At 60.5% G+C, this 115,343-nt stretch carries 96 protein-coding genes (2 of these 96 only partly in view); 40 read left to right on the forward strand and 56 right to left on the reverse strand.

All coding sequences use genetic code 11. From position 1 onward, the window contains the following. From apt to hemH, 9 genes are all read left to right on the forward strand, one after another. Positions 1 to 525, forward strand: the 3' portion of a protein-coding gene (gene apt / locus FBAL_RS06060; RefSeq protein ID WP_013344695.1) for an adenine phosphoribosyltransferase. The gene continues 21 nt to the left of window position 1, outside the view; 525 of the gene's 546 nt are visible here — the last part of the coding sequence; the start codon falls outside the window, past its left edge; its stop codon occupies positions 523 to 525. A 113-nt stretch (positions 526 to 638) separates the two neighbouring features. Next, positions 639 to 3,131 carry a DNA polymerase III subunit gamma/tau gene (gene dnaX / locus FBAL_RS06065; protein WP_013344696.1) on the forward strand — a complete coding sequence of 831 codons (2,493 nt, stop codon included), beginning with the start codon at positions 639 to 641 and terminating at the stop codon, positions 3,129 to 3,131. A gap of 76 nt (positions 3,132 to 3,207) precedes the next feature. Then, a complete protein-coding gene (locus FBAL_RS06070; protein ID WP_013344697.1) occupies positions 3,208 to 3,537 on the forward strand; it encodes a YbaB/EbfC family nucleoid-associated protein in 330 nt (109 codons plus the stop codon). Beyond that, a complete protein-coding gene (gene recR / locus FBAL_RS06075; protein ID WP_013344698.1) occupies positions 3,537 to 4,136 on the forward strand; it encodes a recombination mediator RecR in 600 nt (199 codons plus the stop codon). The genes FBAL_RS06070 and recR overlap by 1 nt, the downstream gene beginning before the upstream one ends. Positions 4,137 to 4,325: 189 nt before the next feature. Further along, positions 4,326 to 5,222 (forward strand): hypothetical protein, encoded by an 897-nt coding sequence (locus tag FBAL_RS06080; protein ID WP_013344699.1) that lies wholly within the window; start codon positions 4,326 to 4,328, stop codon positions 5,220 to 5,222. A gap of 38 nt (positions 5,223 to 5,260) precedes the next feature. Next, the gene (gene htpG, locus FBAL_RS06085) at positions 5,261 to 7,168 is read left to right on the forward strand and encodes a molecular chaperone HtpG (protein WP_013344700.1); all 1,908 of its coding nucleotides are present in this window, start codon (positions 5,261 to 5,263) and stop codon (positions 7,166 to 7,168) included. Positions 7,169 to 7,225: 57 nt separating this feature from the next. Beyond that, positions 7,226 to 8,074, forward strand: coding sequence for a tetratricopeptide repeat protein (locus tag FBAL_RS06090; protein ID WP_013344701.1), 849 nt, complete (start codon positions 7,226 to 7,228; stop codon positions 8,072 to 8,074). A gap of 121 nt (positions 8,075 to 8,195) precedes the next feature. After that, a complete protein-coding gene (gene adk / locus FBAL_RS06095; RefSeq protein WP_013344702.1) occupies positions 8,196 to 8,840 on the forward strand; it encodes an adenylate kinase in 645 nt (214 codons plus the stop codon). A 149-nt stretch (positions 8,841 to 8,989) separates the two neighbouring features. After that, positions 8,990 to 9,958 carry a ferrochelatase gene (gene hemH / locus FBAL_RS06100; protein WP_013344703.1) on the forward strand — a complete coding sequence of 323 codons (969 nt, stop codon included), beginning with the start codon at positions 8,990 to 8,992 and terminating at the stop codon, positions 9,956 to 9,958. A gap of 50 nt (positions 9,959 to 10,008) precedes the next feature. Here the strand turns inward: hemH and FBAL_RS06105 are convergent, their stop codons facing one another. From FBAL_RS06105 to pxpB, 11 genes are all read right to left on the reverse strand, one after another. Continuing rightward, positions 10,009 to 11,466, reverse strand: a complete 1,458-nt coding sequence (locus FBAL_RS06105; protein WP_013344704.1) for an efflux transporter outer membrane subunit — start codon at positions 11,464 to 11,466, stop codon at positions 10,009 to 10,011. After that, positions 11,459 to 14,512, reverse strand: a complete 3,054-nt coding sequence (locus tag FBAL_RS06110; RefSeq protein ID WP_013344705.1) for an efflux RND transporter permease subunit — start codon at positions 14,510 to 14,512, stop codon at positions 11,459 to 11,461. The genes FBAL_RS06105 and FBAL_RS06110 overlap by 8 nt, the downstream gene beginning before the upstream one ends. Then, positions 14,509 to 15,582, reverse strand: a complete 1,074-nt coding sequence (locus FBAL_RS06115) for an efflux RND transporter periplasmic adaptor subunit (RefSeq protein ID WP_013344706.1) — start codon at positions 15,580 to 15,582, stop codon at positions 14,509 to 14,511. The genes FBAL_RS06110 and FBAL_RS06115 overlap by 4 nt, the downstream gene beginning before the upstream one ends. Before the next feature lie 121 nt (positions 15,583 to 15,703). Next, positions 15,704 to 16,594 carry a LysR family transcriptional regulator gene (locus FBAL_RS06120; RefSeq protein ID WP_013344707.1) on the reverse strand — a complete coding sequence of 297 codons (891 nt, stop codon included), beginning with the start codon at positions 16,592 to 16,594 and terminating at the stop codon, positions 15,704 to 15,706. A 108-nt stretch (positions 16,595 to 16,702) separates the two neighbouring features. Next, positions 16,703 to 17,740: an extracellular solute-binding protein gene (locus FBAL_RS06125; RefSeq protein ID WP_013344708.1), complete on the reverse strand. Its 1,038-nt coding sequence runs from the start codon at positions 17,738 to 17,740 to the stop codon at positions 16,703 to 16,705. Beyond that, complete coding sequence (gene potC / locus FBAL_RS06130) at positions 17,727 to 18,506, reverse strand: spermidine/putrescine ABC transporter permease PotC (protein ID WP_013344709.1); 780 nt, start codon at positions 18,504 to 18,506, stop codon at positions 17,727 to 17,729. The genes FBAL_RS06125 and potC overlap by 14 nt, the downstream gene beginning before the upstream one ends. Next, positions 18,490 to 19,359 carry a spermidine/putrescine ABC transporter permease PotB gene (gene potB / locus FBAL_RS06135; RefSeq protein WP_013344710.1) on the reverse strand — a complete coding sequence of 290 codons (870 nt, stop codon included), beginning with the start codon at positions 19,357 to 19,359 and terminating at the stop codon, positions 18,490 to 18,492. The genes potC and potB overlap by 17 nt, the downstream gene beginning before the upstream one ends. After that, positions 19,359 to 20,462 (reverse strand): spermidine/putrescine ABC transporter ATP-binding protein PotA, encoded by a 1,104-nt coding sequence (gene potA / locus FBAL_RS06140; protein WP_013344711.1) that lies wholly within the window; start codon positions 20,460 to 20,462, stop codon positions 19,359 to 19,361. The genes potB and potA overlap by 1 nt, the downstream gene beginning before the upstream one ends. 145 nt (positions 20,463 to 20,607) lie before the next feature. Then, positions 20,608 to 21,387, reverse strand: coding sequence for a LamB/YcsF family protein (locus FBAL_RS06145; protein WP_013344712.1), 780 nt, complete (start codon positions 21,385 to 21,387; stop codon positions 20,608 to 20,610). Further along, a complete protein-coding gene (locus tag FBAL_RS06150; protein WP_013344713.1) occupies positions 21,372 to 22,349 on the reverse strand; it encodes a 5-oxoprolinase subunit C family protein in 978 nt (325 codons plus the stop codon). The genes FBAL_RS06145 and FBAL_RS06150 overlap by 16 nt, the downstream gene beginning before the upstream one ends. Continuing rightward, positions 22,346 to 23,020: a 5-oxoprolinase subunit PxpB gene (pxpB, locus tag FBAL_RS06155; RefSeq protein ID WP_013344714.1), complete on the reverse strand. Its 675-nt coding sequence runs from the start codon at positions 23,018 to 23,020 to the stop codon at positions 22,346 to 22,348. Before pxpB ends, FBAL_RS06150 begins: the two co-directional genes overlap by 4 nt. 304 nt (positions 23,021 to 23,324) lie before the next feature. Between pxpB and FBAL_RS06160 the strand changes: the two genes are divergently transcribed. Together FBAL_RS06160 and FBAL_RS06165 are read left to right on the forward strand one after the other, a co-directional pair. Then, positions 23,325 to 24,626 (forward strand): inosine/guanosine kinase, encoded by a 1,302-nt coding sequence (locus tag FBAL_RS06160; protein WP_013344715.1) that lies wholly within the window; start codon positions 23,325 to 23,327, stop codon positions 24,624 to 24,626. A gap of 182 nt (positions 24,627 to 24,808) precedes the next feature. Further along, positions 24,809 to 26,107: an inosine/guanosine kinase gene (locus tag FBAL_RS06165; protein WP_013344716.1), complete on the forward strand. Its 1,299-nt coding sequence runs from the start codon at positions 24,809 to 24,811 to the stop codon at positions 26,105 to 26,107. Between the two features lie 56 nt (positions 26,108 to 26,163). Here the strand turns inward: FBAL_RS06165 and FBAL_RS06170 are convergent, their stop codons facing one another. After that, positions 26,164 to 27,216: a hypothetical protein gene (locus FBAL_RS06170; RefSeq protein WP_013344717.1), complete on the reverse strand. Its 1,053-nt coding sequence runs from the start codon at positions 27,214 to 27,216 to the stop codon at positions 26,164 to 26,166. A gap of 287 nt (positions 27,217 to 27,503) precedes the next feature. Between FBAL_RS06170 and FBAL_RS06175 the strand changes: the two genes are divergently transcribed. Together FBAL_RS06175 and FBAL_RS06180 are read left to right on the forward strand one after the other, a co-directional pair. After that, complete coding sequence (locus FBAL_RS06175; RefSeq protein ID WP_041251205.1) at positions 27,504 to 28,505, forward strand: HlyD family secretion protein; 1,002 nt, start codon at positions 27,504 to 27,506, stop codon at positions 28,503 to 28,505. Between the two features lie 9 nt (positions 28,506 to 28,514). Beyond that, positions 28,515 to 30,077: an MFS transporter gene (locus FBAL_RS06180; protein ID WP_013344719.1), complete on the forward strand. Its 1,563-nt coding sequence runs from the start codon at positions 28,515 to 28,517 to the stop codon at positions 30,075 to 30,077. Here the strand turns inward: FBAL_RS06180 and FBAL_RS06185 are convergent. Further along, positions 30,055 to 30,654, reverse strand: a complete 600-nt coding sequence (locus FBAL_RS06185; protein ID WP_013344720.1) for a TetR/AcrR family transcriptional regulator — start codon at positions 30,652 to 30,654, stop codon at positions 30,055 to 30,057. The two genes, FBAL_RS06180 and FBAL_RS06185, sit on opposite strands and share 23 nt — an antisense overlap. A 137-nt stretch (positions 30,655 to 30,791) precedes the next feature. Next, a complete protein-coding gene (locus tag FBAL_RS06190; RefSeq protein ID WP_013344721.1) occupies positions 30,792 to 31,163 on the reverse strand; it encodes a DUF2750 domain-containing protein in 372 nt (123 codons plus the stop codon). A 134-nt stretch (positions 31,164 to 31,297) separates the two neighbouring features. On the opposite strand from FBAL_RS06190, the gene FBAL_RS06195 reads away from it, so the two are divergent. Together FBAL_RS06195 and FBAL_RS06200 are read left to right on the forward strand one after the other, a co-directional pair. Next, a complete protein-coding gene (locus FBAL_RS06195) occupies positions 31,298 to 32,239 on the forward strand; it encodes a LysR family transcriptional regulator (protein ID WP_013344722.1) in 942 nt (313 codons plus the stop codon). A gap of 618 nt (positions 32,240 to 32,857) precedes the next feature. Further along, positions 32,858 to 33,376 (forward strand): hypothetical protein, encoded by a 519-nt coding sequence (locus tag FBAL_RS06200; RefSeq protein WP_041251206.1) that lies wholly within the window; start codon positions 32,858 to 32,860, stop codon positions 33,374 to 33,376. 4 nt (positions 33,377 to 33,380) lie between these two features. On the opposite strand, the gene FBAL_RS06205 is transcribed toward FBAL_RS06200, so the two are convergent. The 4 genes from FBAL_RS06205 to FBAL_RS06220 form a co-directional block, all read right to left on the reverse strand. Beyond that, complete coding sequence (locus FBAL_RS06205) at positions 33,381 to 34,373, reverse strand: sterol desaturase family protein (protein ID WP_013344724.1); 993 nt, start codon at positions 34,371 to 34,373, stop codon at positions 33,381 to 33,383. Positions 34,374 to 34,425: 52 nt separating this feature from the next. Next, entirely contained in the window at positions 34,426 to 36,663 is a 2,238-nt protein-coding gene (locus FBAL_RS06210; protein WP_013344725.1) for a TonB-dependent receptor family protein, read from the reverse strand. Continuing rightward, positions 36,663 to 37,916, reverse strand: a complete 1,254-nt coding sequence (locus tag FBAL_RS06215; protein WP_013344726.1) for an imelysin family protein — start codon at positions 37,914 to 37,916, stop codon at positions 36,663 to 36,665. The genes FBAL_RS06210 and FBAL_RS06215 overlap by 1 nt, the downstream gene beginning before the upstream one ends. 74 nt (positions 37,917 to 37,990) lie before the next feature. Beyond that, a complete protein-coding gene (locus FBAL_RS06220) occupies positions 37,991 to 39,700 on the reverse strand; it encodes a DUF4856 domain-containing protein (RefSeq protein WP_013344727.1) in 1,710 nt (569 codons plus the stop codon). Between the two features lie 334 nt (positions 39,701 to 40,034). Between FBAL_RS06220 and FBAL_RS06225 the strand changes: the two genes are divergently transcribed. Further along, positions 40,035 to 40,538: a cytochrome P460 family protein gene (locus FBAL_RS06225; protein WP_013344728.1), complete on the forward strand. Its 504-nt coding sequence runs from the start codon at positions 40,035 to 40,037 to the stop codon at positions 40,536 to 40,538. Between the two features lie 25 nt (positions 40,539 to 40,563). On the opposite strand, the gene ablB is transcribed toward FBAL_RS06225, so the two are convergent. The 6 genes from ablB to FBAL_RS06255 form a co-directional block, all read right to left on the reverse strand. Beyond that, entirely contained in the window at positions 40,564 to 41,457 is an 894-nt protein-coding gene (gene ablB, locus FBAL_RS06230; RefSeq protein ID WP_013344729.1) for a putative beta-lysine N-acetyltransferase, read from the reverse strand. Beyond that, the gene (locus tag FBAL_RS06235; protein ID WP_013344730.1) at positions 41,454 to 42,893 is read right to left on the reverse strand and encodes a sodium:solute symporter family protein; all 1,440 of its coding nucleotides are present in this window, start codon (positions 42,891 to 42,893) and stop codon (positions 41,454 to 41,456) included. The genes ablB and FBAL_RS06235 overlap by 4 nt, the downstream gene beginning before the upstream one ends. An 8-nt stretch (positions 42,894 to 42,901) precedes the next feature. After that, positions 42,902 to 44,104, reverse strand: a complete 1,203-nt coding sequence (locus tag FBAL_RS06240; RefSeq protein ID WP_013344731.1) for a KamA family radical SAM protein — start codon at positions 44,102 to 44,104, stop codon at positions 42,902 to 42,904. 350 nt (positions 44,105 to 44,454) lie between these two features. Continuing rightward, entirely contained in the window at positions 44,455 to 45,591 is a 1,137-nt protein-coding gene (locus FBAL_RS06245; RefSeq protein ID WP_013344732.1) for an osmoprotectant NAGGN system M42 family peptidase, read from the reverse strand. A gap of 3 nt (positions 45,592 to 45,594) precedes the next feature. Next, complete coding sequence (ngg, locus tag FBAL_RS06250; RefSeq protein WP_013344733.1) at positions 45,595 to 47,334, reverse strand: N-acetylglutaminylglutamine synthetase; 1,740 nt, start codon at positions 47,332 to 47,334, stop codon at positions 45,595 to 45,597. A 10-nt stretch (positions 47,335 to 47,344) separates the two neighbouring features. Further along, on the reverse strand, positions 47,345 to 49,111 hold the full coding sequence (locus tag FBAL_RS06255; RefSeq protein ID WP_013344734.1) for an N-acetylglutaminylglutamine amidotransferase: 1,767 nt from the start codon (positions 49,109 to 49,111) through the stop codon (positions 47,345 to 47,347). Between the two features lie 416 nt (positions 49,112 to 49,527). Here FBAL_RS06255 and FBAL_RS06260 point away from each other — a divergent pair, with 416 nt between their 5' ends. Next, the gene (locus tag FBAL_RS06260) at positions 49,528 to 50,004 is read left to right on the forward strand and encodes a MarR family winged helix-turn-helix transcriptional regulator (RefSeq protein WP_013344735.1); all 477 of its coding nucleotides are present in this window, start codon (positions 49,528 to 49,530) and stop codon (positions 50,002 to 50,004) included. 56 nt (positions 50,005 to 50,060) lie between these two features. On the opposite strand, the gene FBAL_RS06265 is transcribed toward FBAL_RS06260, so the two are convergent. Continuing rightward, positions 50,061 to 50,975 carry a LysR substrate-binding domain-containing protein gene (locus tag FBAL_RS06265; protein WP_013344736.1) on the reverse strand — a complete coding sequence of 305 codons (915 nt, stop codon included), beginning with the start codon at positions 50,973 to 50,975 and terminating at the stop codon, positions 50,061 to 50,063. Positions 50,976 to 51,166: 191 nt separating this feature from the next. On the opposite strand from FBAL_RS06265, the gene xapA reads away from it, so the two are divergent. The 3 genes from xapA (at position 51,167) to FBAL_RS06280 (ending at position 54,335) form a co-directional block, all read left to right on the forward strand. Next, positions 51,167 to 52,003 carry a xanthosine phosphorylase gene (gene xapA / locus FBAL_RS06270; RefSeq protein WP_013344737.1) on the forward strand — a complete coding sequence of 279 codons (837 nt, stop codon included), beginning with the start codon at positions 51,167 to 51,169 and terminating at the stop codon, positions 52,001 to 52,003. Between the two features lie 2 nt (positions 52,004 to 52,005). Then, positions 52,006 to 53,265, forward strand: coding sequence for a NupC/NupG family nucleoside CNT transporter (locus FBAL_RS06275; protein ID WP_013344738.1), 1,260 nt, complete (start codon positions 52,006 to 52,008; stop codon positions 53,263 to 53,265). Between the two features lie 179 nt (positions 53,266 to 53,444). Then, on the forward strand, positions 53,445 to 54,335 hold the full coding sequence (locus FBAL_RS06280; RefSeq protein ID WP_013344739.1) for a DMT family transporter: 891 nt from the start codon (positions 53,445 to 53,447) through the stop codon (positions 54,333 to 54,335). A 39-nt stretch (positions 54,336 to 54,374) separates the two neighbouring features. Here the strand turns inward: FBAL_RS06280 and FBAL_RS06285 are convergent, their stop codons facing one another. From FBAL_RS06285 to FBAL_RS20420, 8 genes are all read right to left on the reverse strand, one after another. After that, a complete protein-coding gene (locus FBAL_RS06285; RefSeq protein ID WP_013344740.1) occupies positions 54,375 to 54,983 on the reverse strand; it encodes a LysE family translocator in 609 nt (202 codons plus the stop codon). Positions 54,984 to 55,114: 131 nt separating this feature from the next. Further along, positions 55,115 to 57,442: a hypothetical protein gene (locus FBAL_RS06290; RefSeq protein ID WP_013344741.1), complete on the reverse strand. Its 2,328-nt coding sequence runs from the start codon at positions 57,440 to 57,442 to the stop codon at positions 55,115 to 55,117. Positions 57,443 to 57,675: 233 nt separating this feature from the next. Beyond that, positions 57,676 to 58,440 carry a heme ABC transporter ATP-binding protein gene (locus FBAL_RS06295; protein ID WP_013344742.1) on the reverse strand — a complete coding sequence of 255 codons (765 nt, stop codon included), beginning with the start codon at positions 58,438 to 58,440 and terminating at the stop codon, positions 57,676 to 57,678. Between the two features lie 4 nt (positions 58,441 to 58,444). Beyond that, a complete protein-coding gene (locus FBAL_RS06300; protein ID WP_013344743.1) occupies positions 58,445 to 59,455 on the reverse strand; it encodes a FecCD family ABC transporter permease in 1,011 nt (336 codons plus the stop codon). Continuing rightward, the gene (locus tag FBAL_RS06305; RefSeq protein ID WP_013344744.1) at positions 59,448 to 60,290 is read right to left on the reverse strand and encodes a heme/hemin ABC transporter substrate-binding protein; all 843 of its coding nucleotides are present in this window, start codon (positions 60,288 to 60,290) and stop codon (positions 59,448 to 59,450) included. The genes FBAL_RS06300 and FBAL_RS06305 overlap by 8 nt, the downstream gene beginning before the upstream one ends. Beyond that, complete coding sequence (locus tag FBAL_RS06310) at positions 60,287 to 60,700, reverse strand: ExbD/TolR family protein (RefSeq protein WP_013344745.1); 414 nt, start codon at positions 60,698 to 60,700, stop codon at positions 60,287 to 60,289. Before FBAL_RS06310 ends, FBAL_RS06305 begins: the two co-directional genes overlap by 4 nt. Further along, entirely contained in the window at positions 60,697 to 61,350 is a 654-nt protein-coding gene (locus tag FBAL_RS06315) for a MotA/TolQ/ExbB proton channel family protein (RefSeq protein ID WP_013344746.1), read from the reverse strand. Before FBAL_RS06315 ends, FBAL_RS06310 begins: the two co-directional genes overlap by 4 nt. Positions 61,351 to 61,370: 20 nt before the next feature. Then, the gene (locus FBAL_RS20420; RefSeq protein ID WP_013344747.1) at positions 61,371 to 62,060 is read right to left on the reverse strand and encodes an energy transducer TonB; all 690 of its coding nucleotides are present in this window, start codon (positions 62,058 to 62,060) and stop codon (positions 61,371 to 61,373) included. A gap of 158 nt (positions 62,061 to 62,218) precedes the next feature. Here FBAL_RS20420 and hutX point away from each other — a divergent pair, with 158 nt between their 5' ends. The 3 genes from hutX to FBAL_RS06335 all read left to right on the forward strand — a co-directional run bounded on the left by hutX (position 62,219) and on the right by FBAL_RS06335 (position 65,663). Beyond that, positions 62,219 to 62,734: a heme utilization cystosolic carrier protein HutX gene (gene hutX, locus FBAL_RS06325; protein WP_013344748.1), complete on the forward strand. Its 516-nt coding sequence runs from the start codon at positions 62,219 to 62,221 to the stop codon at positions 62,732 to 62,734. Then, complete coding sequence (locus FBAL_RS06330; RefSeq protein WP_013344749.1) at positions 62,731 to 63,276, forward strand: pyridoxamine 5'-phosphate oxidase family protein; 546 nt, start codon at positions 62,731 to 62,733, stop codon at positions 63,274 to 63,276. Before hutX ends, FBAL_RS06330 begins: the two co-directional genes overlap by 4 nt. Before the next feature lie 194 nt (positions 63,277 to 63,470). Continuing rightward, positions 63,471 to 65,663, forward strand: coding sequence for a TonB-dependent hemoglobin/transferrin/lactoferrin family receptor (locus tag FBAL_RS06335; RefSeq protein WP_013344750.1), 2,193 nt, complete (start codon positions 63,471 to 63,473; stop codon positions 65,661 to 65,663). Between the two features lie 73 nt (positions 65,664 to 65,736). Here FBAL_RS06335 and FBAL_RS06340 read toward each other — a convergent pair whose 3' ends face one another. The 5 genes from FBAL_RS06340 to ltnD form a co-directional block, all read right to left on the reverse strand. Next, positions 65,737 to 67,209, reverse strand: a complete 1,473-nt coding sequence (locus FBAL_RS06340) for a GntP family permease (RefSeq protein ID WP_013344751.1) — start codon at positions 67,207 to 67,209, stop codon at positions 65,737 to 65,739. 82 nt (positions 67,210 to 67,291) lie between these two features. Next, on the reverse strand, positions 67,292 to 68,071 hold the full coding sequence (otnI, locus tag FBAL_RS06345; RefSeq protein WP_013344752.1) for a 2-oxo-tetronate isomerase: 780 nt from the start codon (positions 68,069 to 68,071) through the stop codon (positions 67,292 to 67,294). Next, positions 68,064 to 68,717 (reverse strand): 3-oxo-tetronate 4-phosphate decarboxylase, encoded by a 654-nt coding sequence (otnC, locus tag FBAL_RS06350; protein ID WP_013344753.1) that lies wholly within the window; start codon positions 68,715 to 68,717, stop codon positions 68,064 to 68,066. The genes otnI and otnC overlap by 8 nt, the downstream gene beginning before the upstream one ends. Beyond that, positions 68,714 to 69,982: a 3-oxo-tetronate kinase gene (gene otnK, locus FBAL_RS06355; protein ID WP_013344754.1), complete on the reverse strand. Its 1,269-nt coding sequence runs from the start codon at positions 69,980 to 69,982 to the stop codon at positions 68,714 to 68,716. Before otnK ends, otnC begins: the two co-directional genes overlap by 4 nt. Then, entirely contained in the window at positions 69,979 to 70,890 is a 912-nt protein-coding gene (gene ltnD, locus FBAL_RS06360; RefSeq protein ID WP_013344755.1) for an L-threonate dehydrogenase, read from the reverse strand. The genes otnK and ltnD overlap by 4 nt, the downstream gene beginning before the upstream one ends. 232 nt (positions 70,891 to 71,122) lie before the next feature. Between ltnD and FBAL_RS06365 the strand changes: the two genes are divergently transcribed. Beyond that, entirely contained in the window at positions 71,123 to 71,890 is a 768-nt protein-coding gene (locus FBAL_RS06365) for a DeoR/GlpR family DNA-binding transcription regulator (protein ID WP_041251208.1), read from the forward strand. A 95-nt stretch (positions 71,891 to 71,985) separates the two neighbouring features. Beyond that, a complete protein-coding gene (gene ybaK / locus FBAL_RS06370) occupies positions 71,986 to 72,456 on the forward strand; it encodes a Cys-tRNA(Pro) deacylase (RefSeq protein WP_013344757.1) in 471 nt (156 codons plus the stop codon). 6 nt (positions 72,457 to 72,462) lie between these two features. Here the strand turns inward: ybaK and FBAL_RS19520 are convergent, their stop codons facing one another. The 3 genes from FBAL_RS19520 to FBAL_RS06385 all read right to left on the reverse strand — a co-directional run bounded on the left by FBAL_RS19520 (position 72,463) and on the right by FBAL_RS06385 (position 77,602). Then, on the reverse strand, positions 72,463 to 73,941 hold the full coding sequence (locus FBAL_RS19520) for an EAL domain-containing protein (protein ID WP_148226708.1): 1,479 nt from the start codon (positions 73,939 to 73,941) through the stop codon (positions 72,463 to 72,465). 227 nt (positions 73,942 to 74,168) lie between these two features. Continuing rightward, positions 74,169 to 75,833 carry an asparagine synthase B gene (gene asnB, locus FBAL_RS06380; protein WP_013344759.1) on the reverse strand — a complete coding sequence of 555 codons (1,665 nt, stop codon included), beginning with the start codon at positions 75,831 to 75,833 and terminating at the stop codon, positions 74,169 to 74,171. Between the two features lie 182 nt (positions 75,834 to 76,015). After that, positions 76,016 to 77,602, reverse strand: a complete 1,587-nt coding sequence (locus FBAL_RS06385; protein ID WP_013344760.1) for a M28 family metallopeptidase — start codon at positions 77,600 to 77,602, stop codon at positions 76,016 to 76,018. A 183-nt stretch (positions 77,603 to 77,785) separates the two neighbouring features. Between FBAL_RS06385 and FBAL_RS06390 the strand changes: the two genes are divergently transcribed. Further along, entirely contained in the window at positions 77,786 to 78,439 is a 654-nt protein-coding gene (locus tag FBAL_RS06390) for a cupin domain-containing protein (RefSeq protein WP_013344761.1), read from the forward strand. A 43-nt stretch (positions 78,440 to 78,482) separates the two neighbouring features. Here the strand turns inward: FBAL_RS06390 and FBAL_RS06395 are convergent, their stop codons facing one another. Together FBAL_RS06395 and FBAL_RS06400 are read right to left on the reverse strand one after the other, a co-directional pair. Continuing rightward, positions 78,483 to 79,835: an alkaline phosphatase gene (locus tag FBAL_RS06395; RefSeq protein WP_013344762.1), complete on the reverse strand. Its 1,353-nt coding sequence runs from the start codon at positions 79,833 to 79,835 to the stop codon at positions 78,483 to 78,485. A gap of 67 nt (positions 79,836 to 79,902) precedes the next feature. Beyond that, positions 79,903 to 82,707: a TonB-dependent receptor domain-containing protein gene (locus FBAL_RS06400; RefSeq protein WP_013344763.1), complete on the reverse strand. Its 2,805-nt coding sequence runs from the start codon at positions 82,705 to 82,707 to the stop codon at positions 79,903 to 79,905. Between the two features lie 242 nt (positions 82,708 to 82,949). Here FBAL_RS06400 and FBAL_RS06405 point away from each other — a divergent pair, with 242 nt between their 5' ends. Further along, complete coding sequence (locus FBAL_RS06405) at positions 82,950 to 85,040, forward strand: winged helix-turn-helix domain-containing protein (protein ID WP_013344764.1); 2,091 nt, start codon at positions 82,950 to 82,952, stop codon at positions 85,038 to 85,040. Here FBAL_RS06405 and FBAL_RS06410 read toward each other — a convergent pair. The 4 genes from FBAL_RS06410 to purM form a co-directional block, all read right to left on the reverse strand. Next, complete coding sequence (locus tag FBAL_RS06410) at positions 85,037 to 85,783, reverse strand: HAD-IIA family hydrolase (protein ID WP_013344765.1); 747 nt, start codon at positions 85,781 to 85,783, stop codon at positions 85,037 to 85,039. The two genes, FBAL_RS06405 and FBAL_RS06410, sit on opposite strands and share 4 nt — an antisense overlap. A gap of 209 nt (positions 85,784 to 85,992) precedes the next feature. Next, positions 85,993 to 87,819 carry a carboxypeptidase-like regulatory domain-containing protein gene (locus FBAL_RS06415; RefSeq protein ID WP_013344766.1) on the reverse strand — a complete coding sequence of 609 codons (1,827 nt, stop codon included), beginning with the start codon at positions 87,817 to 87,819 and terminating at the stop codon, positions 85,993 to 85,995. 302 nt (positions 87,820 to 88,121) lie between these two features. Next, positions 88,122 to 88,769, reverse strand: a complete 648-nt coding sequence (purN, locus tag FBAL_RS06420) for a phosphoribosylglycinamide formyltransferase (protein WP_013344768.1) — start codon at positions 88,767 to 88,769, stop codon at positions 88,122 to 88,124. Positions 88,770 to 88,778: 9 nt separating this feature from the next. Further along, entirely contained in the window at positions 88,779 to 89,816 is a 1,038-nt protein-coding gene (gene purM / locus FBAL_RS06425) for a phosphoribosylformylglycinamidine cyclo-ligase (protein ID WP_013344769.1), read from the reverse strand. Between the two features lie 233 nt (positions 89,817 to 90,049). Between purM and upp the strand changes: the two genes are divergently transcribed. The 4 genes from upp to hda all read left to right on the forward strand — a co-directional run bounded on the left by upp (position 90,050) and on the right by hda (position 93,986). Then, the gene (gene upp / locus FBAL_RS06430) at positions 90,050 to 90,676 is read left to right on the forward strand and encodes a uracil phosphoribosyltransferase (protein ID WP_013344770.1); all 627 of its coding nucleotides are present in this window, start codon (positions 90,050 to 90,052) and stop codon (positions 90,674 to 90,676) included. Between the two features lie 58 nt (positions 90,677 to 90,734). After that, positions 90,735 to 91,991: a uracil-xanthine permease family protein gene (locus FBAL_RS06435; RefSeq protein WP_013344771.1), complete on the forward strand. Its 1,257-nt coding sequence runs from the start codon at positions 90,735 to 90,737 to the stop codon at positions 91,989 to 91,991. Between the two features lie 173 nt (positions 91,992 to 92,164). Beyond that, positions 92,165 to 93,220 (forward strand): DUF2066 domain-containing protein, encoded by a 1,056-nt coding sequence (locus FBAL_RS06440; RefSeq protein WP_013344772.1) that lies wholly within the window; start codon positions 92,165 to 92,167, stop codon positions 93,218 to 93,220. Positions 93,221 to 93,278: 58 nt separating this feature from the next. Further along, on the forward strand, positions 93,279 to 93,986 hold the full coding sequence (hda, locus tag FBAL_RS06445; RefSeq protein ID WP_013344773.1) for a DnaA inactivator Hda: 708 nt from the start codon (positions 93,279 to 93,281) through the stop codon (positions 93,984 to 93,986). Positions 93,987 to 93,990: 4 nt separating this feature from the next. On the opposite strand, the gene FBAL_RS06450 is transcribed toward hda, so the two are convergent. Beyond that, the gene (locus FBAL_RS06450; RefSeq protein ID WP_013344774.1) at positions 93,991 to 94,389 is read right to left on the reverse strand and encodes a protease inhibitor I42 family protein; all 399 of its coding nucleotides are present in this window, start codon (positions 94,387 to 94,389) and stop codon (positions 93,991 to 93,993) included. Between the two features lie 94 nt (positions 94,390 to 94,483). On the opposite strand from FBAL_RS06450, the gene FBAL_RS06455 reads away from it, so the two are divergent. Continuing rightward, the gene (locus FBAL_RS06455) at positions 94,484 to 96,070 is read left to right on the forward strand and encodes a phospholipase D family protein (RefSeq protein ID WP_083771176.1); all 1,587 of its coding nucleotides are present in this window, start codon (positions 94,484 to 94,486) and stop codon (positions 96,068 to 96,070) included. Positions 96,071 to 96,074: 4 nt separating this feature from the next. Here the strand turns inward: FBAL_RS06455 and FBAL_RS06460 are convergent, their stop codons facing one another. The 5 genes from FBAL_RS06460 to bepA all read right to left on the reverse strand — a co-directional run bounded on the left by FBAL_RS06460 (position 96,075) and on the right by bepA (position 100,986). Then, on the reverse strand, positions 96,075 to 96,635 hold the full coding sequence (locus FBAL_RS06460) for a 2OG-Fe(II) oxygenase (protein ID WP_013344776.1): 561 nt from the start codon (positions 96,633 to 96,635) through the stop codon (positions 96,075 to 96,077). Between the two features lie 115 nt (positions 96,636 to 96,750). After that, on the reverse strand, positions 96,751 to 98,724 hold the full coding sequence (locus tag FBAL_RS06465) for a hypothetical protein (protein ID WP_013344777.1): 1,974 nt from the start codon (positions 98,722 to 98,724) through the stop codon (positions 96,751 to 96,753). A 48-nt stretch (positions 98,725 to 98,772) separates the two neighbouring features. Next, positions 98,773 to 99,156: a DUF2069 domain-containing protein gene (locus FBAL_RS06470; RefSeq protein ID WP_013344778.1), complete on the reverse strand. Its 384-nt coding sequence runs from the start codon at positions 99,154 to 99,156 to the stop codon at positions 98,773 to 98,775. Then, positions 99,153 to 99,506: an arsenate reductase (glutaredoxin) gene (gene arsC / locus FBAL_RS06475; protein WP_013344779.1), complete on the reverse strand. Its 354-nt coding sequence runs from the start codon at positions 99,504 to 99,506 to the stop codon at positions 99,153 to 99,155. The genes FBAL_RS06470 and arsC overlap by 4 nt, the downstream gene beginning before the upstream one ends. Positions 99,507 to 99,531: 25 nt before the next feature. Beyond that, a complete protein-coding gene (gene bepA, locus FBAL_RS06480) occupies positions 99,532 to 100,986 on the reverse strand; it encodes a beta-barrel assembly-enhancing protease (RefSeq protein ID WP_013344780.1) in 1,455 nt (484 codons plus the stop codon). A 163-nt stretch (positions 100,987 to 101,149) separates the two neighbouring features. Between bepA and FBAL_RS06485 the strand changes: the two genes are divergently transcribed. The 3 genes from FBAL_RS06485 to FBAL_RS19525 all read left to right on the forward strand — a co-directional run bounded on the left by FBAL_RS06485 (position 101,150) and on the right by FBAL_RS19525 (position 104,163). Further along, complete coding sequence (locus tag FBAL_RS06485; protein WP_257605984.1) at positions 101,150 to 101,362, forward strand: sulfurtransferase TusA family protein; 213 nt, start codon at positions 101,150 to 101,152, stop codon at positions 101,360 to 101,362. Positions 101,363 to 101,376: 14 nt separating this feature from the next. Beyond that, entirely contained in the window at positions 101,377 to 102,444 is a 1,068-nt protein-coding gene (locus FBAL_RS06490) for an AI-2E family transporter (RefSeq protein ID WP_013344782.1), read from the forward strand. Positions 102,445 to 102,519: 75 nt separating this feature from the next. Beyond that, positions 102,520 to 104,163: a hypothetical protein gene (locus FBAL_RS19525; RefSeq protein ID WP_013344783.1), complete on the forward strand. Its 1,644-nt coding sequence runs from the start codon at positions 102,520 to 102,522 to the stop codon at positions 104,161 to 104,163. A gap of 101 nt (positions 104,164 to 104,264) precedes the next feature. Here FBAL_RS19525 and FBAL_RS06500 read toward each other — a convergent pair whose 3' ends face one another. The 3 genes from FBAL_RS06500 to FBAL_RS06510 form a co-directional block, all read right to left on the reverse strand. After that, positions 104,265 to 104,975 (reverse strand): helix-turn-helix transcriptional regulator, encoded by a 711-nt coding sequence (locus FBAL_RS06500; RefSeq protein WP_013344784.1) that lies wholly within the window; start codon positions 104,973 to 104,975, stop codon positions 104,265 to 104,267. Between the two features lie 95 nt (positions 104,976 to 105,070). Next, entirely contained in the window at positions 105,071 to 105,475 is a 405-nt protein-coding gene (locus tag FBAL_RS06505) for a DUF4332 domain-containing protein (RefSeq protein ID WP_013344785.1), read from the reverse strand. A 116-nt stretch (positions 105,476 to 105,591) separates the two neighbouring features. Continuing rightward, on the reverse strand, positions 105,592 to 106,509 hold the full coding sequence (locus FBAL_RS06510; RefSeq protein WP_013344786.1) for a M14 family metallopeptidase: 918 nt from the start codon (positions 106,507 to 106,509) through the stop codon (positions 105,592 to 105,594). A 241-nt stretch (positions 106,510 to 106,750) separates the two neighbouring features. On the opposite strand from FBAL_RS06510, the gene FBAL_RS06515 reads away from it, so the two are divergent. From FBAL_RS06515 to FBAL_RS06535, 5 genes are all read left to right on the forward strand, one after another. Then, positions 106,751 to 107,449, forward strand: a complete 699-nt coding sequence (locus FBAL_RS06515) for an NAD(P)H-dependent oxidoreductase (RefSeq protein ID WP_013344787.1) — start codon at positions 106,751 to 106,753, stop codon at positions 107,447 to 107,449. Between the two features lie 463 nt (positions 107,450 to 107,912). Continuing rightward, positions 107,913 to 109,622 (forward strand): ammonia-forming cytochrome c nitrite reductase subunit c552, encoded by a 1,710-nt coding sequence (locus FBAL_RS06520; RefSeq protein WP_245544379.1) that lies wholly within the window; start codon positions 107,913 to 107,915, stop codon positions 109,620 to 109,622. A gap of 1,825 nt (positions 109,623 to 111,447) precedes the next feature. After that, a complete protein-coding gene (locus FBAL_RS06525; RefSeq protein WP_013344790.1) occupies positions 111,448 to 111,960 on the forward strand; it encodes a hypothetical protein in 513 nt (170 codons plus the stop codon). A 204-nt stretch (positions 111,961 to 112,164) separates the two neighbouring features. Then, on the forward strand, positions 112,165 to 114,768 hold the full coding sequence (locus tag FBAL_RS06530) for a hypothetical protein (protein WP_013344791.1): 2,604 nt from the start codon (positions 112,165 to 112,167) through the stop codon (positions 114,766 to 114,768). After that, a protein-coding gene (locus tag FBAL_RS06535) for a hypothetical protein (RefSeq protein ID WP_041251211.1) crosses the window boundary here: on the forward strand, positions 114,761 to 115,343 show its 5' portion. It continues 50 nt past the right edge of the window; the window shows 583 of its 633 coding nt (coding positions 1-583); its start codon is at positions 114,761 to 114,763; its stop codon lies off the right edge, out of view. Before FBAL_RS06530 ends, FBAL_RS06535 begins: the two co-directional genes overlap by 8 nt.

Consider the following 115,343-nt stretch of genomic DNA (forward strand, 5'->3'; position numbering starts at 1 on the left):
CTGATCAAAGACAGCATCAAAGCCATTCCGGATTATCCCAAGCCGGGCATCCTGTTCCGCGACGTGACCTCGCTGCTTGAGGACGCCGAAGCGTTCCGTCTGTGCATCGATGTCCTGGCGGAGCACTACCAGGACAAGGGTTTCACCAAAGTGGTGGGCACCGAAGCCCGTGGTTTCCTGTTTGGCGCACCGCTGGCCCATCAGCTGGGGCTGGGCTTTGTACCGGTACGTAAGCCGGGCAAACTGCCGCGCGAAACCATCGCGGAGTCCTATGAGCTGGAATACGGCCAGGACACCCTGGAGATCCACACCGACGCCATCGTTGAAGGTGACAAGGTGCTGGTGATTGATGATCTGCTGGCCACCGGTGGCACCATCGATGCCACCGTTAAGTTGATCCGCCGACTGGGTGGCGAAGCGACCGATGCCGCGTTTGTCATCAACCTGCCGGACCTGGGCGGTGAAGCCCGTCTGAAGGCGCTGGGCCTGAATGTCCTGACGCTGTGTGAGTTTGAAGGCGAATAATTCCGCCTCACTTGCCGATTAAAAAGCCGGGCCAGCGCCCGGCTTTTCGCACTTTTACGGGGCTGTGTTAGCATCGCTTTCTAATCCCCGTCGTCCCGTTTTCAAGGAACACCATGTCATATCAGGTACTGGCGCGAAAATGGCGCCCGGCCAGTTTTGATCAAGTGGTTGGCCAGGAGCATGTGCTCAAGGCGCTGACCCACGCGCTGGAGCAGAACCGTCTGCACCATGCCTACCTGTTTACCGGCACACGTGGGGTGGGCAAAACCTCCATCGCCCGCCTGCTGGCCAAGGGACTGAACTGCGAAACCGGCATCACTGCAACCCCCTGCGGCCAATGCAGCCACTGTCGGGAGATCAGCGAAGGGCGCTTTGTTGACCTGCTGGAGATCGATGCGGCGTCCCGCACCAAGGTGGACGACACCCGGGAAATTCTTGATAACGTGCAGTATCAGCCGGTGCGTGGACGCTTCAAGGTCTATCTGATCGACGAAGTTCACATGCTGTCCCGGCACAGCTTCAACGCGTTGCTGAAAACGCTGGAAGAGCCGCCGCCGCACGTCAAATTCCTGCTCGCCACCACCGACCCGCAGAAACTGCCGGTCACGGTGTTGTCCCGTTGCCTCCAGTTCAACCTGAAAAGCGTGCCGCTGGCGCGCATCAGCGCGCACTTGGCCAAGGTGCTGGAAGCGGATCAGGTGCCGTTTGAACCGGCCGCGCTGGAACTGCTGGCCAAGGCCGCTGACGGCAGTGTCCGTGATGGCATGAGCCTGACCGACCAGGCCATCGCCCACGGTGGCGGCCAACTCGCGCTGGCTTCGGTGCAGGCGATGCTGGGCACCCTCGACAGTGGCTATGCCCTGCGTTTGGTGCAGGGGCTGGCTCAGGGTCAGCCCGATGCGCTGATGACGGTGCTGGACGAAGTGGAAGCGTTTGCCCCGGACCACGATGACCTGCTGAAACAGATGGCGGCGCTGCTGCATCAGGTGGCCTTGTGCCAGTTCAACCTGCGCGCGGCGGACCTCGGTGAGCAGGGCAATGAGGTGCTGGCGCTGGCGCAAACTCTGGACAGAGAGCAGGTCCAGCTGTGGTACCAGATGCTGACTCAGGGCCGACAGGACCTGGCGCTGGCGCCGGATCCCCGCAGCGGCTTCGAAATGGTGCTACTGCGTGCGCTGGCCTTTGCCCCGCTGAACCCGGCACCGCCGATGGCAGCGCGCCAGCCCCAGGCCGGAGCGGTTAGCGTGGCGCCAGTCACTCAACCGACGCCTTCCACTCAACCGGCGGTGGCGACGCCGCCGAAAGCGGAAGCGGTGGCCCAACCGGAGCCGGTGACTCCGGCACCACAGGCGACCGCTGAGCCCGCGGATGACGCGGCAGAGCCAGCGGCCGGGCAGAACGATGCCGAGCCTGAGCCGGCCGAAGCGGCCCTTCAGGCCGAGCAGGACGCTATCCTGCAGCAGGCCCAAGCCGCACAGAGTGCGCCGGCTCAGCCCGGTAACGCTGAGGCGGCCGACGAGGGGGCCATGGCGGCCGAGCAGGCGATGATCCTTCAACAGGCGGACGCGCAGCGTGGCGGCCCGGAGGATTACTCCCAGTCCGATGACGACGATGACAGCGCCGCCATGATGGACTCCTACGCTGCTTTTGCGGCTCAGGCGGAAGCCACCACCCAGGTTGAGCATCTGCCCAGCGCGCCTCAAACCGGTTCTGTTCAACCGTTGGCGGCGGGTGCAGGGGAGGGGATTCAGAGCCTGCTGGATATGGCCCTGGCCAACCACCGCAGTCTGCAGGCGAGGCTGGAGGCAGCCCAGGAGGGTGAGCCCGACCCAAAGCTGCAGACGGTGTCCCCGGCGGGCACCGAGAGCAAGAGTGACGCGGCCCGCCCGACATTAATGCCCGCCTCCCGGCCAGCGCCGACCGTCAAACCGGTGGAGCCGGAAGCGCAAGCTGACACCGACAGCACCTGTGCGCCGGTGGAGGCTGTTGAGGACAATGATCCACCGCCGTGGCGGATGGATGACACCGGGCCGATCCCGGTGGCCGAGTTGACGACGGTGGCGCAAGCTGAACCGAAAGTCGACAAACCGGTTACGGTGAAGCCCGAGGCTGAACCCGAGCCGACAGCGGCGGTCTCAACCCCTGCACCCAGCGTGCCGACGCCGGTTGGTGCCGAAGTGCTGGCCCCCAGCGTTAAGCGTGCCGTGGCGGCCAATGAGGTGGACGCGTTCTGGTATCAGACCATGGCACAGTTGGGCATCGGCGCCCGTCCGCGCCAGCTGGCCATCAACTCGGTGCTGGAGCGCGACGGTAATCGGGTGCGCCTGCACCTGCGCAGTGAACAGCGCCACCTCAACAGCGCCTCGGTGATTGCGCCACTGCAGCAGAGCATGGAGCAAGCCTGGGGGGAATCCATCGAGCTTGAGATTGTCGAAGCAGAGGTGGCCGGTCGTGAGACGCCGCTGGAGATCCGGCGTCGTCTGCACCAGGAGCGTCTGGTTCAGGCCAGGCAAGATTTGCTGCAAGACCCGGTTGTGCAGTGGCTACAATCGGAGTTTGAAGCCCGACTGATTGAAGAGTCGGTCAGTTATCAAAACCCGGGCTAAGCCCTTGTCCGGGTCCACGGTTGCGGTAACATGTGCAGCCATTTGTGACACTTATCCAGTTGAGAGAGACCGAGATATGTTTGGTAAAGGCGGTATGGGTAACCTGATGAAGCAGGCGCAGAAAATGCAAGAGCGCATGCAGCAGGTACAAGAAGAGATCGCTGTCATGGAAGTGACCGGCGAAGCCGGTGCCGGCATGGTAAAAATCACCATGAACGGTGCCCACAACGTCCGTCGCGTAGAGATTGACGAAAGCCTGATGGAAGACGACAAAGAGATGCTGGAAGATCTCATCGCCGCTGCCATCAACGACGCCGCCCGTCGCGTGGAAGAGGGTCAAAAGGCCAAGATGGCCGAAGTGACTGGTGGCATGCAGCTGCCGCCGGGCATGAAGCTGCCCTTCTGATGAAGTTCAGCCCCCGGGTCGATGAACTGATCAAGGCCCTGCAGTGCCTGCCTGGGGTGGGGCCTCGCTCTGCCCAGCGCATGACGTTCCAACTGCTGGAGCGGGACCGCGTGGCGGGCACCCGACTGGGCGAAGCGCTCAGCCGTGCCATGAGCGACGTCGGCCACTGCCAGGACTGCCGGACCTTCACCGAGCAGACCCGCTGCCCCATCTGTGACAACCCGCGCCGGGCCGAAAAGGGCCAGTTGTGCGTGGTGGAGTCACCGGCAGACCTGCTGGCGATCGAGTCCTCCGGTCAGTACGACGGTCGTTACTTTGTGCTGATGGGCCACCTGTCGCCGCTGGACGGCATTGGCCCGGACGACATCGGTCTGGACGTGCTTGACCGGATGCTGGCGGAAGGTCCCTGGCAGGAGATCATCCTGGCCACCAACCCGACGGTGGAAGGGGATGCGACCGCACAATACATCGCCGATATGGCCAGACAGCGTGAGATCCGGGTCAGCCGGATTGCACACGGTGTGCCGGTGGGCGGTGAACTGGGTTACGTGGATGGCACCACTCTGGCGCTCTCCTTCAGCGGCAGACGCGATATCTAACCCATTGAAAAAAGGCACGGTTTCGTGCCTTTTTACTTTTCCATAACTTATCCACAGAAAATACCTAGCCTTATCCATTGTTGCCTTGCTGAAGTGGCGATAATGTGACCGTTCTTTGGCGATCAATTGAACGACTCCAGGCAGTAATCCGAGTCAAGCTGTTTCACTTTCCAACACAAGGAGCGTGTGATGGGCGACGAGTGGTTAGGCCATATCATTGAGGGCGCGTACGACGCTGCCGTGGAAGGCGGCTGGTACGATTGGCTCAACAGCCTGCGCCGGGCGCTGGGCGGCACCGGTGCCGTGCTGGCGCTGTTACCCCGCCATTCTGCCGCACATCGGGCTCTGCCGATTGCCTGCGGCGACAAAACGCTCTCTACCGGTGCGGTTCAGCACTATCTCAGCCAACGGGGTGTCGATCCCTGGTATCAGCAGGCCAGACGCCAGCGCAACCAGGTGGTGCAACTGGATGAGAGCCTGCGTCGCGATCGTCTCGACTCGCCCCTGGCGGAGCTGTTTCGCACCCTCGATTGTCACTACAGCGTGGGCTCGATACTCAGCACCGAACATGGCCATCATCTGCTCGGCCTGTACCGTTGCCAGGGCCAGAGTGATTTCTGCCGCCAACAGTTGCGGGCGGTGGAACAGATCGCCCTGCACCTGCGTCAGGCGATGGCCTTAACCCCCTTTCTGCACGAACGCATTGGGGCGCGCCTCGATGCCAGCCACCTTGCCAGCGAGGCGCAGCCTCAGGCGGTGGTGCGCGCTAATGGCACCCTGGCTTACGCCAACGCCGCGATGGAGCACTACCTGTGTGATGCACAGACCCCGCTGCGTTTCCGCCGTGGTCGTCTCGGCGCCCGACAGCCGCTGTTGCAGCGGATGCTTGAGCGCACCCAGGCGGCGGCCTGTCAGGGGCAACTGGCCGAGCGTCTGGGCGGACGACTGCCGCTGGGGTCGGATCAGGTCACCATCATGCCTACCCCGGAATCGGTGCTGGCCGGCGCCGCACTGTGGCAAATTCAACCGGCTCACGCCGAATTTTCCTCCCAGCTCTTGAAAAGCGAACTGCTGTCCCCATGTTGAGAACATCGAGGTAACTACGTGTTTTTCAGGAGACATACATGTCCGCTCAGACCGAGACTCATGGTTTTCAGACCGAAGTATCCCAACTGCTGAAACTGGTCACCCACTCGCTCTACTCCAATAAGGAGATCTTCCTGCGCGAGCTGGTGTCCAACGCCGCTGATGCTGCTGACAAACTGCGCTACAAAGCACTGGAAAGTGCGGACCTGTACGAAGGTGATGGCCAGTTGCGGGTGCGCCTGTCGGTGGATAAGGACGCCGGTACCCTGAGCATCATCGACAACGGCATCGGTATGACCCGCGATGAGGTGATTGAACACCTGGGCACCATTGCCAAGTCCGGTACCGCCGATTTCTTCTCCAAACTCTCCGGCGATGCCGCCAAAGACTCCCAGCTGATTGGTCAGTTTGGTGTGGGCTTCTACTCCGCCTTTATCGTCGCCGATAAGGTCACCGTGCGCAGCCGCGCCGCTGGCTATGGCGCCGATGCGGGCGTTGAGTGGGTCTCTGCCGGTGAGGGTGACTTCACCGTCACCAACATCGACAAGCCGGAGCGCGGCACTGAGATTGTGCTGCACCTGCGTGACGAGGAGCGCGAGTTCCTGGACGAGTGGCGCCTGAAGCAGATCATCACCAAATATTCTGACCATATCTCCATCCCGGTGGAGATGTGGGAAGCCGGCACCCCGGAGCGCGAAGAGGATGGCGAAACCATTGCCGCCACCGAGGGCCAGTGGAGCGCGGTCAACAAGGCCACCGCGCTGTGGACCCTGGCCAAATCCGAGATCTCGGATGACGACTACAAGGCGTTCTATAAGCACGTTGCTCACGACTGGGACGATCCGCTGATCTGGGCCCACAACAAGGTGGAAGGCAAGCAGGAGTACACCAGCCTGCTGTACATCCCGTCCCGCGCGCCGTTCGATCTCTGGAACCGCGAGAACCAGCACGGCCTGAAGCTGTATGTGCAGCGCGTCTTTATCATGGACGAGGCCAAGCAGTTCCTGCCCCAGTATCTGCGCTTTGTGAAGGGCCTGGTGGATTCCAACGACCTGCCGCTGAACGTCTCCCGTGAGATCCTGCAGGACTCCAAGGTGACCCAGTCCCTGCGCAGCGCCCTGACCAAGCGGGCACTGAGCATGCTCAGCAAACTGGCCAAGGACGATGCCGCTTACCAGACCTTCTGGGATCAGTTCGGCGCCGTGCTGAAAGAGGGCCCGGCGGAGGATATGGCCAACCAGGAAGCGATCGCTAAGTTGCTGCGCTTCGCCTCTACCCACAGTGACGAGCCGACCGCTAACGTCAGCCTTGAGCAGTACGTGGCGCGGATGAAAGCCGGTCAGGATAAGATCTACTTTATCGTGGCCGACAGCTTTAACGCCGCCAAGAACAGCCCCCACCTGGAGCTGCTGCGCAAGAAGGGCATCGAGGTGCTGCTGCTGTCCGAGCGCATCGATGAGTGGCTGATGAGCCATCTGACCGAATTTGACGGTAAAGCGCTGGTGTCCGTCACCCGTGGTGACCTGGGCCTGGACGACCTGTCTGACGAGGAGAAGGCGGAGCAGGAGAAGCAGGAAGCGGACTCCAAGCCGTTGCTGGCCCGCTTCGAAGCCAGCCTTGGCGACAAGGTCAAAGCGGTTAAGGTTTCCCACCGTCTCACCGACACCCCAGCCTGTATCGTGGCGGATGAGCACGACATGTCGAGCCAGATGATCAAGCTGATGCAGGCCGCTGGCCAGTCGGTGCCGCAGGTGAAGCCGATCTTCGAGCTTAACCTGACCCACCCGCTGGTGCATAAGCTGGCGGATGAGCAGGATGAAGACCGGTTTGGTCAGTGGGCCCAGTTGCTGCTGTCTCAGGCCACCCTGGCCGAACGCGGCAGCCTCGAAGACCCATCCGAGTTTGTGAACCAGTTGAACAGCCTGTGGCTGGACCTGAGCCGCTAAACTTACCCTACACTCCACAGCCCCGCCCAGGCGGGGCTGTCCCTTTACGAGAACGCCATGCAAGACACCATCGTCAACGTTAACGTCAGTAATATCCAAGCGCTGGTCGACGGCTCCATGACCCGCCCCCTGGTGCTGAACTTTGTCTCCGGCCAGGTTCCGGAGTGCCAGGGCGTTACCGCCGCACTGACCGCCGAGGCACAACGCCGTCAGGGTCAGTTTGTGCTGGGTAACGTCGATTGCGACGCCGAAATGGACCTCGCCCAGTATTTCCGTATCCAGGCCCTGCCGACGGTGCTTATCCTGGTGAAGGGCCAACCGGTGGACGGTTTTGCCGGCCCGCAACCGGCGGAGATGATCAGCCAGGTACTGCAGAAGCATCTGCCCGCCGGGTGGGAGCTCAAGCTTCAGGAAGCGGCGCCGCTGCTGGAGAGCAAGGCCTACGATCAGGCGTTGCCGATTCTGCGGGATGCCCTGGCTGAAGAAGCCAACGCCGCGACGCGTCTGGCCCTGGCCGAGGCCCTGTTGGGCCTGAAGCGGGCCGAAGAAGCTGAGGGGCTGCTGACCGAGATTGGCCTGGCCGATCAGGACAGCCGTTACCAAAGCCTGATGTCCCAACTGCAGCTGCTGAAAGAGTCCGCAGACACCCCGGAGATTCGCGCGCTCCAGACTCAGCTGGAGTCCGAACCGGACAATCAGGGGCTGGTGGTGGAGCTGGCGGTGCAGCTGCATCAGGCCGGTCGTAACGAGGAAGCCCTGGAGAGTTTGTTTGTCCTGCTTAAGCGCCAGCTGGACGCGGCCAATGGCGAAGCCCGTTCAACATTTTTGGATATTGTGAAGGCGTTGGGCCCGGCGGATCCGGTCGCTGCGGCATATCGTCGTCGTTTCTACGGATTGCTGTACTAATTTCGAAGTAATTGGCGGATTTTCCACCAAAGCCTAAGGGGCCGCCTCTTCACATGGCTGGCCGGGTATGACAAGATCCCGGGATTCCCCGCATACTCAGAATTTCACAGAGGACAGTCGCATGCGCATTATTCTGTTGGGCGCCCCCGGTGCCGGTAAAGGCACTCAGGCCCAGTTCATCATGGAGAAATACGGTATTCCGCAGATCTCCACTGGTGACATGCTGCGTGCCGCCATCAAGGCTGGATCCCCGATGGGTCTGGAAGCCAAAAAAGTGATGGACGCCGGTCAACTGGTGTCTGACGACATCATCATTGGCCTGGTGAAGGAGCGCATCGCCCAGGAAGATTGCCAAGGCGGCTTCCTGCTGGACGGCTTCCCGCGCACCATCCCGCAAGCGGACGCCATGACCGAAAACGGCATCGACGTTGATCACGTTATCGAGTTCGACGTGCCGGACGAAGAGATCGTTAAGCGTATGAGCGGTCGTCGTGTACACCCGGGTTCCGGTCGCGTTTACCACGTGGTGTTCAACCCGCCGAAGGTGGAAGGTAAGGACGACGTAACCGGCGAAGAGCTGGTTATCCGTGCTGACGACGAAGAAACCACCGTGCGTAAGCGTCTGGCGGTTTACCACGAGCAGACCAAGCCGCTGGTGGATTACTACTCCGCTGCCGCTGCGCGTGGTGCCAACCAGTACCACAAGATGGACGGCACCCAACCGGTTGACGCCGTTTCTGAGCAGATCGGCAAGCTGCTGGGTTAATCCTTCAGCGCGCTGAAAAAGGCTTCCTTCGGGAAGCCTTTTTTGTGACCTGCAACACGCTGGTTCCGTGAGGTAGCGGCTGTTTTGTTGCGTGATCTGGTGCTAGTCTTGCTGCGTATTCACGGACAAACAACAGCTTAGATAACGACATGGACCAATCTCAATACGGTGTGCTGCTGGTCAACCTGGGCACACCCTGCAATCCGACGCCCCACTGCGTACGCTGCTTCCTCAAGCAATTTCTCAGTGACCAACGGGTGGTAGACCTGCCCCGTTGGCAGTGGTGGCCCATTCTTAATGGCATCATCCTCAACACCCGTCCCAAGCGAGTGGCCAAGGCTTACCAGTCGATCTGGAGCGAGGGTGGTTCGCCGCTGAAGGTGATCTCCGAAGCCCAGCGTGAGGCGTTGGAAGCGCAGTTGGGGGTGCCGGTGGCACTGGGCATGACCTACTGCCGCCCCTCCATCCGTGACGGCCTGGATGCGCTGGAAGCCAAGGGCGTGGATAAGGTGGTGGTGCTGCCGCTGTTCCCGCAGTACTCCTGCTCTACCACCGGTGCGGTGGTCGATGCGGTGGGGGCAGCGGTGAAGCAGAAGCGCACCATGCCGGAACTGCGGATTGTGCGCGATTACCATGATCACCCCAGCTACATCCAGGCGCTGGCCGACAGCGTAAAAGCCCACTGGGCTGAGCACCCGCGCGGCGACAAGTTGCTGATGTCCTTCCACGGCGTGCCGGAGCGGTTTATCACCGAAGGTGACCTTTACCGTGCCCATTGTGAGCGCACCGCGGCGGCATTGGCAGATGCCCTGGGCCTGTCGGAGAGCGAATGGCAGCTCTGCTTCCAGTCCCGCTTCGGCAAGGAGCCGTGGCTGCAGCCCTACACCGATGAAACCCTGGAGGCGCTGCCGGAGCAGGGCGTTAAGGCGGTGGACATCATCTCCCCGGCATTCTCGGTGGATTGCCTGGAAACCCTGGAAGAGCTTGCCATCGAGGGTAAGAAGGAGTTTCTGGAAGCGGGCGGTGAGCGCTACGAGTTTATCCCCTGCCTGAACGCTCAGGATAACCACATCGAGATGATGGCGACGCTGGTGAAGCAGCACAGTCAAGGCTGGTAAGCCGACGCATCCGAAAGAAAAACCGGCCAAATGGCCGGTTTTTTTGTGGCTTAAGAGGTGGGGACTGTCCAGTCTCCGCCCAGTGCCTTGTTCAGGTACAGCAGGTGTTCGGCGCTGCTGAGGCGGGCCACCAGTTCGGCGTCCTCCATCAGGTTGACCTGGCGCTGGGCATCCAGCACCGCCAGATAGTCCACCAGTCCTGCGCGGTACAGCGCCCGTGCCTTGCTGGCAGCGGTGCGGGCGTGGCTGGCGGCCTGCTCAACCTGTTCGCGGTGGGTTTGCTGATTGCCGTAGGCCATCAGCGCGGTTTCCACTTCGTTGAACGCCTGGTTAACCTGCTGCTGGTAGGAGAGGGCCGCCTGCTGGAAGCGGGCCTCCTGCATCTCCACCAGGGCCTGTCCCCGGCCGCCGTCAAACAGGGTCCACTGTACGCCGGCGGAGGCGAGCCAGGCGTCGGAGCCGGAGCGGAACAGGTCACCAAAATTTTCCGCCAGGGTCATGGGTGAGCCGGTCAGGTATACCTTGGGGTAGCGGGCCGCGATGGCGATACCCACCTCCTCATTCAATGCGGCCATCTCCCGCTCAGCCAGAGCGATATCGGGACGGCGCTTAAGCAGTTCCGACTTCAGTCCCACCGGCACCTGTCCCTGGATGTCCGGCAGTGCCCGGGTGCTGAATCTCTGCCCGGTGGTGGTGATCTCCTCGCCCAACAGGGTGGCCAGCCGGTGCAGGTGCGCCTGTTCGGCACTGTGCAGCATCGGCAGGGTCGCCCGGGTGGCGGCCAGCAGGGCTTCGGCCTGGGCCTGATCGAGTGAGGAGCCATAGCCGGAAGCCACCAGACTGCGCACCTGATCCAGGGTGGCCTGCTGCTCCGCCACGTTGCGCTCGGCAATGGCGATCCGGGCCTGGGCACCGCGGTACTGCAGGTAGTTGTGGATGGCGTCCATGGTGACCATATTGAGGGTGCCCTGGCGCAGGATTTCAGCCTGCTCCAGGCGGATCCCGGCGAGGGTGTTCATCCCCTTCAGGCGCCCGGCCAGGTCAAGCTCCCAGCTGATGTTGGCGCCCACCACAAAGGCGCCGTTGTCCCGGTCGAGCAGATTCAATGGCTGGCCTGCACCGGGCTGGCCGAGGTCCGGCATGGTGGCGGTCAATGCCCCACCGGCCAGCGGGTCGTACTCACTGAGTCGGTAGTGCTGGTACCCCGCCCCCACGCTGATGGTGGGGATGCGGGTGGTGGCCACGGCAGTGCGGTAGGCTCGGGCGCTTTCGATCCGCACCTGGGCCACCTGCAGCGGAATGTTCTGCTGCTGCACCGCCGCCACCAGGGCGTTCAGTTCCGGGTCGTTATAGCGCTGCCACCATTGAGCCTGAGGCGATTGAGTGGTATCCGCCTGCGCCTGATGAAGATAGAACGCCTGCTCGGGGGCCTGCGGAGCCTGATACTCCGGGGTGACGCTGCAACCGGCCAGCACCAGGCTGGCCATCAGCATGGACAATTTACGCATGGTGAAGCTCCGGTTGAGTTTGTTGGGCAGAGGGGCTGAACAGCAGGCGATAGAGTGCCGGCATGATCAGCAGCGACAGCACCGAGGCCACAACGAGGCCCCCGATGATGGCGGCAGCCATCTGGTCGAACAGTTGGTCGGTGAGCAGGGGGATCATGCCCAGCGCCGTGGTCAGTGCCGCCATGGAGATCGCCATGGTGCGGTTGAGGGTGGCGTCGACAATGGCATCATCCAGCGGTTTGCCCTGACGACGCTCCAGTTCGATCTGGTCCATCAGCACAATGCCGTTCTTGATGATCATCCCGGACAGGGAGATCACCCCGACGATGGCCATAAAGCCAAAGGGTTTGCCAAACAGTCCGAGGCCACCAATCACGCCGATCATCGCCAGCGGCACGGTGCCGAAGATGATCAGAGGCTGGCGGTAGGCGCTGAACATCGCCATCAGCACGATAAACATCAGCAGCAGCGCCTTAGGGGTCTGCTTGAGGATGTCATCCACAGCCCGCTTCTCGTCGTAATACTCACCGCCCCACTGGAACTGGTAGCCCGGCGGCAGCGGGATCGCCTCGATGTCGGCGGCGATGGCGTTGCGCACTTCCGCCGGGGTGGCGTTGCGCACGTCGGCCTGGGCGGTGATGGTGCGCACCCGGTCGCGGCGCCAGATCAGGCTCTGCTCACCCTGTACTTCAAAGCGGTCCACCACCTGACCCAGCGGTAGGCTGACCGGGCTCAGCAAAGCGCGCACCGGCAGGGCCTCGAGGTGGGCCATGTCGGTGTGGTCACTGCGCAGTTTGATCGGCACCAGGCTGTCGCCCTGTCGCAGCTGTCCCAGCGGCAAGCCATCGGCGGCCAGTTGCAGGGTGCGGGCCACATCAAAGCGGGTGATCCCGGCCAGTCGGGCTTGCTCCGGATTGAGGATGGGCACCAGCAGCGGGCTCTCCTGGCGCCAGTCATTACGGACATAGCGGGCGTTGGGCTGCGCTTTCATGATCGCTTCAGCCTGCGCGGAGAGCGCTTTGAGGACTTGCGGGTCCGGTCCCGAGAAGCGCGCCTCGACGCTGAACTTGTCCTTGGTGGCGAGCTTCAGGGAGCGGAAGCGGGGCTCGGCATCCGGAAAGTGCTGGGCCAGCCAGGCGTCACCGTCCTTCACCAGCGAGGCGATGGCATCGAAGTCGTGGGTGTTGATCAGGATCTGGCCATAGGCGCTGTCCCGTCCCTCAGGCTCCACCGTCACTGAAAAGCGCGGCGCGCCGGCGCCGATAAAGCTGGCGAAGTTGCGCACCTCTGGCCGCTCAGCCAGCCACTGCTCAATCTTGGCGATGTCATCGGCGGTCTGTTCGATGCGGCCACCGTTCGGCGCCCAGTAGTCGAGGAATACCATGGCGCGGTCAGAGGTGGGGATGAAGTTCACCTTGATAAAGGGCAGGGCGAACAACGCCAGCGCCAGCAGCGGCAGCAGGCCCGCCAGGGTCTTCTTGGGGTTCTGGACACTCCAGCGCAGCACCGACGTGAATTGTTGCGCTACGGCGCCCGGGGTGGCGTCTTCCGCCTTGCCCGCTTTCAGGAAGGCCCAGCACATCAGCGGGGTGATGGTCATTGCCACCAGCCAGGAGAGCAGCAGGGAACTGGCGATCACCTGCACCACTGACAGGGAGAACTCCGCCGCATCGGTCTGTGAGAACAGGGTGGGGGTGGTGCCCAGAATGGCGATCACCGTGGCACCCAGCAGCGGCCAGGCCATCTCCGCCACGGACTGCTGTGCCGCTTCAAACCGATCCAGGCCCTGGCGCAACTTGGCCTGAACCAGATCGGTGATCACGATGGCGTTGTCCACCAGCATCCCCAGCGCCAGGATAAAGGCGCCGAGAGAGACACGCTGCAGGTCCACGCCGGTGAGGTTCATGTAGATCAGGGTCAGCAGGATGCTGAGCAGCAGGCTGATGCCGACGATGGCGGCGGAGCGCCAACCCATAAAGATCAGCAGCACGCCGACCACGATGGCGAGGCTCTGCAGCAGGTTGCTGACAAAGTTATTGATGGACTTGTCCACCTCATCGGGCTGGAACGCCACCACGCCAACGTTGGCGCCGAGCGGCAGCGTGCTCTCGAACTGCGCCAGCACCTGGTTCAGCCCTTCACCCAGGCTCACCACATTGATGCCTTCGGTGGGGCTGACGGCCAGCACGACGGCCTTATGGCCGTTATAGCGGCTGCGATTGAGGGCAGGGCGCTGCTCTTCGAGCTGGATATCGGCAATGTCGCCCAGGCGCACCAGGCCGTGGCCCAGCTCACCAAGGCTGCTTTTCAGCATCAGGTTTTCCAGTTCGGCCACCGACTCAAAACGGCCACTTTGGGCGATGCGGATGCGGCGGGTGTCCATGTCAAAGCCACCGCCATCGACGTTGAGGTTATGGCTGTTGAGCTGGGTGACCACGTCCGCCAGAGTCAGTCCGGAAGCGGCCAGTCGCTCTGGCGGCAGTACCAGATTGATCTCCTGTTCCACCACCCCGTGCAGCGCCACTTTCTTGATGCCATCCACGGTATTGAGCTGACGCTGAAGGGTTTTGGCGTGCTGCTTCAGCTCCGCCATGCTGAGGTCATCGCCGTACACGGCGAACAGCATGCCGTAGACCTCGGAGAACTCGTCCATCACCAAGGACAGCTGAGCCTGCGGCGGCAGATCCAGGCTGACGTCATTGATTTTGCGGCGCAGCAGGTCCCACTGCTGGGGCAGCGCTTCGGAGCTGACCGACTCTTTCAGATCCACCATCACAGTGGAGAGGCCGGGCTGAGACAGGGAGCGCAGTTTCCACAGGCTGCCCATCTCCTGCAGGCGGGTTTCCACCTTGTCAGTGACCAGTTGCTCTACCTCTTCAGCACTGGCGCCGGGGTAGAGGGTGACCACCGCAGCGGTCTTTACGGTAAAGGTGGGGTCTTCCAGCTTACCGAGGTCAAAGTAGGCGTAGAGCCCGGCGATAACGCAGAGCACGGTAAAGAACAGCACAAAGGTGCGCTGTCTCAGGGCGAAAGTGGCCAGGTTCATCGCGGCACCTCACGCAGGTCGCCCACTGGATCACCGGATTTCAGGTAGTGGGCACCGGCCACCACGATGCGGTCACCGGCGTTGAGGTCCCCGCCGACACAGAGCTGTTGATCGCGCTGGCGCAGCACCTGCACCGGCAGACGTTCAGCCTGTTGGTTGTCCACCCGCACCAGCTGCGGCTGGCCCTGTTCGGTCAGCAGGGCGGCAGCCGGCAGGCAGAAGCCGCTGTCGGGGGTGTGGCTTTGCCAGGTCAGCTGTACGGTTTGTCCGGGACGCAACGCGGGGGCTGGGTCGGTCAGGATAAAGGTGGCGGCATAGGTGCGTTTAAGCGGGTGGGGCTGACTGGCGATCTCCGTGGCCACTGCGGCAATGGCGGTGCGGTCGTCGCTCCACAGTCGGGCAGTCTGGCCGCTGGCCAGCTGGCTCAGCTGATTTTCCGGCAGCTCCACCACCACCTGCAGGGCATCCGGGGTATGCAGGGCCAGGATAGGCTGCCCGTCGCTGACCAGCTCATGGGCCTCAACAAAGCGCTGGCCGACCTGCCCGGCAAAGGGGGCCCGCAGGGTGGTGTAGCGTACCCCGTCACGGGCTTTCTCCAGGTTTACCTCCAGCACCGCGATGGCGGCACTGGCCCGGGCCTCGGCGCTGCGGGCGCGGTCCAGGTTCACCGCAGCCATGGCGTCGTCGGCAATCGCCTGGCGCACCCGGGCCAGTTCACTGCTGGCCAGTTTATGGCTGGCCCGGGCTTCCTGCAGGCGGGCTTCGAGTTCATCTACGGTGAGCTGGTAGTCGTGGGATTCCAGTTGCGCGAGCACCTGACCCGCGTCCACCCAGCTGCCTACCGGCGCGTCCAGGCTGGCGACCCGGCCGGCCACCTTAAAGGCGAGGTTGGCTTGCTGGCGGGCTTCCACCACACCGCTGAAGCGGTGCTCGGCGTCGGCGTCGGCGCTGCTAAGAGTGACGACATTGACCGGCCGGGGCGCGGGCTTGGCGTCGGGCAGGGCGGTGGCCTGACTGCAGCCGGTCAAAGCCAGCAGTAGGGCACAGTAAAGCGGGTAAGGGGGGGTCACAAGGCATCTCTCCAATACAGACGAACAGCGCGCATTGTATTGGTTTGCTTTGTGCGAATAATCGGGCCCTGATGAGTTTCACTGTCACGGAAAGTGTGACAGTTGGGGCGTTGCCGTTGTCTTAGTGGGGGCCGGTGATTTTGGGCACCTCAGCCAGTAACCAGTCCAGCATCAGGCGAGCGGCGTGATTGAGCGCCACCCGGTCACGGTAAACCAGCCAGACCTCCTCCTGGGGGCTCTGGTATTGGGTCAGCAGCGGTACCAGCTCACCGCTGAGCACATGTTGCACCGCCTGAAGCTCCGGCAGGTGGCTGATGCCTGCACCTTCAACTGTGGCACGGCGCAGGTAGGTCATGCTGTTGCTGAGCAGGGTGGCCTCCACCGGTACCGTGGCTTGCTCAAACTGCCAGTGGCGCTCCTGAGTGCCGTCGGGCCAACGAAAGCCCAGCAGACGATGTTCCGCCAGTTGCTCGAGACACTCAGGATGGCCGTGGCGGGCCAGGTAGTCCGGGCTGGCGTAGAGGCCGCGGCCAAATCGTCCCAGTGAGCGGGCGACAAAACTGGAATCGGCCAGCACACCGGCATGGAGGCAGAGGTCGAGCCCCAGCTGGATCAGGTCCTGGTAGCCGTTGGCGCTGACGGTCACCTCCAGCGAGATTTGCGGGTAGCGCTCCATAAACTGCTGCAGCAGAGGGTGGAGTATAAGCTCCGCTTCCGGCAGCAGGCCCAGCTTGATTTTGCCCACCGGGTGACGGCTCTGGCTGCGCACCGAATCCAGCGCCGCATCCAGCATCGGCATCAGGGTTTCAAAGCGCTGGTAGAGCTCCTGGCCCACCGGGGTCAGGCTCAGCTTGCGGGTGGTGCGGCTGAACAGGGTGGACCCCAGCCGCTTCTCCAGTTCACCGATGCGACGGCTGACGTTGGCACGGGGCAGGTTGAGTGCTTCTGCCGCGGCGGAAAAACTGCCCAGGTCCACCACGGTCATAAAGAGTTTCAGGTCGTCGGTGCGCATAGATTCTCCAGGGATACGCTGGCCATTATGGTCAATTTGCCGGGCCACAACCGTGCGCAGGGCAGAAAAAAGCCCGCCGATTGGCGGGCTTTTGCATCAGGTCTGCAATCAGTTACCGGTTTTCAGCATTTCCCAGTACTTGATGTAGATGGCGAGGGCTTCATCGCCCACGTCCTGCTGGAATTCGCCCTGCTTAACCACCTCTTCCGGCGGGAAGATGGCGGTGTTCTCGCTGTATTCCGGGTCGAGCATGCCAATGGCGGTTTCGTTCGGGGTGGTGTAACCCAGGTACTCAACCACTTGCACGGCGATCTCGGGGCGCATCATAAAGTCGATGAACTTGTGGGCGTTCTCAACGTTAGCGGCGTTCACCGGAATGGCGAAGCTGTCCACCCACAGGGCGGCGCCCTCTTTCGGGTAGATGTACTGAATCGCTTCCTCTTCCTGCTGAGCCATAAAGGCTTCGCCGTTCCACAGCATACCCAGGTTAACGTCACCGGCGAGGAAGGGCTCACGCGGGGCGTCAGAGTTAAAGACCAGCACGTTCGGCATCAGGCTGCGCAGCAGTTCGTAGGCCTGCTTGATCTCTTCCGGGTCGGTGGAGTTACCGCTGTGGCCGTTGATGCGCAGTGCCATATGGAACACTTCACGCACGTCGTTGGTCAGCAACAGGCTGCGTTGCCACTTCGGATCCCACAGGTCTTTCCAGCTGGTGATGGTGGCCGGATCGATCTCGTCGGCGTTCACACCGATGGCGGTGCTGCCCCACACGTACGGGATGGAGTAGGTGTTTTTCGGGTCGTACGGCTTATCCAGGATGTCCGCATCCAGATGCTTGAGGTTGGTCAGCTTGCTGTGGTCGATCTCGTGCAGCAGGCCCTCTTTGGCCATCTTGGAGATGAAGTACGCGGACGGTACGATCACGTCGTAGCCCGCGCCTTTTTGCAGCTTCAGCTTGGAGTACATCACTTCGTTGCTGTCGAAAGTGGCGTATTCCACGGCGATGCCGGTCTCTTCGGTAAACTGGTCCAGAACGCCATCCGGCACATATTCGGTCCAGTTATAGACCACGACCTTCTCTTGTGCCTGGGCCATGCCGGTCAGGGCAAGCAGGCCAGCGGCGCACAACAGCTTAGCGGCTTTCATTATATTTTCTCCTCGTCAACAGCGAGATAAGCACAGTCATGATGAGCGAAATGCCCAATAGCAGGGTGGCGATGGCGTTCACCTCCGGAGAGACCCCGACCTTCACCATGGAAAATACCCGGATTGGCAGCACTTCGTAGCTGGGACCAGTTACGAAGGAGCTGATGATCACGTCATCCAAGGATAGCGTGAAGCTTAACAGCCAACTGCCGGCGATGGCGGAGCCCGCCATCGGCATAATGATCCGGGTAAACACCTGGCTTTCGCTGGCGCCGAGATCTCGGGCTGCGTCGACCAGGTTCTTGTCAAAACCTTTCAGTGCCGCGTACACGGTGATCACCACAAAGGGCAGACAGAAAGTGATGTGGGACAACAGCAGGCTCCAGAAGCCCAACTGAATGCCCATGGCCATAAAGATCACCAGGAAGGTGATGGCCAGAACGATGTCCGGAGACATCATCACCACGAACAGCATGCCGCTGGCGGCCGGCTTCAGGCGGAAGTGGTAGCGATGGATGGCGTGGGCCATCAGGGTGCCTATCACCGTGGCTGCGGTGGCAGCCAGAACCGCCACCGTCAGTGAGTGGGTAAACGCCTGCATCAGGGCATCGTTGTTAAACAGCTTCTCGTACCATTTCAGGCTGAAGCCGTTCCACTTGTGGCCGTACTTGGATTTGTTGAAGGAGTTCACCACCAGTACCGCCATCGGCAGGTAGAGGTAGAAGAACACCAGGCCAATCAGCAGCCATTTAGAGATTCGAGTCATCGAGACCTCCCTGGCGTTGAATCAGGCGGTTGGCGTAGTAGTACGCCGCCAGCATGACACCCATCATCAGGATCAGCGCGATGCTGATGGTGGCGCCAAACGGCCAGTCACGCAGTACCAGGAACTGGTTCTTGATGACGTTACCGAGCAGCAGGTTGGTGGCACCGCCAAGCAGGTCCGCCACGTAGAACATTCCCATCGCCGGCAGGAACACCAGCAGGCAGCCCGCCACGATGCCCGGAGAGGTCATCGGCAGAACGATGTGCCAGAACCGGCGCACCGGCCCTGCGCCCAGGTCGCGGCCGGCTTCCAGCAGGCTGTCATCCAGGTTCTCGAAGCTGGAGATCAGGGGCAGAATCATAAACGGCAGCAGGATGTAGACCAGGCCCAGAATCACCGCCAACTGGGTGTAGAGCAGCGGCAGCGGGCTGTCGATCAGGCCGATAAACTCCAGGAAGCTGTTCACCAGGCCCTTGTTGCCCAGGATGATCTTGAACGCGTAGGTGCGGATCAGGCTGTTGGTCCAGAACGGTACGATCATCAGGAACAGCACCAGCATCCGCTGAGGACGGGGCAGTTTGGCAACGATGTACGCGAACGGATAACCGATCAACAAACAGCCCACGGTGGCGTAAAACGACAACACCAGGCTGTCCCACAGCACCCCGAGGTAGACCGGGTTCCACAGCTTGCGCAGGTTATCCAGGGTCACCGGGAACACCGCCAGGTGCTCTTGATCCGGGGTCAGGAAACTGGTCACCAGCACCAGCAGGTGCGGCGCCAGCACGAATACCGCCAACCAGCTCAGGGTGAGGGTGATCACCAGGGGGCGGAAACGGACGAATTGGCTCATCAGAGCTGGGACTCCGATTTGATGACGTGTTCCCATCCGTGCACCCAATCCACCCAGACCTTCTGGCCGAGACGGTAATCGAAGTCCGGATCGTCCTCGTCAAAGAATTCACTGGCGTGCAGACGCATGCCGTTATTCAGCTCGATGATGGAATCGAGGGTTTTGCCTTTGTAGTTACGCTCACGCACGTGGCCGATAAAGCCCGGCTTGTCCGGCGCGTCTTCGATGTACTCGATGCGCAGATCTTCAGGACGCAGCAAAATCTTGATGTGATCGCCCACCGAGAACACCTTGTCGGTGCGGATCTCGCGGTGGTGGTCGGCCATCTTGGCGATGTAGCGCAGGTCTTCCAGCTGCTCGGTGATAACGCCGTCAATGGCGTTGATCTCACCGATAAAGGAGGCCACGAACACGTTTTGCGGGCATTCGTAAATCTCCCGCGGCGTGCCCACCTGTTGTGCCACACCCCCGTCCATCACCAGGATGCGGTCAGACATCGACAACGCTTCTTCCTGATCGTGGGTGACGTAGATAAAGGTGATGCCGAGCTGACGCTGCAGCATTTTCAGTTCCACCTGCATCTGCTGACGCAGCTTGGCGTCGAGGGCAGAGAGGGACTCATCCAATAGCAGCACTTTCGGGCGGTTGACCACGGCACGGGCGATGGCCACGCGCTGGCGCTGACCACCAGAGAGTTGATGGGGCTGACGGTCGGCGTAATCGGCCAGGCGAACCATGGCCAGCGCATCGCGTACCCGGGTGTCGATCTCCGCCTTGTCGACCTTGGCCATATTCAGGCCAAAGGCCACATTGTCGAAAACTGACATGTGGGGAAACAGGGCATAGCTCTGGAAAACGGTATTCACCGGTCGGGCTTCCGGGGCCACTTGCGCGATATCTGTGCCGTCCAGCTCGATGCGGCCTTCATCCGGCAGTTCAAAACCGGCCATCAGGCGAAGCACCGTGGTTTTCCCGCAACCAGAGGGGCCGAGGATAGTGAAGAATTCGCCGTTGGCGATCTCCAGCTGAAAATCGTTCAGCACCGTTTGATTACCAAACCGCTTGACGATACCAGAGAGGGAAAGAATGGGTTTGTTGGACACGGGCGTATCTTACAAGAAAGGGACCAACCCTAGATTTTAATGCCTCAGACCCAATTCGCAATGACGGATCCGGACTGGAGGGGCCCCAAATGCGCATTTTCCCACCATAGATTTCCGACAGTTAGCCTGAATGTTGGCGCGGATGTTAACGGATGGGCCGGGGCGGACGTTGTGGCGGCATCAGCGGCGCCAACTGCACGCCGCTTTGCTGCAGCCAATGGTGGATGATCTGAGCAAAATTCAGCGCTTGCGGACTGTCACCGTGCAGGCACAGGGTGTCGATGGCCAGTCGCAACGGCTTGTGAGTGTCGGAAACGATCGGTTGGCCGGTGATCAGCGCCCGGGCCTGTTTCAGTGCGTCATCGGGGTCACTGAGCACCGCCCCGGGTTGCTGGCGGGACAGCAGTTGGCCATCGTCGCGATAACGGCGGTCGGCAAAGCCTTCGCTGGCCACGTTGAGGCCGATGGCCCGGCCGGCTTGCAGCAGCGCCCCACCGGCGCCCCCCACCAGGATCAGTGCCGGGTCGAACGCTTTGACCCACTGCGCCAACCGGGCGGCCAGTTCGGCATCGGCCCCCGCCTGGTTGTACAGGGCACCGTGGGGCTTGATGTGGCGCAGTTGGCCCCCCTGTTGTGCAACCGCTTCGGCCAGGCTGTCCAGTTGGCGCAGCAGCGAATCACGCAACGTATCTGCGGGCAGATTGAGGGGGCGGCGGCCAAAGTGGGCGCGGTCCTCGTAGCCGGGGTGGGCGCCGATGGCGACCCCATGCTCCAGCGCCAGCGCGATGGTGCGGCGCATCAGCGCGGGATTGCCGGCATGGGCGCCGCAGGCGATATTGGCTGAGCTGATCAGGCGCATCAACTCGGCGTCCAGATTGGCGCTGCCCTCCAGCTCCCCCACATCACAGTTCAGATCAATGCGCATGGGACCGGCTCCTGCCAGCGATGGGCCACGGCGATGGCCAAACGGTTGAGATCAGCCTGGCGCTGCTGCCACTGCAGCCGGGCCTGAGCCAGTGAGATGGGGACAAAGCGCAGCGGGTCGCCGGGCCGGGCCTGGGCCAGTTTGGGCAGGTCCACGGAGGTGACCACCGCCACCTTGGGGTAACCCCCGGTGGGCTGGCTGTCCGCCATCAGGACGATGGGCTGGCCATCCGGCGGAAGTTGGATGGCACCGGGAACGGCCCCCTCGGTGATCGGTTCATGAGAATCCCGCTGAACCAGAGCGGGCCCGACCAGCCGACACCCCATCCGGTCAGAATCGGCGCTGAGCCGGTAGACCCGCTCACACAGTGCCTCCAGCCCCCCTTCGATCCGGTCCGCCTGCGGCCCCGCAATCACCTTGATGGGGGCCGGGGCTTCCCGTGAGCGATTGTTGCGTGGCACCCGGGCGCCAATGCCCTTAGGCACGGGTCCATGAAACTCACCATAGGGCAGGGCATCGTCACGGGCGATGGCCCGGCCATCCAGCCCGCCCAGGCCAGCACTGACCAACGTGGCGCAGCTGCCCAGTTGCGCGGGTACCTCCCAGCCCCCTTTGATGGCCAGATAACCGCGACAGCCATAGTGCAGGGGGCCGATCGCCAGCCGCGCTTTGGCGGGCACCACGATGGGCTGGTGCATCGGCACCTCGAGGCCATTGAGGCGGGCATGCACGCCGCCGCCGGTCAGGCTGATCACGGTAGGACGGGAGAACTGGATGGTGGGCCCCACCAGGTTGTACTCCAGTACGGCGGCCCCTGCCGGTTGGGCCAACAGCAGGTTGGCGATGGCAGCGGCCAGCCGGTCCATGGCGCCGCTGCGGGGGATGCCCAGATGGCGGAAGCCGGTGCGGCCGAGATCCTGCACAGTGGTCAGCGCACCGGCGCTGATGATGTGGGCACTCATGGCTGTGCCTCCAGCAGTTCATGGAAGCGCGCCAGCGTGATGGGCTCCAGTCGCAACTGGTCACCGGGTTGCAGTCGGGTTGGCGGGTCCTGATTGAAGTGAATCAGCGGCAGGGGGCAGCAGCCGATAAGCTGCCAGCCACCGGGACTGGCGGCGGGGTAGATGCCGGTCTGGTTGCCGGCGATGCCCACGGATCCGGCGCGCACCGATTGTCTCGGCGTGGCGTGACGCGGCGCATTCAGGCTGGGGTCCAGACCGGTTAAGAAGGGAAAGCCCGGGGCAAAGCCAAGAAACGCCACCCGATAAAGCGGCGCGCTGTGGCGAGCGATCACTTCGTCGGTGGTCAGCCCGCAGTGGCGGGCGACGGCATCGAGGTCAGGCGCCAGACTGGGGTGGTAGCAGACCGGCAGGATGTGCTGTGCGGCGTCGGTGGGCTTGGGAGGGTGTTTTAGCAACGCGGCAATGGCGACACCCAGGGCGGGGCCGAAGCGGCCTTCCGGATCGGGCAGAGTGCTGGCGAAATGCAGGGTCAGACTTCGGTAGGCCGGCACGGCATCAAGGCACTCCGGCAGGGCACGGATGCGATGGCCAAGGGCCACCCAATCCAGCTTGGGTTCGGCACAGGTCACCAGCAGGGCGCTGTCCCCCAGCGGAACCATCTCGAAAGCCATTGGCGTCCTGCTCACCCTGTTCTCCAACAAATGAAGCGCTTAGCTCACTCTAACCCAAGTCCGTGCTTCAGGCGATGTAAGGAGACACTCACAAACGCAAACGACTTAAGCAAGGCGCTGGCGAAGCGAGCACTTTGTGGTAGAATCGCGCGCCACAATGGCGTCCGGGCGCCAGCATTGGGGCCATGTTTGTGTCCCTGCTGGGACGGCGCTTACAGGCCCACCGCAGGAAGCGCACCCATTCTCGGGTAGGTGGCGGCTACAATGCAGGGAAGTTGCAACCCAAGCTGAAGTGATCCCAGCGATGAAATTCCCCGGTCAACGCAAGTCCAAGCACTATTTCCCCGTCGAGTCTCGGGACCCGCTCACCAATGAGCTGAACCCTGTGATTCAACCACGTCACACCCACATTACCGGCATCGACCAGACTCTGGTGGACATCGAAGCCCACGTGGACGAGGAATTCATCGCCCGTCATGGCCTCAAGAAAGGCAACTCCATGCTGATCGACGATGCCGCTGCTCACGTGCTCTATGAAGAGCTGCAGCAGCAGAATCTGATCACCGAAGAGTTTGCCGGCGGCACCATCGGTAACACCCTGCACAACTACTCCACCCTGGCGGACTCCCGCTCGGTGATGTTCGGGGTGATGAGCCGCAATATCCAGATCGGTTCCTACGCCTACCGCTATCTGTGCAACACCTCCTCCCGGGTGGACCTGAATCAGCTGCAACCTGTGGATGGTCCGATTGGCCGTTGCTTTACCCTGGTGACCGAGTGTGGCGAACGCACCTTTGCCATCTCCAAGGGGTGCATGGACAAACTGACCCCTGAGTACATCGATGAAAATCTGGTGAAAACCGGTTCCGCACTGGTGCTGACCGCCTACCTGATGCGCGCCGGTGATGATCCGATCACCGATGCTGCCATGACCGCCATCCACTACGCCCACGAAGCGGATGTGCCGGTGGTGCTGACCCTGGGTACTCGCTTCCTGATTGAGCAGGACCCGCAGTTCTGGCGCGACTTTATCGCTGACCACGTGACCGTACTGGCGATGAATGAAGAGGAAGCGGAAGCCCTGACCGGCCATGCCGACCCGCTGCTGGCCTGTGACCAGGCCCTGGAGTGGTGTGAGCTGATCCTGTGCACCGCCGGTCCCAGCGGCCTCTACATGGCGGGCTGGACCGAAGAGGACAGCAAGCGTGAAACCAGCCACATGCTGCTGCCCGGCGCGATTCCGGAGTTTAACCAGTATGAGTTCTCCCGCCCGATGACCCGCGCCCAGTGTGAGAAGCCGATGAAGGTGTACTCCCACATTGCGCCGTTTATGGGTGGTCCGGAGAAGATCAGCAACACCAATGGTGCCGGTGATGGCGCGCTGTCTGCCCTGTTGCACGACATGGCCGCCAACGACTACCACAAGCTGAACCTGCCGCAGTCCCGCAAGCACCACATTTCGGGTCTGTGCTACTCCTCGTTTGCCCAGATCTGTAAATACGCCAACCGGGTAAGCTACGAGGTGCTGGCGCAGTACAGCCCGCGCTTGTCCCGCGGTCTGCCGGAGCGCGAGGACAGCCTGGAAGAGGCCTACTGGGAGCGTTAATACGCCGCCTGAGGCCAAACAGCGGGAAGGGGAGACCCTTCCCGTTTTTTCTGGGCGGTTGCCGGTGGCAATGCGGTCGCCCCGGTGTTAGACTCGCCCGCCTGTTTTTTGCCCCCACCTGTGGCGGGCCCTGTCAGTGCGGCAATAATGAAGCCTGAAGGGCGTGGTACGCGGAACCTGAGATGAAATTTCCCGGTCAACGCAATCAAAAGCACTATTTCCCGGTGGAAGCCCGGGACCCCGAAACGCTGGAACCCCAAATCCAGCCCAAGCGCACGCACATCTGTGGCATTGCCCAGACTCTGGTGGACATTGAAGCCCGGGTCGATGATGAGCTGATCACCCGGCACAACCTGGTGAAAGGCAACTCGGTATTGATCAACGACGATGCCGCCAACGCCCTGTACCGTGAGCTGAAAGAGCGCGAGTTGATTGTCGAGGAGCACGCCGGTGGCACCATCGGCAACACCCTGCACAACTTTGCCACCCTCTCCAATGAGCGCGCCGTGCTGTTCGCGGTGATGGAGCGCCAGATCGAGATCGGCTCCTACGCCTACAAATACCTCAGCAACACCTCCTCCAAGGTGGACGTCAGCTACCTGCAACCGGTGGATGGCCCCATCGGCCGCTGCTTTACCCTGATCACCCCATGTGGCGAACGCAGCTTTGCCATCTCCAAAGGGGCCATGGACAAGCTCGAGCCCAGCGCCATCCGTCCCGACCTGGTGCGGGAAGCCGGTGCTCTGGTGTTTGCCTCCTACCTGATGCGTTCCGCCGACGGCGACAACATCGATCAGGCAGCGCTGGTGGCGATGGCGGAAGCCAAAGCCAACAAGGTGCCGGTGGTGCTGACCTTGGGCACCCGCTTCCTGATTGAGCAGGACCCGCAGTTCTGGCGCGACTTTATCGCCGAGCACGTGACCGTGCTGGCGATGAACGAAGAGGAAGCGGAAGCCCTGACCGGCCACCGAGACCCGATCAAAGCCTGTGAAGCCGCATTGGAGTGGTGTGATCTGGTGCTCTGCACCGTCGGCCCGGAAGGGCTCTATACCGCCGGCTACAGTGACCGCCTGCAGCTGCGGGAAACGGAGTATGAACTGCGTAATGGCAGCGTCCCGGCGTTCAACCGTTATGAGTTTTCCCGCCCGATGCGGCGTGAAGACTGCGCGGAGCCGGTGAAGATCTACTCCCACATCGCCCCCTACCTGGGCGGCCCGCTGGCGATCCTCAACACCAACGGTGCCGGAGACGGCGCGCTGGCGGCCCTGCTGCACGATATGGCGGCCAACCGCTACCACAAGCTCAATGTGCCGGGCTCCAGCAAGCACGCTTACGACGCGCTGTGCTACTCCTCGTTTTCGCAGATCTGTAAGTATGCCAACCGGGTCAGCTACGAAGTGCTGATCCAGCACAGTCCACGCCTATCCCGCGCCCTGCCGGAGCGGGAAGACAGTCTGGAAGAGGCCTACTGGGAGCGTTAATCGCGCCGACCTAAAAAAGCCCCGCCAACTGGCGGGGCTTTTTGCTGTCAGCTTGGTTACAGCACCGTGTTGGTGTTGCCGCTGAGCGTCATGATCTCCACCACGTCATTGCGGTCCACCGAAATCACTTTACCCCGGTGCTCAATGGGGGCCATCCGGTACCATAATCGGTCCCCTTTGACCTCCACCCACTGAGGCAGCGCATCGAGATTCAGGTCGCGATGAAGGTCATCGCTGGCCATTACCAGAACCTCTCTGACCCCTTCACGCAGGGCATCACGCAGCGTTGCCCCGTCATCTTTCAGCCACGCTCTGGCTTGTTCAAAGGCGTATTCGTCGTCCGTCATCGGCGTATCCAGCGCCCGCAGGGCATTGCGCTTACGACGCAGGGCTTCTTCGCGGTGGTACGGGTCTGCCGGGAGCTTTTGGTATTGGGCTTCAATGGCCAAACGACGGCGCTCGATCAACTCTGGCGTGACCTCCCGGGTAGCGGTCTCAATGGCTGAGGATTGATAGATAAACTGGTTTTGATAGCGCAGTTTTGGCGGTGGGCGCTTGATGTATTCCGATTTGTCCGCGGTCTGGGCGTAGAGCGTGACCGTAAGTCCAATGTGCACACGCTGGCGGGATTCCGTCATCGAAAACGCGGGTTTGAACATCAGCAAACTCTCTCCGGGGCGCAGGCCGATATTGCGCAATCTGGCGCTTTGCTCATCCCTGAGTATGCGAATCTCCCCCTTGGGAGTGATGCCGTTGTGTTGAAGGAAGTCGTCAATATGCTGAGTCAGCGCCTGTTCCATCTTCTTGGGTTCGAACAGGGCGACCAGCGGGCTGATCTCTTCAAGGGAGTCCTCCCGCCTTTCGGCATTGGCAATCGCATCACCAATGCCAAACACCACAGCCCCGAGTGCACCAAATGCCGCAGCACCAACATCGGAGGTGTGCTGGGCCTGAAATTGTGCATTGAGGCGGGATTCACTCAGGTCTATCGCGACTTTGGGGCTGTTCAGTGCGTCGCTGTGTTCCGGGTTGAGATTGTGACGATAAGAGGGGGTCGCGCAGCCACTGATGATCAATACTGCGGCCAACAAACATCCACGCAGATTCATGGTTAACATCCTGTATAACTTCATTAATCCTTCTTAAACAATCCTATTGGGACGACGCTGAGAAAGCAATGCTGCCGGCCCCACAGGCAGCAGTCATCAGGGCAGGGCGTCAGAGTGGTGGTAAGGGGGGGATCGGGCCGGTACCGCTGATTGGACACCGGGCGCGCGGCCATCTGACGCCGGAAAGGATCGTTTTGGCACGCATACGATCCTTTGAACTTGTCAGTTATCGTACTGTACGGTACAGTTTTGATCCTTTGTGAGTATCGAGAGTGTGGAGTGGGCAGATGAAAAAGCCGTTGATCGCCGTGTTGGCACTGGGTTTGGTGGGGGCCTCCGCCCTCTATTACGGCATCGGGAGTTCCGGTGTCTCTACCGATAACGCTTATGTGAAAGCGGATCTGACGCTGATCGCGCCGCAGGTGAGCGGCCAGGTGGTTGGGGTGGCGGTCAGCGACAACCAGTGGGTGGAGCAGGGCGACGAATTGTTCCGGCTGGACGACCGGGATTACCGTGCCGCCCTCAGTCAGGCGCAAGCCGCCGTTGCCCTGGCGGATGCCGGGCTGGCCAGCAACGACAGCCGTACCGCCCTGCAGCGGGTGCAGATTGAGCAGGCCCGGGCCCAGATCGCCAGCGCCGAAGCCAATGCCAGCTTGCAGCAGGCGGAACTGAAGCGTTACCGCCAGTTGGTGACGTCCGGCTCGGTCAGCCAGACCCAGTTTGATGTGCAGTCCGCCCGCGCGGTGGAGGCCCAAACCGGGCTGGATAACGCCCGCCTGGCACTGAAGGCAGCCGAGCAGCAACTGGCCACCCTGGCCAGTGAGCGGGTGCAGTTGGAGGCCCAGCGTCAGCAGGCCGAGGCACAACATCAGCTCAGCGCTATCGCATTGGAGCGCACCATTATCCGCGCGCCGATGGCAGGCCGTGTCGCCAATCGCCAGGTGCAGATCGGCAAGCTGGTGCAGCCGGGCATGGCAGCGCTGACCCTGGTGCCGGAGGCGGTATGGCTGGAAGCCAACTTTAAAGAGACCCAGCTGGCACAGATGGCTGCGGGGCAAGCGGTGGAAGTGGTGCTGGACGGTTACCCTGATCAGCCCATCAGCGGCGAAGTGGATTCCGTGACCCACGCCACCGGGGCCCAGTTCAGCCTGTTGCCGCCGCAAAACGCCACCGGCAACTTCGTCAAAGTGGTGCAGCGGGTGCCGGTCAAAATCCGGCTGCAACTGCCTGCCGAACTGAAGGATCGGGTCTATCCCGGTTTGTCGGCCACGGTTACTGTTAAGCCCTGAGGTGCGCTGATGACCCTTCGCGAACGTGGGCCATGGCTGGGATTGGTCGGACTGGCACTGCTGGTGGCACTGGCCTATGGCCTGAGCTCGGCACTGTTCTCCTCGGTATCACCCCAGATGGCGGTAACGCTCGGGCTGTCAGCGGATGAGCTGAGCCTGCTCAATATCGGTTTTACCGGCGCGCAACTGGTGGGGCTGCTGCTGGCGCCCTTACTGGTGCGTCGACAAGGCGCCAATGATGCGCTGCGCACCGGTACCCTGCTGGGACTGGCGGGCAGCTTGTTGTTGCTGTGGAGCGTAAGTCCCATCGGCGCCTCAGTGGCCTGGGCGCTGCTGGGGCTGGGCGGCAGCACGGTGCTGGTGGCCCTGAATCTGATACTGCTGGCACGCTTCTCCTATCGCGCCATGACGCTGGTGCTGGCGGCAACGCTGGTGTTCACCACCTATCTGCCGATGGGGTTTTACCCCTGGCTGCTGGCCGAGATGGCGGACCACCTGGACTGGCAGCTGGCGGCGCTGGTGATGGCGGCGGGTTACGCGTTGGTGCTGACGCTGCTGACCCATCTCTCGGTGCCGGAAACCGTCCTGCAGCCGGCCAGCAAATCCCCGCCGTGGTTCTATCTTCTGGCTGGTACCGCGCTGGTGATGCTGACCGCCGCATTGATGCGGGGGGGTCATTACAACTGGTTTGATCACCCCGGTTTTCGTGTGTTGGCCGGGGCAACTGCGCTGCTTTGCGTCAGTGTGCTGATGCTGTTTCTGGGGCGCGGCTGGCCCAGCCGTGCCCGCCAGGTGCTGGCGGAATTAAAGACCTCGGTTTATCTGTACAACGCCTTTCTGGCGGGGTTTGCGGTGATGGCCAGTGGCGCGCTGGTGGGGGGCTTTCTCGGTCAGGTGATGGGCTACAACGGCATCAACAGCGGTTGGGTGCAGTTACCGGCGCTGGCAGCGATGCTGGCTGGGATGGCCGTCAGTGTATTGGGGGCCAATCAGAGTCGGGTGCCCAGTGACGCCATTGTGCCGGTTGGGGTGGTGATGATCCTGATATCGATGGCTCAGCTGTCCGGCCTGCCCAACCACGTTGCGCCGGAGCATCTGGTCGGGCCGTTGGCGCTGCGGGGCTTTGGTGTGGGCCTGCTTAATGCTTCTGTCACGCTGGCGGTGATGGCGCACTTTGCGCCTGATGAACGGCCGGAAGGCGTGGCGCTGTTCTACCTGTTCCGTACTTTGGGCAGCGTGATTGGCGGGGCGGTGTTTGGTCGGGTTATCCAGGTGGGTAGCGCCTCCGCCATGACCGAACTGGCGCGACCTTTGGCCGACGGCAACACCGCCACCATCGCTTTTGAACAGGCGATGTCCGCAGCGCTGCACAGTCAGGGCATTGTCCCCAACTCGGCGCTGTTGGCGAGTCAGTTATCTGCCACCTTAAAGCTGGAGGTGGGGTCGCTGGCCCTGAGCAACGCCCTGTTGGCCTTCCTGGTGGCCATCGGGATGTTGGCGCCGGTGCTGCTGGCGGGTAAGGCGATGGTGGCGCGAAAGCAGGCGGCGCTCAGCGCCGGTAAAGCCGCATAAAGGTTGCAACGGCGAGCTGGATCTCAACATCGAGCTCGGCTTTGTCTGGCAACGGCTTGCCCAGTAGCGCCAGAGTGTGATGATCACGCTTAATCAGGGCCCGAAGCTGATCGCCGGCAAAATTCGGGTCATCAATCGCCAACTCAGTGGCCACCCGGTCTGAGGCCAGAAACTGGCTCAGCAGTCTGTGGCAGTGCTGTGGACAGCCTTGCCAGAAGGTGGTGGCCATCTCCGGGTGCTGACTGAAGTCGGAGGCGATGATGCGCAGCAACCCCACCATCGGCTGAGTGCAGATCTGGACCAGATACAGGTGGCCAAAGTCCGCCAACTGCCGGGCGACTGGCGCGGAGCTGTCCGGGTCGAAGCGGAACCGCTCAGCGACGCGTTGGGTATGCAGATTCAGCACCGCCTCAAACAACCCCTCTTTGTTGCCGAAGTAACGATAAAGGGTCTGCTTGGAACCGCCGGTCAGGGCGACGATCTGGTCCAGCGAGGTGTCCTTGTAGCCTTGGCTCAGGAACTGTTCGGTGGCGACCTCAAGGATCTTCTGTTGTTTGGCCTGGGTGGTCGGGCGCATGAAATAGCCTAAGTCTGACAGCGCCGGGGCGCCGATGGAGTGTACTGGTTAGTACATTATGGTGTGTGACTACGGCTGTCAAAGCGGCAGGGACAGAATGTGAAAACGGCCCTGAACGGGCCGTTTTTCTGTGTGGCTCAGCCGAGGTCGGCGGCCAGCTCTTCGGCGCTGACCACGATGGCTTCGCCGGCCAGGCTCGGAGCAACGCCCACTTCAAAGCCGTCTTTGGCCATACCCGGCGCCCACTTCTCGATAAAGTCCGGCAGGGCGATGGTCATGGCGTGGCAGTTGGCGTAGTCATCCTTGATCCAGTTCTCTACCAGAGTCGGGTCGTGCCAGACCAGCAGGCACTGCTCCTGGCCGGTGTTGATCAGCACACAGCCCTGGTCATCGGCCAGGGTGTACAGGCTCTGGCTGGCCCTGGCGGCCTCCACCAGATGGTCATAGCGGCCCTGGCTGTCGAGGCTGTAAAAAGCGTTGATCTGCTCTTGGGTCAATGCGTCAGACATGAAATGGCTCCTCAATAAATTGGCGGCAGTATACCAGTGTTTGGGGCCAATCACGGCAAATAGCGGCGTGGGTCTGTTTGCAGCGCGGGGGAAAGCCATTACTGTTAGGGCATTGTCCTAACCCGAACCGCGCTATGTCACTGACTCATCAACTGCAACTGTTTCACGATGTGGTGCAGCAGGGCTCCTTTACCAAAGCCGCTGCCCTCCACCAGATGGACAACTCGGCGCTGTCCAAGCAGATCAAGAAGCTCGAAGCGAGCCTCGGCGTGCAGTTGCTTAATCGCTCCACCCGCTCCTTTTCGCTGACTTCAGCGGGGGAGGAGATCCTGGCCCAGACCTCAGTACTGATGGAAACCCTGGACCAGATCCAGAGCATCGCCGACGCTTACCAGTCCGAGCCAAAGGGGATCCTCAAGATCACTGCGCCGGTGTTTTTCGGCCAGGTCTACCTGCAACCGGTGGTCGCCCGGTTTATGCAGCGCTACCCGGCGGTGCAGATCAACCTGACTCTGGATGACCGCCGGGCGCACCTGATTGCCGACCGCTACGACCTGGCATTCCGGGTCGGCAAACTGGTGGATTCCAACCTGATTGCCCGCAAGTTGGCCAACACCAACTTTGCTTTGCTGGCGTCCCGGGACTTTATCGAACGCCACGGCCTGCCCCATACCCCTGAGGCGCTGCTGGCGCTGCCCGCCGTGATCTACAGCAACGGCGACCTTACCCTGGACCAGCTGGTGATGAGCGAGCAGCCTCACAGTGAGGTGATGAAGCGGCACCGGATGCGGGGCAATCTGAAGGTCAGTGACATTCGCACCATGATGGACGCGGTGGAAGCGGGGCTGGGCTATGGCCTGGTGGACCTGTTTCATCTGGAGCGGCCCATATCCGACACCGGGCTGGTGCCGCTGTTGACCGACTATCGCCTGTCCACTCTGGATACCGGCATCTACGCCCTGTACCCCCACCGCAAGCAGACCCCGCTGGTGACAGAGTTTATCCGTCATGTGGCGCAGTACCTGGGCAACCCGCCATTTTGGGAGCAGCATATTCCCGGGTATAACGATATTTAATTTAAGGCAATAAAAAATACGGGAAAATAAAATACGCTCTCGATACAACTTGCCGTTGATTTATTTCATTGGAGGCAATAGCTTTTGTGTTGCGCATAACTAAATCTGTATTTGTTCTGCGCAATATTTCCAATGTGAATATATAGGGAGTTTATATGAGAGATTTAACGAGTCAGGAAGTAGAAACGGTTAGTGGTGGCTGCGGCGTGTGTGCGGTTGTAGACGCTGTAGCTGCACTTATTAAAGCATTGGTCCACAAGTAATTGATAAAGGGGCGTGATGCCCCTTTTAATTTTATTGTGAAGGTTTGGAACCTAGTTTTCATCACTGGGCTCATAATTAAATGGTTAAAGCCATATGGCTATTTTTACACTTCCATATATAGCCTTTATTTTTTTGTTTTTTCGATGGCTTCGCTCAAATGTTAGCCCATCAAATTCATATGTTATGTCATCTTTAGTCTTATGTTTTCTTACAATGCTCACTGCTGGCGAAGCTCTATCAAGAGATATTTTTGACTATGGTGTTTTTGTCGATGGGGAGCAGAAGGCGAGCTATCGAATTCATCGCTCTGACTCTGATCGCTGTGTTATCGAAGGCACATTAACGAGCTCAGGATTGCTCTTTGATGGCGTTATCCGTCTGTCGTCGCAATCGCAATGTATCGACGGTCAGGACTGGCGTCTTAAGCATTACCAGGAAAGCACCGAAGTCCTGTGGCAGGACGTGATCATCAGCCAGATTTGGGTCAACGCTGACCACATCGAGTATTACACCGGTCGCCATAGTGAGAACCAGCGCATCCCCTTTACCGAAGCTCAGCGAGAGATCGGTACAGCAGACAGCCTGTCGGTCTTCTTTGCGGTTCAGGATAAAGTCAGACGGGGTGTGAAGTCCTGGCAGATGAACCTAGTGATGCCCGGTGATAAGGCGCAGCCGCCGGTTGTTGAACGGCACCGGTTCTCGATAGGGTGTGCCAACGTTGAACCGGGTCGCTCAGCACAAAATCTGGTTTGCGCTCAATCCAGTGGGGCAGAGGAAAAGCGCTACTACTGGTTTGACCCGACTCAGGACTGGGCGTTTGTCGGAAGCCTGAGAGGCGACCGATTGATTTGGCGGTCAGCCTCCCCGCGCTGATGGCTTAGTGGGGATTGGGGCGGTGTGATAACCACGGACGTAACCGCCGAAACGCGTCTTTAAAGGGGGTCAGGTAGAGCCCCAACAGCGTGTCGTGGCCGGGCTTGTCGTCACCGGAACCGATGCGGAACTCTCCCGCGTCTGAGGCTTTTACCAATGTGCCCCACATCCGGTCCCAGATGGCGAGGGCGGAGCCCATATTGGTGTCCCAGTGGCGCCGCTCAGCGCTGTGGTGGACCTGGTGCTGGGCCGGGCTGATAAACCAGTCTTCCAGTCTGTCTCCCCAGCTGAGCCAGAGGTGGCTGTGGCGCAGGTTGGAGCCCATCACGTTAAACAGAAATACAAAGACGTTGGCGCCGAGGATGTCCTGCATCGTCAGCACCGGGCCAAACAGGTAGTAGCCCAATCCCACCACGATGCCCTGGGTCAGGGCCATGCGGCAGGCGTACAGGTAGCTCTCCAGCGGATGACTGCGGTAGATGGTCATGGGGGTCAGCACTTCGGCGCTGTGGTGCACCTTGTGAAAGTCCCACAGTACCGGTATCCGGTGCATCAGCCAGTGCAGAAAGAAGCGGGAAAAATCGTCGGCGACAAACAGTGCCAGGGTAAACAGGGCGGTGATGGTGGTGGCCGACCAGGCCAGTGGGGTGAAGGTGCCAAAGGCCCACTCCAGCAGTTCGGTGGTGCCCAGTGCGATGGGCACCATGGTCAGCACCACCGGCGCCAGCAGGCCGACCCGGATAAGCCGGTTGATCACCCACAGGCCGACATCGTGGCGGGTGGAACGATGACGATAGATGTGGGCGGGGAACAGAAAGCGAAACAGCCCCCCGGGGGTTTTGTGGGCGTTGCTGCGCCAGAACAGCGGCAGGGCCAGCACCAGCGCCCCCAGCAGGTAGCCGAGGTAGATGCGCTTATTAGCGTCGGTCAGGTAACCGGCCAGCGCCAACAGGTTCTGGCTGAGAAAGTGATTGCTGAGGCTGTCCCACCACGACATCGGGCGCTCCTTGACTTAAATGGGGCGGGGCTCACGGCCCCGCCGGTCCGGCTCAAAAGCCGATGCGATAACCCACCACAAACTGCTGCGGTTTGTTGGGACGGGCACCATAGGGGCGACGGCTGACGATCTCCGCCTCATCCAGCAGGTTGTCCACCTTGCCGTACATCTCGCCCCAGTCACCAAAGTCGTAGCTGGCGGCCAGATCGACGGTGGTGAAGGCGGTGGTTTTTACCCCGCTCAGGGTGACTCCCTGGCCGGAGGCTTCCCACATCTCGCTCTGGTAGCGCACCAGCACATTGGCTTCCCACTGGTTGCCCGCCATCCCGAGGCCGAGGGTGGCCTGGTGCTCCGGCAGGTAAGGCAGCGGGTCGCCTTTGCTGACGTCGCCCCACATGGTGAAGTCGGACTCAAAATCGGTTTTGAACTCCGAATCGGTGTAGGTGTAAACCAGCGACAGCGGCCAATCGAAGCCCATCCCCCGCAGGGTATGGCTGGCGCTGAACTCCAGGCCGTAAACGTCCACTTCGCCGCCGTTGTACTCCTCGTCGATACTGCTGGAACACGAGGCGGAGGCGGAGAAGGTGCAGCTCTCCTTGAGGTTGTCGAAGTCGTTGAAGAACGCCACCGCTTCCACCTGGGTGTTGCCGTTACCGAATCGGCTGCCCAGTTCATAGTTGATGCTGGTTTCACTCTCCACCGCCGGGTTCTGCTGCGGACTGGTGGGAACGTAACCCTCATGTACCCCGACAAAAACACCCAGATCATCGGTCAGCCGGTAGAACACGCTGGCCCCCGGCAACCAGATGTCACTCTCTTTGCGCAGGTAGTCACCTTCCGCACCGGGCTGGTTGTTCTGGTAGAACTGGTCGAGAAACTCGCCGCGCACCCCGAGGGTCAGCTCCAGTGCATCCCACACCAGAGTGTCCTGCAGGTACAGCGACCAGGCCTCGGTTTTTTCGGTATTGAGGGTAGCGGTGATGGTGGCCGCGCCGGTGCTGACCAGTTGGCCATCGGTCATGCGGAAGCTGTCTTCGGTGTGGTTACGCTGGATCTCATCCTCGTGGTAGCGCACACCGGCCTGAACGTTGTGTTGCAGGGACAGCAGCTCAAAGGCCCAACGCAGGTCGGTCTGGATCCCCTGGGCGTAGTACTCCCGGTCGTTGGTGCCCAGCACCAGGTTTTCAAACGCATGCTCGCTGTCTTTGGCGCCGGTCAGCACGTCGTAGTAGATGGCGTTGATGCCGTCATTGGGGTTTTGCAGGATGGTAGAGAGGTCGCGGTCGGTGGCCGGGTTGCTCTGGGATTCAAAGCCATTGAGCTTGCGCCAGGCCCGCTCAAAGTCGTTGCGGTAGACCCGGGTGGTCAGGTCAAAGTTGTCCCCGGCCAGAAAGTGGTTGAACTGGAATTGGGTGTGGTCCCAGGTCATCCGGTCGTTGGCGCTGGCAGCGTAGCGGCGGTAGGGGTTGGCGTCGAAGTCGGCGTCGGTCAGGCCCAGGTAGGTTTCGTTGGAGGCTTCATCGGCGTACACCATCTTCAGCTCAAACACCTGGGAGAGGCGCTCCCCCTCCAGGGTGTAGCGCAGCTTGGCCATGATCTCGTTCTTGTCGAAACCGGTGTCGCCACCGCCGTCCAGTTGCTTAAAACCGTCGCTCTGAACGTGCACACCATCCAGCAAGAAGCCAATGTTGCCGATGCTGTCACCGTAGTAACCGTGTGCCTTGAAATAACCATCGCTGCCGCCGGACAGGTCAAGCTGCCCTTCGCGGAACTCCGGCACCGCCCGGGTGGTCATGTTGAGCGCACCGGCCACGGTGTAGGGACCGTATTGGATGGCGGCGGGGCCTTTAAACACCTCAACCGAGGTGATCTTGGACATCAGCGGGAAGTAGTAAGCGGCAGAGGCGGAGTAGGGCGCCGGGGCGATCAGCACGCCATCCTCCATCAGGGTGATCTTTTTGCTGCGCTCCGGCGTCACACCCCGGAAACCGATATTGGGGCGCAGGCCAAAGCCATCTTCGGAACGGATGTTCACGCCAGGCACAAACGCAAGGATGCGCTCGATGTCGTCGTACTTGAACTTGTCCAGCTGCAGCTCATCCAGCAGGGTGGCCGAGCCGGCTTCGGTGCGCAGTTTGTCCTGGTGGCCGATGATCTGCAGGGTTTCGTCGTAACGCACCTGGGTGTCGTTATTGTTGTCGTTTTCAGCCGCGGCGGCCTGGCCACACAGAGCCAGCGCGATGCTGGCGGCCAGGGCACTGTAACGGCCGGTCGGGGTCACGCTGCTCATCAATCGTTATCTCCGGCAGAGGTGGCGGGCAGGTCCAGCGCCAGGGCGCTGATAAAGTCGACCTTCATCTGGTCGGTCACCGCTTTGATGTCGGCATGGGTCTGCTGAACGCGGTCCGGATCGTCATTGAGGGTCTGGGCCAGGCTCTGGCTGTAGCCTTCGCTGGTGGCGATGGCGCCCTCGATGTCGCTGGCCATCCGGTTGGCCAGTTCGCCGCTGCCGACTTCGTTGAGGTAGTCGTCGAAGCCGGTGCCGGTGGCCTCGTTCAGATCGCCACTGAACAGTGCCTGGAGGGCTTTCAGGTTGGCGCTGACGTTCGCAATGGAGTGGCCGCTCAGAGCGGACTCGAGTGCGGCATCGCACTCGGCGCTGTTGCAGCTGCCGGCAAACTGCTGATAAGGCGCATCGAGCTTGCGGTCCTTGGTGACGCTGTCGAGGTAGAACAGCGCATCGGACAGGTCATTCACCGCCTCGTGGATGTCGGCCCAGTCACTGCCCGGTTGGCCTGCGGCTTTGAGCTGCGGGGCGTAATCCCCCCAGGCGGTCACCAGGGTATTGGCGTTGTTGGTCAGATCGGCGGCCACGGCTTCGGCAAAGGCGCATCGGGCCAGGGCGCGTTCGGCGTCCGGACGCTCGTTCCAGCCTGTCGGGGCGGTGGTGGCGCTGCAGCGGTGATCCAGATTGTCGTTAAACAGCAGGTATTCCAGCGCATCCAGTCCCTTGCGGGTTTCGGTGCGTAGGGTGATGTCATAGGGGGTGCCGTTGATGGTACCGGCCTCGAAGTAGGCGACGTCCTGATCAACGGCGCACTGGCTGACCACCGGCCAGGAGTAGATCTTGTTGCGCAGGTTGCTGTTGTTGTCGCGCAGCGGACCAACCTGCATCAGTTCGGCAAACTGCCAGGTGGCCATGGCGTCGCGCCAGCCCGCCTGAGCGTCGGTGCGGGCCGCAGTGGCGTCGCCGCTGCCTTCCAGCTCATCACAGTAAGCGCCGATGGCGGTGTTCAGCGCGGCACTGCGCTGGGCAAAGTCGGCAAACGTGGGGGCAATCACGTTGTCGGCCAGGTTGGCCACCAGGGCGGCCTGGTCAAACTGGTCAGTGGGTGGGGGCGTGACACCGCCATTGTCGCCGTTGCCGCCGCCGTAATCCGGGCCGGGGGAGGCGGAGTTGCTTTCACCGCAGGCCGCCAGAGCCAGGGTCAGCGCGGCGGCCAGGGCGGTGCGGTGCCAAGGGAGAGTTTGAATGTTCATCATCACGTTCCTGTTGATGCAGCAAAAGCCCGGGCCCGAAAGCCCAAGCTTTTTGGTGTTACCGCGGGGGCGTTGCTTTACCAGTTGGCGGCGTTATCAGAAGCAATCTCATAAGCGTCGGCCAGCAGCTGGCGGGCGGTCATCAGGTCCGCCTGGTAGGCAGCGATGTCACCGCTCATCACCGGCATGTCGCCGATCAGGCTGTGCAGCTGTTCAAACTGAGCATCGGTCAGCGGCGCCTTGGGGTTGAACTGCAGGCCCAGAGCAAAGCCCTTCATTTCGGACCAGTGCTTGGCCAGATCGCTGTAGCTGAAATCCTCATCAGCGGCAGCCAGCTTGGCCAGGTCGGCGTTGGTGTCGTTGATGTAGTGCACCACGGTGGCAACGATGGCCATCTCCCAGTTCTCCAGAGCGATGGTCACCTGAGCTTTCAGCGCGTCCATCTGCTCGGTGGTCAGTGCGCCGTCAGCATCGGTGATGATCTGGCGGCCCTGCAGGAAGGCGTTCATGGCGGCGGCGGTCATGTCGGTGGCAACGGTGGCGCCACGGTCGCGCTTGGCGGCGTTGGTGGATTGGCCAAAGTTGTACTCGCTGTTCAGGTCGATAACGCCGTCACCGTTGGTGTCGTGCATCCCTTGCCAGTCGTCACGGCCACCCTTCTGGGCCAGCTCATCATCGCTGTAATCCAGGTAGTCCCGGGCGGCACCAAAGTAGCCAAAGCCTTCGTCGTAGGTATGCTCCAGTGCGGTGTAGCCCTTATCGTCCTTGTTGCTGACGTTGTCGGAGTTAAGACCCTTGCCGTCGAGGTCGTAGTCCAGGTAGTCATCCGCGCCCTGAGAATAGGCTACGGACATCAGCAGGAACTTCTGGATCAGTTGCTTCAGATCGCGACCATCTTCGGTCAGGTAGATGCTGGTGATGGCGTTGCCGTTGATGTCCTGGCGGATGCCACCGTCGAGGTATGCCTGAGCGTTATCACCCAGCATATCGAACAGGGTGTAAACCAGGTTCTCAGGCGTGGTGGAACCGGTGGCGCCCCAGCCGGCAAAGTCGCTGCCGTTCCAGTCTTTGTGCTGACCGGTGGCGTCGTTGCCGGCGATCTTGCCGGACAGGTCTTTGTGGGAGCTGGACAGGTCACGCAGTACGGTCTGGCGGGTGCCATCAAGGAACTGCACGGCAAAGTCATCGGCCACCAGGTCATACTCTTCCGCCGTCATGGCGTAGAAGGAGGTCAACTTGGCGATGACCGCGTCTTTGGTGGTCAGCACACCGGTTTCAACATCGTTCTGCAGTTGGTTGCCGATGTAGTGGTTCAGTTCAGCAATCAGCACGTGGCGGGTGGTCTGGCCGCCGTAGCTGACGCTGGAGCCGTCACCAAAGCGGCTGGGGAAGGCGTAGGTATCCAGCAGGTCGTTGACGCTGATGGTCAGGGTTTTGCTGAAGCTGTTGCCAGCGCTGTCGGCAACCGAAACCTCTACGTCGATGCTGGCGGTGTCTTCGAAGTTCAGCTTTACGCCTTCGGCCAGAGAGAGGGTGGTGCCATCGATGGCGACGCGTGCGTCGCTGCTGCTGAAGGTGAAGGTGTCGCCCGCGTCAGCATCGGTGGCACTGAGTTGGCCGATGGTGGCGGCTGTGGCGTTTTCATCCACGCTGGCGTTGGAAAGGGCGATGTCAGTGGGCGCGCTGTTGCTTGGAGTGGGGGTGGAGTCGGAGCTGGAGCCCCCACCACAAGCGGTCAACATGGCAGTGAGAATGGCGGAAGCCAGCAGCGTTTTTTTCATCGTCATGGTCAGTCACGTCCCAAAGTGTGCATTGAATGTTACTCAGATGTGCACACATGGTAGATGAAAACAAACAAGAATCAATATCATTTGCACTCACATGGTGAAATCTTGCTCACTTGTGGATGTGCTGGAATCACAATCGTGTGGCGAATTCCTGGTCAAGTTTCGCCATTGTGCAGGCAAAAGTGTCGAAATCTCTTAGGTGGGGTAATGAGTTTGCTTGCCGCAATGGCGCAGCAAGTGTGATCGCGATCAACATTTGGCTGGGGCGAGACCGGTGATTTCCGGCCTGCGGCAGCTACGCTCTGGTATCGGTGTGTGGTGACTGGAGAGTGATATGCGGTGTTGGTGGAGGCAGGTGACGGCGCTTGGCGTGGTGTTGGGGCTTTCAGGACTGAACAGTAGTATTGCTGCAGGCCCATCCAATGGTCTTAGTTATCCGCAGGGGTGGCAGGATTGGTCGACGTTGGCGGTGTCCCATCGTACCGACAATGGCACCGTCCGGGTGATCCTGGGCAATGAGATTGCGATCGCGGCGGCGCGTCGGGGGGAAACACAACCCTGGCCGGACGGCGCGATACTGGGCAAGGTGGTGTGGAAAGCGGAAGCGCTGGCGGACTGGCCGGCTGCCATTGGCCCGGGAGCATTTGTTCACGCCGAATTTATGGCCCGGGCTGAGGACGCGGGTGAGACCGGATGGCGCTGGGGCCGTTGGGTTGGGGCTGAGCTGACCCCATTTGAGCAAGGCGATGCGCAGTGCATCGCCTGTCATTCGCCGGTGAAATCGCGGGACTGGGTGTTTACCGAACCTGCTGCGGTTCCCCTCGATCCCGACGGGTGAATCGCCGGGCTGGCCGTTGTGCCGCTCAGCCCCCGTTCGATGCCGGACGTAACGGCTTATACCAGACGTTCATCGATTCGATCTGGCCGCTGATCTGGGTGTTGTTCACCAACCGTCCCGCCATCTGGTATTGGCGGCGGGCAAAGGTACGGTTCATCCCGACTGAGACGGCGCGGGCGATGGTATAAGCCACGCGATGCCCTTGTGCTTCCATCGCCAGCTCCATCTGAGCCAACAAACGCTGAGCCCAGCCCTGGCCGCGAGCGGCAGGGGCGGTGGCAAAGTCGGTCATCTCCACTGTGCCGCTTTGATGGCACTGTTCAGCAGAAGCCAGTGCCAGCAATGCCCCATCCTTCTCAACCCCAAAGTACGCAACGTTATCCGCCATGGTTTCCAGCAGGAAGTCCCGATCGGTAATGGGAAAGGGGTAGCTGGGAAATACCTGGCGGTAGAGCGCGGCCATCTTGTCCACATCGGCTTCATGCATCAGGCGGATGGCGGGATCATGGCGACTGCGACCATCCGGCTTCAGGTCCAGAGTGGCCTGCTGCAGCGTAGTATGCAGCGCTTCCGGTTCGGCCACTTGCGCTCGTTCAGGTTCCGGGTAGTGGCCCAGAAACACCGCATCGGCATCCGGATAGAAGTCGGGGATGCGGGCTTCCACCCGGTAGCCCTGATTAAGAAAGGGCTCCGCCTGAGTGTGCGGCAGCTTGGCGAAGATCTTGCCGTAGCCATGCTGGTCGGCGAGGTGGTGCACTTCACACAACACCTCGTGCGGGTCGGCTTGGCCCAGCGACATCAGGTAGACGCGGTCATTATTGGGGCCATGCTGCAGGGTGGCACCGGCATGGTGCAACACCTGGTCAAACTGAAAGCCGGCTTGAGGACTGTCGGTCAAACTGGCGAGTAGGGAATTCATTTCGTTACCTCAACAACATCGGAATAACGTAAAAGGCTGAGCCAGTGGGTTACGGCCAGGGTCAGCAGGGAGGCGGTCAGGCCGAAGACGCTGGGGTCCAGCCCCCAGTCGGCCACGGCGGCCGGCAGCGGCAGCCAGTTAAGCATCAGCAGCGAGACCACACCGCCACCCACCAGCATCGACAGCATCGCTGAGCGGGCATTGACCTGCGGCCAGAACAGGCAGGCCAGTGTCGGAGCGACGAGGCCGGACACCATCAGGCCATAGGCGGCCAGGATGGCGTTGAGAACTGAACTGGCGTGCGCCGCCATCAGGATGGCCAGCAGGCCCAAGCCGAGCGTGGCCATCATCGACCAACGCACCGCCCGCGGGGAGTCTTCGCGAACGCCCAGCAGGTCATTGGTCAGGTTACCGGAGCTGGCCATCAGGCAGCTGTCAGCGGTGGACATGATGGCGGAGAAGTAGGCGGCAATCACGATGCCGGTCAAGCCCAGCGGCAGCACATCGCGGATCATCATCGGCACCGCGCTTTCGGCATCGGCTTCCGGCAGCAGCACCCGGGCACACATCCCCAGCAGTACGCCGGAAAACGCCATCAGCGGGTATTCCAGAAATCCGGCCAGGTACCAGGCCCGCTGGGCGGTTTGGGTGTCCCGGCAGGCGTAGATGCGCTGGTACAGGGTCATCGCCACCAGCCAGATTGGGGTGATGGTGATCAGCCAGTTCAGGGCGGTGGAGAGGCTGAGTTCACTGAGAGACCAGTAGCTGTCCGGCAGGGCCTCAATGAGCGCGGCCACGCCGCCAATCTCGTGTATGGCGAAGGGCAGGGCCAGGCCACCGAGGCCAAGCAGCAGGATCAGCCACTGTACGCTGTCGGTGTAGATCACCGCCTTGAGCCCACCGAAGGCGGTATACAGGATGGTGGCGCCACCAATTAACCACAGAGCCAGAGTCAGTGGTGACAGGGCGGTCATGTCCGCGGGCACCAGGGTGTTGGCGGCCAGCTTCGCCCCGGCCAGCAACTGGGCGGCGGTAAAACCGAGGTAGCCAATGGCGGATATCAAGGCCGCCACCATGGCGACCTTGGGGCCAAAGTGGTGCTTGAGCAGGTCCGGGTAGGTGAAAAATCGGTGTTGGGTTTCCCGGGCTTTCACCTTTGGGATCATCCACACCGCGGCCAGCCAGGCACCGAGCAGGCCGGTAAACAGCAGCCAACTGGCGGACAAACCCATGGTGAATCCGAGCCCGGCCAGGCCGATGGAGAAGCCGCCACCGACATCGGTAGCGGCAATGGAAAACCCGACGTGGCGGGCGCCCAGGCTCCGGCCGGCAAGGAAGAAATCCTCGCCGCCCTGGTGACGGCGATAAAACCAGTAGCCGATGGCCACCAGCGCCACCAGGTAGGCGGCAAACAGGGCGTAATCCAGCGCGTGCATGGCGGCCCTTACAGCAGGTAGGACACGTCGGCAGTACGGCCTTCAAAGTTGGTGGCAATCAACTTGGTTTCACCGTCCTGCACCGTCTTCTTCACATACTCGGGCTGCACCGGCATTTTGCCGAGTCCGCCGATGCCATCGACGATAAAGGTGGGGATCGCGGGGCCGGATACCCAGCCGCGGATGCCGTGGTAGATCTCGAGCATGCGGTCATAGCTGACCATAAACTTGCTGTTGCCCGGTGCCGGATCCATCGAATAGACGTAGTAGGGACGGATACCGTTGGACACCAGGTCCATCACCAGATCGCGCATCACCTCAACGTCGTCGTTCACCCCTTTGATCATCACACTCTGGTTGCCCAGCATCACGCCAGCGCGGCGCAGCATGGTGGTGTGCTTGATAAACAGCGGGGTGATCTCGCGCGGATGGTTTACCTGAGTGTTGATCAGGGTAACGCGGTTCTTCACCAGCACGTCGACCAACTCAGGGGTGACGCGGGTCGGCAGCTGAGCCAGCAGGCGGCTGCCGATGCGCAGAATCTTCAGGTCCGGACGGGCTTCGCGGATCATCGACAGGATCTCATCCAGCTTGCTGTCGGTCAGCAGCAGCGGGTCACCACCGGACAGCAGTACATCCTGCACTTCAGGGTGGTCACGCAGGTACTCCACCGAGCGGCGGATGCGGGCCATATCAATCACGTTCAGCGGGTCAGACACCATGCGCTTACGGGTGCAGTGGCGGCAGTAAGCGCCACAGATGTTGTGCACCAGGAACAGCACCCGGTTGGGGTAGCGATGCACCAGCGACGTGCCCTCCGGCATCATGTCGTCTTCCGCCAGTTGGTCTCCCATCTCATGGGGGGCGATGTGCATCTCATCCTGCTCCGGCACGTACTGAATGCGGATGGGGCAGTTGGGATCGTTCTTATCCATCAACTGGGCGACATAGGGGGTGATGCGGGCAGCAATCACTTTGTAGACGTCGTCTTCAACCGGGCGGACGCCGTGCAGAACTTTGGCCAAATCCTTATCGGACTGGAAAGACTTGGCCAAGGTTTCGCGCCAGGAGTGGCCGGCGACATCGAATGCCATCAGCTCGTCATGGGTGTTGAAGTGGTAGCGCTGGGCAGGTTGAGTTTCAACCAGTTTAAGAGGGATCGGATCCGCATTGGTCGCGGCAGGTTGGCGTTGCACAGTGCTGGTAGCCATGGGTGAAATTCCACCTTTTTTAAAGCAAATGTATGTGTTGTTATGATTAGAGCGCGAACTATTCTACTCGCTTAATTACCGTTCTATCAAACTTGTCGCAACATAATGGCGACAGATTGGAGCGATATGTTTACGGATAACTCCCTATTCTGAACAATTTGTGCCTGGCCAACGGGGATTTTTGTGGTCTGGCCAGGTGTTCGATGCCCGCGGCATGAAAGATTGTGTGCTAATTAAATTTTGATGTTTTTTGAGGGTTGAAATTTGTGTTCACTGTTGTAGGGGAGGGTCGTCGTCCTCCTCCATCGACAGGGGCCAAAGGGCGTTGAGAATGGCGAGTGAAACCGGCATCAGTGACGCTCCTCGGGGTCTTCCCAGTGGGTGGGGTCTTCTGGCAGATCAGACAGGGGACCCATGGCGTCTTTATCGCGCTCGAGGATAGGGCCACTCAGCATGTAGTGAGCCAGCAAGCTGGCCACGGCAGCGACCGAGTCGGCGTGGGTGCGCTCATGGCCATGGGAGCCGTCGAGGGCAAAGCAGATCAGTCCGGCGCGGATGTCGTTGCCCGCTTCCACCGCCGCTGCCGCATCGCTGCGGTAGAAGCGAAATACGTCGCGACTGTGTTCAATGCCGTGGCGCTGGCACAGGCCTATCAGGCGCTGGGTCAGGTACCAGTCAAACGGGCCACTGGAGTCCTGCATGGCGATGGTCACACCGTACTCGGAGGTATTCTGGCCGGGGGCGATGGTGCCGTTGTCCACCGCCAGCAGTTCCGCCACATCGCCATGGAGGATATGGGAGGCGCCCACCCCGACCTCCTCTGAAATGGTGAACAGCAGATGACAATCCATCGGCAACGGCTGCTGGCTCTCAACTATCGCCTTTGCGGCGGTCAGGACCGCTGCCACCCCCGCCTTATCATCGAGAAACCGCGAGACCCAGAAACCGTTATCGAGAAACTCCGGGTTGGGGTCCACCGTCAGGCGATCGCCGGGGTGGATCCCCAACGCCTGCAGATCGGCCAGGCTGTGGCTGCGCTGATCCAGCCGCAATTCAAGATTGGGCCAGCTGGCGGGCTGTTGGTCCACGGCCTTGCCGTAGACGTGGCCGGACGCTTTCAGCGGCAGCAGCGTTCCGCGCAGCGGGTCGCCATGGTCGCGGTACAGGGTGACCCGGGCGCCCTCCGCCGAACGGGCCGGCCAGGTGCCCACGGACACCACCTCCAGGCGGCCATTGGGTTTGAGCTGTTTGACCATGGCGCCCAGAGTGTCGAGGTGCGCGGCGATGGCCCGGTCCGGTGAGTGCACCTGACCCGGCAGATTGGCGCGGATGGCGCCGCGCCGGGTCAGCTCGTATTCGATGCCCAGTTGTTCCAGGTGCTGGCACACCAGCTGCACCACCGCGTCGGTCATGCCGGTCGGACTCGGCGTATTGAGCAGCGCCAACAGGGTGTGTTTGAGGTAGTCCCGGTCCAGGGTCAATGTCATGAGTTATCGCCCTCCTTGGGTTTGTGGAAACAGCAGGTCGAGGAACCGCTCCACCGTGGGGTGCGGTTCATGATTGGCCAGGCCCGGCCGCTCATTCGCTTCGATGATGACGTAGTCCGGTTCGCTGGGATCGTGCACCAGCAGATCAAGGCCGGTGACCGGTATCGCCAGCACCCGCGCGGCGTGCAGTGCGACTTCGCGCAGCCGTGGGTGGAGCTTGGTGGTCACATCGTTGAGGCTGCCGCCGGTGTGAAGGTTGGCGGTTTTGCGCACGGCCAGGGCGCGGCCATAGGGCAGGATGTCGCTCATCTCGAAGCCCGCATCGGCGACGCAGCGCTGGGTTTCACTGTCCAGCGGAATGCGGCTTTCACCGCTGGTTGCGGCGGCCCGGCGACGGCTGAGTTTGTCGATCAGGGTGCCGATGCTGGTGAGGCCGTCGCCAACGATGGTGGGCGGTTTGCGCACCGCGGCCGCTACCACTTCGTCACCGATCACCAGAATGCGCAGGTCCTGTCCTTCGATGTACTGCTCGGCCAGCAGTGGCCCTTCCAGCGCGGACGCCTGCTGGTAGGCATCGTGAATGGCCTGCTCATTGCGCAGATCAACGAACACGCCGTTGCCCTGTTCGCCCCTGGCCGGTTTCAGCACCATGGGGCCGTGCTGGCGCCAGAAGGCGATCGCCTCGCTGGCGTTGTTGATGGTTTTCTGCGTGGGCACTTTCAGCCCCGCTTTGGCCAGCAGGCGGTGGGTGAGGTCTTTGTTGTCGCAGCGGGTCATGGCGATGGCGCTGGTCAGGTCGGTCAGTGATTCCCGGCAATTGACGCTGCGTCCCCCGAGGCTGAGGGTAAACAGCCCCAGCGCCGGGTCCTCAATCTGCACACCGATGCCCCGGCGGTACGCTTCGTCAACGATGATCTGGGCATAGATATTGAGGTCCGGCACCTTGTCGTCGCCGTCACCGATGTACAGCTGCTCGTTGATGGCGTTGCGGGTTTTAACGCAGTACACCGGCACCTGGCGAAAGCCCAGCTTGTGGTAGAGCGCCAGCGCCTGCTGGTTGTCGTGCATCACCGACAGGTCGAGGAAGCGGCGTTGGCGCTGCTGAAAGTGGCTGGCCAGCGCCTGCACCAGAGCTGCGCCCACGCCGGGAAGCGCGCATTGTGGGTCGACCGCCAGAGCCCAAAGGCTGGCGCCCTGGTCCGGGTCATCAAACAGGCGGGGGTGGTCAACTCCGGTGACGCAGCCCACCACCGTCTGGCTGTGGTCATCGATGGCCATCAGCACGGTGAGGGCCGGTTCGGTCAGTTGGTGGTGGGTGAACTTCTCCCGCAGCGGCACCATCTGGCGGGCCTTATACAGCCGGTTCATCTCGTACTCGTCCCAGCTGCCGGTGAGTGGCCGGATGCTGATCCCCTTCGGAGGGGTGGCATCGATGGGTTGCTGCGTCAGGTCGAGCCGATAGGTCAGCGAGGGATCGATGAACAACCGTTGCGGCGCGAAGGAGACCACCACCTGAGGGTCGCGGCAGTACAGGGCCATGTCCCGTTGGCCGGGCTGCTCCTCCAGCAGGCTGCGGGCCAGCGCTTCGGGGTCGGCAAAGGTCTGGCCAAACAGCAGTCGTCCCCAGCCGCAATCGACGCTGGCCGGTTTGGCCAGCAGCTCCTGGCCGTTCTCAGGCGGTTCGCCCCAGTGCTTCAGTGAAGTCATCTGCTCGATGTCCATGGGGGAGTGGATGTCGGTCATGATGGCGTCCTTACAAGTTATGGGTTTGCAACCACATCTCCAGCAGCGCGACCTGCCAGAGTTTGGAGCCACGCAGCGGCGTGATGTGGGATTTGGGGTCGTCCAGCAGAGCGGTCAGGTAGTCACGCTGGAACAGCCCGCGCTGGCGGGCACGCTCCGAGTTGAGCGCGTTTTGGACAAACTCCAGATAGGGCCCTTCGATGTATTTCAGTGCGGGCACCGGGAAGTAGCCTTTGGGACGATCGATCACGGCACTGGGGATCACTTTACGGCCCAGGCTTTTCAGGATCCCTTTGCCGTTGTCCCCCAACTTGAGTCGGGCGGGAATGCGCCCGGCCAGCTCCACCACCTCGTGGTCGAGAAACGGCACGCGGGCTTCCAGGCCCCAGGCCATGGTCATGTTGTCGACCCGTTTGACCGGGTCGTCGGTCAACATCACGCTGGTGTCCAGGTGCAGCGCCTTATCCACCGGCCCATGCCCATCCGGGCGGGCGAAGCGGCTGCGGATAAACGCGGTGGCGTGGTCGCCAGTGTGGTAGCCGGAGGTGACCGTGCGGCAGTACTCGGCGTAGTCCCGATCCATAAAGTGACTGGCGTAAGTCTCCACCGGATCGGCACTGCCCTGGAGGGGCGGATACCAGTGATAGCCGGCAAAGATCTCATCGGCGCCCTGACCGGACTGCACCACTTTCAGGTGCTTTGAAACCTGCTGGGACAGCAGGAAAAAGCCGACATTGTCGTAACTGACCATCGGCTCAGACATCGCCTGAAAGGTTTTAGGCAGCGTGTCCAGCAGGGTGGAGGAGGGCACCTCTATCTTGTGATGTTCGGTCCCGTAGTGGCGGGCGATCAGGTCGGAGTACCGGAACTCATCGCCCGATTCGCCACCGGCGGCCTCAAAGCCCACGGAAAAGGTGTTGAGGTTGTGTTGGCCCTGCTCGGCCAGCAAGCCGACAATCAGGCTGGAGTCGAGTCCGCCGGACAGCAAAACCCCCACCGGCACATCCGCCACCATCCGACGTCGTACCGAGGTGCGCAGGGTGTCCAGCAGTTGCTGCTCCCACTCCTCATCGGTGATGTGGTGGTCCTGCTCCCGCTCACCCACCTGGAACTGCCAGTAGTTGTGATCCTCCTGACGTCCATCGGGGTGGATGGTGCGGACGGTGGCCGGGGGCAGCTTTTTGATGCCCTTCAGCAGGGTATGGGGGGCAGGTACTACGGCGTGGAAGCTGAGGTAGTGGTTAAGGGCGATGGGATCCAGTTCGGTGTCCAGGCCCGGCACCTCGAGCAGTGCCGGCAGGGTGGAGGCGAACGCCAAGCCATCGCGGTGCTGCGCCAGATAGAGCGGCTTGATGCCGAGGCGGTCACGGCCCAGTACCAGACGGCCGGTTTTCTGCTCGTGGATGGCAAAGGCAAACATGCCGTTGAACCGTTCCACGCAGTTGGGACCCCAGGCATGGTACGCCTTGAGCAGCACCTCAGTGTCGCTGTTGGAGAAGAACTGGTAGCCCAGCCCGGCCAGCGTCTTTCGCAGTTCGGGGTAATTGTACAGGCAGCCGTTAAAGACCAGGTCGAGGCCGAGGTCGGTCATTGGCTGACTGCCCTGATCGGACAGGTCGATCACCTTGAGGCGCCGGTGGCCCAGTACCAGACCCTGGCGAACCATCAGTCCTTCGCTGTCAGGCCCCCGGGGCGCCAACGTCTCCACCATGCGCTCAACCCACTGCTTGTGTTCGGGGGCGGGGTTGTCACTGTGAAATCCGGCGAATCCGCACATTACTCCTCCATTGTCTGAATCCTGAATGTTGACCATGCTTGGTCGAAACTTCGCCTAAAAAGGTTATAACTCTAATCATTAGATTTCAAATTGAGTTGCTTTTGGGTCGGCGTTGACGCTATGGTTAAAAAGGTTATTTGTCCGGCGCTTGGGCTTTTTTGCTTGGGCTGGATGAGGAAGCGATTCGAGGTAATACCGAAGAACTAAAGTTAGATTGCGAATTTTTGCTGTCCCCGATTGTCCGGGGGCAGTGGATACAAAGGAGGCACTATGCAACAGCGATCCCATTCTCATCGACGTGAACTTCTTGTTCTGACGCTGCTGTTCGGCGCGATGGCGACTCTGGTGACCCTGTTCTAGGGCTGGCGCGGGCCTTTGAATTTGTTACAGTGTTGCGGTTGAACACTGGAGTGACCATGGACAAACACGAACAATTGCTGATCTCGCTGCGCAAGGTGATCCGCGCCATTGATCTGCACAGCCGCAAGCTGAATAAGGAGTCGGGTCTGACCGGCCCGCAGTTGGTGGTGATGCAAAAGATCGCGCAACTGGATGGGCCGATTGCCCGCCAGGTGGCGGCAGAAGTGAACCTGAGTCCGGCGACGGTCACCTCCATCATCGACCGGCTGGAGTCACGGGGGCTGGTAAAGCGGATCCGTGACGAAGCCGATAAACGGCGTGTTCACCTGTCATTAAGCGAAGAGGGGCAACGTTTGATGGCCTCCGCACCGCAGCCGCTGCAAGAGCACTTTATCCAGCGTTATCAGGCGCTGGAGGAGTGGGAGCAAAGCCTGTTGCTCTCCTCGGTAGAGCGCATCGCCTCAATGATGGATGCTGAGGAGTTGGATGCCGCGCCGATGCTGACCGTCGGGCAGATCCAGGACTCCCATTGAACGCACCATCGAGAGCATAAAAAAACGGCACCACAGGGTGCCGTTTTTTTGTGGCTTCATCGCTTGTCGCTCTGACCAAAGGCGCTGACAAAGGCGTGGGCGGAAGGCGACAGCGTGCTGCGGTCGTAGATGGCGTAGAGGCCCGCGCCAATCGCCTCTTTCAGGGGGACAAAGCGGATGTTGTCCCAACCGTGATTGGCGAAACTGGAGGGGACAATGGTGACGCTGTCGCTGTGGGCGACGTAGGCCATCAGGGTGTTGGGTTCCACAAACTCCTTGATGATCTTCGGCACCAGGTTGCGCTTCTTGCACTCGTTGATAAAGAGGTCGGCGGAGGCGGAGTTGCGTCGGTTGAACAGGGCGAACTCGGCGTCCCGCAATGCATCCAAACTCAATCGGTTATGCCGGGCCAGGGGGTGCTGCCGCGTCATGGCCACCACAAAGGTTTCCTCGGTCAGCTTGCGGGCACTGAGGGGGTGGATGTTCATGGCATCGGCAAAGCGCACCAGCCCTACGTCAATCTGATGCTCGATCACCATCCGCTTCTGCTGCTCGGGATTGGCTTCCACCAGGTCGATCTGCTGATCCGGGTATCGCTGTTGAAAGGCCCCCAGGTGCTGCCCCAACCCGGACCAGAAAGCGGAACTGACCAGGCCCAGCTTAACCACACCCCGACCCGCTTCCGCGACCCGTTGCACCCGGTGTACGGCGTGCTCCACCACCTGAAACAGATGGTCGCATTCGTTCTGCAGTGCCTCGCCGGCTTCGGTCAGTTCCACATTGCGGGAGTTGCGCAGAAACAGGGTGACGCCCAGCAGGGACTCAAGCTCTTTGATCTTGTGGCTCAAGGGGGAGGTGGTGATGTTGAGGCGGTCGGCCGCCTGGCCAAAGTGGCGGGTTTGCGACAGCACATAAAAGTAGCGCAGCATGCGCAGGGTCAGCTTATCGCTGATTAAGCCGGCAGCGGGCATGAGGACTCCCTGTGGGCGGCGTTTTGCGGGTCGGTCAGCATGCCAGAATCCGGCTCAGATTGTTTTGAAGAAGTTCGCAAAAGCGACGGGTCATTGTGTTCAAAAACAGCATGATCGGGCGGCATTTGGCAACGTTCCACACCCCATTCTTTGGTACGTTTTGCCGCCTCTGTCACCCGTGAGAAAACACAATGAAAAACGACCCGGTTATCCAGGCACTCCAGACCATCTACGACCACAAACCCGGCTTCCAGCCCAAGGCCGCTTTTATCCTCGGCTCTGGCCTTGGCGTCATTGCCGATGCGCTGTCGGACAAAGTGGTGATCCCCTACACCGAACTGGCCGGGTTCCCGGTCAGCACCGTTCAGGGCCACTCCGGTGAGTTGGTACTGGGTACCATGAACGGCGTTGAGGTGGTGTGCATGAAGGGTCGTGGCCACTACTACGAACACCAGGACATGAAGGTGATGACCACGCCGGTACGCACCTTTAAGCGCCTGGGTTGTGAGTTTGTACTGGTGACCAATGCGGCCGGCTCGCTGCGTCCTGAGCGGATCGATGTGGGGTCACTGGTGGTGTTCAGCGATCACATCAACACCATGCCGGAATCCCCCATGTGTGGCCCCAATGACGAAGAGTACGGCCCCCGTTTCTTCAGCCTGGCCAATGCCTATGACAAAGCCCTGCGTGCTGAGGTTAAGCGTGTGGCCGAGGCCAACGACATCCACCTCAATGAAGGGGTGTTCGTCTCTTACACCGGCCCCAACTTCGAAACCCCGGCGGAGATCCGCATGATGCAGATCATCGGCGCCGACGTCGTTGGCATGTCTGTGGTGCCGGAGGTGATCTCGGCGGCCCACTGTGGCCTGCCGGTGCTGGCCATGTGCGCCATCACCAATATGGCCGAGGGGCTGGGGGACGTGGAACTGTCCCATGAACAGACCCTGCGCTGCGCCAAACTGGCTGAAGCCAGCTTTATCCGCCTGATTGAATGCTTTATGGCGAATCACTTCGCCAGCCAGGAGTGATCATGTTTGCCATTGGATTTGTCGGCATTTTGGTGCTGCTGCTGGTGGGCCTGGCGGTTTCCACCAACCGCCGCGCCATTAACTTCCGTACCGTGGGCCTGGCGTTTGTGATGCAGATGGCCATTGGTGCCCTGGTGCTCTATGTGCCGATGGGCCGTAAAGCGCTGGAAGCGTTGTCCCACGGTGTTCACGCGGTGCTGGACAGTGGCAAGGCCGGGGTGAACTTCCTGTTTGGTAATCTGGTGAACTTCTCCGTGGAGGGGATCGGGTTTGTCTTTGCCCTGAATGTGCTGCCGCTGGTGGTGTTCTTCTCCGCCCTGATCGCGGTGCTCTACTACCTGGGCGTCATGCAATTCATTATTCGCACCATCGGCGGCCTGGTGTCCAAAGCGCTGGGCACCTCCCAGGCGGAGTCGATGTCTGCGGTGGCCAACGCCTTTGTGGGCCAGAGTGAAGCGCCGCTGGTGGTGAAGCCCTACATGCCGAAGATGAGTGATTCGGAGTTCTTCGCCATTATGTGCGGCGGCATGGCGTCGGTGTCCGGCACTGTGCTGGCTGGTTACGCCATGATGGGGGTGGACATGCAGTACCTGCTGGCGGCCTCCTTTATGGCGGTGCCCGGCGGCATCCTGTTCGCCAAGCTGATCCTGCCGGAAACCACCACACCGGATTACGTGGTGGAGAAGTCCACCCACTTCTCCGAGAAGCGTCCGGAGAACATGCTGGCGGCGGCCGGTGAGGGCGCCGCCAGTGGTCTGAAACTGGCGGCTGCCATCGGTGGCATGCTGATCGCCATGATTGGCCTCGTTACCCTGGTCAACACCCTGCTGGGCAGCCTTGGCGGTGCCATCGGTATGGAGCTGTCGCTGGAGCTGATCCTGGGCTGGATCTTCGCGCCGCTGGCGTTTCTGCTGGGCGTGCCGATGGCTGACATCGATGTGGCGGGTGCGCTGATTGGTAAGAAACTCATTATCAATGAGTTTGTGGCCTACTCCGACCTCGCCCCCTATCTGAAAGACACTGACGCGGTGTTGGCGGCAGGCAAACAGTTGCTGGATGAGAAAACCAAGGTGATCGTCAGTTTTGCCCTGTGTGGTTTCGCTAACGTGGCCTCCATCGGCATCCTGATCGGTGGCCTGGGCACCCTTTGCCCTTCCCGCAGTGACTTTATCGCCCGCTTTGGTGTGCGCACCCTGATTGCCGCGACCTGCTCCAACCTGATGAGTGCCGCCATCGCCGGTATCTTCTTCTCATTGGCGTAACCGCTGTCGACCGGGCCGCTGTCCCAGCGGCCCGTTTTTTTTGCGTGTCATCGTGGCTCAGCCCGTGACAGCCCGGCTTCCGCTCAGGTAGGCTGGCGCTCTCGCCCAGTTTTATGCGCCAGTTTTCGCCTGCATAGCCTGTTGTGGGCTACCTGATGCACCCAATTCATTGAGTTGCCATGAATCTCCTGCTTGCCATGGTGGCGGCCTTTTTGTGGGGCACCACCTACGCCGTTACCCAATACAGCCTGGATGGCTGGCCTCCGCTGCTGTTGGGGGCACTGCGGGCGCTGCCTGCCGGTTTACTGTTGCTGGCGTTGCGACCCCGGCTGCCCCAGGGGCGGCAGTGGGTCACGCTGGCGGTGATTGGCACCCTGAACATCGCCGTGTTTTTCGGGCTGATCTTTGTGATGGCCCTGACCCTGCCGTCCGCCATCTCCGGGGTGGGGATGGTGTCGGTGCCGGTGTTTGCCATGATCTATCACCTGCTGGTGTACCGGGTGCGCCCTGCCACGGTGCAGGTGCTGAGCGGCCTGGCCCTGGTGGCACTGGCCTGGTGCCTGTTCGACCCGGGCAGCCTGAGTCTCAACCCCATCGGCCTGGCAGCGATGTTGGGGGCGATTCTCTGCATCGTGGTGGGCAGCGGCCTGACCAAGAGCCTGGGCGGTCGGGTGCACTGGTGGACGGTGCTGAGCTGGCAGCTGGTGATTGGCGGTGTGCTGCTTAGCGGCGCGGCGGCAGTGGATGCCTTTTGGCACCCGGAGCGCTATCAGGCGGTGCTGGACGGGTTCTCCCTGCGCAATGGCCTGGGGCTGGCCTGGGTCATCCTGCTGAACACCGCGCTGGCGTATGGCCTTTATGTGTGGCTGCTGCAACGGATGACCGTGGTGGAGTTTACCTTCGGTGGCATTGCCAACCCCATTGCTGGCATCGTCACCGGCCTGATACTGGTCAATGAGCAGTACAGCCCGGGCCAGTATGCCCTGATGGCGGGGATGATCCTGATGTCGCTGTGCCCACAGTTGTGGACCTTGTGGAAGCAACGACGACAGCGGGTGATTGCCCACTAAAAAAAGCGCCCTTCGGGGCGCTTTTTTATTGGGGTGAAATTACATCACCACGCGAATGGCGAGGACAGTGAGCACCACCGCGGTGCCGCGATCCAGCCAGTGGCTGTTGTGCTTGAGCCAGCCCATCAGCGGGGTGCGGGCCACGCCCAGTGCCACCAGCGCGTACCACAGGGCGTCGATGCCGCCGGCGGTGGCCATCATGATCAGCTTGTCGCTCCACGGCGCCCCCTCCTGCACATATTGGCTGAACAGGGCGAGGAAGAAGATGGCGATCTTGGGGTTGAGAAAGGCCACCAGAAAGCCACCGACAAAGCCCTGATAGCGGCGGGAAGGGTCGGTGCCGGGCGTCGCATCGCTGGACGCGGGCTTCGGTTTGATCGCCTGCCAGGCGAGATAGAGCAGGAAGGCCGCGCCGGCATAGCGGATCGCTTCAAACAGGGCGGGGGTCTGAGTGATCACCAGTCCCAGGCCCATCGCCACCAGCAGGGCGTAAAGGGCGATGCCGATGCCGTGGCCCAGGGCGGTCACGACGCCGCGTCCTGCGCCCCCTTGCACAGTATTGCGAATAACCAGGGCCAGAGAGGGGCCGGGGCTCATGGCACCGAGGGTACAGACGGCGGCCAGCGAGAGCCAGAGGGTAAGGGTCATGTGGGGTTCCGGACAGTTAGGCAGGCGCTAAGCATACCGCAGCCTTGGCCGGGAAAAAATGGCGGGAGAACAACCACAACAGGCCGCCAACCGCGGCATTGGCCGCAACGGTTGGCAGCGCTATCGTCGGCTTAGCAGCCTGAACCGGTCAGGCTGTCGGGGGTGGGCACCAGGTTTTCAAAATAGGCATCGAAATCGGCACCACACATGCTGGGCACGCCGCCGGGGTTGAAGCGGCTGCGCGCCCCACCGCACATCAGGGTGTCACCGCAGCTGAGGGTGCTGATGTCGACGATGGGGTAGCGGAAGTGCCGGGGAGTGCCCTCTGCGCGGTTGTGAACGGTCCACCAGGTTGGACGGGCACTGTCATACCAGACCGGACAGGGGCCGGTTTCGCCAACCGCCTGAAAGGCCGGGCGGCCCGCATAGAATCCCATATTTTGGCTGTCGCCGGGCACAAAGCCGGCTCGAGTGTTGAAACCGCAATAGTTGGCGTAGAAGCCAACGTAGATCTTGGTGTCACCGCTGGGCGGATAGCTGGAGCCGATGGATTGGCTGCTGCACCAGGGGGGCGTGCTGGTGTTGGTCCAGGTACTGCCCTGGTAGTTGGCGTCGAGGAAGCACACTTGGTCCGGTTCCGCATTGCGGATATTCAGACCCGCATCGACGGTGTTATTGGTGATGAAGATGCGGGCCTGCCCCGATGAGTCAAACCCGAGGGTGTCGTCCATAAAGGTCGCGACGGTTTCGCTGGCCCGATAGCCAACGCCGCCCACCGTAGAGCGCATCAGGTTGCTCCAGGCGGTGTTATCGGCCACCTGCCAGTTGCTGTAGCCGCTGAAGTCGTCCAGCCCGCCCAGCACCAGAGGCTGCCCCTGGCTGTCGCTAAAGGTGGTTTGCTGGTAGGTGCCGGTGCTGCTGCCACAGGTGGCGGCAGAGGTCAGCGGGAACACACAGCCGTAGCCGTCACTGTCCGCCACATCGTCCAGTCGCAGCAGCCACAGATCATTGGTGCCGTTGACCAGGGCGACGTTGCTGCGACTGTAGGGAGCACCGGCCACTGCGACCTGAGTCTGCAGCCGTCGGTACAGCCGCGAGACCGCGGTTTTGGCCAGGTCGCACTGGGTTTTAGTCTGGGTGCCAACCGGCGGGGCCTCACAGATGTTGCGAACCGTGCTGACATCCGGGTCGGCCAGGCCATCGGCGACGGCGGCCTGCCATGCCCGGAAGTGACGGGCTTCGGCATAGAGGTTGGCGGCCTGAGCCTGAATGCCATAGAAGTAGTGGCTGAGGTCCTGCACTTTGGCGTAGTAGTCGGTATCGCCAAAGGTGAATGAGGCGGGGGCACCAAAGGATTTCACGCAGGCATCCAGCAAGCCATCAATGCCGCCGCCGGGCACCAGTTCCGTGTGGATGCGGGTCAGCCTGGCGATGACGCCATTGCTGGAGTCGAGCACTTCAGAAACCCAGGTTTCCATGCAGTTTTCGATGTCGTCCACCTGACAGCTGGTCAGCGGGGGCAGATCGCCGTCGTTGGTGCGGGAGGACCAATCCTGCAGGATGTTGGTCCAGGTGGTGATCTGAGAGACGTCATCAGAGATGGTGTTGAACGCGGTGGAGCATTGTCCGGTCTGGATCTCACCGGCAATCAGGTTCAGTGCCTGATTCACTTCGGTGGTCAGGGCGGCAATCTGCTCGGAGATCCCCTCCAGCTCACTCTCGATGGGGGAGAGGTCCACCAGTGGGGTGTCACTTTCGTTGGCGATGCCAAGGGAACCCAGCAGGTAGCTGGTGGCGGTACTGCCGACGGTGCTGCCCACCCCTTTAAGCACCGCACTGAACAGCACGGTGGCCGGTGACGGGCTGGCACCCAGGGGTGCGGTGGCGAGCATCGGTTGTGAGGTGGCATCGTCAGAGAGTGGGCCCGGCACCGCCGGGAGTGCGTGGATTCCGGTAATGGTGAGGAAGCGATCTCCCTCCTGCAGGCCCAGCTTGCGCTGTTTAACCAGTATCACCATATCGGTCAGATTGTCGTGGTTGAGGTCGTCGTACAGCACCTCTTTACGCCACGGGCGTACCTGATTGGGGCCAATGCGCAGGGCGTCGGCATCGATGGCCATGATGTCGAGGTTTTCGGCGGCGCTGCCGTAGAGCACCACCGCAATCAATCCCCGTTTTTCCAATTTTTCCAGGCAACGCTGCCCGGGTGGGGCCTGGTGTTTTGCTGCCGGATTGTCCTGCTTTTTGGCTTTACCGGGTTTATCTGGCTTGGCAGAAGAGGATGCCGCTTTGCCTGTACCCAGATTGAGCAGCGCGCAGGCCACATCATCGGGCAGGTATTCGAGGGTATCGGCATCGAACTCGGCAGTCCGGTTGGGGTTGGCCAGTGCCGGAGCCGTGAGCCAGGTGGCAGTCAGAACAATGAGCAGGGCCGATAGCAGGCGAGCTGATGGGGTCACAATCTTCTCCTTATTGGGGATACATCGAACCGATTACGGAGGGGCGGACACCACGCTCGTTATGAAGGGATTGTTGATGGAGGTGCTGTCCGGCGCCCAATAAGGCTAGGACAAAAACCGGACGCTGGGGCGAGGACAGCGGCAGGGGCTTAGGGGGCACCCGCCTTTTAGCTCGGAATCGCGCTGGGCGGGGGCAATGGAGTGAGGCAGGCCCCGGGGCGAGGGCGGGAGAGTCAGACGATAACCTGGTAATGGCTGTCGGGCACGGCCACCGCTTGTCCCTGGTAGCCCCAGGTCCGGGCCACCCGGTTCAGATCCAGTACCTCGGCGGGTGAACCGTCGGCAACGATGCGGCCCTGTTCCATTACCAACACCCGGTCGCCGTAGCGACTGGCCAGGTTGAGATCATGGAGTACTGCGACCACGGCGTAACCGTTCTGGTGGGCCAGCTTTGCCGCCAGTTGGCAGATGCGGTGCTGCTGGGCCAGGTCCAGTGCGGAGGTGGGCTCGTCCAGCAACAACACCGGATCCGATTCGGCCTGGCACAGTTGCAGCAGCACCCGGGACAGCTGCACCCGCTGCTTTTCCCCGCCGGACAGGGTCAGGTAGTCCTTCTCTGCCAGTGCGGTAGTATCGGTGGCAGCCATGGCATCCAGTACCGCCTCGCGCCGGGCGCTTTCCGACAGGCTCAGGGGGTAAGCGCCCATGGCGACCACATCCCGGGCGGCAAAGCCGAAGGTGAGGGTGCTGTGTTGGGGTAACACCCCAAGATGGCGGGCCAGTGCGGTGGCTGGCCATTGGTTAAAGCGCCGGCCATGCAGCGCCATGGTGTGGCGTGGCAGGCCCAGATCACCGGCAATCCCTTTTAACAGGGTACTTTTACCAGCGCCATTAGGGCCCACAATCACCGTAAACTCGCCGGCATGCAGGTTCAGGTGGTCGGCCTGCATCAGAGTGCGGCCGCCCACGGCAAAATGAAAATCGCGGATTTCGAGCATGGGGTTATCCGAAACGGCGCCGCTCTTTGAGCAGCAGATAGAGGAAAAATGGGGTGCCAATCAGGGCGGTCATCAGCCCGACCGGTAACTCCGCCGGTGACACCAGGCGGCGTGCCCCCATATCGGCCAGCAACAGCAGCAGGGCCCCCAACGCGGCACTGAGGGGGATCACCTTGCGGTTATCCGGACCCACCATCATTCGCGCCAGGTGAGGCACCACCAGGCCGATAAAGCCGATGGGACCGCTGACCGCCACGGCCAGGCCCACCGCCAGTGCGGTGGTGGCCATCAGGCGCAGCTTGAAGCGCTGCACCGGAATGCCCATATGACGGGCTTCCGACTCCCCCAGCAGCATGGCATTCAGCTTCAGGGCGTCCCGGGACAGCACCAGTAACAGCACCAGTGTGCTGACCAGCATGGTCCAGATGGTGGCCCAGTCGCCACCGGCCAGAGAGCCCATCGACCAGAGGCTCAGATCACGCAGGGCCTGGTCACTGGCGATGTAGTTCAGCAGGCCCAGACCGGCGCCGGTGAGGGCGGCAATGGCGACCCCGGCCAGCAGCATCAGCGCCACGCTGGTGCCACTGGGGCCAGTGGCCAGCCGGTACACCAGCAGGGTGGTGATCAGGCCGCCGATAAAGGCAAAAAGGGCCACTGGTGCCATGGAGCCAAACAGCACCATGGCGATGGCGGCGCCCAGGGCGGCGCCGGAGGAGACGCCAATGATGCCCGGGTCAGCAAGCGGATTACGAAACAGCGATTGCATCACTGCCCCGCATTGAGCCAGCAGAGCACCAACGGCGATGGCCAGCAGGGTGCGGGGCAGGCGAACCTGTTGGATCACCATCAACTCCGGCTTACTCAGGCTGTCGGCCAGGCTGGGAATCAGCAGGCTCAGGCTGGCTTTGGCGCTGGTGGCGGCGGAGATCCCCATCGGGCCTACGGTCATCGACAACGCTGAGCACAACAGCAGCCCAGCCAGCAACAGCGTTCCCGTCAGTTGGGTTTTACTCACCGGCCGCCTCCATGGCCAGAGCATTCAGTCCCTGGGTGTCCAGCCATTCCTGCAGATCCTGTGCGGTATCCAGACCGCCGAGGCTGAGGCCACCGATCATCGACTGAGCCGGCAGGGCATACACCCTGGCCGCGCCGGGCAGGTGTGCCAGAAGCGGATGCTGTTCAACCAGGTCCGGCACCGCTTCGCCAGGCATCTGTATGGTCAGCAGAGCCTGAGGCGCCAGCGCCAGGATCCCTTCGGCGGTGATGGAACGGTAGCCCTCAAAGTCCGCCAGGTTTTCTGCACCGGCCAGGGTCAGCAGGGTGTCTGCGGGCGTGCCTTTCCCGCCAATACGCAGGCCGCGCTGGCTGGAGCTCATCAGGAACAGCACTTGGGGTTTGGCGCGCGTGGCGGCGCTCTGGCGGCTCAGGCCATCCAGTTGCTGGGACACCTTGTTCACCAGCGCTTCCCCCTGGGGCTCCCGCTCCAGTACTTTGGCCAGTTCGCGAATGTGGGCCTTCAATGCCTCGCCGGTTTGTGGATTGGTCATCACCAGAACCGGAATGTCGGCCTGGCGCAGGGTGTCCAGGGTTGAGGCCGGGCCAGCGGTGTCCCCGGCCAGCACCTGGTCCGGGTTCATCGCCAGGATCCCTTCGGCGGAGAGTTGACGGTGGTAACCGAGGCGAGGCAGTTGCGGGTCGGCCAGGGTGCTGCTGACGTCGACCGCCACCAGCTGGTCGGCGGCTTCCAGCGCCACCACGATCTCGGTCAGGGCAGCATTGACGCTGACCACGCGCTCAGCGGCGTGGGCAGGAAGGGTGAGGGCGGCAAGCAGGAAAAGTGAACGGATCATTGTGCGGGCTCCATAACAAATTGCACTTGCGTCAGGCCCTCGGCCTGCAGCAACGAAAACAGTTGTAGTACCGGTTCCAGCGGTACGGTTTTGTCCCCCGCCACCAGGATGGGGCGTTGGCTCAGGTTGGGTTCGTTCAACAGGGCCTGGCGCAGGGCATCCAGACTGGTATAGGGGGTCTTATCCAGATGCCAGTGTGGGGCGTCCGGACTCAGCGCCAGGTGCACCGGATTGGGTGGCGGCATGTCGGCGGCCTGGCTCTGGTGGTCTTCCGGCAGCTCCATCGACAGCAGGGTGGTAACTGGGTTGGCGGACAACATCAGGAACACCAGCATGATAAAGATGATGTCGATGAGCGGGGTCAGGTCGAGCCCCTCCATCATCGGCTGGGGTGGCTGTGAGCGGATCATGATGCGGCCACCCGTGTTAGCCGGGGGCGAGGCTCAGACTGGGGCAGTTCCGCGCTGTCCATCTGCAAGTGACAGTGGTTGAGGATATGTTCCACGGCCCCGAACTGGTGGTCCGTCAGCACCCCCAGCAGGTGGGCTGAAGCAATGGCGGGCAGGGCAATGGCCAGTCCGGCAGCAGTGGTGCCCATGGCCAGCCCTAAGCCTTCAGCCAGCATCGCCGGGGTGGCGGGGCCGCCGCTGTTGGCCAGCGTTTCAAACATGGTGATCAGGCCGATGACGGTGCCAAGCAGACCCAGCAGCGGCGCAATGACACCAACGGCGGTCAGCAGGCGCAGGTTGGTGTTGGCGCGGCGGCGGGCCGCCGTCAACCACAGGCTGAGCAGGGCTTCCCGGTCATCTTTGCTGGCACTTTGGTGCTTAAGCAGCAGGGCGATGCCTTCCGCCGCCAGGCCTCGGCGTTGCGCTACCGACGTCTTCAGTGTCCCGGCATCGTGCAGGGGTAAGTGCTTAAGCCAGCCGTGGCGTCCGGGCCAGAAGTGCACCATCAGTGCCAGCGCCCGCTGAAGCAGCAACACCAATCCAAACACTGAACACAGCAACAGGGGCCAGGTCATCACCCCAAGCTTGGCGTGGAGCAGGTCAAACAGCATCAAATTGTCCTCGGGTTCTATCAGTTCAGTTCAAAGCGCACCGGCACCCGAACCCGGGACTCATCCACCCCGGGCATGGGGGCAAACTGCCACTGGGCGACGGCCACCAGGGCGCTGTCATCCAGTTGGGTTACACCGGAGCTGGTCAGTACTTCGATGTGGGTTTGCTGGCCGTGGCTGTCGAGCCATACCTCGATCCAGACTTCGCCTTGTAAGCCCCGCCGCTTGGCGGCTCTGGGGTAGCGCGGCTGCACCGGAGGCGCGGTCAGGGCGGGCTTTCCCTGGAGCGGCGGTGCGGCGTTGGGCTCAGGGTGGGCCTGGTCGCTTTGCGCCGCTTCTGCCAGCGTGTCGTTTGTGGGGATGGGTTCTGTCACAGCCATCGCTTGGGTTGGCGGGGGAGCAACCGGAGTGGAGGGGGCTACCGGTCGAGGCTTTGGCTGGACGACCGGTTGAGGCTTGGGCTCCGGTCTGGGCTCAAGTTTAGGTTGCGGTTTGGGCCGGGGCGCCGGTTTCGGTTCTGGAGCGGCTTTCGGCGGCGTGGGCTTGGCCGGACGCAGGGCCGCTTCCGCTAACAGGGAGACCGCCATGGGACTGATGCTGGTGACGCCCGGCTTGGGCAGCACCAGTGGCGGTGTTGGCATCAGCAGCAGCGCGTGCAGCGCCAGTGTGAGCAGCAGGGCGGGCCAGAGCCAGGACGTATCAGTGTGCATCGCAGTGTTACGGCATCGGTGAGTGAAAGTTCAGATTGGGGCTGAGTATGTGATCGTTTGAATGCTATTGCAAATGAGATCGATTTCGATTTAGATCGTATCAATCGATTTTGTTGTACCGGTGGATGCACCGCCGGTGCCGTTTCAGGAGAGGTAACATGATTGAACTGCAACAGGCGGTAGCCAAGGCGCTTGATGCCAGCCCCGGCGCCACCACATCTCAGTTGGCGCTGGACCTTGGGGTGAGCGAAGCCAGTGTGGTGGCGGCCCTGCCCGACAACATGAGTGTGCCGTTGGACATCGACCTGTTGGATGAACTGCTGGCAGAGCTGCCGGAGTGGGGCCCCATGACCACCATCGTATTTGCCGGTGGCAGCGTGTTTGAGTTCAAGTGCCCCTTTCCGAAAGGCAAAAGCGCCTACGGCTACTACAACCTGATGGGCAAGCATGGCTTCGAGGGCCATCTGAAGCTCGATAACGTCGGCAGCATCTACCTGGTCAGCCGGGCCCACCGGGGCGCCGAGAGCCACAGTTTCCAATTCTTCACCCACCGGGGTGAGCTGGTATTCAAGCTCTTCCTGGGTCGGGATAAGGCGCGCAAGCTGCTGCCTGAGCAGTTGCAGCGCTTTGCCCAATACCGTTCCAAAGCCCAACCGGAAAAGGTCGAATCATGAGTCAAGACGACAAGCAGCAGCGCCTCGATAGCAAATTGAGCGAAGAGGTGGCCGAATTCAAAGCGGAGCGCAAAACTCTGCAGCTGGCGACCAGTGACGAGCAGGGTGACCCCCACGCCAGCTACTGCCCCTTCGCCTGGACAGAGCAGGGGATCTGGGTATTGGTGAGTGATCTGGCCAAGCACAGCGCCAACCTGAAACGCCAGGCTACTGCGTCCATGATGCTGCTGGAAGATGAGTCAGAGAGTCGGCACCTGTTTGCCCGACGGCGCCTCACGATGGATGCCGGAGTGACCCTGGTGGAACGTGGCACTGGCGATTGGCAGAACGGCGTTGATGCCCTGCGTACCCGCTTCGGTGAGATGATCGACAACCTGTCGGCCTTGACCGACTTCCACCTGTTTCTGCTGGTGCCGGAGGAGGGGCGTTACGTTAAAGGCTTTGGCCAGGCATTTGTGGTCTATGGCGCGGAGCTGAACCGCTTTGAGTGGATGCGGGAAAAGGGCCATGGCGGCAACATCAGTGAAGAGGATGCGGCGTAAGCGCTGAAATCTGACCCCCCATTTCCAGCAATACATGCCCGAACCGCCTTAACTGGCGGTTTTGGCGCATGTCAAAAAATGCCAATTAAAACAAATGGTTAAAAACAGAAGAAAAGGGTTTACTTGCTCACTATACGATCACTAGAATGCAAATCGTTCGCATTTGCATGTGGGATTCAAGGAGAGCGTGAACCATGGTTAAGGTTTCCAAGGTAGCCGTCAGCGTGTTGCTGGCCATCAGCCCGTCCGTGATGGCTGAGGCCGTGCCGGTTACCCAGTTCGATCAGGTGGTGGTGTCTGCCAGCCGCGGTGAGGAACAGAAGGCCCAGGACGTCCCCGCCAGCATGGTGGTGATCACTGAGGAGAAGATTGAGCGCGAGCAGGCCGCCTCCGTGGCCGACCTGGTCAAATATGAGCCGGGCGTCAGCGTGTCGGGCAGCGGTCGCTTCGGTGGCAGCAGCGTCAACATTCGCGGCATTGAGGGCAACCGGGTCAAGATCCTGATCGACGGTGTTGATCAGCCCAGCGAGTACGATTCGGGCACCGAGTTTATGCGTGCCGGTCGTAACTTCGTCGATGTGGATACCCTGAAACGGGTGGAGATCATCAAAAGCCCCGCGTCCAGCCTGTACGGTTCAGACGCCCTTGGCGGCGTGGTGGCGTACACCACCAAGGACCCCGCTGATTACCTGGGCCCCGATAACCGCTTTGGCGGCAGCGCCAAGGTGGCCTACCACGGCGACAGTGAAACCTGGTCGGAAACCCTGGCTCTGGCGGGCCGCACCGGTGGGTTGGAAGCCCTGCTTCAGTACACCCGTCGTGACGGTCATGAGCTGGATAACCAGGGCACCCAAGGGGGCATCAGTGATGAGCGTACCCAGCCAAACCCGCTCGACATCAGCTCTGACAGCCTGCTGGGTAAGTTGATCTACAAAGGCTTTGAAGACCACGAGATTGGCCTGGTGGCGGATCTCTACGCTGAGCAGAGTGAAAGCGACCTGCTGACCGAAAACGATGGTGCCCCCGGTGAAGAGGGCGTGACCTACGCCAACCAGCGCTCCGACGACAGTGCCGACCGCCTGCGCCTTGGCCTGTACCATCGCATCGACAAAGACACCCTGCTGTTTGACCGCCTCAAATGGCAGCTGGATTGGCAGCAGAGCGAGACCACGCAAACCACCTACAACTGGTACCAGTACACTGGTGATCGTCGTCTTGACCGACAGTACGATGAGGACCGTCTGGGCTTTACTCTGGACCTGCATAAGTCGCTGACCACCGGTGCCATCAGCCACACCTTCAGCTACGGTGCGGAATACGAAGACCGCTCACTGGAGAATCACAACACCACCACGGTGTACGCCACGGGCGACGTCACCGAGTCCCGCTACGTACCGAAAGCCGATGCCACCAGCTACGGCATTTATCTGCAGGATGAGATGGTGTGGGGCGCCCTGCGGATCACCCCGGGGGTTCGTTACGACAACTTCCGGATGACCCCCAACAAGGATGACCTCTACCACTACCCGGAGACCTTTGAGGACCACAAGAGCGATAAGGTGACCTGGCGTCTTGGCGCGCTGTACCAGATCAGCGATAACGTGGCGGTGTTTGGTCAGTACGCCCAGGGGTTCCGGGCGCCGGATCTGAAGGAGATGTACTACGCCGAGGACAGTGGTCGGGGCTACGCGTTGTTGCCGAACTCGGAGTTGGACCCGGAGCAGAGCGACGCTTATGAGCTGGGCCTGCGCCTCAGTGGCAGCTACGGCGCCATGGAGCTGGTGGGTTTCTACAACGACTACCAGGACTTCATTGAGCAGACCGTCGCCTACGGTGATCCGGCTTACCCCTATGGCCTGTTCCAGTACAACAACGTGGCAGAAGCCACCATCAAGGGGGCGGAACTGTCCGCCGAGCTGTGGCTGGATGCCATGGGGGCGCCGGAGGGCTGGGTGATGAACCTGGCGGTGGCCTACGCGGATGGGGAAGGCAAAGACGATGCTGACAGTGCTGAGCGCCCGCTCAACTCGGTGAATCCCTGGAGTTCGGTGATTGGCCTGGCGTATGACCACAGCTCTGAGCGCTGGGGTGGGGCACTGAACCTGACCTACAGCGCCGCCAAAGACAGCGATGACATTGCGCCGCCCACCGACTTTATGGGCAATCCGCAAGAGGCCTTTGCCACCGACTCCTACACCGTGGTGGACCTGTTGGCCTACTACAAGCCGATGGAAAATCTGACTCTGCGTGCGGGCGTGGAGAACCTGTTCGATGAGGTCTACATCCAGTGGCAGGATGTGGCGGGGATGGAAGCCGGTCGCAGCTATATGGATCGCTACACCCAACCGGGTCGCAACTTCAACGTCAGTGTGAAGTTTGATTTCTGATTAAGCCGTTGTTGAACCAAAAGAAAAGCCCCCGAACATCGGGGGCTTTTTGCGTTTGAGTCAGAACCAGGGATCAGGCTTTGGCCGGTACGGCCGGGGCCTCAGCGCCTTGCTTCTTCACCCACAGCAGCAGACCGGCCAGGGTGGCAACCGGGATGACCACGTCAAACAGGGTGCCGGCGGAACCGAACATCAGGTTCAGGGCGGTCACCATGGTGGCACCGATGGCCCAGGCGATCATGGCGGTCACACACCAGATCTCCATCTGGGCTTTGGTGTCGTCTACACCCAGGGTACGGGTCACAACGTGGAAGTAGGAGTCGTTAAAGTGGCTGAAACCGATGGAACCCACGGCACAGGCCAGGGCCACAAACACCGGTTCCAGACCCAGACCGGCCACCATCGGGGCGGTGATGGTGGCAGCGGTGATCATGGCCACGGTGGCGGAGCCCTGAGCCAGGCGCAGCAGGGAGGCGATGGCCAGCGGCACCAGGATCGGCGGCAGGCCGGTCGCGGCGATGCTTTCAGCGATCACGTCACCGGCACCGGAGGCACGCAGTACGGCGCCCATGGCACCACCGGCACCGGTGACCAGCAGGATGATGCCGGTGGAGGAGACGCCCGCTTCCATGGACTGAATCACTTCCTCACGGGGCATCTTGGAGGTCAGGCCGTACAGGGCGATCAGCAGGCCGATGCCCACGGCGATCACCGGGTGACCCACCAGGTCGATGGTGTGGTGCAGCAGGGTCGGGTCCTGGCCTTCTGCCGGGCCACCCACCAGGGTGCGGATCAGGATCAGTGCGATGGGCAGCAGGATGGGGGCGAAGGAGAGGAAGTTGCTCGGCAGCTTGGCCTCTTCGTCAGCGCTCATCTCTTTCACGCCTTTGAACAGGGTCGGCTCGGTGATCCACTCACCGTTTTCCGCCGGTACGCGGTAGTACTTCTCACCCACGCGGCGGGTGTAGAAGATGGTGCCCAGCATCATCGGGATGGAGACGATCAGGCCCCAAACCATGTAGGAACCCAGGTCCACACCCAGCAGGGCGGCAACGCCTACCGGGCCCGGCGTCGGCGGCACCATGGCGTGGGTGATCAACAGGCCGATGGCCAGGGTGGCGCCCAGGCCAACCATGGATTTGCCGATGTTCTGGGAGATGGCGCGCACCAGGGATTGCAGCAGTACGTACGCGGAGTCACAGAATACCGGGATGGAAACCAGCACACCGGTGAAACCCAGGGCGATGTCTTCGCGGCCTTTACCGAACAGCTTGATAAAGGTGCGCGCCATGCGCTTGGCGGCGCCGGACACTTCGAAGCAGGCGCCCATCATCACGCCGAAGCCGATGATCAGGCCGATGGAGGACAGCGTGCCACCAAAGCCGGAGGTGAGGGCGGCGGTCAGGTCATTCGGCGTCATGCCGGCCAACAGACCAATGATCAGCGCAGTGATGATCATCGCCGGGAAGATGTGAATCCGGGTTTTCAACACCATGGCGAGTAGAGCCACGAGACCCGCTACAACGCCGATGATAGTGGTTTCCATGAAGGTACCTTTTTCTCTTCTCTATTTAAGGTTGCGCCGGGCTGCTGTGCGCCCGGCGTCGTTTTGCTTGGTTTTTTTCTGGTTATTTCGCCAGGTAGGGTTTCACCCAACCCAGGCCAAATGCGGTGCTGTGGCGCGGTTTGTATTCGCAGCCGATGTAGCCGTCGTAGTGCTGGTCCAGCACCTCAAACAGGTGCGGGTAGTTCAGCTCGCCTTCGCTGGGTTCGTGGCGCTCCGGCACGGAGGCGATCTGGACGTGGCCAATGTGCTGGCCCATCTGCGCTATCAGGCGGGACAGGTCGCCATCCATGATCTGGGCGTGGTAGAGGTCGAGCTGCACCTTCACGTTGGCGCGGTCGATCGCCTCCACCAGCTCTACCGCTTCCATCTGATGTGCCAGGAAGTAGCCGGGCACATCACGGTCATTGAGCGGTTCAATCTGGATGGTGATGCCGTGCTCGGCATAAAGGTCGGCGGCCCAGCGCAGGTTGTCGATAAAGGTGGCGCGGTGGGCGTCGTAGTCGTACTGGCTGTCGACGATGCCGGCCATGGCGTGCACCTTTTTGCAGTTCAGCGCCAGGGCGTAAGCCAGGGCCTGCTCGGCATTGGCGCGGAACTCCGCTTCGCGACCCGGGATGGCGGCCATGCCACGCTCTCCGGCGTCCCAGTTGCCCGGGGGCATGTTGAACAGGGCCTGCTCCAGGCCGTGAATGGCCAGTTGCTCCGCCAGTTCGCCGCTGTCGAAGTCGTAGGGGAACAGGAACTCCACCGCGTCAAAGCCAGCGTCGGCGGCGTGGGCGAAGCGCTCCATAAAGGGCACTTCGGTGAACAGCATGGTCAGGTTGGCAGCAAACTTAGCCATAACGGCGCTCCAGTTCGGAAATTTGGTCTTCGGTGAGGTAGCGGATCGGCTGGTTTTCCAGCATCAGCATCAGCTTGGCGGTCTCTTCCAGCTCTTCCATGTTGTCCACCGCGTTGATCAGGCTGGTGCCGGTCACAACCGGGCCGTGATTGGCCAGCAGCATGGCGCGGTGGTCAGCAGAGAGCGCGGCCAGATCACGGGCGATCTCGCTGGCACCGGGGGCGTAGTAGGGCACCAACGGCAGCTTGCCCACCCGCATCACGTAGTAGGGGGTGAACGGGCGAATCACGTTGTCCGGGTTGAGGTCAGCGCGGCAGGAGAGCGCGGTCAGGTGGGTGCAGTGCAGGTGCACCACCGCCCCGAAGTCGGGGTTGGCGCGGTACATCGCCAGGTGAAACTGAACCTCTTTGGAGGGGCGGTCACCGCTGAGGTGTTCGCCCTCCAGGCTGACTTTGGAGAGGGTGTCCGCCTGCAGCCGGCCCAATGAGGCGCCGGTCGGGGTGGCCAGAATGGTGCTGTCGGCCAGTTTGACGGAAAGGTTGCCCGCGCCACCGGTGGCGTAGCCACGGGCAAACAGGGAGCGGCCCAGTTCCACCATCTGCTGACGCAGGGCTTGTTCCTGCTGGTGCAGTGCTGCCAGATTCATTTCGCCTCCGGGATCATCGCCTGGGCGTCGAAGAAGAAACGCTCCTGGCCAAAGTTGCCGGACTTGAGGGTCAGGCTGATGGGCTCGGAGACGGCGCGCACCCAGGGCACCCCCGGAGCGATCGGCGGGCCGATGTGGAAGGCTTCCACATTGAGGCTTTGGGTGACGATGCCGGAGGTTTCGCCCCCCGCCACAATAAAGTTGGTGACCCCTTCCGCTTTCAGACGGGCGGCCAATCGGCCAAAGGTCTGCTCCACCGCGTGGGAGGCTTGCTCTGCACCGTACTGGGCCTGGATCGCCTTGAGCTTCTGCGGCTCGGCGGTGGCGTACAGCATCGGGGCCAGAGCGTTATCCAGACGGGGCAGTACCCAGTTGAGCAGGGTCTCCACGTAGCCGGCGTCGTTCAGGCAGGCTTCCACATCCAGCACCAAGGATTCGGCTTCGGCGCGGTAGGCGGCCACCTGGGCGTTGGTCATCACCGAGCAGGAACCGGACAGCACCACGGTGCGGCCGGCTTGGGGCTGACCCGCAGCCTGGGTGTCGCTGGCGTTGGCCCCTGCGGGCGCCAGATTACGGGCGATGCCCAGCGCCAGGCCGGAACCCCCGGTGACCAGCGCCATGCCCTGTACGGATTGTCCGAGGGTTTCCAGATGGCGTTCGTTCAGGGTATCGACCACGGCATAGCGGTGGCCCTGAGCCTGCAGTTCGGCGTAACGCGCCTGAACCGCCTCGACACCCGCGTCGATCACGCTGGCGTTCACCAGACCGGTGGTGCCCTTGGCCTGTGCGTTCATCAGGCGGATCAGGGAGCTGTCGGTCATCGGGGTCACCGGGTGATCCTTCATGCCGGAGTCGGACAGCAACTGCTCACCCACAAACAGGTGGCCCATGTAAACGCTGCGGCCATTCACCGGCAGTGACGGACAGAGGATGGTCAGCGGGGTATCCAGCGCCTCCATCAGGGCATCGGTCACCGGACCGATATTGCCCTCGGCGGTGCTGTCGAAGGTGGAGCAGTACTTGAAGTAGATCTGCTCGGCCCCCTGCTGTTTCAGCCACGCCAGTGCAGCCAGAGAGTCGGTCACCGCCTGGTCCACCGGGCAGGAGCGGGACTTAAGGCTGATCACCACCGCATCGGTATCCAGCGTCACATCGCCCTGGGGGATGCCACTGAACTGCACGGCACGCAGGCCGTTGGCCACCAGGAAACTGGCGATGTCGGTGGCGCCGGTAAAGTCGTCTGCAATCACGCCGACCCGGATCATGCCTTGGCCTCCGGGGTCACGTTGAGCGGCAGCTCGATGCCCTGGAAGCTGTGGATCACGGCGGAGTCGTCCCACTGGCCGTAGCCAGCATTGGAGGCGTTCACAAACTGGTTGTAGGCGGTGCTGGCCAGCGGCAGCGGAAACTTCAGCGCTTTGGCGGTGTCCGCCACCAGGCCCAGGTCTTTGACGAAGATGTCGACCATGGAGGTGGGGGTGTAGTCACCGTCCACCACGTGTTTCATGCGGTTTTCAAACATCCAGCTGTTGCCGGCGGCGTTGGTCACTACCTCGTACATGGTGTCCAGCGGGATGCCGGCGCGGGCGGCCAGTGCCATCGCTTCGGCACCGGCGGCGATGTGAACACCGGCCAGCAGCTGGTGGATGATCTTGACGGTGGCGCCGAGACCGATCTCGGCACCGATGGTGTACACCTTACCGGCGGTGGCATCCAGTACCGGCTGCAGCTTGGCAAAAGCCGCTTCAGAACCGGAGGCCATGATGGTCATCTCACCGGCGGCGGCCTTGGCGGCACCACCGGATACCGGGGCGTCCAGCATCAGCAGGCCGCGCTGTTCCAGGCCCGCGGCAATCGCCTTGGCGTCGTCCGCGGAGATGGTGGCGGACACCATCACAGCGGTGCCAGGCTTCAGCGCGTCGGCCAGGCCCAGGTCAAACAGGATGGTGTTCACCTGTTTGGCGTTCACCACCAGCATCAGTACGGCGTCGAGGTGTTCAGCAAAGGCTTTGGCATCGGTGCCGACGGCGGTGGCACCATTGGCTTTCAGGGTGGCCAGCGCCTGCTCGTTGAGGTCCACACCGTAGGTGGCGAGGCCAGCGTTAATGCAAGATTGGGCGGCGCCCATGCCCATGGAGCCCAGGCCGATGACGGCAACGGAGTAGGAGGTCATGCTGATCCCTGTGAAAAGTTGTGAATGCCGCAACGGTTTTGGCTTGCACCCCGTTGGGCAGGGAATTTGGGGCGCGATTATCACAGGAATTCACATGTTGGTGGCTTTGCATTCGGTGGCGAGTGAGGAAATGTGATCTCGCCCCAAATGCCGTGTCAGTTGGTCTTACCGGCTGGGCAGGAGGCATGGGCTGAGGTAGACTTTCACAACTTTTCACAGAATGACCCGGTTTATGATCCCCGCTGAACGCCAACGCACCATCCTGGCCCTGCTCGATAAGCAGGAGATCCTCTCGATTGCCGAACTGACCGCGCTGCTGGCGGTGTCCCACATGACGGTACGGCGTGACATCGCCAAGCTGGAGGAGAAGGGCGAGGTGTTCTCGGTGGCGGGCGGTGTGCAGCGGATGCAGGCGGTGCGCGAAGAGCTGGGGCACCTGGTCAAGGCCAGTCAGAACCAGGGCATTAAACGGGCGCTCGGCGAAGCGTGCCGTGACCGGGTGCCACCGCGGGCCACGGTTTACCTGGATGCGGGCACCACCCTGCTGGAGGTGGCCAAGGTGCTGGCGGACCGGGACGACCTGCTGATCGTCACCAATGACTTCTTTATCGCCGGTTACCTGGCGGAACATGGCAAGGGCCAGCTTTACCACACCGGGGGGCTGGTTGACCGCGATAACCACTCCTGCGTTGGCGATCTGGCGGCCCGCTTTCTGCGCGGCCTCAATATCGACCTCGCTTTTATCTCGGCGTCCTGCTGGAACCCCCGTGGCATCTCCTCACCCAGTCAGGACAAGGTGATGGTGAAGCGGGCCATCGCCCGGGTGGCGCGCCAGTCGGTGCTGGTGTGTGATTCCAGCAAGTTTGGCCGCACCGGCACCTTTATGGCGATGGAAACCGCCGAGTTCGATGCCGTGATCAGCGACCCCGACCTGCCCGCCGCCTATCAGGAGCGGCTGGCGGCAGAAGACGTCGAGTGGGTGGCGGTTGGCGTCAGCTGAGCTCTGGCGGGTTGGCAAATGTGCGCTGGGTGGGGGACGAAGCGGGTCATCGGGCGTATCATTCTGCTTCTTGTTCTATCGGAAACTGCTGCACTATGACCCCTGCCATCAACGCGGCCAAAAAGGCCAAAGTCCCCCATCAAATCCATCAGTACCACCACGACCCGGCGGCGGAATCCTACGGTTTGGAGGCGGCCGAAGCGCTGGGAAAATCCCCTCAGCAGGTGTTTAAGACCCTGTTGGCGGCGGATGACGCGGGCAAGCTGTATGTGGCGGTGGTGCCGGTGGCGGGCAAGCTGGATCTGAAGGCGCTGGCCAAAGCGGTTAAGGCTAAGAAACTGGTGATGGCCAATCCCGCCGATGCAGAGAAAGCCACCGGCTATGTGGTGGGCGGCATCAGTCCTCTGGGGCAGAAGAAGCGTCTGCCACTGGTGCTGGACGACAGCGCCAGTCAGTTTGACACCATTTGCGTCTCGGCAGGACGTCGTGGCCTGGAGATTGAGCTGGCCCCCGCCGATCTGCTGAAACTGACCGGCGGCAGTCTGGGCCCGGTGGGGCGCGGTTAAGCGCCCCTACTCACAGCGTGCAGGGCGACCAAAGAAGTAACCCTGCATCATCGCCACCCCTTTCTGGCGCAGGTATTCGGCCTGCGCTTCGGTTTCCACCCCTTCCACTACCAGTGGGATCCGCGAATCCACCCCCATCTGGATCATCGCTTCGAGCATGGTGGCTTTCAGGCCACCGGTGCCGATGGCCTGGGTGTAGCTCTTGTCGATCTTAATCAGGTCCGGCCGGAACTGGCCCAGAAATCCCAGGTCATTGTGACCGGTGCCAAAATCGTCCAGCGCCAGTCGGAATCCGGCTTGTTGCAGGCGCACCAGGCTGGCCACCGTGTCGGCGCCCTGCAGCGGGTCGCGCTCGGTGATCTCAATAACAATCTGGGCCGGGCTCAGTCCGCGCTGCTTCAGCACCGGCACCAGCCAGCTCTCCAGATCCTGGCCAGCCAGTTGGTCCAGGGTCAGGTTGAGGCTCAGGTACTGGCTGGGTTGCAACAGCGGTAACGCCTGGTTGAGCAGGTGGGTGGTGAGGCCATTCAGACGTTGGTGGCGCTCCAGCAGAGTGACAAACAGGTTGGGCGGCACAAACCCTTCGGAAGGGTGTTGCCAGCGGGCCAGCTGCTCGTAGCCCAGAACCTCGCCGGTCATGGCATCCACAATCGGCTGGTAAACCGGGTAGATCTCGCCGCGCTGATAGCACAGCTCAATGTCATTGAGGTACAGCCCCTGCAGGCTGCGCTTACGACGCCACCACATCGGCAGGGCAAAACTCATCGCCAGCCAGGGCACGCCCACCACAGACAGCCAGGACTTCAGGGTATTGCCCAGCTGGCCACTGGGCAGTACCAGTTCGGCGGAGATGGGCCCCTTGGTGCGGATATACCGGTATTCCATCGGGTCGGTCATGTCGGTGTCGCCGAACAGCAGGAAGGGCTGTTTTCGGTAGCGCAGTTCGCCCCGGGCCATAAAGCGGGCCGGGTCTGAGGGCAGCATGATGTCGGTCAGGGTCTGGCGATTGGTGTTGCCCATCACGTAGTGGCCGGGACTGAGCTCCACCATAAAGAGGTACAGCTCGCCGGACAGGGTGGTTTTGCGCGCCAGATAGAAGCCCGGCTTGATGGGATTGCTCAGCGCCAGCTGGTAGTCGTAGGGGGTGATCTCGTTATTGTTGGCGGCGCGACAAAAGCCAATCTCATCGCTGATGTAGGCGTAGTCGTTGGCCAGGCTGGAGTGTTGGGCGCGCACCAGCAGCTTATCCAGCAACTCGGCATCGCAGGCGGTGAAACGGTCGGGCCAACGCTCGCGGGTGTTTTCCATACGCTTTAACACGTAGGCGGAGCGGTCCACCGCAAAATCCAGGTATTGGCCGGTGCGGTAGCTCAGATCCAGTGGCGCCAGCAGCGCCAGCAATGCCAGGCCAAGCAGCATCAGCAGCAGGGCATCCCAGCTGCAGCGCAGGGCTTCATGACAGAGCGAACGGAGTTTAGGGAGCAACACGGTACCACACCGGAACGAGGAACGACGGCGCAGTCTATGAGTCGCTCGCGGTTGCGGCAAGCGGTGAGATCAAACTAATGAAACTTAAACGTTAAGGGGTGATCTGACCGTAACTTTTGCCAAAAGCTGGCTTCATCTTTTACTTGAACTGCGTTAGGCAAGTGTTTACCTATCAATAACATAAAGGCCAGGGCGGCATCGCAATGCCGCCCCGGTCTTCCGGTTCAGTAGCTGGACTGGTGTACCGATTGCACTGAACGGCCGGAGGGATCGGTGATGTTGCGCAGGCTGTCGTCCCAGGCCAGCGCTTCCGGCGTGGAACAGGCCACCGATTTGCCACCGGGCACACACTCTGCCGCAGAGTCGAGCGGGAACTGCTCAGCAAACAGCTGACGGTAGAGATACGCTTCCTTGGTGTCCGGAGTGTTGTAGGGGAAGCGGAAGTGGGCGTTCTCCAGCTCCTGGTCGCTGATCTGGTTGTCTGCAAATACTTTGAGTTGGTCAATCCAGGAGTAGCCCACGCCGTCGCCAAACTGCTCCTTCTGACGCCAGGCCACCGATTCCGGCAGGTAGTGTGCAAACGCTTCGCGCAGCACCTGTTTCTCAATCCGCCCCTCGGTGATCAGCTTGGCCTCAGGGTTAAGGCGCATGGCGACGTCGATGAACGCTTTGTCGAGGAAGGGCACCCGAGCTTCCACACCCCAGGCGGCCATCGCCTTATTGGCGCGCAGGCAGTCATACAGATGCAGCTTGTCGAGCTTGCGCACCGTCTCTTCATGGAACGCCTGGGCATTGGGGGCTTTATGGAAATAGAGGTAACCGCCAAACAGCTCGTCTGACCCCTCACCGGAGAGCACCATCTTGATCCCCATCGCCTTAATCATGCGCGCCATCAGGTACATCGGCGTGGCAGCCCGGACGGTGGTGACGTCGTAGGTCTCCAGGTGGTAGATCACATCGCGCAGGGCATCGATCCCCTCCTGCACGGTAAAGTTCAGTTCGTGGTGCACGGTGCCCAGATGGTCAGCCACTTCGGCGGCGGCTTTCAGGTCCGGCGCGCCCTCCAGCCCAATGGCAAAACTGTGCAGTTGGGGCCACCAGGCCGGGCTGGTTTCATCCTCTTCAATCCGTCGCTGAGAATATTTCTTTGCCAGCGCAGAGGTGATGGAGGAGTCCAGTCCGCCGGACAGCAGCACGCCATAGGGGACGTCACACATCAGTTGACGCTTAACCGCGGCTTCCAGTGCCTGGCGCAGTTCGTCCCGGCTGGCGGGGTTGTCGGCCACCGCCTCGAAGTCGCGCCATTCGCGCTGGTAGTAGGTGACGGCTTTGCCCTTGTCGCTGTCGTAAAACTGACCCGGCAGGAACTCCTCCACCCGGGTGCAGACCGGCACCAGTGCCTTCATCTCGGAGGCAACGTAACGGTTGCCGTGTTCATCAAAGCCCTGATAGAGCGGAACGATGCCGATATGGTCGCGGCCAATCAGGTAGCGGCCGCGGGCCTTGTCCCACAGGACAAAGGCGAAGATGCCGTTGAGCTTGTCGAGGAACTGGCTGCCGTACTTGTTGTAGAGGGCCAGGATCACTTCGCAGTCGGAGCCGGTCTGGAAGGCGTAACCGACGCTCAGTTCCTCACGCAGTTCACGGTGGTTGTAGATCTCGCCGTTGACGGCCAGCACCAGGTTGCCATCCGGGCTGTAGAGCGGTTGGGCGCCATTGTCGATGTCGACGATGGCGAGGCGTTCATGGGCCAGGATGGCTTGCTCATCGGCGTAGATCCCGGACCAGTCCGGCCCACGATGGCGCAGGGTTTTGGCCAGACGCAGGGCGTCCTGGCGCAGCGCTTGCGGATCGGTTTTGAGATCCAGGATGGCGAAGATCCCACACATACAGGCAGCTCCTTGGGAGGGGGAAACAGGGGTCGAAAAGTCACCATGCCACGGCCTGTCAGACTTTGCCAAACACCGCGAAGCCCGCTATCAGCGGCGTTTATGTGCTGACCACATCAGGTTATCTGTATGAGGTTAATACGAAAAAAAACCGGCCATGGCGGCCGGTATTGTGCTTGCCCTTACAGCGCGGGTCGCAGGGTATGAAACTCGCTGTCCGCCATAAAGCCGGGCCAGCGGTCGTCATTGGCCAGCGCGCTGCCAGCCCGGTAATACACCTCGATATCCTGCATGGCACCGCGCAGATCCCACTCCGGGCGGTAGGTGTCGCAGTGGTTGTGGTAGCAGCCTTGCATCAACGCCATCACCGCCGTGCGGCTGGCCGCCACCTCGTCATTCATCGCCTCGCGGCCGCCCCCGGCGAACAACGCGGGCACCCCTTTCTGGGCAAAGCTGAAATGGTCGGAGCGGAAGTAGCCCCCGGCACCGGGGTTGGATTCCCGTGACAGCACCCGCCCCTGGGCCTGCAGCGGCGGCAGCAGGTATTGCTCTAGGCTGGATTGACCCAGCCCCACCACGGTGAAGTCGCGGGTGGGGCCGTAGATGTTGGTGCTGTCGGAGTTGAATACCCCGGCGGTCTTTTCCAGCGGGAATACCGGATTGGCAGCGTAGTAGCGGCTGCCCAGCAGGCCCTGTTCCTCACCGGTGACGGCGAGGAAGGTGACGCTGCGCTTGGGGGTAGGGCCGGCGGCATAGGCCCGGGCGATCTCCATCATGCTGGCCAGGCCCGAGGCGTTGTCCATGGCGCCGTTGTAGATCTCATCCCCCTGCATGCCGATGTGGTCCCAGTGGGCGGTATAGAGTACCTGTTCGTCGGCGCGATCGCTGCCGGGCAGGGTGGCCAGCACGTTGTAGCTGGTGGCGTGCTCAATGGTCTGACTCAGCTGAACCTCAGCCTCCAGTCCAAGGGGCTGATGGGTCGGGCCCTGCAGCGCCTGAGCACTCAGTGCGTCCAGGTCCAGGCCCGCCTGGGCCAGCAGCCGGGCCGCGGCGTCCTTCTTGATCCAGCCCTCGACGGTGGGGTGGGGGTCATTGACACCGGCCAGCCCCAACTGAGTGCCGGTCCAGCTGTTCTGCACCACCAGCCAGGGGTAGGAGGCGGGTTGGGTGTCGTGCACAATCAGGGCGGCAGCGGCCCCCTGCCGACCCGCTTCGGCAAACTTATAGTCCCAGCGGCCGTAGTAGGTCATGGTGGTGCCTTTGAATTTGGCCGGGTCGGCACTGGCGAAGCCGGGGTCGTTGACCAGCATCACCACGGTTTTACCGCGCACGTCCAGTCCCTCGTAATCGTTCCAGCCATACTCTGGGGCGTGGATGCCGTAGCCGACAAACACCACCTCACTGGCGCTGATCGTCAGTTCCGGCTGGGCCGTAAAACTGTTCATTACCATGTCGTAGAGGTAGCGGTAGGATTCACCGCCAATGCTCAGATTGGCGCTCGCGGTGGTGTGTCGCACCATGGGCACCGCCTGCAGGTAGCTGTCGCCATTGCCCGGTGCCAGACCCATGGCTTTAAACTGTTTTTGCAGGTAGTCGAGGGTCAGGGTTTCCCCCTCTGTGGTGGGCAGGCGGCCCTGGTAGCGGTCGGAGGCCAGCTCCTGGATATCGGCCCGGACACGGGTTTCGTCAAAGGCAAATGGGGCAGCAGTGGGAACCTGGCTGCAACCGGTCAGAGCCAGCAATGCCACACAGGCGGTCAGTCGTAACATCCTTGATCTCGTTATTGTTATGTTGGCGTGGTGTGAGCAAACTAGCATGCCCGAGCGACGTGCGGGGGTAAAGCGCACCGGGGATGAACAAATTGTGTGCAACTGTTTCGGGCCTTTGGCGGTCTAACGTTAGCTACGCCCTGTGCTTAAAACCCTGCATACCGAATACAGGAGGAGTGCCTTATGTCTCCCAGCGATCTGTTGGATTCTCCGCTGGTGATCGACGCCAAGCAGCTGGACTGGACCCCAAGTCCGGCCGATGGCGTCGTACGTAAACGCCTGAAGCACAGTGGCCCGGCGGAGTCCGGTATGGTGACCTCTCTGGTGCGTTACCGCCCCGCCTCCCACTTCGACCGCCACTATCACCCCGATGGGGAGGAGATCTTGGTGTTGGAGGGGGTATTTTCCGACGAGCACGGTGATTATCCCGCCGGCAGTTATCTGTTGAATCCCGATGGCAGTGGCCATCGTCCCTTCTCTGAGCCGGGCTGTCTGTTATTGGTGAAATTGCGCCAGTATCCGGGGCAGGGGCGGCAGCAACTGGCACTGGATACCGGACAGATGGCCTGGCAGGCGTTGGATCGTCCCGGCGTGTTCCGCAAGCAACTGTATCGACAGGCAGGGTTTGATGAACGCATCAGCCTGATCCAGCTGCGCCCCGGCACCGAGTTATCGCCGCTATGTCACAGCGCGGGCGCAGAGATCTATGTGCTGGAGGGGGCCGTGGAGGATGAGCAGGGACGTTACGATGAGGGCTGTTTCATTCAGCTTCCGCCGGGATATTGCCACCAGCCTCGCAGTCGCACCGGCTGTGTGCTCTATCTGAAGCAGGGGTAAAAAGGCCCGGAGCGGGCTCCGGGCAAGGTCCAGGGGCTGTCCCTCAGCGGGGCAGCAATTGCCACAACAGCGTGGCTAATTCGGTGTTGTCATGATGACCGATAAAGCGTTCGGCACCGGGTCCGGTGGCCATTACGGCCACATCCACGGCGGTGTGGCCTCCGGTGGTCCAGCCGGTATGGCTGCGGCTGCTCACCCATTGCTGAATACTGTCGTAGAGCGCGTCCCGATCCGTTCTCATCCCTTCCCACTGGGCAAACTGCTCGGCGGTCGGAGTGACGCTGGCAAATTTTGGCCATAAGGTTGCCAGAGTGACATCGTCCCGGTAGGCGTTAGTCAGCAGCCAATCCAATGAGCGATGCACCTCTTTCACCCGCTGTGGCAACCATTGGTAGTGCCCATCCCGGCCCAGGCTGAGACCGCCGGTGGAGTGGTCTGCCGTGATGACCACCAGGGTATCCCCATGCTGTCGGGCGTAGGCTTCGGCCAGCTCAATGGCGCTGGCAAACTCAGCCATCTCCGCCATGGCGCAGGCGATGTCATTGCCGTGGCCACACCAATCGATCTGACTGCCTTCCACCATCAGAAAAAAGCCCGGCTCGGGTGACCAGCTTTGGCGCAGCTGCTGCCACCAGCCGTCGGGGGTGTCGGGGGTTAACAGGGTTAGGGCCTGCTCCAGCATCCGGCGCAGGCGATCGGGGCGGTCGTCATCGATGGCGTGTGGCATTCCCTTGTCGGCAAACAGGCCCAGTACCGGCAGTTCGGTCAGCTGGGGCAGGTCATCAAGGTTGTCGATGTAGTGGTAGCCCCGTTGCTGCATCTGCTCGCCCAGACCGCCGGGAGTCATTGGGAAATAGCGTTGGCCACCGCCGAGGATCAGGTCGAGCAGGGGGCCGCCATCGGCGCTGCTCTGTTGCAGAAACTGTGGGCTGATCTGATCGTAATCGCGTCGGGAGTCGGCGTGGGCCACAAAGCTGGCCGGGGTGGCGTGGGTGACCTGTGCGGTCACCACCAGACCGGTGCGCATGCCCCGTTGCTTGGCGGCGGTGAGCAAACTGTCATGGGGCTGTTTATTGCGATCCTGGCCGATGGCACCGTTATAGCTTTTGTGGCCTGTGGCCAGGGCGGTGGCGGCGGCGGCCGAGTCGGTGACAAAGGTGTCGTCATCCGGGTAGGTGCTGGCACTGCCTACCGTCAGTCGATCGAACACGGTGCGGGGCACCTCGTTGCCTGGCGCCCCTGCAAGATAGTAGCGGTAGGCGGTGGTGTAGGCGGGACCCATACCATCGCCGATAACATAGATGATGTTGCGGGGGCCATCGCTGGCCTGAGCGCTGGCGCACAACAACAGCACCAGCACCAGCCATGCCCGGCGGGCAAGCTGAATCAGAGGCATCGTTACGTCCTTAGTGAAGCCGTCGGGTGAGGGAGATAAGCGGCCCCGTTGCGGGGCCGCTGGGACATCAGAACTTCTGGCTGTAGCTCAGGTAGTAGCTGCGGCCCACCATGGAGTAGCCACGGTCTTCCCGGTAGAAGGGGAAGGAGTCATGCTCGGTGTTGCGCACGTTGTAGTAGGGGGGCAACTCGTCGGTGAGGTTGTTGACCCCAACCCGGACGGAACCATCCCAGGGCAGGCCATAACGCATCGACAGGTTGAGGCGGCCAAAGGCGGCCAGCTTATCGGTCTGCATCTCTTCGATGTTGTCGCCAGCGCTGTTGTAGTAGTCGAACAGGTCGACCCCTTCGGCGGTGCCGGTGTAGTAGTAGCTCAGGCTGGCGGACAGGTCCTCAAGGCTCCAGTTGATGCTGGCTTTGCCCTTCCAGTGCGGGAAGTACTCGGTTTCGGTGTACTCCTCCGGCTCGCTGAACTCGAAGTCCTTCACCTCTTTGCTGAGCAGGTAACTGGCGGAGATCTCAAACTTGAAGTCACCGGCGCCGGTGTCCTCAAGGGCGTAGTTCAGGCTGCCATCCACCCCTTCTGACTTCTCGTAGGCGACGTTGATCGGGCCGGAACGGATGCACATCAGGTTGTCGAAGCCGTTGTCATCGGTTTCCAAAATAAAGCCGACATCCGGCAACTGGTCACAGTTGTCGTACTGGCCGGTGTAGTTCATCTCCGGCTTATAGTCGTTGGGACCGTTGTAGATGTAGGAGGAGGAGATGGTGCGCACGGCGCCATCCAGTTCGATGGTCCACCAGTCCAGGGTCAGGTCGAGGTTGTCGGTGAGGTTGGCGACGATGCCGATGCTGGCGTAATCCCCTTTCTCCTCTTCCAGCGCCAGATTACCGGACTTGTAGGAGGTGTAGCTGTCCTCATACACCTCGCCGTTGGGCAGGTCGTACTCGGTTTCACCAAAGCCGATGGTTTCGCCGGCGTAGATGCGGTGCATGTCCGGTGCCCGGAAGCTCTGGCCCCAACTGCCTCGAACCAGGACATTCTCAACCGGGTTGTACATCAGACCAACCTGAGGGCTGAAGGCGCCGCCCACATCGGTTTCATCGTCGTAGTAGTCGTAACGACCGGCGACAGAGAGCTCCAGACGCTGGGCACCGGTAACGTTGCTCAGCAGTGGTACCAGGAACTCGAGGGCGGCCGCATAGCGGTCACGATCGCCTTCACCACCGGTTCCCCCCATGCCGATGTAGCCGCCACTTTGGGTGGTGTCATCCAGGATGTCTTCGTAGTCCTCGCGGGCCCACTCGATGCTGCTGGCGAAGGCCAGCGGGCCGTAGGGCAGATCCACCAGGTCGCCGGTCAGAGTGGTGGTGAACTGGTGGATGCTGGACTCAGAGCGCTTGCTGGACACGCCCATGATCGCCTCGGCCTGCTCCGGCGTCATCACATCCAGCACGTACCAGCGGCTCGGGTCGGACTCGTTGGGGTCAAAGCTGATGACATCAAGCAGAGCGGCGGCGTCGATCATGTGCTGAGAGTCACGGGAGTACTTGTTGAAACCCGATGACCAGGACACGTCCAGCTCGTAGTCCCCGACGTAGCCATTGGCGCCGAACGCCAGGCTGTATTTCTCGTTGGTGGATTCGTAGATGCGCGGCCCCGGAAACTCCTCCATCCGACGATACACCTTGAACTTGGCGTAGTCGTCCATGCCGGAGCGGCTGTAATCGATGCGGCCGGTGGCGGTGTCCTGGTAGAAGGTGCGGTCGAAGCCTTTCTCATCCTTGTACTTTTCACTGTCCTTGTAGGATGCATTGACCATGGCATACAGCGACCAGTCATCGCTGAGCTCATACTCGGTGTTCAGCACCAGGTTGACCCGGTCATAAGCGGACTCAAGGCCCCGGTCAGAGTACTTGTCGTAACGGCACTTCCGGCTGGAGGAGTAGTCGTACCACACCGCCTTATCACCCAGAATCGCCTCACAGCTCTCCTGGCTGTAGTTGTATTTGTCGTCGTGGTAGAACTCGTCGTAGTCGTACAAGTTGGCGCCCCAGCTGGACGGCAGGGCGTCCCCCCAGCCCCAGTTTTCAGTCCAGGCCCAGGGTTCACCGGTTTCCTGATTCACCAGGTAGGGCGGCACGCTGATGTCGCCGGTGGCGCTGTAGATGCGGTTAAGGCCTTCGGCAAAGTAGTCCTGTCGCTGGGAGGTCAGCAGCTCTTCGGCGTTCTTGTACTCCAGCATCAGCACGGTGTTGGAGCGTTCGGTGTTAAAGCCCTGGGTGTAGGAGAGGGTGAACTGGTCGCGGCCGTCCGCTTCCGGAGCCTCGTAACGCGCGCTCAGGTCGCCACCCTCGTACTCCTTTTTCAGGTAGATATTGACCACCCCGCCGATGGCATCGGAGCCGTAGATGGCGGAGGCGCCACCGGTCAGGATCTCGATGCGGTCCACCGCCGCAGAGGGGATGTCGGAGACGTCAACAAAGTTGTCGACACCACCGGCGGCGGTGGGGAACGCGGCTTGGCGGCGACCATTGATCAATACCAGGGTGCGGTTGGCGCCCATGCCGCGCAGGTTCACTGAGCTGGCGCCGGTGGTGTAGCCGGAGGCCTCATCACCGTCGAAAGAGGCGCCGTTATTGGCGATGGAGGTGGCCAGTACTTCAGAGATGGAGGAGAGGCCGGAGTTGGCGATCTCGTCGGCGGTGATGACCGTCAGGGGCGAGACCCCCTCAACGTCAACCCGTTTAATCCGGGTACCGGTGACTTCAATGCGTTCCGGTTCGTTGGCGCCGGACGCGTCCTCCGCCGCCAGCAACGGGGTGCTGAGTAAGGCCGTGGTAACAGCCAGAGCGATGCGATGTGGTTTCATGATGACTCCCTGAGTCCTGTTGGATGGCAACAACCCAACCACGGTCTGGCGATTTCGTTATTAGGCTCGCATTGAGGCCAGAACCTGGGTGCGGTTCCAAGTAACCCGGGTTGGGGGCAGGGAGACAACGGCAGGTGTTTCTGTTTTTCCCTCGTTTCTCTCTCTATTTAATATCTATCTTTTTGTTATCAGTTGGTTAACATTGGATTCTTGGTGAATGGGGAACAGGGAGTACAGGGGAAATGGAGATACCGGTGGCGTTTCAGCTGGGGGATTGTCGGGTGGATCCGGTCAAGCGAACCCTCAGTTGTGAGAGTCTGGGGACCCTGTCACTGCAGCCCAAATTCGTTGATGTACTGTATCAGTTGGCGGAACACTATCCGGAAGTGGTTAGTCGCGATCACCTGATCGACACCATCTGGGAGGGCAACCATTTTGTCGGTGCCAAGGCGCTGACTAACGCGATCTGGCACCTGCGCCGGGCGCTGGCTCAGGTGGACCCCGACCGTGAGTGGATCGAGACGTTGCGCAAGGGCGGCTATCGCCTCAAGGTGCGCCCCGATCCACTGGAACACAAAGCGCTGAAACCTCTGGAAACCCGGCGTCGGGTTTCCTGGCTGATGCGGGCCAGCCTGGCCCTGGCACTGGGCGTTGGCGCTACGCTGACCTACCTGTTCTGGCACTTTGCCACCACTGATCACCATAAGCTGACCCGGCAGCTCACCTCCCTGACCCGGACTCCAGGCCGTGAACTGTTTCCGGCACCATCGCCGGACGGTCGCTATCTGGTGTACTACTGGAACCGCTACACCCAACCCAGCGAGCTGTATCTCAAGGATTTGACTCAGCCCGACCTGCCCCCACGTAAGCTGACCGACAGTCCGGACCAGGATGGTCGCGCCTATTGGGGGCCCAAGGCGCGCACTTTGGTGTACGCCCGCAGTGGGCGAGATTATTGCCATCTGGTACGCCACCGGTTAGCGACGAATACGGTGACTAAGCTGGCGGACTGTGCGGTGGGCACGGCCGTGGGGCTGGATCTGAGCGTGGATGGCCGACTGCTCGCTTACCTGGGGGAGGCGGAAGATGGCCGTAACCAGATCTTTGTGCTGCCTCTGGATGGGCGCAGTCCGGCGCGCGCGGTGCCCTGTTCGGGCAGTGCTTGTGAGCTGGTTGACCGGGATGTGGCCATTGCCGACGATGGCAAAAAGCTGCTGATCAGCCGTCGGGCCACCAACAGCAAAGAGGTGATTTTTCTGCACCACCTTGAGACGGGGGAGGAGCGCCAGCTTACCTTTGCCTTTGAGGATGTGCGGGGGATGGAGTGGCTGGACGAGCGTCGAGCCCTGTTTGCTTCGCAGCGCTCGCGCATCCGCAGCGGTTATCTGTTGGATGTCGACAGCGGTGAGCGCCAGTCCCTGCCCATCGCCGGGCTCAGCTACCCCCGCAAAGTGCCGGGGCAGCCTCAGGTCGTGTTCCATTCCTGGGACCACGCCAACTACATCAGTGTTCTGGCCCGGGGCGATCTCAACCACAACGAGCCCTATCTGCGCTCGGAAGCCAGTCACCAGGACCCGGCGCTGGAGCCCGGCAGTGGCCGGCTGGCTTATGTGTCGAATGAGAGCGGCTACTACGAAATCTGGCTGCAGGACGCCGATGGGGAGCGGCGGCAACTGACCCGGATGGAGAGCCAGTTGCGGCATCCCGCCTGGTCCCACGACGGCCACTCATTAGCCTTCCTTGGCCCGGGGGAGCAGGGCAACCAGCTTTACGTCATGGATCTGGAAAGCGGGCAGATCCGCGCGCTGCCCAGCCCCTACCGCGACCACTTTAAGCCGAGCTGGAGTCTGGATGATCAGGCGGTGATCGCCTCAGTGCTGGCGGACGATCAGCGGGCGCTGGCCTGGTTCCCGCTGGCAGGCTCACCGAGCCTGCTGACGACCCGACCGGGCCGCTATGCCCAGATGGTGGCGCCGGGGCGCATCTGGTTCAGCGAAGGCAACAGCCGCCATAACGGGCGTCTCTATGAACTGGATATGACCAAGCCGGAGCAGCCGCCTCAGCTGCTGTTGGAACCGTCCCAATTTGGCTTGCCCTACACCTGGGCCCGTCGTGATAAGACGTTGTTCTTTATGCGCCGTGGCGGGGATTATCTGGAGCTGCACCAGTATGACCTGGTGACCGGCAGGAGCGAGGCGTTGATTCGCCAGAGTCAACGGGCGGTGGAGCGCAGTGCCAGTGTCGTGCCGCTGGCGGATGGGCGGGTATTGATGACCCAGACCCAGCAGGCGGAGGTGGACATTCTCCGCCTGCAGGACCCGGTGCTGCGTTAAATCACGTCGATTTCGGCCGCGCAGGGGAAGATGTGGTTGGGACGGAACGGGTGTTTATCCAGGTCATCCATCTTGGAGACACCGGACAGCACCATCACGGTTTCCAGACCGGCCTGAAAGCCTGCCAGGATGTCGGTCTTGAGGTTGTCCCCCACGATCACGGTGTTGGTGGCGTGGGCACCAAGATGATTGAGGGCTGAGCGGATGATCCAGGCGCTGGGTTTGCCGACGTAAAACGGCTTCTTGCCAGTGATCCGCTCAATCGGGGCACACAGGGCACCACAGGCGGGGCTGTGGTTGGGGCCATGGGTGTCCGGGTTGGTGGCAATAAAGCGAGCGCCTTCGGCGACAAAGCGGGCGCCACGGTGGATCATGTCCCAGTTAAAGCTGCGGGTTTCCCCCACAATCACAAAGTCCGGGTTGATGTCGGTGATGGTGAAACCCTGCTTGTACAGTTCGTGGGTCAGGGCGCCTTCGCCAATCACGTAGGCTTTCTTGCCGTCCTGGTGGCGCAGGAAATCCGCGGTGGCCATGGCCGAGGTGTAGACCTGATCTTCCGTCACCTCGATCCCAGCTGCATCGAGGCGGTTGACCAGGTCCTTAGCGGTCTGGGCCGGGTAGTTAGTCAGCAGCACCAAAGGATTGCCCTGCTCACGCACCCGGGCGATAAACTTGTCCGAGCCGGGGATGAGCTTATTGTCGTGCAGCAGCACGCCATCGATATCGCAAATCACACTCTTCATGGGCGTTCCTTGTAACCACTTCAAAATCCTCAGGGTTGGTCTTCACCATAGCGCACTGAATGGCGCAGGCAACCGCTATCGGATGACGGGTAGGTAACTGGGCGGGATTTGCTCAGTATCGGCCAATTGCGATTGTCCAACCACTTTGCATTCTCGCTTTGAGCGGGCACAAAAAAAGGCGCCTGAAGGCGCCTTATCACGAAGACCGATTACTGGGTGACGCTCACATCAAAGCCACGGGAGTCGTCGTAGTCCCAGTGCTCCGACAGGATGCCGTCGTCGTTGCGGACGCTGATGACGAAGTTAAACATATCCACTGCATCGGCCTGCACCAGGGTGTAGGTCGCCTGGCAGGCGCCCCAGTCGCTGATCAGGCCGCTGTCGGCACCGGGGCCAAAGTTGCCGTGGCGCTCGAATTTACAGCTCACTTCGTCGCCATTGGGGTTGTTGATCACCGGCTCCAGCACCAGCGTCTGGCCCACCCGGCCCATCAGGTCTTTGCTGTCGGCGCCGTTGATCAGCAGGGATTGTACGGTGGCCGGCTGTTTGTCGGTATCCAGCTTCAGCCAGATCTCCGCGCTCTCGCCATTGGGGATGCCATCGGTCCAGGTGGAGTACTGCACCTTGTAGACATAACGCGGCGCCGCCAGGGTGCCGTCGAACAGGATCTCATCGCTCTCTGACGTCACGTTGTCGTGACCCAGGCCCATGTAGGAGAAGTAGCTCTGGCGCTCAGCCGGGCCCTCAACCTCGACCCGCAGCCACAGTTGGGCGTCCACGGCGACCGGCGTCTCTGGCTGAACCAGGAAGTAGGGGGGCTGGTCGACGTTCTCATACACCTCGTCACCCACCATCACTCGCTTGATGGTCAGCGGCTCGGCCTCGACATAGTCGGCCATTTGCAGGCTGAAGTAGGCACGACCATCCACCTGACCGTCAAAGCCCATAAAGCCATCGTCGTTGAAGTAGAAGAACTGGATCCCCTTGGCTTCGCTTTGGGCATCGGCTTCGGTGATTTGGTAGGTCATCTCAAAGCGACCGTTGTTGCCCGGCAGCACTTCGGGGGACTGGAAGTCAGGTTCGTTGTATGCCTGAAGCGGACGCTGATTGGGATCCTCCACCACTATGGCAAGGGTGACGCTGTCGCCGATGGAATAGCCGTGCTCCGGCCAGGCATTGGCCTGCTGAGTCAGGGTCTCCTGAGCCACACCATCCACCTCAATCTGGGTGATGATGGGGTCCTGGTGCATGCGGAAGGCCCCGATGGAGTCGTTAAATTCGTCCAGGGTGATCAGGGTGCGGGTCCAGATTTTGGAACCGTCAATGGCCAGGGCATCGGCCTCAAGGCGGTATTCGCCGGTGGGGATGCGTTCAAACTCAAAACGGCCGTTCTCGTCGGTGACGGCTTCGAACTCGCCATACTTACCGGTCAGCTTCACCGGGACACCGGACAGCAGCACGCCACCGGTGTCAGTAAAGGAGAAGTCCGGCAGGTTATCACCGTCGATGTCGATCAGGCGGTCGGCCACCATATCGCCGTCCACGTCGATATTGAGGTCGGCTTTATAGTCGAAGTTGAGGTCGATATTGACGTCGGCCTTAGCATCGCAGTTGGTGTCCACGTTGAGGTGGATACCCTCGTTGTGGGTCAGCAGGTTGATGTTGGCCCAGCCGTCATTATCCAGATCGATGTTGTAGTAGAGGTTGCCCTCTTCGTCGGTCAGGTTCAGGTCCGGCTTGAGGTCGCCGTCAGTGTCCAGGTTCCAGCGGGCTCTGGGCACTTCGTCGTTGTAGCGGTCGCCGCAGACATGCCAGGTGGCCAGATCGGCCTCGCCTTGTTCTCCCTGGGCCAGCAGGTCAGCAAAGTTATGGGGACGGCTGATGCGGGCCATCGCGGCCGGGTTGAACAGGTGCTTATCGGCCTGCAGAGTGCCCTGCATAGCCAGGCCAGAATCCTGGCCTTCATCGGAGCTGCCGCCACCGCAGCCGGTCAGCAGCAGGGACAACGCAATCATGGAGAGAGAGTGACGAATCATCGGGGAGTCATTCAAAAACCGCCTGCAGAGGCCGCCGGCTGCGGAACCGTCCCGGTTCGCAACGTGCTGTCGGACTGCATGGCACAGGGTTGCAACCGTCCATGGTGGGGTAGGGGGCTGACAGATCAGCAAAAAGTGGCGGAAGAGTAGGGCAAGTCCGGCTTCAGGTCACCGTCGAATGTGGGAGTACAGATGCGCTTTGTGATCCCGATCACCAGAGCGCGGGTGGGCAGTCAGAGCGCGTCAGATGAGGATAAAAAAAGGGAGCTCAAAGGCTCCCTTTCTTGAGGTGCGGTGTCGGCTCAGTCTTCAGAGGCGTAGCCAGCAACCGGCAGCACTTCGCCGTTGAACAGCGCCTTACCGTCGGTCATGGTCAGGCGGCCCTGGGCGAACCACTTCACCACCAGCGGGTAGATGCGGTGCTCCTGGGTGTGCACACGCTCGGCCAGGTCGTCGGCGTCGTCGCCTTCGAATACCGGCACTTTGGCCTGCAGAATCACCGGGCCACCGTCCAGTTCCGGTGTTACGAAGTGAACGGAACAGCCATGCTCCTCGTCACCGGCATCCAGCGCACGCTGGTGGGTGTTGAGGCCGGTGTACTTGGGCAGCAGTGACGGGTGGATGTTGAGCATCCGGCCGGCAAAGCGGTTTACGAAACCTTCAGACAGGATCCGCATAAAGCCGGCCAGCACCACCAGGTCAACATTGAGCTGGCTCAGCTCAGCGTCGAGGCGGGCGTCATAGTCCTCACGGGATTCACCAGCCTGGGGGGCAACCACCAGAGCCGGGACACCGGCTTCTTCGGCACGGGTGAGGCCGTAAACGTCGGCCTTATTGCTCACCACGGCCACCACCTCACCGTTGATCTCGCCCGCCTGGCAGGCGTCGAGGATGGCTTGGAGGTTACTGCCGTTACCGGAGATCAGTACGGCGATGCGGATAGCGTTCATCGAGTTTCCTTAGTTGATTTCCACCTGGCCTTCGTCGCCCTGACGGTCGGCGATCTGGCCCAGGATCCAGGCCTGTTCGCCTTCGCCATTGAGCAGCGCGACGGCGGCTTCGGCTTGCGCGGCGGGCAGGGCGATGACCAGGCCCACGCCGCAGTTAAAGGTGCGGTACATCTCATGCTCGGTGATGTTGCCAGTGGCTTTGAGCCAGTGGAACACCGCCGGCCAGTCCCAGCTGTTGCCGTCGATAACGGCCTTGGCGTTGTCCGGCAGTACACGCGGGATGTTTTCCCAGAAGCCACCACCGGTAATGTGGGAGATGGCGTGTACGTCGTGGGCCTTAAGCAGCTTGAGTACGGACTTAACGTAAATTTTGGTCGGCGCCATCAGGGCGTCGATCAGCGGTTGACCACCCACTTCGACGTCGGCCGGAGACTCTACCCGCTCCAGCACTTTGCGGATCAGGCTGTAGCCGTTGGAGTGCGGACCGGAGGAGGCCAGGGCGATGAGGGTGTCGCCGGCGGCCACTTTGGTGCCATCCAGCACCTCGTCCTCTTCCACCACACCGACACAGAAGCCCGCCATATCGTAGTCGGCGCCTTCGTACATGCCGGGCATCTCGGCAGTCTCACCGCCGATCAGGGCACAACCGGCCATCTCACAGCCGTCGGCGATGCCGGTGACCACGGAGGTGGCCACGTCCACATCCAGCTTGCCGGTGGCGTAGTAATCGAGGAAGAACAGCGGCTCAGCGCCCTGAACAATCAGGTCATTCACGCACATGGCCACCAGGTCGATACCCACGGTGTCGTGACGCTGATGGTCGATGGCCAGACGCAGCTTGGTTCCGACGCCGTCGGTGCCGGACACCAGCAGCGGCTTCTTGTAGCCCTGGGGCAGACGACACAGGGCGCCGAAACCGCCGAGGCCGCCCATCACTTCCGGACGGCGGGTGCGCTTAACGGCGGATTTGATGTTGTCGACCAGGGCATTACCCGCGTCGATATCAACGCCGGCGTCTTTGTAGCTCAGAGGGTTTTGGGTAGTCACAGAGGTGGCCTCAATAATGAGTGTTTTTATTTATTAGACGTAGGGTGTTTTTCTGGCGCGCATTCTACCAGTTGCGCGGGGGATACCCAAGCGTCAGGCCATTTGGTGCAGAGATTCGTCAACGCCCGCGCAGGATCACATTCCTGAACCAAGAATCACGTGAGGATCTTCCGCCAGTGAGAGAGTTCGGGCTAAAATTCCGCTAATTTGTCTGGCGAAACCTGGAGATGACGATGAAGGTCACCGAAGTCAAGCACCCCCTTATTCAACATAAACTTGGCCTGATGCGCGAAGCGGAAATCAGCACCAAGCGCTTCCGTGAACTCGCCAGCGAAGTGGCTGCCCTGCTGACCTACGAGGCCACTGCCGACTTCGAAACCGAGACCGTGACCATCGAAGGTTGGAACGGCCCGATCCAGGTGAACAAGATCAAGGGCAAAAAAGTGACCGTGGTGCCGATTCTGCGCGCCGGTCTGGGCATGATGGACGGTGTGCTGGAGCACATCCCCTCTGCCAAAGTGTCCGTTGTGGGCATCTACCGCGATGAAGAAACCCTTGAGCCGGTACCGTACTTCGAGAAGCTGGTTTCCAACATCGATGAACGTATCGCCATGGTGGTTGACCCGATGCTGGCCACCGGCGGCTCCATGATCGCCACCCTGGACCTGCTCAAGAAGCGCGGCTGCAAGCACATCAAGGTGCTGGTACTGGTTGCCGCGCCGGAAGGCATCAAAGCGCTGGAAGAGGCGCACCCGGACATCGAAATGTACACCGCGTCCGTTGACGAGTGCCTGAACGACAAGGGCTACATTCTGCCCGGTCTCGGCGATGCCGGTGACAAGATTTTCGGAACGAAATAATTCCAGACAGCGGCGCCGGGAACGGCGCCCTTTTTTTGCCAAAAACACGGAGTCTTCCATGCAATCTCACTCTACCGCCAGCGCTGCGGCAGACCACACCCTTCCACCCCAGGCCACCTGGCGTCAGGTTCTGGCGGGCAGCCAGATGCTGTTCGTTGCCTTCGGTGCGTTGGTGCTGGTGCCCCTGCTGACCGGCCTGAACGTCAGCGTTGCGCTGTTTACTGCCGGTATCGGCACCCTGATTTTCCAACTGGTGACCAAGCGCCAGGTGCCGGTGTTCCTGGCCTCCTCCTTCGCCTTTATCGCCCCCATCTCCTACGGTGTGGCGCAGTGGGGCATCTCCGACACCATGGGCGGCCTGATGGTGGCCGGCCTGGTCTACATCATCTTGTCCCAGGTGGCCCGTGTGGGTGGCGTGGAAGCGATCAACCGCTACCTGCCGCCGGTGGTTGTCGGCCCGGTGATCATGGTGATCGGTCTGTCCCTGGCTCCGGTGGCGGTGTCCATGGCGCTGGGTTATCAGGGTGACAATCAGGTGGTGCCCACCGGCACTGCGCTGGCCATCGCTCTGCCGACCCTGCTGACCGCTTTGCTGGTCGCGATCTGTGGCCGAGGCATGGTGCGCCTGCTGCCGATTCTGTGCGCCATCGTGGTGGGTTACACCCTCTCTCTGGCGTTTGGTATCGTGGATTTCACTCCGGTTCGCGACGCCGCCTGGCTGGCCCTGCCGGACTTCACCGCCCCGAGCTTCAACTGGCAGGCGATTCTGTTCCTGCTGCCGGTGGCCATTGCACCTGCGGTGGAGCACATCGGCGATATGGTCTCCATCTCCAGCGTGACCGGTAAAAACTACATCAAGAAGCCGGGCCTGCACCGCACCCTGCTGGGTGATGGCCTGGCCACCACCGCTGCGGCTGCGCTCGGCGGTCCGCCGAACACCACCTACTCCGAAGTGACCGGCGCGGTGATGCTGACCAAGAACTACGACCCGAAAGTGATGACCTGGGCCGCCGTGTCCGCCATCACCCTGGCGTTGATCGGCAAGTTCGGTGCCTTCCTGATGACCGTGCCCACCGTGGTGATGGGCGGCATCATGATTCTGCTGTTCGGCTCCATCGCCGCAGTGGGCATGAATACTCTGGTGAAGCACCAGGTGGACATGAGCGAATCCCGTAACCTGGTGATCGTGGCCGTGACCCTGGTATTTGGCATCGGTGGCATGGCGCTGCCGATGGGTGAGTTTGTGCTGGAGGGCATCGCCCTGTGTGCCATCACCGCCATTCTGCTGAACCTGCTGCTGCCTAAGTCCCGCTAACAGATTGGCATGGCAGAGAGGGAAGCCCACGGGCTTCCCTTTTTTGTGCCGGAATGTTGAGTGAAAGCGCGCAAATTTTGTTGTGGCGATAGCCCGTTACCCTCGCCACAAGGGGCCAATACGCGGCTGGCTATGGTAGACTTCGCTCAGACTCAGCAACGAGAGCTTTGACTGTGCGATTCCTCCTTTCCCTGCTGCTTTGCCTGCCCATGACTGCCATGGCCGCGCAAGTGACGGATCTCTACCGTGGTGAAGTGCCTGTGGCCTCCCGCAGCAACGCCGATCAGAAGGCGGCCATTGCCGATGCCCTGGCGCAGGTGCTGGTGCGTGTCACCGGCGACGCCACCATCGCATCCCGCCCTGAAGCGCAGCCGCTGCTGCGCCAGGCCAACAATATGCTGCTCAGTTACGGCTACCAGGGTGGCACTCCCCTGACGCTGGAGGTCAGCTTTGATGGCCAGCGCATCAACCAGCAGTTGCAGGCTGCCCGTCTGCCGGTGTGGGGCGCGCAACGCCCGGAAACCCTGATGTGGTTGGCGATGGACGACACTGAAGAGGGGCGTATCCTGCTCAGTGACACCACCGAACAGACCGCTCAGTTGCAGGACGACGCCAAGCAGCGCGGCCTGCCACTGACGATGCCGATCCTTGATCTGGAGGATTCCATGGCGGTCAGCATCAATGATGTCTGGGGCAACTTTGTTGGTCCCATCGCCACCGCCAGTGCGCGATACAACCCGGACTTCTTTGTCAGCGGCCGAGTCAGCAATCAGGGGCAGCAGTGGGGCTACCAAATGAGTTTGTACGCCCCCAAAGCGGAGTCTGAGTTTGGTTTGCACCGTGCTCTGGTGCAGCGTAACGGCACGGCCGACAGCCGTGAAGCCGCGCTTTCGGCCATGATGGCGGATCTGGCGGCGTATTACGCCGGGCGTTATGCCGCGGTAGCGGGCGAGGGTGGCGGCGAAACCCAACTGGTGTTCGAGATCGAAGGCAATATTACCCAGTTGGTGGCGCTGGAGCGCTATCTGCGCAGTTTGGCGCCGGTACAAGACCTGACCATTCACAGTGTCATGGGGCGTACCATCACCTTTGAGGTGGAGTTGATCGGCGGCATGAATGAGCTGGATCAACTGCTTTCGCTGGAGTCTCGCGTTCAGTTGGTGGGCGCTGATGACGGTTTTGAACAAGATCTCGGCGATCAACCCCGCTATCGCTGGGAGGATCGCTGATCCCTGGCCGGGCCGTGTTAAACTGGCCCGGTTCGTTTGATTGGAGTTTCTCTGCCTAGTGACATCCCGTGCCCCGACACAGCTGTCGTTGCCCGTCCATCTGCCTGATGATGAAACCTTCCGCAGTTATTACCCTGCGGGCAATCAGCAACTGATCGATTCACTGCGCCAGGCTGCGGCCGGCGAGGGGGAAACCGTAACTTACCTGTGGGGCAGCGGGAAATCCGGTCGCACCCACCTGCTGCACGCCACCTGCGTGTACGCCAGCGAACTGGGTCGATCCACCTTCTATCTGCCTCTGGGCATCCACGCTTCCATGTCTCCGGCCATTCTGGATGGCCTGGAAGACCTGTCTTTGGTGTGCCTGGATGACATTGATGAGGTGTGCCGCCATCCCATCTGGGAAGAGGCACTGTTTAACCTCTACAATCGGGTGCGTGAGAAGGGGACCTGTCGACTGGTGGTGTCAGCCCGGGCCCCCGCCAATCAGGCTGGCTTCCTGCTGCCGGATCTGGTGTCGCGCCTGAATTGGGGCATCCATTACCAGCTTCACCCGCTGTCCGACGACGCCAAGCTGGCGGCCTTACAGCGGCGCGCCAAGATGCGCGGGTTGGATCTGGAAGAGGAGGTGGGTCGCTTCCTGATGACCCGTCTGGCGCGAGACCTGCGTACCCTGTTTGAGGTGCTGGACCGGCTCGATAAAGCCTCAATGGTGGCCCAGCGGCGCCTGACCATCCCCTTCGTTAAAGAGACCCTGCACCTGTAACGGCTTACTCCACCGTCACCTGCAACAGATAGTGCTTATCGGCCGGCGCTCCGGATTCCCAGGCCCGGCCATAGGTGAGCTTAAGCGTCACCGCCCCTTTCTTTCCCGCCACAAAGTGCAGCTCCTGCCGTCCCGGCGCGCCGGCCAGCTCCGCCCCCTCTCCGGGGACAAAGTGCGGCTCGCCCTCCATCACCAGAACCGGTGCTGAGGTATCGGCCTGATACCAGCCAAAGCCGGTGCTGGGGTTGGCCTCCAGGCTGACAATCAACGACTGGCCGGTTTTCATCACCAGGCTGCGGCCTTCGTGTTCTTCATCCACCTTCAGGGTGGGGCTGGGGCCACAGGCGCTCAATACCACGGCCAGTGGCAGCAGCAGGGCGATTCGGCGGAGCAATGGCATCATGGGAACACTCCTTTATTTGACTGGCCTCAGTATAGGCCCTTGCCCCGTTGCCCCCAAAGACGCTAATACTTAGGCAACGCGTTGTAATGTCAGGATGATGATGACCATCAAGTGCAGAGTGAATCGGACCGGTCTGGTCCGCTTGGGGCGGGCGGCGCTGTTGATGCTGGCGGCGGTACTGAGTGGCTGCGCCAGTTTGCCCGAACGGGAACCGGCGCCCGCCAGCTGGGCGATACGGGATACCGCCAATACCGCGTTGGCTGAGGTCACCGCCGATGATATCGCCGCGCACCCGGGCCTGTCGGGGGCGTTACTGCTGGGTGACCCGATGGACGCCTTTGTGGTGCGGCTGGGGATGATTGAGGCCGCCGAGAAGAGCCTCGACCTGCAGTACTACATCTGGCATCAGGATTTGACCGGTGACACTCTGCTGAACCGCTTGCTGCATGCCGCGGATCGGGGCGTCCGGGTGCGCCTGCTGTTGGATGACCTGGACACCGCCGGTAAGGCGGACACCCTGTTCGGGCTCGATGCCCACCCCAATATCGAGGTGCGGCTGTTCAATCCTTTTGCCAGTCGCACCAGCCGGGTGTCCGGCTTTCTCACCGATTTTGGCCGGGTAAACCGGCGCATGCACAACAAAACCATCACCGCGGATAATCGCCTGACGGTGCTGGGGGGACGCAATATCGGCGATGAATACTTCAATGCCACCGAAGAGGTGGTGTTCGGCGATCTGGATGTGCTGTGCCAGGGCGCGGTGGTGGATGAGGTGTCGGTGCAGTTTGACCTGTACTGGAACAGCCCCTGGGCCTACCCCATGGACCGCTTTGCCAATGGCCGCGATACGGTGGCAGACCTTAACCGATTCCGCCGGGCTTCCGAAGCGCAGTTGGAACAGGCGAAAAAAAGTCGGTATGCGCAGGGGTTAGCCGGGGCCGTCCAAAAGCTGCGGTCACTGGAGAGTGACGACTTTGAATGGGGCCAGGCCAAGCTGATCTACGATGACCCGGGTAAGGTGGGGGGCCTCAAGCTCTCCAGCGACACGCACCTGGCCCCGGAACTGCTGAAGGTGATGGCTCAGGTTGAGCATGACCTGTTGATCATCTCGCCCTATTTTGTCCCGGGTGAGCGCCTGACCCAGTACCTGGTCAATATGGTGGAACGGGGCATACGGGTGCGCATCGTCACCAATTCACTGGCCGCCAATGACGTGCCGGTGGTGCACGCCGGTTATATGCGCTACCGCGAAGCGCTGGTGGCGGGCGGCGTTGAGTTGTTTGAATACAAGGCGCCGCTGGAGACGGAAACCGAGCAGCAGAAGGATAAGGAGCCCTTCTGGAAGGGCGCCTCCCGTGGCAGTCTGCACGCCAAGAGCATGGTGTTTGAGGAGGAGGGGCTGTTTGTCGGGTCCTTTAATCTGGACGCCCGCTCTGCGGTGCTCAATACCGAGATCGGGGTGCTGATCCACAACCCCGAATACGCCAAGAAGATCTCTGCGGATCTGGACCGCCTGATTCTGGATAAGGCCTATCAGGTCACTCTGGAGGAGGGCGATCTGGTTTGGGTCACCCGACATGATGGTGAGATGGTGCGTTTTGACCGGGAGCCGGACACCAGCTGGTGGACCCGCTTCAGCACCGGCTTTATGCGCTACATCGTACCGGAAGGAATGCTTTGATCGGCTAACGCCAGCGTGGCCCCACCACCCAGGCCACTAGGCTGTAACGGACCCCGCGCTCTATCGGGGTGACCCGGTGCATCACAAAGCTGGGGAAGGCGACGATGCTGCCGTGATCGGTGGGGGCAGGCTTGTTCTTGTTGGTGTAGAAGAACTCCAGGGTTCCGCCAAGGTAGTCCTGAGGCGGAGTCAGCTGCACCGATATGCTGATTTTCCGGTTTGCGGTTTTCTGGCCCGCGTCCATATGCCAAGTGTAAAACCCCTCATCGTCCTGGTGGTAGCGCGCCACCTGAAACCGACCCTCAAAGCGCTCTATATCAAAGCCAAAGTGCTGACGATTGAGGGTCTCCACCACCTTCCAAAGCCGCCGATAGGCCCAGTCAAACGTCTGCTTATCCAGCCAGTGCACCTTGGAGCGGCGGATGCTGTTGTCGCCCACCTGGCCGGCGATGGTGCCGTCCATCAGGTCCGCATCGGCGGCGGCGATGATGTTGGCCATCTCGGTGGGGCTGAAACAGGGCTGATGCACCACGTGGCGGTCAAAGCCCTCAATCGGTTGAGTCATGGTGACTCCGAAATGGGGATAGGTGTCTGAACTGTAGCCCAGTTGTCGACCGAGCAGGGCGGCGACCGCGCACAAAAAAACGGGGCCAGTCGGCCCCGTTTCGCGGTGTGGTGACTCAGTGCGTTAACCCGGGCAGGTGATGCCGGTGGCGCGGCCCGCTGGACCAGCGTCCCTCGGCGGCCGCCGGTGCCAGAGACTGGCGTTGCGGTGCCAGCTGAATCTCTGCTGCGGGGGCGCTCAGGTCGATATTGTCGAACCAGTTCTCGCCGGGGCGCATCGGGATGGGGGTGTCCAGTGTGTCCACCAGCCCCACCTCTTCCGGCAGCAGGGCGTTCAGTACCAGTTTCAGCCGCTCATCGAGCTTGGTCTCACCGATACGGCCCCGCTGGCCCCAATCGACAATCAGGTCCAGCTCCGGGATCGCCGAGCGGGTGCTGGTTACCGCCACATCACGCAGGATGCCATAGCGGTGCTGCATCATCGCTTCCTCGAACAGCATGGCCAGGTCTTCCCGCTCGGTGGAGTAGGCGTAGAAGTCGCTGGCCCGGTCCGGCTCGAAGAACCCGGTGACGTCGGCGGGGGTGTAGTTCCGCTCGGCCACGGTGGGGCTGTCGCCCTGGAAGTTGACGCCGGCCAGGCTAAACATCTCTGCGCTACGCAGTGCGTACATGTTGGTCAGATCGTCAGAGACAATACCATCCGCATCCCGCTCAAGATAGGCGTCCCACAGGGTCGGGGCACTGAGTCCCGGCTGGATGGAGCGGGGGAAGAAGTCGTTGGCATGGGCCAGTTCATGGTACAGCAGACTGGCCAGGTCCGGCTCCAGTCCGGACATGGGGCGTTCAACCCGGGCCCACTGTGGGTAGAACAGGCTGGCGTACTCATTCTCGAAGGTGTAGCGCCAGGGAATAATAAACTGCAACTCCGAGCCAAAGCCGCTGCGGTAATCCGGCGCTTCATTGATGCTGTCGCGCTGCCACGGGGTCATCCACAGATCTTCCGGGTCGAGGTAGATGGCTCCGGTCACCACCCAGTAGAAGGAGGGGCGCACATCGTAGCTGATCACCACGGCGGTCACGGCGCCCAGCAGGCGGCGGAAATCGGTATTGCCGTTCTGTTCCTGCTGGCGCAGGAAGGCTTCGAACTGCTCGCCCATCCAGGGGTGCGAGACCACCACGCGGTCCAGCACCTGATCGAGGCTGGGGTCGCCACCGGCTTCGGTGCCGGTCAGGGGCAGGTCATTCAGGGCACAGGGGTCAGTGATGATGGGGTTGTAGACACAGCGCTCCAGAGCGGACGCCCAGGGACTGTCACTGCGGTAGGACTGAACCCGGGCAAAACCGGGCTTGTTGAGTCCGTCGGCCACCAGGCCCATCAGCGATTCATCGGGCACTGCGGCTTCGGCGGTCACCAGTACCCAGACGGTGTCTTCCACCTGGATGTCGCCTTCGACGGTGCCGGTGGCCTTAAAGGTCAACAGGGTATCTTCACCGACGGCGGGGGTGGAAAACAGCAGCAGTTCCGGCTCTTCGTTGACGACGTTGGAGACGGCGGCGCCGCTGACCTGCTCCCACTGGATATTGGCGGGCAATACCCAGTTGCGTTCGCCGCTGTCCGGGTTGGTGAACAGGCGGGACTGCACCCGCAGGCTGACCCGGTTACCTTCTGTCACCATATGGTCTCGGGAGACGCTGAGGTTGGCACTGGCGCCGCCGGCGGAGAAGCTGATGGACTCCACCAGGGTCTCGCCGCTGCGGTCGGTCAGGGTCACTTCGAACTGGTAACTGCCGGTCTCTGGGAGGTCAAAGGCGGCGATGGGTGAGCGGGGGTTGGTGATGTCGACGTCACTGCCGCTGAGCTGGCGCCACTGGTAGCGGTAGTCGCGACTGTTACCGTTTTCCGGCTCGGCGTACAGGGCGACGGCGGAACCGGCGCCGATGCGCTCCTCGCTGTCGGAGAGGATGATGGTGACGCCATCCGGCAGCGGGACCACCGGGCCTGTACCTCCACCGTTATCCCCACCATCATCGCCGCCACCGCAGGCGGTCAGGGCGAGGGTCAGAAGGGGGGCCAATGTCCATCTGGTCATACTTCGACTCCTGTCGTTGTGGACCCTCGCAGTCTGGCCAGGGTCGGGTTATTTGGACTTTTTCAAGCCTAGTCCCAGCTCGCGGCCACGGTGGCGGGCGTAGTAGGTGCTCGCCAGCAGCCAGGTCATCAGGGTGATCAGCACCACGGTGCCGATGCCGCGCTCATCCGGTGCCACCCACCAGCTGGTGGCGCCCCACAGCAGATAGAGGCTGGCGATAAAGCCAGACCAGGCATGGGTGTAAGGCTTACCCTTGAGCACTCCAACGGCAGGCAGCAGCAGTGGGATCAGCAAGCCTATTCTGAAACCTAGGCTGTAGGGGCTGTCGGCGTCAATCACCAAGAGCCACAGCGGGATAAGTATCAGGCTGAGCAGGTAGCCTGCGCGCGCCAACAAGAGCCAGCGGGCGGTGCCGGGCGCCATCGCTGTCATGCCAGGATCTCCAGCACCGCTTCCGGCGGACGGCCCAGTGCCGCCTTGTTGCCGTGGATAACCACCGGGCGTTCAATCAGTTTCGGGGTGGCCACCATGGCGGCGATCAGGGCGGCATCATCCGCATCCGCCAGGTTCTGCGCTTTGTATTCCGCTTCTTTGGTGCGCATCAGCTGACGCGGGCTGAGGCCCAGTTTGGCCAGCACATCGTGCAGTTGCTCGGCGCTGGGCGGCGTTTCCAGGTACTTCACCACCTCGGGGGTGAGTCCTTGCTCCTCAAGCAGGGCGAGGGTTTGACGGCTCTTGGAACAGCGCGGGTTGTGCCAGATGATCACGGGGGAAGTGGTCATGTGAGGTCCTTTCTCGTTGTTGTTTTTACAGGTTGCGCATCTGCTGTTCCGCTTCACGCAGCTGCTTGATGCGGGCATCGATGCGGGCCAGTTGCAGCGGGTTTTCGCGGCTCTGGCGGTAAGCGTGCTGAAGCTGGTCGATGGCGCGGGTGTAATCCGCCCGCAGGGCCAGGATCTCGGCCTGAACCATATGACGCTCGGCGCTCATGCCCAGCGCTTTGTAAGTTTGCGCCAACAGGTCATACACCACCATGTTGTCTTTGGAGAGGATCAGATGGCGTTCCAGAATGGCGCGGGCCTTCTCTGGCTGCTTGGCGGTCAGGTAAGCGTTGGCCAGGTTCAGGTCGATCACCGCGTTGTTGGGACGGTTCTTACGGGCCTGCTCCAGCAGGTCAATCGCCTCATTGGTGCGGTTGGTGGCCAGCAGGATGTCGGTCTGAGTGTCGAGATAGAACAGATTCTTGTCGTCCTGCTTGAGCAGCTCCGCCACCAGGGCTTCGGCCTTGTCGTACTCCTCCATGCGGAAGTGGGTCAGGGCCAGGCCGTACTGGGCGGCTTCCTTAAAGACGTAGTTGTTGCGGGCCAGCTGGCGCTCGTACTGGTGCAGCAGGTGGTCAGCGCTGTAGGCGGAGAAACGCACCTCAGCACGGGACTTGGCCAACTGGAACATCAGGTTGTCCGGCACGTTGCGCTGGGGGTACTGGGACGCCCGCGCTCGGGTATCGGCAATCCGCGATTCCGGCAGGGGGTGAGTCATCAGCATGGCCGGCGGCTTACTGGCAAAGCGATACTGGGCCGCCAGTTTGCCAAAGAAGCTGGGAGAGGCGTAAGGGTCAAAGCCCGCAGCCACCATGGTTTGCATGCCGATGCGGTCCGCTTCCAATTCGTTGGAACGGGTGTAGTTGATCTGGCCCTGAGCGTTAATCGCAAGGGTGGTCTGCAGGGCGGCGATGCCCGCCTCGGGTGCCGCCATCGCCAGCAAAATGGAGCCGAGCACCCCGGCCAGGGTGGCGGGGCCGGTGCGCTGCTGGGCCTCAATAGAGCGAGCCAGGTGGCGCTGGGTGACGTGAGCGACTTCGTGCGAGAGCACCGAAGCCAGTTCACTCTCGCTGTCGGCATAGTGGAACAGGGCGGTATGCACCCCAACGTGGCCGCCAAAGAAGGCGAACGCGTTGATGTCCTTGTTGTTGATAAGGAAGAAGCTGAAGGGCGTTTTGACGTTGCTGGCGTGCGCGACAATACGGTGTCCGACGTCATTGAGGTACTCGGTCATGACCGGGTCGTAGACGACGGGCAGTTGGCTGCGCATCACCCGCATGTAAACGTCACCGATCTCGTTTTCCTGATCGATGGTGAGGGCGCCGGAGGCGACGGTGCCGAGTTCCGGCAACTCGTTGGCGGCCTTTGCAATGGCGATGCTCAGTCCCATCGCCACAAAAAACAGCAAGGGCACGGCGAAACGGGGGGTCAATCTCTTCACGTTCGTCTGTCTGGTCCTGTCATTACCGCCTAGTGTACCGTCAAAAATTTCATTACCGCTAGGCGTTTGTGGTTTTGGGCCGGGCACGCAATAATAGGCGCCATCCTTGTCTGTCCTATATGCAGCCCCGTTGAGCCAACCATTGCAAGCGCCTTTACAGATCTTGGATCTTCGCCAGCAACGATGCCCGATGGCGATGGTGGAGACCAAACTGGCCATTCGCGCCAGAGCGCCGGGTCAGGTGCTACGGGTACTCCTCTCTGACCCGGGAAGCCGTCGAGATGTTCCCCGCTGGCTCGATAAGGTTGGCATTCCCTATCAGGTTCTCGAGGATGAAGCCTGGCTCACCCTGCAACTGACAGACCCCCACACCTAACCCGAAGGAAAGCCATGTTCAATCTGGTCCGTAACTGGTATCGCGAAAAATTCTCCGACCCCCAGGCCGTGACTCTGGCGGTGATATTGCTGGTTGGCTTCGCGGTGATTTATTTTTACGGCAGCTTGATCATGCCCCTGCTGGTGGCGGTGGTGTTCGCTTATATGCTGGAGTCGCCGGTGGGCTGGATGACCCGGCAGGGGATACCCCGAACGCTGTCGGCTTCACTGGTGCTGGTGCTGTTTGCCGGGTTGATGCTGGTGGCCACCTTTGGTTTGCTGCCGGCGTTGTGGCGTCAGGGGGTGGCTTTGGCCACCGAGCTGCCCAGCATGGTGAGTCAGTGGCAGAATCTTATCATGACCCTGCCGGAGCAATACCCCACCCTGATTGATGAACACCAGCTGGCCAGCCTGATGGCCAACTTCAACAACTCCCTGCTCTCCACCGGCCAGAACCTGGTGTCACAGTCACTGTCGTCGCTGGTCGATCTGGTGGCGCTGATGGTGTACGCCATTCTGGTGCCCCTGCTGATGTTCTTCTTCCTGAAGGACAAAGATGAGCTGATGAGCAGCTTTGGCCGCTTTATCCCCGACAACCGCGACCTGGCCAAGCAGGTTTGGGGGGAGATGAATGTGCAGATCGGCAACTACATCCGCGGCAAGGTGATTGAGATCCTGATCATCGGTACCGCCAGTTACCTCACCTTCTTCTTTATGGACCTGCGCTATGCCGCCCTGCTGGGCGCATTGGTGGGCCTGTCGGTTCTGATCCCTTACATTGGGGCCACGGTGGTGACGGTTCCGGTAGCGCTGGTGGGCTTCTTCCAGTGGGGGATCTCACCGGAGTTTGGCTACCTGATGCTGGCCTACGGCATTATTCAGGCGATCGACGGCAATGTGCTGGTGCCGCTGCTGTTCTCTGAAGCGGTCAACCTGCACCCGGTGGCCATCATTGTGGCGGTGCTGATTTTCGGTGGATTGTGGGGTTTCTGGGGCGTGTTCTTCGCCATCCCGCTGGCCACCCTGGTTAAGGCCGTGGTGAATGCCTGGCCCAGCCACCAACCGGTCGCTGATACGGAGTGATTTTGGTGTCCCCCGAACGGGGGATGCTGAGCAAGGTTCTTTAGCGGTATCAATGGGGTAACCAAGGAGGTACCCATGAGACGGCTAAGGAACCACGCGACACCCATTGCCATTGCGCTGACCGTACTGCTCAGCAGTTGCGGCGGTGACAGTGACGGCGACAACATCATTATTGACGACCCAAACCCTGTAGCGCTCACCGGCGTCTTTTCCGATAGCCCGGTCAGTGGCCTGGCGTATGAAAGCGCCAGTCAGCAGGCACTCACCAACGCCAACGGCGAATTCACCTATCTGGAAGGGGAAACCGTGGTGTTCTCCATCGGCGGCACCGCGTTTCCCGCCGTGGCCGGGCAGGCAGAAGTCACGCCGCAAACCCTGTATGACGATCAGGACGCCCACACCACCGAGGTGGTCAACACCCTTAGGTTGCTGCAAACCCTCGACAGTGACGGTAACCCGGAGAATGGCATCCAGCTGGATGAAGCGCTCCACACTGCCATGGCCAGCACCAGTCTGGATATGGGGTCTGAGAACTTTGACGCGGAAGCCGAAGCGGCGCTGGAGAACGCCGGGGTGGAGGCTCCGCTGGTGGATGAGGAGACCGCGCTGGCCCATTACGGTCAGGGCCGTGATTACCAGGTGTCCGATCTGGCTGGCACCTGGATGGACCTGTTCTACGATCTGCCCGCCTCGGACAATCTGGTGGACGGTTTTGCCTATGCGGTGGATCGTCTTGAGATTGAACCGGACGGCACCACGCTGGCCACCGCGCTGGCCAAAAGCGGCAACCGCGAACTGGACAGCGAAACACTGCAACTGAACCTGGACAGCGATGGTCGCCTGCTGCTGGCGGAAGCACCGGAGTGGGAAGCCTACCTGAGCGCAGACAAAGATAAGTTCACGGTGTTTGACCGCTACGAAGGCAGCCTGGAGTTTGGCATGGCCATTAAGCTCGGCAGTGATTACCAGCAGAGTGATCTGACCGGGCAGTGGTACACCATCGGCGTCGAGATGCCGTTGAGCTCCCCCTACGACCCGGATCTGCCTTACCTCTATCTGGATCGCTGGCAGGTGGATAACGACGGCAACCTGGCGATCTATGCTCTGCATGGTGGGGATAGCACCGGCCCGATTGGCCCCGGTGAGCTGGATGATACGGTATCGGCTCAGTTGTCCACCGAAGGCACCATCACCATTGCCGGAGATGAGGAGGACGCCGGGATGATGTACATGGCCCGCAGTAAGGATGTGGTGGTGCGCCATGAACATAACGACAGCCGCTCGGCGCTGATCGTGGCGGTGAAGCCGCCTGAAGCGATCACCCTGGCGGATCTGGAAGGCACCTGGCGGATGTACAGCTTCGGTCTGCCGCCGGTGGGTGAGATGAACCCGGAAGGCTACAGCTACGATGTTGATGAGATGGTGATCGACGCTGAGGGCAACGTCACCGCTGTGCACCTGCGTCACGTTGAGTGGACGGCGGACCAGGGACTTATCGACGAGCATTGGCAGTCCGGCGCAACCTATCCCAGTGACGATTCCTGGATCGACGGCGACTGGGAAGCCACGTTTACCCTTCGTGAAGATGGCCTTGTAGAAACCGGCGGCGAGGAGCTCGGTGTGCTGGCCATCAACGCCAGTAAGGACATGATGATCAACTACTTCAATGATGATGGTGAGCAGGGGTTCGCCCTGGCCGTCCGCCTTGTTACTCCTTGAGGGCACCCGCTCATCAACCCGTTGCCTGCGCAGAGATGCGCAGGCTTTTTTGTGTCGTCATCCATGTTGGCTTGGTGGGAGACAAATTGGATGGTGGGGCATTATATCTCCCACGCTGTTTGACGATGCATCTTGCTGATCAACTGGTTCTGGTGGCGGCAGTCGGTTTTGTGCAGCAGCGATTTAATCTGGCTTTTGACCGTTTCCTTACTGACCCCACGCCGCTGTGCAATTTCACTGCCATCCAACCCTTGCAGCAGCAGGTCCATCACCTGAGTTTCCGCCAACGTCAGGCCGCATTGGCAGGGGGTGCTGGGGCCTAACCAAAGCTGCGCCCAGGGCACCAGCATGGCACCGACGGCACTGAGGGTGTGCTCAGACTCGCTGTGGAAGGGAGCCTTACGGCGATGGCAGGACAGCCCCAGCCGACGGTCTCGCCCCAGAGGCAGGATCAGGCCCAGTGAATGGGGGAAGGCAAAGTGAGGCTGGAATCGGCTCAGGAACTGTACCCGCTCCAGTTCGTCGCGTCGCAGCAGGGATTGCAGTTTGACGCATTGGCCGGACAGACCTTCGGCCAGGTAGCGTTGCAGGTAGAGATCCTGACTTTGCTGGGCGGCCATAAAGCGATGAGCATCCGGCGAGAGTCCGGCACTGAACTGGTGGTGCTGCTCGCTGGCGGCATCATCCAGAAACAGCCAGAACCCATCGGCCTCAAGCAACGGCAATAGCCCCTGCAGGGCCTGGTGCATCTGCAGGGGGTGACGAATGTGGATCAGCTGTTCAGCCCAGTGGGCCAGTCCATGCCAGCGCATACCCCCCTCCCTGCCCCCATTATGGAGAGCGGGGCAGGGAGGGTTATTGATGCAGATCAGGGTGTTGCTGGGTTGTTATCGCTGCTGATTTTGAGTCAGTGGGTAATAACCCGGGGCAGGGACTTGGCCTGGTCAATCCAGTCTTCCACTTTACCCAGTGTTGGCAGCTGGCGAACCAGCGCGTTGTCGTCGTTGACTTCGGTCATTCTGGCCAGCAGGTTTTCGGCGTTACGCTGGGCCAGTTCAGGTACCGTATCCACGCCACTGGCCTCAAGCAGATCGGCATATTGGGTGCTTATCCCTTTGATGCGGGACAGGTCTGCCCGGTTTACCCATTTCAGGATCAACGTGTCACTGATCTCAGTGTCTTTGGCTATCTGGCTTCGGCCACTTCGGCTGGCACCGGCTTCGAGCAGGGCTTCCTGAGTGGCGATGCCGGCGTCGGCCAGTTTGGCACCATAGGCTTCGCCGATGCCTTCCACATTGGTGATCGCGGTCATAGCGGGACTCCGTTACGGCTGGAAATCTCATTCAATGTAGTTGCTTTGGGCGCGACTGGTGATGGGCCGAAGACAAAAAAGGCACCCGAAGGTGCCTTTGCAAGGTGGGCGGGAATCTACTGCGCCAACAGATAATCCAGCGCGCCGCGAATGGCCGCAATCTGTGCCAGATTGCACTGCTCCGGGCTCGCTTTCGGGCTGTCCGGGTACACCTCAGTGGTGGTGACGTAGCGGGCATCGGTCATGCCGCCACAAAGAAACAGCGACTTCTTCGGGTAGTTGATGACCCCCTCCTGCTCCACCGGAGCACCGATGATCAGGCCGTTTTCATCCGCCGGGGCGATGTGGGTGACCTGACGCACCGCGTCGATGATGGCTTTCTGAAACGCCGGGCTGGCGCGTTCGCTGTCATCCACGGTGTAGAAACCGTCCGGGATCCCCTCTTTGCTGACATCGAACGGTTTACCGTCGCGGGCGGCCAGAGCCGGGCGAAACTCGGTTTGGTCGCTGTCGGTGGTTTCGTGCAGATCGAGGTGCGCCGCAAATTCAACCCCGAGGCCAGCGACGTAGGCCATGGCCGCTGCCGCTTCTTCAGAGGGGCTGTCGGGCATAAAGGAGCGGTTAGGATCCACGCACTGGGGGTTCCAGCGGTTGATCACTTCGTAGCCCCAGGGGCTGATGCAGGGCAGCACCACCAGATCAAACTGCCCGGCGTAGTGGGCTGCGGTGGTGTCCAGAAACGCCAGGGCGCCCTGAACGCCACTGGTTTCGTAACCGTGGACGCCGCCAGTGACCAGCACTTTGGGGCGTTCCGGTTGCCAGTCACGGCTCTTAATGGCAAACAGGGGATAACGTTCACTGTCGTAGGAGAGGGCGCCATACTGTTCAATGTCAAAGCGTTCGCGCAAAGCATCAATCTTGCTGAGCACTTCATCGCGATAGCTGCGTTGCCGTTGGATGCTGGCCAGCCATTGGGCCTTTTCGTCCTCACCCCAGGGTTGTCCCGGGGTACCGATGGGATAGAAGGGGGTCATTCCGTGATGCACTCCACAATGGGGAAAGCGCTGAGCTTACCCCTGCCACGCCCGGGCCGCAATTGAGGCGCCCCACGTCGGGCCAGAGTGGGGGAGTATTGTGGACATTTTTATCCATAGTGATTGGTGCTATCCGCCATTTTTACCACTTAATGTGGTTGTTACGATGCTCGCCGTTGTCGGGCCTGACGGTGGTATCACCGGATTGGCCCATTCCCCGATTCGATGTAGGAGCCACGCCGTGTCCAACGACAGCAAAGCGATTCAATCCCAGATCCTGGATGCTTTTCACTTCCGTCACGCCACCAAGGTGTTCAATCCTGACCGTAAGATCAGCGATGATGAATTCAACACCATTCTGGAAGCCGCCCGCCTGTCGCCAAGCTCCTTTGGATTTGAACCATGGCAGATCCTGGTGGTGCAGTCTCCGGAGAAGCGTGAGCTGTTCCGTGACTTTGCCTGGGGCGCCAACGGGGCGTTCAATGGCACTGCCGGACAGCTCGGTACCGCCAGCCACTTTTTGATCTTTCTGGCGCACACCGATTCGACCATGAAGCATAACTCCGACTATCTACAGCGCTTTATGAAAGAGGTAAAGCAGTTGCCGGAAGAGGTGATCGGCTTTATCAATCAGGCATTCCAGAAGTTTCAGGAACACGACTTTCATATTGAGGGAACCCGCCAGATCACAGACTGGTCAGCTAAGCAGGCGTACATCGCCATGGGCAATGTGATGTCCGTTGCCGCCATGCTGGGCATCGATTCCTGTCCGATTGAAGGCTTTGAGGTCGATAAAACTGCCGAGGTATTGGAGCAGCATTTCGGTATTGACCCCAAACAGTACCAGCCTGCGGTGATGGTGGCGCTGGGTTATCGTGCTGACGAGCCGCAGTTCCCGAAAACCCGTCGCAGTATGGATCAAATCGTCTCCTACTTCTGAACATCCCGATGAGTCAATAAAACGCGCCCTATGGGCGCGTTTTGCTGTTTTGGGCACCTTGGTACTTTTCTATTACGGCATCTTGTGGCCGGTCAAAGCACGAACCCCATCAATTATTCATCAAAATGATGGTCTCAATGATTAATAGGATGTACAGCACAATGAGCTACAAAATGCGTAAGGGCATGAATCGTAATATGCGATGACGATAATGGTTATTGTGGTTGAAATGATCGAGGCATTCACTGAATAAATGTTTTTAATCAATGCCTTAAAGTTTATGGGATGATGGATTTGATTTTTAACTACCCCCTAAGGGGTACTACTAAAGAGGTATTTGCTAGTACATCGATCACAAAATAATTTAATTCTTTTCTTACGGCATGTTGTTTTCAAAATTCCGGTGATTAAATCAATTTCGCAATGGGCCTGTTGCAACCAGATTACAAAAATGCAGAGGGACATGATGATGCGAAACAAATTGCTTGTGGCAGTGGCCATTTCGGCTGCGCTGGCTGGCTGTAATGACGACGACACCATTCAGGTAGAGTGCGGGGAAGGCTCAGTACTGAATCCGGAAACCAACATCTGTGAAGTCACCCCCGTTGAGCCGCCGCCGGCGGTTGAGTGTGGTGAAGGCACTGTATTGAATCCGGAAACCAATCAGTGTGAGATCCCGCCGACCACCGGGCCCACCGATTTCTATAACAGTGACAACTGGGCGGAATCCTTCCCAACCCAGCACGCCTCCTGGGCTGAAACCGAACAGAATACCCCGGAAGCTGGTCCGACCGACCTGCTGGAAGCCAACCCCAACCTGGTAGTAGCCTGGGCAGGTTACGGCTTTGCCAAGGACTACAACCGCGCCCGGGGCCACCACTTTGCCCTGACCGACGTGATCTCCACCCTGCGTACCGGCAGCCCGATGCTGGTGGACGGCGTTGTCGTGGGTGAAGCGATGCCCGCCAGTTGCTGGGGCTGTAAGACTCCAGACATCGCTCGCATGTACGACGAAGTGGGTGAAGCCAACTTCTCTAACAACAGCTGGTCCACCTGGGGCCATGAGATGGCCAACACCATCGGTTGTGCCGATTGTCACGAGCTGGGTGAAGACCAGATCCGCCTCTCCCGCCCCTACACCGACCGTGCCATGACCACCATTGGCCGCACCTTCGAAGCGCAGGATGCGGGTGAAAAAGCCAATCAGGTGTGTGCACAGTGCCACGTGGAGTACTACTTCGACGGCACCGACTCCAAGAAAGTGAAGTACCCCTGGGACCACTGGGTACCGGGTGTAAACACCAACTATGCCTCTGTCGTCAGTTACGAGGGCACTGACGGTCTGTATGAAGGCTTTGCTGCCGAAGCGCAGCTGGCCTACTTTGACGCCAAAGGCTACAAGGATTGGACCAACGCCATCTCCGGTACGCCGAACCTGAAGACTCAGCACCCTGAGTACGAAAACCTGGTCGACCGCACCAGCCACACCATGTCCAGCCACCTCGACTTCACCTGTGCCACTTGCCACATGCCGAAAGCGGAGAATGACAGTGGCATGGAGTACTCCCGCCACAACGTGCGCTTCGACGCCAACAACCTCCCGAGCAGCTGTCTGGGTTGCCACAGCGCAGAGTCCTTTGAGCCGATGCTGAAGGCGCGCAAGGATGAGATCAACGCGCTGCGCTTTGGTGAGAACGGCACCGACGCCCGCCTGACTGAGCTGCACTTCACTGCGCAAGCCATCTGGTCCGCCAATGGGGTTGAAGGCTTGGCGGAAGGCAAGACCATCGGTGAAGCCAAAGCCAACTACGAAGGCGCCCTGAAAGCGGGTACCGAGCTGGCGGGTGAAATGAACAGCCTGCTGACTAAAATCCGTAATGCTCAGTGGTTCTGGGACAGTGCAACCGCCTCTCACGGTATCCACGCTCACAACAAGGCCGAAGCGGTTCGTCTGTTGACCAAGTCCAACGCCATCATCGATGCAGCCCTGGTTGAAGCCGCGACTCTGGTGGCTAAGTATGCGCCGGACTATGTCTTTGACATCACCACCGTAGACACCAAGGCGAAAGCCCAGCCTCTGGCCGGTCTGGACCTGGAGAAGATGGAAGCCGATAAGGACAAATTCCTCTCCGAGCGGGTGGAAAAAGAGTGGCCGCATCCGCTCAAGCCATAAGGTAAACCGACGGCGATACGCCCAGCCGGGCAAAAAGCCCGGCTGAACTCTCATCTCCCTGCGCGGCGCTATCGCCGGAAGTGACGGCCCATCACCGTGACTTCAGCATACTCCTATGGCCTGAGAGGGCGCCCTGCAAAGGGCGCCTTTTTTTGTGGTCCGCCTCAAACCACCTTCTATGCTGGTGGTGATCGTTCCATCAGCGCTATTGCCGCGAACCTCAGGACTCGAAGTTACTGAGGCATCAAAGTGAAGGAGATACAGACAAGGGTGTTGTTCCGCGCGGGTCCGACAAAAACCGTACACCTGACCCAACTGGCCCCATCGAGCTCTACTGGCAACAATGTTTAACGAGAATGGGAAAGTCGCATTGTGCGGGAGTTCTGAACCTGAATGTCCTCTCCTGAGAAGCGGCTCTTATCGGCAAGGCTGACCCTCTTTTTACAGGTTCGGCAGAGCGACGGTCAGGGCCCCACCTACGACCAAAGCGTTCACCTGAAAGCTGACGGCATTGAGTTTGAGCAATAGCCGAAAGCGTGTTGAGCGAAGCCTGGAGGTGCCGACGGCGCTTTTTCCCCAATCCCCCTGCATGTCTGGCGGCGGAGCGTCGATGCCGGACGCTGATGGTCTCGTGGTTATCCAGGCACGATTCCCCTTCATTGGTGGCGAATAACCGGTCATTAGCGGTGGGTGAGCCTGGCTTTGGGTATCCCCCCTGCGAACTGGCTGATCAGCATCACACAGGCCCATCATGAGTTACCTTTATTCATGGGACCAGAGCGATAGCTATGATGATGCACCACCATCAGCATCGGTTGGCCTCTGGCTCAGCCCTCAAACCAACCCATGGCATCCAGATGACCCACCCATGGAAGCGGACGGTAAGACCTGTATCGTCCTGGCGCGAACCCAATCGGTCACGCTACTGGCCGGCGTGACAAAAACGATTATCGGGTCATCGGGATGGTGCCTCCCCTACACCCCTGCGCCTCGTTTCGAAGCCGCCTAGAGCACCGCCCTGTCTGTTGAGTTACCAAGCCATATCGCTTGCTCCGTTTACTTTGGCCGTCAGTGAAGCCGACCAGAGGGATAACCCCTTATCACAGGTGGAGAGCTTGCCAGCCTGCCTGAGTGGGAGCGATTTTTTCCTTTTGCTCAATGCCCTGTGCCGACCTCCCAACCTACCATGCGCAAGATCTGCCGTAGCGCTGCCGATGTTGGCTTGCTCACTCGCTTAGGCGGTCGAAAATGAGGTGTGGCCCGGATTGGGTTTCGAACGTTTTGTGTCTGGCACGAAAAGGAATAATGGAAAGAAAACCAGGCTTACAGGAATGGATAAAGATGTAATAAAACGTTCAGAAATCGATATTGAAAACATAAAAATTCACTCTGAGTTGATTTATACCGAGGAACTGTTTAATTCAATTTGCCTGGGATCTGGTTATTTTGGCGTTAGACTCTAAACACTAAATAGAGTATTGGTTCTAACTTTTGCGGCGTCATGAGTGTATTTCTGCATCGGTTTGGTCGCTATAAGGCCGGCATTGAAGGGCATGGAGTGTTGACTCTTTTGTAATGCAATGAGTGATGCAAGGATAATGGTATTTAATTATTTTTAATCTTATTTAATTCATTGATTTGTGACGGCGGTGATACATTCGCCATGTAAATTACTCGCTTGAATATTGTTGGAATTTTCGAATTCTGATAGGCGTAGCGCCTCAAGTTTAGCGTTTGTGGCTAGCGTAATATATCGAGACGTTTAATTTGCAGAGCTATCTTTGTTGTGAGTCAAATAATTTGTCGTCAAATGGGAAATAGTTAAATGAAAGTTTTCAAATTTAATAAGTTAGCTGCACTGTCCGCAGTTGTGCTGATGGTTGGTTCTTTTGGTGCTCAGGCAGCAACCAAAGTCATTCAGGTTAGTGCTTCTGTTGATACCAGCCTGAGTGTTGATGACATCTCTGGTACCTGGGATGCGCCAATCATCATGGAGGCAAACTCAACCAATAACGGTCTTGAGACTGTAGCTATGACTCTGAACTTCACTGCCAATAGCTATAAAGACGTCAATGTCACACTGCAGAGCTCACCGGCTCTGGTCGATGCTCAACAGAATCTGAGCATTCCTCTGGTATTTAAACTGGGCGGTGAAACTCTGACTCAGAATGAAGCGATCACCGCTGCGAAGACTGACCTGTTTGAATATGACTCCGATAATTCATCCATGACTGGTCCTAAGAATATCCCGCTCACCATTGAAAGCGCTAACAGCGATGCTCTGCAAAGCGGAAACTACACTGGTAGCTTTGTGCTGAACTTTGAGTTGCAGCCTTAACTTAATATCACACACTCATTCTATTCGATTTGGCTGAAAACTGGCCGAATTAAGTATGGTTTAGTAAGAGAGGCCTAATATTGGTTACCAACGGTATTAGGCCTCTTTTTTTCAAATTATATCAGGGAAGTCTAACAAGTGTTTGTTGATGCTGAGATACCAAGTCTGGATGAATGTGTACTTCACTCATGGACCTACTACTCAATGAGCAAATGCGTTGCCTTGACTTCCGGAGAGTCAACAGACGCAACCAAATATTTAAAGAAGAAGTTTCCTGGGCTGCTTATCGGTTTTGATAGTCGAACTGTCAGCGCAGAGAAGCTCGATGCGTTTCGAGCGGCGCATGGCATTGTTGTCGTTCCAAGAGAGAATAGCCATAACAAGGCACCATCTTCAAAAGCACAGAGTGTGAACGAAACCGAACAGGTTGCCGATAAAGAGGTAGATGAACACGACACTCCCGCTTATGTGGTTGTTGCACCAGATTGGTACACTGAAGATGATGAGTACCAGCAATACCACCTATATGTAAATGGGCGAAATGGCGTAATTTCTGAGACTAAAATCAAAGATGGCATTGTCAAGTTTCGTGGTGATATTCCTTTAGCTAAGTATGTACACAATCTTTCTCTTTCCGATGCAGAGATCAGTGCAATTACGAATATACTGACGGAAGGTGTGGATATTGGTAAAACCATCGCACTGGATTCTGGCACACAGTTTGGCCTGTCAGTCGATGACCCCAGCTTGTCACTTTCTATCATTAAAGATGATCAGGAAGAGGTGTACTCCTATGGTTTGAAGAGAGGCATTATTCATTGGCAAAACCTCTCTGTACATTTCGATGATGTCAGTAGTGACATTAATGCCAACCTTAGAGCGAAAGACAGCTACAAGGGCCAATTTGGCATGTTCAGTATGGATTACTATGGTCAGGCCAATGATGGCGATTCGTACTTGAAACTGCAAAATGCTTCATTCATGCTCAAGCCCTTCAATAACGGCATGCAGATGGGTATCGGTTGGCTGACAGATGAAAGCTACAACGAACCCTATGGCACTTTGGGTTACGCGAACCTGCTCAAAACCCATCGCTTCGCAGGACTTGAATTGTTCAACTTCAGCTCATTTGACCATGAGTTTAAGGTAAACCAAAGTGGCGAAGGCTTTGATGTATTCTCTCGAGGCTATGCGTATGCGTCGATATACGCCAATGGCCGCTTTGTTACCGGCATTAATCTTGCGCCAGGTTTTAACCGTATTGATGACCGCCTGTTGGATGACGGTCAGAATCTGGTTGAGGTAAAGAAGCGATACAATGATGGGACAGAGGATTCTGAGACCATTAATTACTTCAAAAAATCGTTAGCTCGAGCTGATGAGCAGTCGATATATCTGAAGTTGGCGCTTGGAGCAAAAGAGATAAACGGAGCGTATCAGGGAGCGGTGACGCTTAAGTCTGCCCTTAACTCACACTATGGCGACATCGACTTTCAAACCTCCTATTTTGCCGAACTTGGTGACGTTTCGTCGGAGTTGGAGTATCAAAAGTCGTTCGGCCCTTTGATGTTTCAACTATACGGTGCTGTGGCAACGAATGGGGAGTCTGGATATGGGACCCGAATTTCCGCCAGTCCTTTCTCTCGTGTGTACAGCAGTCTCGAATATCGCTCGGTTGATTCCAAAGATTGCAGTGAGCAGAATCAATTTCTCTCATATAACTGCTTTGATGACCTGAACGCCTACATGTCGGTTCAATTGCCCTTTGGGGTCTTTGCTACCTACAACTATAAGTACGTGGATTACGCTACCTCCGGCGTTCGAGCTCAAACAAATCGTGTGTCATTAAACAAATATCATCACTTTTCCAATGGTATCACTCTTGGCTTGAACGGGAGTTTTGAGCAACGTGATGATATGAGTAATTTTATGAGCGGCATGGACAGTGAGAATCTGTATGTAGGCTTTAATCTGAGTTACAGCCAGGGTCAACACTCAATGAGTTACGATGCCTCATACAATGACGATCTGTTCAGGGAAACCTCCTACCCGACACAAGGGCACTCACTGGGCTACTCAACGCGGTTCGATGATCTGTCTCTGAGTGCACGGGCGGGAGTAACCCGAAGCAAACTGGCGACCAGTCACCATGCCTCTGTATCAGCACGATATGGCTCAGACTTTGGCGCCTTTTATGGAAGTGGCTCGTTTTCGCAGTCCCGTAACCAGTTTTCCCTGGCGCACGATTACCTTTTGGCTGTTAACGACAGGTCATACAGTTTCAGGTCTCACCAAACTGCCTATACGGATACTGGTGTGATATTTGATACCGGAACCATCCCGTCAGATGAGTTATTGACTGTTACGCTGAAAAGCAAGAATAGCGTAATTAGCTATCGATTGGATGGCAGCGAACAAAAGTTCTTTCCGCTGGAACCTGGAAGGTACAACTTAAGTGTTAAATCCACGGAAGTTAATAAATCAAGGCTATCAGACATACTTATTAATGAAAAGTTGATCGATATCTTCAAAGGCGATGTCAGGACAATTGATTTTACTTATAGCGATAAGTTTATCATCGCATTTAATGATATTGGGTCGGCAGATAGGGGTTCGATCAAGATAAAGGGATGCGATCGAAACTTTGGTTCAGATGGTGATTACGAATTTACCTGTACATCGAAAGACCTATTGAGTGATGGAGTGTTTGAAGCGTCAGTCAATGATGAAATCCTGCTTTGCCGGTACAACAATATGAGAATCTATAGCGATATCTATTATTCATTAGGGAGTGTACGTTGTGAGTAAAATTTTCCCTTTGCTTTTTTTGTTATTCTGCTCTTCCGCGTTTGGGATCTCGGTTAAGCCAATGGAGCTTTATGGGACTGAGGAAGAGTTGGTCTCCAGGGTGATAAAGGTAACTAACACATCGAAGCATGATGAGTTTGTCAGAGTTAACCTCTATCAACTGCTGAATCCTGGCACGCCAGAAGAAAAAGAGATGAAGGTTGAGAACACCGATTCTCTCGATATGTCGGTCTACCCGCGTCGTTTTAAAGTGGGACCGGGAGAATCTAAGCAGGTGAGGCTGTTACTTCCCAACAGTAATATACAGTCTGAGAAGCTATATCGAATCCGCTTTGTACCGGTTTCGTCTTTTGACAAAGGAATGACGATAAACGTTTCTTACGGAGTGTTGCTTCGTGTATTGCCAGTGCACAAGGAGCCGACTCTTCTGTATCGCTCGGATAAAAATGGTGTCAAACAATTTACGAATGTCGGAAACGTCAGGCTGCATGTTCAGACGACTTGCAACTCGGAAGAGCGTTCCGAGTTTAGGATCTACCCGGGAACGAGCATTGAAATAATGCCAGGCTGTGACA

The organism is Ferrimonas balearica DSM 9799, assembly GCF_000148645.1.
Lineage (GTDB): Bacteria > Pseudomonadota > Gammaproteobacteria > Enterobacterales > Shewanellaceae > Ferrimonas > Ferrimonas balearica.

What these genes read in the sequence shown, in the direction of transcription:
- FBAL_RS06215 (WP_013344726.1), bottom strand. Translation starts at nt 37,916, where the DNA reads ATGATGAACATTCAAACTCTCCCTTGGCACCGCACCGCCCTGGCCGCC.
- pxpB (WP_013344714.1), bottom strand. Translation starts at nt 23,020, where the DNA reads ATGGCTTTCGAGATGGTTCCGCTGGGGGACAGCGCCCTGCTGGTGACC.
- purN (WP_013344768.1), bottom strand. Translation starts at nt 88,769, where the DNA reads ATGAACGCTATCCGCATCGCCGTACTGATCTCCGGTAACGGCAGTAAC.
- otnI (WP_013344752.1), bottom strand. Translation starts at nt 68,071, where the DNA reads ATGGCTAAGTTTGCTGCCAACCTGACCATGCTGTTCACCGAAGTGCCC.
- FBAL_RS06520 (WP_245544379.1), top strand. Translation starts at nt 107,913, where the DNA reads ATGATGATGCGAAACAAATTGCTTGTGGCAGTGGCCATTTCGGCTGCG.
- FBAL_RS06285 (WP_013344740.1), bottom strand. Translation starts at nt 54,983, where the DNA reads ATGACCCTTACCCTCTGGCTCTCGCTGGCCGCCGTCTGTACCCTCGGT.
- FBAL_RS06505 (WP_013344785.1), bottom strand. Translation starts at nt 105,475, where the DNA reads ATGACCGCGATCACCAATGTGGAAGGCATCGGCGAAGCCTATGGTGCC.
- FBAL_RS06165 (WP_013344716.1), top strand. Translation starts at nt 24,809, where the DNA reads ATGAAATTTCCCGGTCAACGCAATCAAAAGCACTATTTCCCGGTGGAA.
- xapA (WP_013344737.1), top strand. Translation starts at nt 51,167, where the DNA reads ATGAAAAACGACCCGGTTATCCAGGCACTCCAGACCATCTACGACCAC.
- FBAL_RS06400 (WP_013344763.1), bottom strand. Translation starts at nt 82,707, where the DNA reads ATGAAACCACATCGCATCGCTCTGGCTGTTACCACGGCCTTACTCAGC.
- FBAL_RS06080 (WP_013344699.1), top strand. Translation starts at nt 4,326, where the DNA reads ATGGGCGACGAGTGGTTAGGCCATATCATTGAGGGCGCGTACGACGCT.
- FBAL_RS06125 (WP_013344708.1), bottom strand. Translation starts at nt 17,740, where the DNA reads ATGAAAGCCGCTAAGCTGTTGTGCGCCGCTGGCCTGCTTGCCCTGACC.
- FBAL_RS06145 (WP_013344712.1), bottom strand. Translation starts at nt 21,387, where the DNA reads ATGCGCATTGATCTGAACTGTGATGTGGGGGAGCTGGAGGGCAGCGCC.
- FBAL_RS06405 (WP_013344764.1), top strand. Translation starts at nt 82,950, where the DNA reads ATGGAGATACCGGTGGCGTTTCAGCTGGGGGATTGTCGGGTGGATCCG.
- FBAL_RS06205 (WP_013344724.1), bottom strand. Translation starts at nt 34,373, where the DNA reads ATGTCGTGGTGGGACAGCCTCAGCAATCACTTTCTCAGCCAGAACCTG.
- FBAL_RS06525 (WP_013344790.1), top strand. Translation starts at nt 111,448, where the DNA reads ATGAAAGTTTTCAAATTTAATAAGTTAGCTGCACTGTCCGCAGTTGTG.
- FBAL_RS06235 (WP_013344730.1), bottom strand. Translation starts at nt 42,893, where the DNA reads ATGCACGCGCTGGATTACGCCCTGTTTGCCGCCTACCTGGTGGCGCTG.
- FBAL_RS06105 (WP_013344704.1), bottom strand. Translation starts at nt 11,466, where the DNA reads ATGCGTAAATTGTCCATGCTGATGGCCAGCCTGGTGCTGGCCGGTTGC.
- FBAL_RS06310 (WP_013344745.1), bottom strand. Translation starts at nt 60,700, where the DNA reads ATGATCCGCTCACAGCCACCCCAGCCGATGATGGAGGGGCTCGACCTG.
- FBAL_RS06220 (WP_013344727.1), bottom strand. Translation starts at nt 39,700, where the DNA reads ATGACGATGAAAAAAACGCTGCTGGCTTCCGCCATTCTCACTGCCATG.
- ltnD (WP_013344755.1), bottom strand. Translation starts at nt 70,890, where the DNA reads ATGACCTCCTACTCCGTTGCCGTCATCGGCCTGGGCTCCATGGGCATG.
- FBAL_RS06305 (WP_013344744.1), bottom strand. Translation starts at nt 60,290, where the DNA reads ATGATCCGTTCACTTTTCCTGCTTGCCGCCCTCACCCTTCCTGCCCAC.
- FBAL_RS06340 (WP_013344751.1), bottom strand. Translation starts at nt 67,209, where the DNA reads ATGGAAACCACTATCATCGGCGTTGTAGCGGGTCTCGTGGCTCTACTC.
- FBAL_RS06415 (WP_013344766.1), bottom strand. Translation starts at nt 87,819, where the DNA reads ATGATTCGTCACTCTCTCTCCATGATTGCGTTGTCCCTGCTGCTGACC.
- adk (WP_013344702.1), top strand. Translation starts at nt 8,196, where the DNA reads ATGCGCATTATTCTGTTGGGCGCCCCCGGTGCCGGTAAAGGCACTCAG.
- ngg (WP_013344733.1), bottom strand. Translation starts at nt 47,334, where the DNA reads ATGACCGACATCCACTCCCCCATGGACATCGAGCAGATGACTTCACTG.
- FBAL_RS06185 (WP_013344720.1), bottom strand. Translation starts at nt 30,654, where the DNA reads ATGCGCCCGACCACCCAGGCCAAACAACAGAAGATCCTTGAGGTCGCC.
- FBAL_RS06385 (WP_013344760.1), bottom strand. Translation starts at nt 77,602, where the DNA reads ATGTTACGACTGACCGCCTGTGTGGCATTGCTGGCTCTGACCGGTTGC.
- ybaK (WP_013344757.1), top strand. Translation starts at nt 71,986, where the DNA reads ATGACCCCTGCCATCAACGCGGCCAAAAAGGCCAAAGTCCCCCATCAA.
- ablB (WP_013344729.1), bottom strand. Translation starts at nt 41,457, where the DNA reads ATGAATTCCCTACTCGCCAGTTTGACCGACAGTCCTCAAGCCGGCTTT.
- FBAL_RS06240 (WP_013344731.1), bottom strand. Translation starts at nt 44,104, where the DNA reads ATGGCTACCAGCACTGTGCAACGCCAACCTGCCGCGACCAATGCGGAT.
- FBAL_RS06170 (WP_013344717.1), bottom strand. Translation starts at nt 27,216, where the DNA reads ATGAATCTGCGTGGATGTTTGTTGGCCGCAGTATTGATCATCAGTGGC.
- upp (WP_013344770.1), top strand. Translation starts at nt 90,050, where the DNA reads ATGAAGGTCACCGAAGTCAAGCACCCCCTTATTCAACATAAACTTGGC.
- otnC (WP_013344753.1), bottom strand. Translation starts at nt 68,717, where the DNA reads ATGAATCTGGCAGCACTGCACCAGCAGGAACAAGCCCTGCGTCAGCAG.
- FBAL_RS06275 (WP_013344738.1), top strand. Translation starts at nt 52,006, where the DNA reads ATGTTTGCCATTGGATTTGTCGGCATTTTGGTGCTGCTGCTGGTGGGC.
- FBAL_RS06175 (WP_041251205.1), top strand. Translation starts at nt 27,504, where the DNA reads ATGAAAAAGCCGTTGATCGCCGTGTTGGCACTGGGTTTGGTGGGGGCC.
- FBAL_RS06395 (WP_013344762.1), bottom strand. Translation starts at nt 79,835, where the DNA reads ATGCCTCTGATTCAGCTTGCCCGCCGGGCATGGCTGGTGCTGGTGCTG.
- FBAL_RS06195 (WP_013344722.1), top strand. Translation starts at nt 31,298, where the DNA reads ATGTCACTGACTCATCAACTGCAACTGTTTCACGATGTGGTGCAGCAG.
- FBAL_RS06315 (WP_013344746.1), bottom strand. Translation starts at nt 61,350, where the DNA reads ATGCTGTTTGACCTGCTCCACGCCAAGCTTGGGGTGATGACCTGGCCC.
- FBAL_RS06090 (WP_013344701.1), top strand. Translation starts at nt 7,226, where the DNA reads ATGCAAGACACCATCGTCAACGTTAACGTCAGTAATATCCAAGCGCTG.
- FBAL_RS06150 (WP_013344713.1), bottom strand. Translation starts at nt 22,349, where the DNA reads ATGAGTGCCCACATCATCAGCGCCGGTGCGCTGACCACTGTGCAGGAT.
- hutX (WP_013344748.1), top strand. Translation starts at nt 62,219, where the DNA reads ATGATTGAACTGCAACAGGCGGTAGCCAAGGCGCTTGATGCCAGCCCC.
- FBAL_RS06280 (WP_013344739.1), top strand. Translation starts at nt 53,445, where the DNA reads ATGAATCTCCTGCTTGCCATGGTGGCGGCCTTTTTGTGGGGCACCACC.
- FBAL_RS06120 (WP_013344707.1), bottom strand. Translation starts at nt 16,594, where the DNA reads ATGCGCACCGACGACCTGAAACTCTTTATGACCGTGGTGGACCTGGGC.
- FBAL_RS06450 (WP_013344774.1), bottom strand. Translation starts at nt 94,389, where the DNA reads ATGATGCCATTGCTCCGCCGAATCGCCCTGCTGCTGCCACTGGCCGTG.
- FBAL_RS06180 (WP_013344719.1), top strand. Translation starts at nt 28,515, where the DNA reads ATGACCCTTCGCGAACGTGGGCCATGGCTGGGATTGGTCGGACTGGCA.
- FBAL_RS06110 (WP_013344705.1), bottom strand. Translation starts at nt 14,512, where the DNA reads ATGAACCTGGCCACTTTCGCCCTGAGACAGCGCACCTTTGTGCTGTTC.
- FBAL_RS06365 (WP_041251208.1), top strand. Translation starts at nt 71,123, where the DNA reads ATGATCCCCGCTGAACGCCAACGCACCATCCTGGCCCTGCTCGATAAG.
- FBAL_RS06210 (WP_013344725.1), bottom strand. Translation starts at nt 36,663, where the DNA reads ATGAGCAGCGTGACCCCGACCGGCCGTTACAGTGCCCTGGCCGCCAGC.
- FBAL_RS19525 (WP_013344783.1), top strand. Translation starts at nt 102,520, where the DNA reads ATGAGACGGCTAAGGAACCACGCGACACCCATTGCCATTGCGCTGACC.
- FBAL_RS06070 (WP_013344697.1), top strand. Translation starts at nt 3,208, where the DNA reads ATGTTTGGTAAAGGCGGTATGGGTAACCTGATGAAGCAGGCGCAGAAA.
- hemH (WP_013344703.1), top strand. Translation starts at nt 8,990, where the DNA reads ATGGACCAATCTCAATACGGTGTGCTGCTGGTCAACCTGGGCACACCC.
- asnB (WP_013344759.1), bottom strand. Translation starts at nt 75,833, where the DNA reads ATGTGTGGGATCTTCGCCATCCTGGATCTCAAAACCGATCCGCAAGCG.
- FBAL_RS06465 (WP_013344777.1), bottom strand. Translation starts at nt 98,724, where the DNA reads ATGACCAGATGGACATTGGCCCCCCTTCTGACCCTCGCCCTGACCGCC.
- arsC (WP_013344779.1), bottom strand. Translation starts at nt 99,506, where the DNA reads ATGACCACTTCCCCCGTGATCATCTGGCACAACCCGCGCTGTTCCAAG.
- potC (WP_013344709.1), bottom strand. Translation starts at nt 18,506, where the DNA reads ATGACTCGAATCTCTAAATGGCTGCTGATTGGCCTGGTGTTCTTCTAC.
- FBAL_RS06410 (WP_013344765.1), bottom strand. Translation starts at nt 85,783, where the DNA reads ATGAAGAGTGTGATTTGCGATATCGATGGCGTGCTGCTGCACGACAAT.
- FBAL_RS06490 (WP_013344782.1), top strand. Translation starts at nt 101,377, where the DNA reads ATGTTCAATCTGGTCCGTAACTGGTATCGCGAAAAATTCTCCGACCCC.
- FBAL_RS06245 (WP_013344732.1), bottom strand. Translation starts at nt 45,591, where the DNA reads ATGACATTGACCCTGGACCGGGACTACCTCAAACACACCCTGTTGGCG.
- potB (WP_013344710.1), bottom strand. Translation starts at nt 19,359, where the DNA reads ATGAGCCAATTCGTCCGTTTCCGCCCCCTGGTGATCACCCTCACCCTG.
- FBAL_RS20420 (WP_013344747.1), bottom strand. Translation starts at nt 62,060, where the DNA reads ATGCACACTGATACGTCCTGGCTCTGGCCCGCCCTGCTGCTCACACTG.
- FBAL_RS06435 (WP_013344771.1), top strand. Translation starts at nt 90,735, where the DNA reads ATGCAATCTCACTCTACCGCCAGCGCTGCGGCAGACCACACCCTTCCA.
- FBAL_RS06330 (WP_013344749.1), top strand. Translation starts at nt 62,731, where the DNA reads ATGAGTCAAGACGACAAGCAGCAGCGCCTCGATAGCAAATTGAGCGAA.
- FBAL_RS06335 (WP_013344750.1), top strand. Translation starts at nt 63,471, where the DNA reads ATGGTTAAGGTTTCCAAGGTAGCCGTCAGCGTGTTGCTGGCCATCAGC.
- htpG (WP_013344700.1), top strand. Translation starts at nt 5,261, where the DNA reads ATGTCCGCTCAGACCGAGACTCATGGTTTTCAGACCGAAGTATCCCAA.
- FBAL_RS06460 (WP_013344776.1), bottom strand. Translation starts at nt 96,635, where the DNA reads ATGACTCAACCGATTGAGGGCTTTGACCGCCACGTGGTGCATCAGCCC.
- FBAL_RS06470 (WP_013344778.1), bottom strand. Translation starts at nt 99,156, where the DNA reads ATGACAGCGATGGCGCCCGGCACCGCCCGCTGGCTCTTGTTGGCGCGC.
- FBAL_RS06225 (WP_013344728.1), top strand. Translation starts at nt 40,035, where the DNA reads ATGCGGTGTTGGTGGAGGCAGGTGACGGCGCTTGGCGTGGTGTTGGGG.
- FBAL_RS06455 (WP_083771176.1), top strand. Translation starts at nt 94,484, where the DNA reads ATGATGATGACCATCAAGTGCAGAGTGAATCGGACCGGTCTGGTCCGC.
- FBAL_RS06255 (WP_013344734.1), bottom strand. Translation starts at nt 49,111, where the DNA reads ATGTGCGGATTCGCCGGATTTCACAGTGACAACCCCGCCCCCGAACAC.
- recR (WP_013344698.1), top strand. Translation starts at nt 3,537, where the DNA reads ATGAAGTTCAGCCCCCGGGTCGATGAACTGATCAAGGCCCTGCAGTGC.
- FBAL_RS06260 (WP_013344735.1), top strand. Translation starts at nt 49,528, where the DNA reads ATGGACAAACACGAACAATTGCTGATCTCGCTGCGCAAGGTGATCCGC.
- FBAL_RS06530 (WP_013344791.1), top strand. Translation starts at nt 112,165, where the DNA reads ATGAGCAAATGCGTTGCCTTGACTTCCGGAGAGTCAACAGACGCAACC.
- FBAL_RS06265 (WP_013344736.1), bottom strand. Translation starts at nt 50,975, where the DNA reads ATGCCCGCTGCCGGCTTAATCAGCGATAAGCTGACCCTGCGCATGCTG.
- FBAL_RS06295 (WP_013344742.1), bottom strand. Translation starts at nt 58,440, where the DNA reads ATGCTCGAAATCCGCGATTTTCATTTTGCCGTGGGCGGCCGCACTCTG.
- FBAL_RS06390 (WP_013344761.1), top strand. Translation starts at nt 77,786, where the DNA reads ATGTCTCCCAGCGATCTGTTGGATTCTCCGCTGGTGATCGACGCCAAG.
- FBAL_RS06510 (WP_013344786.1), bottom strand. Translation starts at nt 106,509, where the DNA reads ATGACCCCCTTCTATCCCATCGGTACCCCGGGACAACCCTGGGGTGAG.
- FBAL_RS06190 (WP_013344721.1), bottom strand. Translation starts at nt 31,163, where the DNA reads ATGTCTGACGCATTGACCCAAGAGCAGATCAACGCTTTTTACAGCCTC.
- dnaX (WP_013344696.1), top strand. Translation starts at nt 639, where the DNA reads ATGTCATATCAGGTACTGGCGCGAAAATGGCGCCCGGCCAGTTTTGAT.
- FBAL_RS06500 (WP_013344784.1), bottom strand. Translation starts at nt 104,975, where the DNA reads ATGCGCTGGCATGGACTGGCCCACTGGGCTGAACAGCTGATCCACATT.
- otnK (WP_013344754.1), bottom strand. Translation starts at nt 69,982, where the DNA reads ATGATCCGGGTCGGCGTGATTGCAGACGACTTTACCGGCGCCACCGAC.
- FBAL_RS06160 (WP_013344715.1), top strand. Translation starts at nt 23,325, where the DNA reads ATGAAATTCCCCGGTCAACGCAAGTCCAAGCACTATTTCCCCGTCGAG.